At 60.3% G+C, this 84,108-nt stretch carries 79 protein-coding genes, 3 tRNA genes, 1 other RNA gene, 1 pseudogene and 1 riboswitch; of the genes and pseudogenes, 52 read left to right on the forward strand and 32 right to left on the reverse strand.

The window, feature by feature from the left end; genetic code table 11:
* Nucleotides 1-183: 183 nt before the first annotated feature.
* Together NW862_RS06235 and NW862_RS06240 are read right to left on the reverse strand one after the other, a co-directional pair.
* On the reverse strand, nucleotides 184-636 hold the full coding sequence (locus NW862_RS06235) for a cupin domain-containing protein (RefSeq protein WP_414333033.1): 453 nt from the start codon (nucleotides 634-636) through the stop codon (nucleotides 184-186).
* Nucleotides 637-680: 44 nt separating this feature from the next.
* Nucleotides 681-1,460 (reverse strand): cysteine hydrolase family protein, encoded by a 780-nt coding sequence (locus NW862_RS06240; protein WP_414427021.1) that lies wholly within the window; start codon nucleotides 1,458-1,460, stop codon nucleotides 681-683.
* A 217-nt stretch (nucleotides 1,461-1,677) separates the two neighbouring features.
* Between NW862_RS06240 and NW862_RS06245 the strand changes: the two genes are divergently transcribed.
* The 8 genes from NW862_RS06245 (at nucleotide 1,678) to NW862_RS06280 (ending at nucleotide 9,774) form a co-directional block, all read left to right on the forward strand.
* Nucleotides 1,678-1,848: a hypothetical protein gene (locus tag NW862_RS06245; RefSeq protein WP_414333030.1), complete on the forward strand. Its 171-nt coding sequence runs from the start codon at nucleotides 1,678-1,680 to the stop codon at nucleotides 1,846-1,848.
* Nucleotides 1,849-1,850: 2 nt separating this feature from the next.
* Entirely contained in the window at nucleotides 1,851-2,372 is a 522-nt protein-coding gene (locus NW862_RS06250) for a GNAT family N-acetyltransferase (RefSeq protein ID WP_414333028.1), read from the forward strand.
* A gap of 78 nt (nucleotides 2,373-2,450) precedes the next feature.
* On the forward strand, nucleotides 2,451-2,741 hold the full coding sequence (locus tag NW862_RS06255; RefSeq protein WP_414338497.1) for a 4a-hydroxytetrahydrobiopterin dehydratase: 291 nt from the start codon (nucleotides 2,451-2,453) through the stop codon (nucleotides 2,739-2,741).
* Nucleotides 2,742-3,025: 284 nt separating this feature from the next.
* The gene (locus tag NW862_RS06260) at nucleotides 3,026-3,982 is read left to right on the forward strand and encodes an NAD(P)H-binding protein (protein ID WP_414333025.1); all 957 of its coding nucleotides are present in this window, start codon (nucleotides 3,026-3,028) and stop codon (nucleotides 3,980-3,982) included.
* A 397-nt stretch (nucleotides 3,983-4,379) separates the two neighbouring features.
* A complete protein-coding gene (locus NW862_RS06265) occupies nucleotides 4,380-6,215 on the forward strand; it encodes an NAD(P)H-quinone oxidoreductase subunit F (protein WP_414333023.1) in 1,836 nt (611 codons plus the stop codon).
* A 47-nt stretch (nucleotides 6,216-6,262) separates the two neighbouring features.
* Entirely contained in the window at nucleotides 6,263-7,756 is a 1,494-nt protein-coding gene (locus NW862_RS06270; RefSeq protein WP_414333021.1) for an NADH-quinone oxidoreductase subunit M, read from the forward strand.
* A 123-nt stretch (nucleotides 7,757-7,879) separates the two neighbouring features.
* On the forward strand, nucleotides 7,880-9,190 hold the full coding sequence (locus tag NW862_RS06275; protein ID WP_414333019.1) for a CO2 hydration protein: 1,311 nt from the start codon (nucleotides 7,880-7,882) through the stop codon (nucleotides 9,188-9,190).
* 125 nt (nucleotides 9,191-9,315) lie between these two features.
* Nucleotides 9,316-9,774 (forward strand): fasciclin domain-containing protein, encoded by a 459-nt coding sequence (locus NW862_RS06280; RefSeq protein ID WP_414333017.1) that lies wholly within the window; start codon nucleotides 9,316-9,318, stop codon nucleotides 9,772-9,774.
* A gap of 217 nt (nucleotides 9,775-9,991) precedes the next feature.
* Here NW862_RS06280 and NW862_RS06285 read toward each other — a convergent pair.
* Nucleotides 9,992-10,064: transfer RNA gene (locus tag NW862_RS06285), tRNA-Ala, on the reverse strand.
* Between the two features lie 233 nt (nucleotides 10,065-10,297).
* Between NW862_RS06285 and sppA the strand changes: the two genes are divergently transcribed.
* From sppA to pheA, 4 genes are all read left to right on the forward strand, one after another.
* Nucleotides 10,298-11,332 (forward strand): signal peptide peptidase SppA, encoded by a 1,035-nt coding sequence (gene sppA / locus NW862_RS06290; RefSeq protein WP_414333015.1) that lies wholly within the window; start codon nucleotides 10,298-10,300, stop codon nucleotides 11,330-11,332.
* Between the two features lie 66 nt (nucleotides 11,333-11,398).
* On the forward strand, nucleotides 11,399-12,628 hold the full coding sequence (gene alr, locus NW862_RS06295) for an alanine racemase (RefSeq protein WP_414427022.1): 1,230 nt from the start codon (nucleotides 11,399-11,401) through the stop codon (nucleotides 12,626-12,628).
* Between the two features lie 103 nt (nucleotides 12,629-12,731).
* Nucleotides 12,732-13,100: a late competence development ComFB family protein gene (locus NW862_RS06300; protein ID WP_414333012.1), complete on the forward strand. Its 369-nt coding sequence runs from the start codon at nucleotides 12,732-12,734 to the stop codon at nucleotides 13,098-13,100.
* A 20-nt stretch (nucleotides 13,101-13,120) separates the two neighbouring features.
* Complete coding sequence (gene pheA / locus NW862_RS06305) at nucleotides 13,121-14,080, forward strand: prephenate dehydratase (RefSeq protein ID WP_414403083.1); 960 nt, start codon at nucleotides 13,121-13,123, stop codon at nucleotides 14,078-14,080.
* Here pheA and NW862_RS06310 read toward each other — a convergent pair.
* A pseudogene (locus tag NW862_RS06310) lies at nucleotides 14,017-14,292 on the reverse strand (thiamine pyrophosphate-dependent enzyme); the annotation flags it as partial. The gene pheA and the pseudogene NW862_RS06310 sit on opposite strands and share 64 nt — an antisense overlap.
* Nucleotides 14,293-14,408: 116 nt before the next feature.
* On the opposite strand from NW862_RS06310, the gene NW862_RS06315 reads away from it, so the two are divergent.
* Together NW862_RS06315 and NW862_RS06320 are read left to right on the forward strand one after the other, a co-directional pair.
* Nucleotides 14,409-15,461, forward strand: coding sequence for a dipeptide epimerase (locus tag NW862_RS06315; RefSeq protein WP_414348296.1), 1,053 nt, complete (start codon nucleotides 14,409-14,411; stop codon nucleotides 15,459-15,461).
* On the forward strand, nucleotides 15,461-16,522 hold the full coding sequence (locus tag NW862_RS06320; RefSeq protein ID WP_414338481.1) for a DUF1611 domain-containing protein: 1,062 nt from the start codon (nucleotides 15,461-15,463) through the stop codon (nucleotides 16,520-16,522). Before NW862_RS06315 ends, NW862_RS06320 begins: the two co-directional genes overlap by 1 nt.
* An 83-nt stretch (nucleotides 16,523-16,605) precedes the next feature.
* Here the strand turns inward: NW862_RS06320 and NW862_RS06325 are convergent, their stop codons facing one another.
* The 4 genes from NW862_RS06325 to NW862_RS06340 all read right to left on the reverse strand — a co-directional run bounded on the left by NW862_RS06325 (nucleotide 16,606) and on the right by NW862_RS06340 (nucleotide 19,253).
* Nucleotides 16,606-16,974, reverse strand: a complete 369-nt coding sequence (locus NW862_RS06325) for a YccF domain-containing protein (RefSeq protein WP_414333005.1) — start codon at nucleotides 16,972-16,974, stop codon at nucleotides 16,606-16,608.
* 150 nt (nucleotides 16,975-17,124) lie between these two features.
* On the reverse strand, nucleotides 17,125-18,384 hold the full coding sequence (locus NW862_RS06330) for an MDR family MFS transporter (protein ID WP_414333004.1): 1,260 nt from the start codon (nucleotides 18,382-18,384) through the stop codon (nucleotides 17,125-17,127).
* 81 nt (nucleotides 18,385-18,465) lie between these two features.
* The gene (locus tag NW862_RS06335) at nucleotides 18,466-18,603 is read right to left on the reverse strand and encodes a hypothetical protein (protein WP_414338475.1); all 138 of its coding nucleotides are present in this window, start codon (nucleotides 18,601-18,603) and stop codon (nucleotides 18,466-18,468) included.
* Between the two features lie 356 nt (nucleotides 18,604-18,959).
* A complete protein-coding gene (locus tag NW862_RS06340) occupies nucleotides 18,960-19,253 on the reverse strand; it encodes a hypothetical protein (protein WP_414333001.1) in 294 nt (97 codons plus the stop codon).
* 214 nt (nucleotides 19,254-19,467) lie between these two features.
* Here NW862_RS06340 and NW862_RS06345 point away from each other — a divergent pair, with 214 nt between their 5' ends.
* From NW862_RS06345 to NW862_RS06355, 3 genes are all read left to right on the forward strand, one after another.
* Nucleotides 19,468-19,710, forward strand: coding sequence for a Ycf34 family protein (locus NW862_RS06345; protein ID WP_011434378.1), 243 nt, complete (start codon nucleotides 19,468-19,470; stop codon nucleotides 19,708-19,710).
* 142 nt (nucleotides 19,711-19,852) lie between these two features.
* On the forward strand, nucleotides 19,853-20,866 hold the full coding sequence (gene hemF / locus NW862_RS06350) for an oxygen-dependent coproporphyrinogen oxidase (protein WP_414333037.1): 1,014 nt from the start codon (nucleotides 19,853-19,855) through the stop codon (nucleotides 20,864-20,866).
* Nucleotides 20,867-20,890: 24 nt separating this feature from the next.
* Nucleotides 20,891-21,595 carry an alpha/beta hydrolase gene (locus NW862_RS06355; RefSeq protein ID WP_414333000.1) on the forward strand — a complete coding sequence of 235 codons (705 nt, stop codon included), beginning with the start codon at nucleotides 20,891-20,893 and terminating at the stop codon, nucleotides 21,593-21,595.
* 1 nt (nucleotide 21,596) lies between these two features.
* Here NW862_RS06355 and NW862_RS06360 read toward each other — a convergent pair whose 3' ends face one another.
* From NW862_RS06360 to thrC, 4 genes are all read right to left on the reverse strand, one after another.
* Complete coding sequence (locus NW862_RS06360; RefSeq protein WP_414332999.1) at nucleotides 21,597-22,184, reverse strand: DNA-3-methyladenine glycosylase; 588 nt, start codon at nucleotides 22,182-22,184, stop codon at nucleotides 21,597-21,599.
* A 17-nt stretch (nucleotides 22,185-22,201) separates the two neighbouring features.
* Nucleotides 22,202-22,477 carry a ubiquitin-like small modifier protein 1 gene (locus NW862_RS06365; protein WP_414332997.1) on the reverse strand — a complete coding sequence of 92 codons (276 nt, stop codon included), beginning with the start codon at nucleotides 22,475-22,477 and terminating at the stop codon, nucleotides 22,202-22,204.
* A 36-nt stretch (nucleotides 22,478-22,513) separates the two neighbouring features.
* Nucleotides 22,514-23,038: a fasciclin domain-containing protein gene (locus NW862_RS06370; RefSeq protein ID WP_414332996.1), complete on the reverse strand. Its 525-nt coding sequence runs from the start codon at nucleotides 23,036-23,038 to the stop codon at nucleotides 22,514-22,516.
* 93 nt (nucleotides 23,039-23,131) lie between these two features.
* Complete coding sequence (thrC, locus tag NW862_RS06375; protein WP_414427023.1) at nucleotides 23,132-24,472, reverse strand: threonine synthase; 1,341 nt, start codon at nucleotides 24,470-24,472, stop codon at nucleotides 23,132-23,134.
* Between the two features lie 307 nt (nucleotides 24,473-24,779).
* Here thrC and mnmG point away from each other — a divergent pair, with 307 nt between their 5' ends.
* Nucleotides 24,780-26,714, forward strand: a complete 1,935-nt coding sequence (gene mnmG, locus NW862_RS06380) for a tRNA uridine-5-carboxymethylaminomethyl(34) synthesis enzyme MnmG (protein ID WP_414427024.1) — start codon at nucleotides 24,780-24,782, stop codon at nucleotides 26,712-26,714.
* Here the strand turns inward: mnmG and tsaD are convergent.
* Complete coding sequence (tsaD, locus tag NW862_RS06385; protein ID WP_414332990.1) at nucleotides 26,675-27,772, reverse strand: tRNA (adenosine(37)-N6)-threonylcarbamoyltransferase complex transferase subunit TsaD; 1,098 nt, start codon at nucleotides 27,770-27,772, stop codon at nucleotides 26,675-26,677. The genes mnmG and tsaD overlap by 40 nt on opposite strands.
* A gap of 191 nt (nucleotides 27,773-27,963) precedes the next feature.
* On the opposite strand from tsaD, the gene NW862_RS06390 reads away from it, so the two are divergent.
* From NW862_RS06390 to NW862_RS06400, 3 genes are all read left to right on the forward strand, one after another.
* On the forward strand, nucleotides 27,964-28,509 hold the full coding sequence (locus NW862_RS06390) for a Photosystem I reaction center subunit III (RefSeq protein WP_414332988.1): 546 nt from the start codon (nucleotides 27,964-27,966) through the stop codon (nucleotides 28,507-28,509).
* Nucleotides 28,510-28,578: 69 nt separating this feature from the next.
* Nucleotides 28,579-28,698, forward strand: a complete 120-nt coding sequence (locus NW862_RS06395; protein WP_011434365.1) for a photosystem I reaction center subunit IX — start codon at nucleotides 28,579-28,581, stop codon at nucleotides 28,696-28,698.
* 99 nt (nucleotides 28,699-28,797) lie between these two features.
* Nucleotides 28,798-29,268, forward strand: a complete 471-nt coding sequence (locus NW862_RS06400; RefSeq protein WP_414332986.1) for a photosystem I reaction center protein subunit XI — start codon at nucleotides 28,798-28,800, stop codon at nucleotides 29,266-29,268.
* A gap of 12 nt (nucleotides 29,269-29,280) precedes the next feature.
* On the opposite strand, the gene NW862_RS06405 is transcribed toward NW862_RS06400, so the two are convergent.
* Nucleotides 29,281-29,460, reverse strand: a complete 180-nt coding sequence (locus NW862_RS06405; protein ID WP_414332985.1) for a CsbD family protein — start codon at nucleotides 29,458-29,460, stop codon at nucleotides 29,281-29,283.
* A 376-nt stretch (nucleotides 29,461-29,836) separates the two neighbouring features.
* Between NW862_RS06405 and NW862_RS06410 the strand changes: the two genes are divergently transcribed.
* The 9 genes from NW862_RS06410 (at nucleotide 29,837) to NW862_RS06450 (ending at nucleotide 37,601) form a co-directional block, all read left to right on the forward strand.
* On the forward strand, nucleotides 29,837-30,226 hold the full coding sequence (locus NW862_RS06410) for a ribonuclease III domain-containing protein (RefSeq protein WP_414332983.1): 390 nt from the start codon (nucleotides 29,837-29,839) through the stop codon (nucleotides 30,224-30,226).
* Nucleotides 30,227-30,258: 32 nt separating this feature from the next.
* Nucleotides 30,259-31,344: a 23S rRNA (guanosine(2251)-2'-O)-methyltransferase RlmB gene (rlmB, locus tag NW862_RS06415; protein ID WP_414332981.1), complete on the forward strand. Its 1,086-nt coding sequence runs from the start codon at nucleotides 30,259-30,261 to the stop codon at nucleotides 31,342-31,344.
* A gap of 49 nt (nucleotides 31,345-31,393) precedes the next feature.
* Nucleotides 31,394-31,651, forward strand: coding sequence for a DUF1816 domain-containing protein (locus NW862_RS06420; RefSeq protein ID WP_414332979.1), 258 nt, complete (start codon nucleotides 31,394-31,396; stop codon nucleotides 31,649-31,651).
* Nucleotides 31,651-31,968, forward strand: a complete 318-nt coding sequence (locus tag NW862_RS06425; protein WP_414332977.1) for a 2Fe-2S iron-sulfur cluster-binding protein — start codon at nucleotides 31,651-31,653, stop codon at nucleotides 31,966-31,968. Before NW862_RS06420 ends, NW862_RS06425 begins: the two co-directional genes overlap by 1 nt.
* Nucleotides 31,969-32,029: 61 nt before the next feature.
* Complete coding sequence (locus NW862_RS06430; RefSeq protein WP_414332976.1) at nucleotides 32,030-32,236, forward strand: hypothetical protein; 207 nt, start codon at nucleotides 32,030-32,032, stop codon at nucleotides 32,234-32,236.
* Nucleotides 32,237-32,615: 379 nt separating this feature from the next.
* Nucleotides 32,616-33,446, forward strand: a complete 831-nt coding sequence (thiD, locus tag NW862_RS06435) for a bifunctional hydroxymethylpyrimidine kinase/phosphomethylpyrimidine kinase (RefSeq protein ID WP_414332974.1) — start codon at nucleotides 32,616-32,618, stop codon at nucleotides 33,444-33,446.
* A gap of 23 nt (nucleotides 33,447-33,469) precedes the next feature.
* Complete coding sequence (locus NW862_RS06440; RefSeq protein ID WP_414332972.1) at nucleotides 33,470-34,027, forward strand: GDYXXLXY domain-containing protein; 558 nt, start codon at nucleotides 33,470-33,472, stop codon at nucleotides 34,025-34,027.
* A gap of 52 nt (nucleotides 34,028-34,079) precedes the next feature.
* Complete coding sequence (locus tag NW862_RS06445) at nucleotides 34,080-35,351, forward strand: peptidase C39 family protein (RefSeq protein ID WP_414332971.1); 1,272 nt, start codon at nucleotides 34,080-34,082, stop codon at nucleotides 35,349-35,351.
* Between the two features lie 354 nt (nucleotides 35,352-35,705).
* Nucleotides 35,706-37,601, forward strand: a complete 1,896-nt coding sequence (locus tag NW862_RS06450; RefSeq protein ID WP_414338450.1) for a hypothetical protein — start codon at nucleotides 35,706-35,708, stop codon at nucleotides 37,599-37,601.
* A 27-nt stretch (nucleotides 37,602-37,628) separates the two neighbouring features.
* Here the strand turns inward: NW862_RS06450 and NW862_RS06455 are convergent, their stop codons facing one another.
* Nucleotides 37,629-38,066 (reverse strand): hypothetical protein, encoded by a 438-nt coding sequence (locus NW862_RS06455; RefSeq protein ID WP_414332969.1) that lies wholly within the window; start codon nucleotides 38,064-38,066, stop codon nucleotides 37,629-37,631.
* A gap of 186 nt (nucleotides 38,067-38,252) precedes the next feature.
* On the opposite strand from NW862_RS06455, the gene NW862_RS06460 reads away from it, so the two are divergent.
* Nucleotides 38,253-38,780 carry an adenine phosphoribosyltransferase gene (locus tag NW862_RS06460; protein ID WP_414427025.1) on the forward strand — a complete coding sequence of 176 codons (528 nt, stop codon included), beginning with the start codon at nucleotides 38,253-38,255 and terminating at the stop codon, nucleotides 38,778-38,780.
* 189 nt (nucleotides 38,781-38,969) lie between these two features.
* On the opposite strand, the gene NW862_RS06465 is transcribed toward NW862_RS06460, so the two are convergent.
* From NW862_RS06465 to glyA, 3 genes are read right to left on the reverse strand one after another with little or no spacing between them, the layout of a single operon-like run.
* Nucleotides 38,970-39,593, reverse strand: a complete 624-nt coding sequence (locus NW862_RS06465) for a hypothetical protein (RefSeq protein ID WP_414332965.1) — start codon at nucleotides 39,591-39,593, stop codon at nucleotides 38,970-38,972.
* Nucleotides 39,594-39,600: 7 nt separating this feature from the next.
* A complete protein-coding gene (locus tag NW862_RS06470) occupies nucleotides 39,601-40,698 on the reverse strand; it encodes a glycosyltransferase family 4 protein (protein WP_414332963.1) in 1,098 nt (365 codons plus the stop codon).
* A gap of 24 nt (nucleotides 40,699-40,722) precedes the next feature.
* Nucleotides 40,723-42,048, reverse strand: coding sequence for a serine hydroxymethyltransferase (gene glyA / locus NW862_RS06475; protein ID WP_414427026.1), 1,326 nt, complete (start codon nucleotides 42,046-42,048; stop codon nucleotides 40,723-40,725).
* A gap of 223 nt (nucleotides 42,049-42,271) precedes the next feature.
* On the opposite strand from glyA, the gene psaM reads away from it, so the two are divergent.
* The 3 genes from psaM to purL all read left to right on the forward strand — a co-directional run bounded on the left by psaM (nucleotide 42,272) and on the right by purL (nucleotide 47,247).
* On the forward strand, nucleotides 42,272-42,364 hold the full coding sequence (gene psaM / locus NW862_RS06480; RefSeq protein WP_414332959.1) for a photosystem I reaction center subunit XII: 93 nt from the start codon (nucleotides 42,272-42,274) through the stop codon (nucleotides 42,362-42,364).
* 162 nt (nucleotides 42,365-42,526) lie between these two features.
* A complete protein-coding gene (gene recG, locus NW862_RS06485) occupies nucleotides 42,527-44,950 on the forward strand; it encodes an ATP-dependent DNA helicase RecG (protein WP_414427036.1) in 2,424 nt (807 codons plus the stop codon).
* An 11-nt stretch (nucleotides 44,951-44,961) separates the two neighbouring features.
* Complete coding sequence (gene purL / locus NW862_RS06490) at nucleotides 44,962-47,247, forward strand: phosphoribosylformylglycinamidine synthase subunit PurL (protein ID WP_414332957.1); 2,286 nt, start codon at nucleotides 44,962-44,964, stop codon at nucleotides 47,245-47,247.
* A 112-nt stretch (nucleotides 47,248-47,359) separates the two neighbouring features.
* Here the strand turns inward: purL and trxB are convergent, their stop codons facing one another.
* On the reverse strand, nucleotides 47,360-48,793 hold the full coding sequence (gene trxB / locus NW862_RS06495; RefSeq protein ID WP_414332955.1) for a thioredoxin-disulfide reductase: 1,434 nt from the start codon (nucleotides 48,791-48,793) through the stop codon (nucleotides 47,360-47,362).
* 409 nt (nucleotides 48,794-49,202) lie between these two features.
* Here trxB and glnA point away from each other — a divergent pair, with 409 nt between their 5' ends.
* The 4 genes from glnA to NW862_RS06515 all read left to right on the forward strand — a co-directional run bounded on the left by glnA (nucleotide 49,203) and on the right by NW862_RS06515 (nucleotide 54,513).
* Nucleotides 49,203-50,627, forward strand: a complete 1,425-nt coding sequence (gene glnA, locus NW862_RS06500; protein ID WP_414348330.1) for a type I glutamate--ammonia ligase — start codon at nucleotides 49,203-49,205, stop codon at nucleotides 50,625-50,627.
* A gap of 275 nt (nucleotides 50,628-50,902) precedes the next feature.
* Nucleotides 50,903-51,490 carry a hypothetical protein gene (locus tag NW862_RS06505; protein WP_414427027.1) on the forward strand — a complete coding sequence of 196 codons (588 nt, stop codon included), beginning with the start codon at nucleotides 50,903-50,905 and terminating at the stop codon, nucleotides 51,488-51,490.
* A 66-nt stretch (nucleotides 51,491-51,556) separates the two neighbouring features.
* Nucleotides 51,557-52,285 carry an SDR family oxidoreductase gene (locus tag NW862_RS06510; RefSeq protein WP_414427028.1) on the forward strand — a complete coding sequence of 243 codons (729 nt, stop codon included), beginning with the start codon at nucleotides 51,557-51,559 and terminating at the stop codon, nucleotides 52,283-52,285.
* Nucleotides 52,286-52,476: 191 nt separating this feature from the next.
* On the forward strand, nucleotides 52,477-54,513 hold the full coding sequence (locus tag NW862_RS06515; RefSeq protein ID WP_414427029.1) for a cation:proton antiporter: 2,037 nt from the start codon (nucleotides 52,477-52,479) through the stop codon (nucleotides 54,511-54,513).
* A 219-nt stretch (nucleotides 54,514-54,732) separates the two neighbouring features.
* On the opposite strand, the gene NW862_RS06520 is transcribed toward NW862_RS06515, so the two are convergent.
* Nucleotides 54,733-55,176, reverse strand: a complete 444-nt coding sequence (locus NW862_RS06520; RefSeq protein ID WP_414334931.1) for a DUF4278 domain-containing protein — start codon at nucleotides 55,174-55,176, stop codon at nucleotides 54,733-54,735.
* A 93-nt stretch (nucleotides 55,177-55,269) separates the two neighbouring features.
* Nucleotides 55,270-55,361: riboswitch (Glutamine riboswitch) on the reverse strand.
* 247 nt (nucleotides 55,362-55,608) lie between these two features.
* Between NW862_RS06520 and NW862_RS06525 the strand changes: the two genes are divergently transcribed.
* Nucleotides 55,609-57,489 carry a cation:proton antiporter gene (locus NW862_RS06525; RefSeq protein ID WP_414334930.1) on the forward strand — a complete coding sequence of 627 codons (1,881 nt, stop codon included), beginning with the start codon at nucleotides 55,609-55,611 and terminating at the stop codon, nucleotides 57,487-57,489.
* A gap of 14 nt (nucleotides 57,490-57,503) precedes the next feature.
* On the opposite strand, the gene NW862_RS06530 is transcribed toward NW862_RS06525, so the two are convergent.
* Entirely contained in the window at nucleotides 57,504-58,868 is a 1,365-nt protein-coding gene (locus tag NW862_RS06530; RefSeq protein ID WP_414427030.1) for a CRTAC1 family protein, read from the reverse strand.
* A gap of 88 nt (nucleotides 58,869-58,956) precedes the next feature.
* Between NW862_RS06530 and rpsT the strand changes: the two genes are divergently transcribed.
* Entirely contained in the window at nucleotides 58,957-59,259 is a 303-nt protein-coding gene (gene rpsT, locus NW862_RS06535) for a 30S ribosomal protein S20 (protein WP_414334928.1), read from the forward strand.
* A gap of 204 nt (nucleotides 59,260-59,463) precedes the next feature.
* Here the strand turns inward: rpsT and NW862_RS06540 are convergent, their stop codons facing one another.
* Nucleotides 59,464-59,907, reverse strand: a complete 444-nt coding sequence (locus NW862_RS06540) for a hypothetical protein (protein ID WP_414427031.1) — start codon at nucleotides 59,905-59,907, stop codon at nucleotides 59,464-59,466.
* A gap of 136 nt (nucleotides 59,908-60,043) precedes the next feature.
* On the opposite strand from NW862_RS06540, the gene NW862_RS06545 reads away from it, so the two are divergent.
* Nucleotides 60,044-60,116 (forward strand) — tRNA-Arg (locus NW862_RS06545).
* On the opposite strand, the gene NW862_RS06550 is transcribed toward NW862_RS06545, so the two are convergent.
* Nucleotides 60,117-62,435 (reverse strand): GAF domain-containing protein, encoded by a 2,319-nt coding sequence (locus NW862_RS06550; RefSeq protein ID WP_414427032.1) that lies wholly within the window; start codon nucleotides 62,433-62,435, stop codon nucleotides 60,117-60,119.
* 589 nt (nucleotides 62,436-63,024) lie between these two features.
* Between NW862_RS06550 and NW862_RS06555 the strand changes: the two genes are divergently transcribed.
* Complete coding sequence (locus tag NW862_RS06555; RefSeq protein WP_414348346.1) at nucleotides 63,025-65,199, forward strand: primary-amine oxidase; 2,175 nt, start codon at nucleotides 63,025-63,027, stop codon at nucleotides 65,197-65,199.
* Nucleotides 65,200-65,303: 104 nt separating this feature from the next.
* Here the strand turns inward: NW862_RS06555 and ssrA are convergent.
* Nucleotides 65,304-65,705, reverse strand: a transfer-messenger RNA (tmRNA) gene (ssrA, locus tag NW862_RS06560).
* Between the two features lie 100 nt (nucleotides 65,706-65,805).
* Here ssrA and NW862_RS06565 point away from each other — a divergent pair.
* A tRNA-Lys gene (locus NW862_RS06565) sits at nucleotides 65,806-65,877 on the forward strand.
* Between the two features lie 107 nt (nucleotides 65,878-65,984).
* Here NW862_RS06565 and NW862_RS06570 read toward each other — a convergent pair.
* The gene (locus NW862_RS06570) at nucleotides 65,985-66,467 is read right to left on the reverse strand and encodes a pyridoxamine 5'-phosphate oxidase family protein (protein WP_414334924.1); all 483 of its coding nucleotides are present in this window, start codon (nucleotides 66,465-66,467) and stop codon (nucleotides 65,985-65,987) included.
* A 126-nt stretch (nucleotides 66,468-66,593) separates the two neighbouring features.
* Between NW862_RS06570 and ilvA the strand changes: the two genes are divergently transcribed.
* Both ilvA and NW862_RS06580 read left to right on the forward strand, forming a co-directional pair.
* Nucleotides 66,594-68,105, forward strand: coding sequence for a threonine ammonia-lyase, biosynthetic (ilvA, locus tag NW862_RS06575; protein WP_414334923.1), 1,512 nt, complete (start codon nucleotides 66,594-66,596; stop codon nucleotides 68,103-68,105).
* Between the two features lie 113 nt (nucleotides 68,106-68,218).
* Nucleotides 68,219-68,440 (forward strand): high light inducible protein, encoded by a 222-nt coding sequence (locus NW862_RS06580; protein WP_414334922.1) that lies wholly within the window; start codon nucleotides 68,219-68,221, stop codon nucleotides 68,438-68,440.
* A 313-nt stretch (nucleotides 68,441-68,753) separates the two neighbouring features.
* Here NW862_RS06580 and NW862_RS06585 read toward each other — a convergent pair whose 3' ends face one another.
* Both NW862_RS06585 and NW862_RS06590 read right to left on the reverse strand, forming a co-directional pair.
* The gene (locus tag NW862_RS06585) at nucleotides 68,754-70,772 is read right to left on the reverse strand and encodes a CHASE2 domain-containing protein (protein WP_414335143.1); all 2,019 of its coding nucleotides are present in this window, start codon (nucleotides 70,770-70,772) and stop codon (nucleotides 68,754-68,756) included.
* A gap of 171 nt (nucleotides 70,773-70,943) precedes the next feature.
* Complete coding sequence (locus NW862_RS06590; RefSeq protein WP_414335142.1) at nucleotides 70,944-73,082, reverse strand: polyribonucleotide nucleotidyltransferase; 2,139 nt, start codon at nucleotides 73,080-73,082, stop codon at nucleotides 70,944-70,946.
* 271 nt (nucleotides 73,083-73,353) lie between these two features.
* Here NW862_RS06590 and NW862_RS06595 point away from each other — a divergent pair, with 271 nt between their 5' ends.
* Together NW862_RS06595 and NW862_RS06600 are read left to right on the forward strand one after the other, a co-directional pair.
* Complete coding sequence (locus NW862_RS06595) at nucleotides 73,354-74,277, forward strand: arylamine N-acetyltransferase family protein (RefSeq protein WP_414349040.1); 924 nt, start codon at nucleotides 73,354-73,356, stop codon at nucleotides 74,275-74,277.
* Nucleotides 74,278-74,322: 45 nt separating this feature from the next.
* A complete protein-coding gene (locus tag NW862_RS06600) occupies nucleotides 74,323-75,963 on the forward strand; it encodes a 2-isopropylmalate synthase (RefSeq protein WP_414335140.1) in 1,641 nt (546 codons plus the stop codon).
* 85 nt (nucleotides 75,964-76,048) lie between these two features.
* Here NW862_RS06600 and NW862_RS06605 read toward each other — a convergent pair whose 3' ends face one another.
* The 4 genes from NW862_RS06605 to NW862_RS06620 all read right to left on the reverse strand — a co-directional run bounded on the left by NW862_RS06605 (nucleotide 76,049) and on the right by NW862_RS06620 (nucleotide 78,609).
* Nucleotides 76,049-77,077, reverse strand: a complete 1,029-nt coding sequence (locus NW862_RS06605; protein ID WP_414335139.1) for an ABC transporter ATP-binding protein — start codon at nucleotides 77,075-77,077, stop codon at nucleotides 76,049-76,051.
* 129 nt (nucleotides 77,078-77,206) lie between these two features.
* Nucleotides 77,207-77,410 carry a phycobilisome linker polypeptide gene (locus tag NW862_RS06610; protein WP_011433055.1) on the reverse strand — a complete coding sequence of 68 codons (204 nt, stop codon included), beginning with the start codon at nucleotides 77,408-77,410 and terminating at the stop codon, nucleotides 77,207-77,209.
* Nucleotides 77,411-77,577: 167 nt separating this feature from the next.
* Complete coding sequence (apcB, locus tag NW862_RS06615) at nucleotides 77,578-78,063, reverse strand: allophycocyanin subunit beta (RefSeq protein WP_414335138.1); 486 nt, start codon at nucleotides 78,061-78,063, stop codon at nucleotides 77,578-77,580.
* A gap of 60 nt (nucleotides 78,064-78,123) precedes the next feature.
* Complete coding sequence (locus tag NW862_RS06620; protein ID WP_414331342.1) at nucleotides 78,124-78,609, reverse strand: allophycocyanin; 486 nt, start codon at nucleotides 78,607-78,609, stop codon at nucleotides 78,124-78,126.
* A gap of 336 nt (nucleotides 78,610-78,945) precedes the next feature.
* Between NW862_RS06620 and hslO the strand changes: the two genes are divergently transcribed.
* Both hslO and NW862_RS06630 read left to right on the forward strand, forming a co-directional pair.
* Nucleotides 78,946-79,836 (forward strand): Hsp33 family molecular chaperone HslO, encoded by an 891-nt coding sequence (gene hslO / locus NW862_RS06625; protein ID WP_414335144.1) that lies wholly within the window; start codon nucleotides 78,946-78,948, stop codon nucleotides 79,834-79,836.
* Nucleotides 79,837-79,885: 49 nt separating this feature from the next.
* Nucleotides 79,886-80,884: a glycosyltransferase family 2 protein gene (locus tag NW862_RS06630; protein WP_414335137.1), complete on the forward strand. Its 999-nt coding sequence runs from the start codon at nucleotides 79,886-79,888 to the stop codon at nucleotides 80,882-80,884.
* On the opposite strand, the gene NW862_RS06635 is transcribed toward NW862_RS06630, so the two are convergent.
* Nucleotides 80,877-82,100 (reverse strand): YcjF family protein, encoded by a 1,224-nt coding sequence (locus NW862_RS06635; protein ID WP_414427033.1) that lies wholly within the window; start codon nucleotides 82,098-82,100, stop codon nucleotides 80,877-80,879. The genes NW862_RS06630 and NW862_RS06635 overlap by 8 nt on opposite strands.
* A 240-nt stretch (nucleotides 82,101-82,340) precedes the next feature.
* On the opposite strand from NW862_RS06635, the gene NW862_RS06640 reads away from it, so the two are divergent.
* The 3 genes from NW862_RS06640 to NW862_RS06650 all read left to right on the forward strand — a co-directional run bounded on the left by NW862_RS06640 (nucleotide 82,341) and on the right by NW862_RS06650 (nucleotide 83,893).
* Entirely contained in the window at nucleotides 82,341-82,892 is a 552-nt protein-coding gene (locus NW862_RS06640) for a Dps family protein (RefSeq protein ID WP_414427034.1), read from the forward strand.
* 139 nt (nucleotides 82,893-83,031) lie between these two features.
* Nucleotides 83,032-83,304: an Asr1405/Asl0597 family protein gene (locus tag NW862_RS06645; protein WP_414338703.1), complete on the forward strand. Its 273-nt coding sequence runs from the start codon at nucleotides 83,032-83,034 to the stop codon at nucleotides 83,302-83,304.
* On the forward strand, nucleotides 83,288-83,893 hold the full coding sequence (locus NW862_RS06650; RefSeq protein ID WP_414427035.1) for a (2Fe-2S) ferredoxin domain-containing protein: 606 nt from the start codon (nucleotides 83,288-83,290) through the stop codon (nucleotides 83,891-83,893). Before NW862_RS06645 ends, NW862_RS06650 begins: the two co-directional genes overlap by 17 nt.
* Nucleotides 83,894-84,108 lie beyond the last annotated feature (215 nt).

Here is an 84,108-nt window from a genome sequence, read left to right on the forward strand (position 1 = left end):
ATACATCCAGAATCAGTCAGAGGGTGCTATCCATCCCCACCGTATAGACGGTGGGGAATTCCGCACCTTACGTTAAAGCCCAAAATCCCTTGCCTTGGGAGGGAAGCTTGGCTCCAAGCGGATAGACAGAAGGGGTAAGAACCGCTGTTGGAATAGGCCCAAGTCTCCAGGAGTACTTGAGGCTCAAGCCCTTCTCCAGCCCCCAGATAAAACTGCCAGATCCTCTTCGTCCAAGTCAGCAGGGATCCCGGATCGGATCAGCTCGGCAAAATCTTCGTTGGGCACCATCATACAGAGGGCGTAGAGACGGCCAGGGCCGGTGTTGTGGATTTCGTGGACACCGGTCGGCGGCACCAGGATGCTGTCTCCGGTTTTGATGGGGGCCGCTTTCCCATCGCAAATAGCTAAACCTTCCCCCTTGAGCACGAAAAACATTTCCACAGCCATTTGATGGCGATTGGGGGGCGTTCTGCCTCCCTCATCGAAAATCTCGACACAGAACGTTAGCGAGACTTGAGCATGAGAAGGATCGAACACAATGGCCAGACGATTGGTGTCGTGGGGGCTGATGCGATAGGCCTGATAATCGGCAGGAGTTTTGACGATTGGGATCACACAGCGGGAGAGCGTTTGCATCGGGATCCTCCCCTCAAGAGAGGGTGGGTGGAAAGTGGCAAGCGCTAAGAGGGGAGAGCTGCCAGCAAATCAGCAGAGGAAGCAACAAAGCCAAAGCACTGCTTGACGTTGTAAAGGGTGGCCCGCAGACAGTACTCAGGAGAGGTGGTGGCGGCGCAGTCTTCTAGCAAAATGCAGTCGTAGCCGAGGAAATTGGCGTCTTGCAGCGTGGTCATAACACACTGATCGATGTTCACGCCGGCAAAAAAGAGGGTGGTACGTCCGAGATTTTTGAGAATGCTGTCGAGAGGGGTGTCCCAAAAGCCACTCATGCGGAACTTATCCACCCAAATATCCTCGGGTTTGACTTCCAATTCCTCCACCACAGCCGCGCCCCAACTGCCGCGGGTGAGAACCAAAGACCCCTTTTTGGGCAAGGGATCCCCCAGCCCTACCCCCTCTCCGGTGGGATTGTAGACGTGTCGCAGGCCGGCGCTGATGTTGAGCAGGTCGGGCCGATTGCCCCAGTTGACCCACACGATCGGCACCTGGGCCTGCCGCAGGCGGGGCAATAGAGTTTTCAGGGGGCCAATGGGAGCTCGCGCCGGTGTAACATCGACGCCAATGCTGGCCAGCCACCCGTCGGGGTGGCAAAAGTCGTTTTGCATGTCAATGACCAGCAGCGCCGCTTTGGCCAGATCCAGGCGCAGGGTTTTGCTGGAGGTAGGCAGCAGGATGGGCCGAGGCTCTAAAGGCGGGCGGGTGATGTCGGCCATTGCGGCGTTCACAGCCCAGGCATTGGGAGGGATCCCCAAAGTCTTTAAGGGGCGGCTTGGGGGGCTCATCGGCTCTCCGCTCACGGGTCAGGGCAAGTACCTACCTACCTGCGCTTAACCTTAATGCACGACGGAGCTTACTTTGGAATCATAGGCTACAGTCTCTCACCTTGTTGACGCGCGGGATCCCGCCCGGTTAGTCGATAGGGGCTGGGGAAGGTTGCCACAAGGCCGACCAGAGATCCTGCTCTGGACTATACTGTAAAGGCCAAGGTTATGTAGAAATATGAACATTCTACGGCAGTATATCTTTCCCGCTCTCATCCTGCTGGTGTTCCTATTTACTCTGGTGGTGGTGAGCATCCGCTCGTTTCTGCCGGAAGATATGGCCCAGCCGGCCCCGGTAGAGGAAGTAACATCGATGGGTCTTGCCGACCTTTCTTCCGCGAATGTTTGAGGATGGCTGAACTGGAGATCCCTCTGCCTGCTGGTTACCGTTGGCGCATTGGCTCTGCTTGGGATCGGCCCTGGGTGCGGCGGGGATTGCAGGCCACCTTGCAGGAGTCTTTCCCCGAGCAAAGCCAGTGGGATCACCTGGAAGCGACCCTGGATCGCCTCTTTGACCCCCCCCGTACTCCCTGCTGGTGGATCCTCAACGAAGCAACAGGGGAGCCGGTGGGCGGCGTGTGGGCCGGCATTTCTACCGACCAAGCCACTCATCGTCGGGTGGCCTACGTTTTTTTGCTCTGGGTGGATCCCGCCCATCGTCGGCGGGGGCTGGGCAGAGCTTTGCTGCAACAGGTAGAACGCTGGGGATCCCAGCAGCAGTTGTCGGCCATCACCTTGCAGGTTTACCGCCACAATCAAGCTGCCCTTAACTTCTATAGGCAGGCCCACTTTGCTGTGCAAGGCTACTGGCTATACAAACCCCTCGGCCCTGCTGCCGCCTCCCAGGAACTGGAAGACTACGAAGTTTTGTAAAGAAGCTGGGATCTGCCCGCAGCCGCTCTTTTGATGAAAACGTGATGGAAACGATGGCATCGACTGGAGGGAAGGCCCATGTCCAGACCTGTCAAACTCAGTGAAGCCGAGATCCAGGCCAAGCTAGAGGAGCTGCCTGGCTGGTCTTTGCAGGAGGGGAAGCTGCATCGCCAGTTTCAATTTCGCTCCTTTGTGGAAGCTTTCGGCTGGATGAGCAGTGTGGCTTTGGTGGCCGAGAGCATGGGGCATCACCCCGAGTGGACCAATGTCTACAACCGCGTGCGGGTGGATCTCACCACCCACGATGCCGGAGGCATTACGGAACTGGATTTCACCTTGGCACAACGCATGAACGAGCTGGCTGGGTGAACACTCTCTCGGCAGCAGACTGAGCCGGGGATCCCTGCAAAGCTCCTTGGGTCGGGGATCCCTGTTTTGTTCATGGCTTAGAGTTGGGCCGAGTTTTGACACTCCCACTGCCTAAAGGCGGGGGATTCTTACGCAGTTCAAAAACAAACTCGTAAAGGCGCTGTTATTGCCAATTACGGGCTTTTCCGCCCCGCACTCCAGTTCGGGGCTACCAAGCTATCCTTCTGTGTTGGAAGCTGCCTTTGTCTGATAGACTAAGCCTAAGGTTAAGAAATGATAATTTTATGAACGTGCTGGTTGTGGGGGCAACGGGAACGCTGGGCCGTCAGGTGGTGCGGCGGGCCATCGAAGAAGGGCATCAGGTGACTTGTCTGGTGCGAAACCCGGCCAAGGCTGCTTTCTTGAGTGAATGGGGCGCCCACCTCAAGGTGGGGAACCTACTGCAGCCCAGCACGCTCCGAGCGGCGATGGAAGGCGTCGAGGCGGTGATCGACTGTGCCACGGTGCGGGTAACCGACACCCTCAGCGCCCGCCAGGTGGATTGGGATGGCAAAGTTGCTCTGATCAATGCGGCACGGGCTGCCCAAGTGGGCCACTTCGTCTTTTTCTCCATCATGGGTGCTCAGCATGAGTACCCCAATGTGCCCCTGATGAATTTCAAGCACCACATCGAGAAGTACTTGATCGGATCCCAGATGCCCTACACCATCTTTCGTCCGGCGGGCTTCATGCAGGGATTGATCGGCCAGTATGCCATCCCCATTTTGGAAGAGCAAATTGTTTGGGTAGCCAGCGAGAGCATCCCCACAGCCTACGTCGACACCTTAGATGCAGCCCGGTTTGCTGTGCGATCCCTTAGTGTCGAAGGCGCCAAGCAGCAGATCTTCCCTTTGGTGGGGCCCAAGGCCTGGACATCCCAAGAAGTCATCGCCCTGTGCGAGCAGCTCTCCGGCAAAAAAGCCAAGGTCAGCACCATGCCCTTGGGACTGCTGCGAGGAGCGCGTAAGGTGGCCCAGTTCTTTCAGTGGAGCTGGAACATTGCCGACCGGCTGGCCTTTGTCGAGGTGATTGCTGCCAAAGAACCCATGCATGCCGATATGACAGCTGTGTGCGAAACCTTGGGGATTGAACTGACCTCTCTGACCTCGCTTGAAGATTACCTGGCCGAGTATTTCCAAAAAATGTTGAAACGGATTCGCGAACTCAAGGTCAAGCAACCCAAAGTCAAGACGCCTTTCTAGGGCATTGCTCTTGATCTTCATAGCAACTTCACAATAGCAATTCCATAGCGACTTGATTGAGTAGCGGACTGGGGAGAAGAGCTGAACTGGGGCGCGCCCGTCCTGCTGGATCGGAAACAGCACCGGAAACTGGATCCACCCAACCGCGGATCCTCAGGTTTCCAAGGAGCTTGTTCCCATCTACCCTATAGAAGTAGTGAGGATAAAAAGCAAGGTGGTCACAACAACAGAGACCACCTGGCTACCCGCTCTTAAAGCATAGACTCTTACCTAGAGATCTCATCGGAAAGTTCAATTTTTATCTATCTCGGTTCTCCGCTAGGATGCTTTTTAAGATTTCTTGCAGGATCTCAGCGAGTGTTCCAGTTTGGCCAAGATCCCTGGCCGAAGGAGGATTATGAGCTTGAACGGGCTGATCACAACTGCATGGCTCATTCCCCTCTATGCCTTGGTGGCGTGGACGGGAGCGCTAATCTGGTCCCCAGGAATTACCCGGCGCACAGGACCCCGTCCGGCGGGCTATCTGAATGCGCTGCTGACTTTGCTGGCGTTCTTGCACAGTGTAGGAGCGCTGGTGGCAATTTGGGATCAGCCGTCGCAGGTGATTCGGCTGCCCTGGCTGCAGGTGGGGGATCTGGTATTGGAGCTGCCGCTGCAGGTCTCATCGCTAACGCTGGGGGCCTGCGCCGTGGTGACGGGGCTGAACCTAGCGGCTCAGGTGTACGGGTTCGGCTACATGGAAATGGACTGGGGCTGGGCGCGGTTTTTCTCCTTGCTGGGCCTATTTGAGGGGGGGATGTGCGCTCTGGCCTTGTGCGACTCTTTGTTTTTTAGCTACGTCATCTTGGAAATTTTGACTCTGGGCACCTACCTGTTGGTGGGCCTTTGGTTTAACCAGTCGCTGGTGGTAACAGGGGCGCGGGATGCTTTTCTGACCAAGCGCATTGGCGACCTGTTGCTCTTGATGGGGGTCATCGCCATCTACCCCCTGACGGGATCCTGGGAGTTTGAGGACTTGACGGCTTGGGCAAAGTCGGTGCAGGCAGGAGCTATCTCTGTGGATCCGACCTTGATCACTTTGGCGGGGCTGGGGTTGTTGGCTGGCCCGGTGGGCAAGTGTGCCCAGTTCCCCCTGCACCTGTGGCTGGATGAGGCGATGGAGGGGCCGATCCCGGCCTCGATCTTGCGCAACTCGGTGGTGGTGGGCACGGGAGCTTGGGTGTTGATTCGCCTGCAACCGCTCTATGCTCTTTCCCCAACCGTGCTGGAAGTGATGCTGGTGATCGGGGCACTGACGGCAGTGGGAGGAGCCTTCGTGGCCCTGGCCCAAATCGATGCCAAGCGGGCCTTGTCCTATCTGGTGAGCGCCTACATGGGCTTGATCTTTGTAGCGGTGGGCACAGGACACACCCAACAAGCCTACCAACTGCTGCTCACCTATGCGCCGGCGATGGCCTTGCTGGTGATGGCGCTGGGTATGGTGATCTGGAACAGCATTACCCAGGATCTGCGCTACCTGGGGGGCTTGTGGTCGCGGCGGCCTATCTCCGGCCTGTGCTTTTTGACGGGGATGGCCGGGATCATCGCCTTGCCCCCCTTCGGCTCCTTCTGGGTGTTGACGGATCTGTGGCAGCAGTTGGCGCAATCGGGGCAGGGGCTGTGGGCGGCAGTGGTGCTGGTTACCAATGCGGTGACGGCGCTGGGGCTGACGCGGGTCTTCGGCCTGGTTTGGGGGGGTAAGCCGCAGCAGATGAGCGAGCGTTCCCCAGAGGTGCATTGGCCAATGATGTTGCCCAGCACAGTCACCATGGGAGTGGCGCTGCACATGCCCATGATCCTGGCGGCGCTGGATCTCATTCCCGTCCTAGAAGGGATCCCCGTTGGAGTGATGACGGGATCCAGCTTGGCGGGCATCGCCTTGGGAGCCTGGCTGTACCTACCGCGGGAGCGGCGGCCGGTGGACTGGGCTTTCTTGGCCGACTGGCAGGATCTGCTGGCCAACGACTTCTACACTTCCAAGCTCTACCGAGCCAGTGTGGTGTTTTTGGTGCGCATCATCTCTGATGTCACGGCTTTCTTTGATCGCTACGTGGTGGACGGCTTGGTGAATTTGACCAGCTTGGCGGTGCTGGCAGGCGGCCAAGTCCTGAAATACACCACCTCCGGCCAGTTGCAGGCCTATGTGCTGACCATTGTGGTGGGGGTGGCCCTGCTGGGCTGGCTCATTCTCTAGGCTTGGGTGGTGGCAGGACGGAGTCCTTAGAAAAGAGGAAAAAGACGATGCTGAGTGCCTTGATTGTGTTGCCGATTGTGGGATCCCTGCTCCTGTTCCTGGGCTTGGGAGGGCGAAAGCTGGCGGTGGTCTTGGCCGCGATCCCGCTGGCCATCTCCCTGCTCCTATTTACCCGCTTCGACTTGCAGGCGACCGGCTTGCAGTGGGAGCAGCGGTGGGATTGGATCCCGCCAATTGGGCTGAGCTACTCCCTGGGCTTGGATGGGCTGTCTTTGTTGATGGTGGCCCTGAACGGGCTGCTCACCCTCATCGCCATTCTGACGGCGGAGCCGGAAGTGAAGCGGCCCAATCTCTTTTACGGCTGCATTTTGCTCATGAGCGGGTCGGTCAACGGGGCTTTTGCCGCTCAGAACCTGCTCTTGTTTTTCCTCTTTTACGAGCTGGTGCTGATCCCGATCTACCTGCTTATTTCCATCTGGGGCAGCCCCAAGCGGGATTACGCCGCCATCAAGTTTTTGATTTACACCGCTGTCTCTGCCATCTTCCTGTTGGGGGCGTTTTTGGCCATCTACTGGCTAGGGGATCCCCATACCTTTGAGCTGGCCGAGGTTCGCATTAGCTCTCTGGGCCCTGCTGCCCAAACCCTGACACTCTTGGCGTTGATTGTGGCTTTTGGCATCAAGATGCCGCTGGTGCCTCTCCACACCTGGCTGCCCGACGCCTACGGCGAGTCTTCGCCGCCGGTGGCGATCCTGCTGGGTGGGGTGCTCTCCAAGTTGGGCACCTATGGTCTGTTTCGCTTTGGGCTGCAGTTGTTTCCCCAAGCTTGGGCCGATCTGGGCGGGATCCTGGCCTGGTGGGGGGCCATTGCTGTGCTGTCGGGGGCTTTGGCGGCCATCGCCCAAAAAGACATCAAGCGCATGGTGGCCTACAGCTCCATTGGCCATATGGGCTATATCCTGCTGGGCATGGCGGCGGCCACACCGATTAGCCTGACGGGGGCGATGGTGCAGATGATCTCCCACGGCCTGATTTTGGCGCTGCTGTTTGATCTGGTGGGCCTGGTGGAGCGCAAGGTGGGAACGCGGGATCTGGACGTGCTCAACGGCCTGCTCAATCCCCTGCGCGGCCTGCCCACCGTGAGTGCCCTGCTGATTTTGGGCGGCATGGCCAGCGCCGGGATCCCGGGCTTGGTGGGCTTTGTGGCGGAGTTTTTGATCTTCCAGGGCAGCTACCAAGATTTTCCCTTGCCCACCTTGATCAGCATCTGCGGCACCGGCTTGACGGCGGTGTATTTTGTAATCCTGCTCAACCGCACCTGCTTCGGCAAATTGGACAACCGCACCGCCTACTACCCACGGGTGCAAGGTTGGGAGCGGATCCCGGGCTTTATCTTAACTGCCTTGATCGTCTGGTTTGGGATCCAGCCTATGAACCTGGTGAAATGGCCGCAACCGTTGGCGTTTACTCTATCCACCCAGGTGGCTCAGGCCCAAACCCTCATCTTGGCCTCAGCCGGCGACTTTGCCCATTCTCCCTAGATCACCTTCTCGGGAGGCGACCAAAGCAATCGGAGAACTTCCAGGAAGCGTCCAAGACCGAATTGAGATCTCGACGCATAGCCGCAAGGATCCAGAGCTTTTGAAGAGTTGGAGACTTCTTCCATGACGACAACCCTCACAACCCGCAAGCTTCCCCCTTCTACCCACCCTTTTGCGGATGTAGTCCACCGCCTCGAAGCGGGGGGATCCATGCTGCCGGATACGCCGGAAAACCTGATGCAAATTATCGGCCTTTACAAAGCCTATGCGGTGCCGATGGACTTCTACTGGCGGGATCTGCTCTACATTGCCGAGCAGGTGTTTGTGGATCCCTTGCCCTTTTTTAAGTTCATCATTCCCGAAGAATACCTAAAGCTGGCCAACCACTACGCGGGAGATAATGCAGATTTGCGCATTTGGCGCGGCCCCGCCACGGCCCACCCGGAACTTCTGGAGTTCATGGAAAAAGGGGAGCTCAAGCGCAAGCTGCCGCGGATTTTGCATCACCTCTGGCATGACCGCATCAACATGGAATTTGCTGAAGAATGTATGCGGGCCATGCTCTGGCACCGGGATATGGGGGGCCTGTTGGATCCCTATATGGATTCCGAGGAATACAAACAAAATGCCGACCGCGCCATCCGCGCCTACTGTCAGGGTAATCCTCTCTTGACCGGCCTGTACAAGCTCTTTCCAGACATGTTTCTGGAACTTTGCCGCCAGGCCACCATGTATTCGGTGCTGGGCCTGTTTTGGGAGATTATGGCCCCCGTCTTTTTTGAGATGAGCGACCTCTACGACGAGGGCAAAATCACCAGCGTGCCGGAGGCAATGAACTTTTTGGTCAACGGGATCTTCGCCATTGCCGGGCGGCCCATCTACCACCGGGTGCGCATTCGCGGGGAATGGTACGATATTGTGCCCAAATCCAAGGGATTTACCTGGCTCTACGAGGCGGCTTTCCCCTACGTAGAGGCCGTGTTCTATCGCACCTCTCCCTTCCGCGGCACCAAGTCCTACAACGCCCAGGCCAACGAAGTTCCCACCAACCAGTTGGACTTCCACTATGGGATCCTCTACGCCGACAAGTTTCCGGTGGCCACTGCTGGGATCCCGCCGACGCTTTTGCACCAGGATATGTACCACTTTTTGCCCCAGTATTTGGTGGAGTATTACCGCAAGCATTGCCGCGGCGAAGATGACATGCTGATCCAGCTTGGGATCAGCTTCCAGCGCTCCATGTACAACGTTACCTCAGCCGTGATCCAGGCGGGGAGGGCAGCTTTTCTCTATCCTTTGGACGATCCCAATCCGCGGCATTTGATGATGAACCGCCGTTATTTTGAGGGACAACTCAATCGCTTCACCCGACCAGAATACGGGATCCGAGAAGCAGCCCGCCTGTCCTACATTCAGGATCAGAACTATCGCTAGCCGACTTCAAGTGCTAGGCATTGACCCTTCCCCTCCTCGATTGTGTCCAGGCTAGGTAGCTCTGCAACTGCCTGTTTCTTTGGCTTTCCTATCATCCCAACTTTCAGAAAATAAGGATCTCGGCCATGCCTGATATTGTCGATATTGCCGTTTCTGCTGAGGGTTTCTCCACCCTAGTTACAGCCGTGAAAGCGGCAAACTTGGTGGATACTCTGAAAAGCCCCGGCCCCTTTACGGTTTTCGCCCCCACGGATGCAGCTTTCGCCAAGTTGCCCCCCGGCACCATTACCACCCTGGTGCAAAACATCCCCCAACTGACCCGCATCTTGTGTTACCACGTGGTGCCCGGTCGCCTGAAAAAGGCAGATTTGGCCAAGTACCAGAGCGTGGGCTCAGTAGAGGGATCCCCCATCGATCTGTTTATCGAAGGGGATGTGTTTGAAGTGAACAATGCCACCGTTATCCAGGCGGATATCGAAGCCGACAACGGCATCATTCACGTTATCGACACGGTGATCCTAATGCGGCCCCACTGGTTCTGGCCGATTATGAACTCTGCCTTGACTGCCTCGGCCAGAGGATAAACGGATCCATACCAAATCCTGAGTGCGGGTTGGGGAAAGTGTCCTTGTGAACACTCTCCCCAGCTAGAGGTTCTTGCTCTGCGTATCTCCTCACCTTCATAGGGTGAGGGTTTCGCCGGCAGCAATGTCGCGCTCTTTACTCCACCCGCAGATGAATCCGAAGCTTGTACTCGTCTGGCCCAATTCTCTGACTGAGGAGCTTTTCTCTATTTGAGGATGGAGCTTAGCGGACTCGAACCGCTGACCCCTTCAATGCCATTGAAGTGCTCTACCAACTGAGCTAAAGCCCCAGGTTTTCAGTTGATAGAAAAGGGAGCCCTCTCCCTTCAACTATCAACCATTCTTAGATCACCAGTGTAGCCTAAAGAAGCCGCTTGCTGGTGAAAAGTGCCAGGCACTCATCGTAGACAGGCGGTGGATGCTTGTCAAGAGCTCGGTGGATGGGTTCTGCCAGGCTCTCGGCTTGTGGCCACCGGAGGAGCTTGCCGGGTGATAGAACAGAGTCAGTGACATTGAGGGGCTTGTGACAGAGGAATCCCTGCTTAACCGCATTTTGGCGGCTTCTTTGCTGGTGGTCTGCCTGATGGCGGCCATTGTTGGCGGCACACGACCTGCCTCAGAGTCGGCTCGGCTTGGCCTGGAGTCGGCGCGGGGGGCAGATCGCATCGAGGTGGTCACCCTGGAAGGAACGATAGGAGGTCCACGGGGCTCGACTTTGGTAGGCCTGCCCACCTCTCCTGTGGAACAGTTGCGGGAGGCAGTGCAAGACCGCGCCGTCAAGGCTGTATTGCTGCGCATCAACAGCCCGGGCGGGGCCGTGGGATCCAGCCAGGAACTTTACCGTGCCGTAACCGCTCTACACGAAGCCGGCAAGCCGGTGGTCGCCATCCTGGAAGACATCGCTGCCAGTGGGGGGTACTACGTGGCCAGTGCTGCCGACAAAATCTATGCCAACCCCGGCACCTTGACCGGCAGCATAGGGGTCATCATCAGCGGCCTCAGCTTTGGCAAGTTGCTGGAGAACTACGGCATCGAGCCGCAGACCTTCAAAACCGGCGAGTACAAAGACATCCTCTCTCCCTTCCGCAGCGCCACTCCTCAAGAGCAGCGCCTTCTGCAGGGCTTGGTGGAGAACACCCTTGACCAGTTCATTCGCGATGTGGCCCAAGGACGCCAGCACCTGCCAGCAAAAGGGGCAGAGCAGGTGTTGGACGCAGAGATGATCGCGCGGCGACAAAGCTTGGACGAAGAGCGAGTGCGACAGTTGGCCGATGGGCGCATCTTCACCGGGGCGCAAGCTGTGGAGGTGGGCTTGGTGGATGCTTTGGGGGGATACACCGAAGCGGTGGAGGATCTGCGGCGCATGACCGGGGATCCCTCTTTGTCGCCCGCAGGTGGGGGAGATGGCTTCCAACGGGCACTGCGACGACTGCTCAGCCAGGGATTGTCCCCGCAAAGGCAAGCTGCTTGGCTGAGCCGGCTGTTGGCCGGCGACGCGGTTGCTGGGATCCCAGACGTGCCGCTGCTGTGGATGGCGCCGGAGCGGACTTTGCGCTAAATCTAATCACGACCGGTTTGGGTGTGGGGGGGTGAAGTGGTGAATCGAGAAGCGGTTCCGCAGGCAGTGCGGAGCAATTGGGGGGATCAGGGGAGCGCCCTAAGGGAAGGATCCCAGGGGGCAGAGCAGGATGGCGCCATCGACCTGGAGCTGTCAACCAGTCGGGCTTGGGTGGAAATCGACGCGGCCCAGTTGCGGGAAAATCTGCGGCTGTTGCAGGCCCGCTTGTCGCCGGATACCGAGATCTGGGCAGTGGTCAAGGCCAACGCCTACGGGCATGGGGCCCACTTGGTGGCTCCTGTGGCCGTTGCTGCCGGCGTCAAAGGGCTGTGTGTGGCCACCCTAGCGGAAGGGATCGAGTTGCGGCAAATGGGGCTGCAGGCTCCGATTTTGGTCTTGGGAGCTTTGAACACCTGGGCGGAGCTGCAGCAGGCCATGGCAGCTCGGCTGGAGGTCAGCCTTACCCGCGCCGAGCAAATCCCCCTGATGCGCCAGGTGGCCCGCTGGGCCGGGCGACCCGTCCCGGTGCATGTCAATGTAGATACGGGCATGACCCGTTTGGGGATCCCCTGGAGCGAAGCCGCAGCCGTGTGGGGGCAGATTTGTCGGATCCCGGAGCTGGCGGGCTGTAGCCTGTTTTCCCATTTGGCGACGGCAGACGAGCCCCATTCTCCGGCCATGGAACAGCAGCACGCCCGCTTTGCCCAGGTGGTGGAACAGATTCGCCAAGCCGGGGATCCCTTGCCACCGTTGCATCTGGATAACTCCGCCGGCGCTCTGGCCCGTCTTCACTACTCCCGCGTGCGGTTGGGGTTGGTCCTCTATGGCTTGTCGCCTGCTCCCCACCTGCCGGTGCCGGGTTTACAGCCGATCTTGCGTCTCAAGGCGCGGCTGACCCACATTCAAACCGTGCCCGCCCAAACCGGCGTGAGCTACGGACATCGCTACATCACCTCTCGCCCCAGTCGCATTGCCACTCTGGCCATCGGCTATGCGGACGGGATCCCACGGCGGCTTTCCGGCTGGCTGCGAGGATGGGTGCGCGGCGGCCTGATCCAACAGGTGGGCACGATCACAATGGATCAATGTATGTGGGATGTCACCGAGAGGCCGGATATACAGGTGGGGGACGTGGTGGAGCTGCTGGGCCCCAAGCTGGCAAATATGGGTTTGTCTGTGCAGGATTGGGCTGACCAGGCGGGCACCATTGCCTACGAACTGCTGTGTGGGCTTTCTGCTCGTCTGCCGAGAGTGTTGGTCAATGGAGAGGCTGCCAGCACCAACATTGTTTACTGAGCTGGGTACTCTAGAGGATAGGAGGTCGCTAGAGACTCCGGCTGGCCAGATCCCGCTTAAAGGGGAATTCGCCATCGGTAAGGGAAGCTACAAGGAGGCAGCCATGGAGACACGCAAACCCCTGAGGAGGCTGGAAAATCAAATGGAGCGGGCCGTCCTCGAAGCCATAAACGAGATGCTCCTCCTGGAAAGCCAGCAGCGCTACTGCTTCTGCGAGAGATTCTGTCACGATGCTGCCGCCCTGGCCTTGAACAATCTCCAGCCTCGCTACGCCACCAGTTTTCATGGCTCTCTTCACACTTTGGAAGCCATTCAAGCGGATCAGGAGTTGCAGAGGCTGATCCGGTTGGAGGTGGTGAAGGCCATGGAAAAGGTGGCGGCCAATCCCCGTTGCCCAGAACCTGACTGTCCTCTGCTGCTCGTCCAGACCGCTGACGCGACCGAGTTAGAGCTGGCCCCCAGCGACAATTGATTGCAGGAATGCCCCCGACAGTGCTACCCACTGCTGACGTGACCGTTTCCGCTTCGCCGGTGGCCTTTCTCGGCCCTGCCGGAACCTACACGGAGCTGGCTGCTTTGCTGGCCTGCCCCGAGCAGCCTCACCTGCACAGCCAGGGATCCCATCCCTTGGTGCCCTATCCGACGATCAGCGCTTGTTTGGAGGCGGTAGCTGCCGGCCAGCAACCCTGGGCGGTGGTGCCGGTGGAAAACTCGGTAGAGGGCGGCGTTTCCATGACCTTGGACGCCCTCTGGCAACTGGAGGGGCTGAGCATCCGCCAGGCGCTGATCCTACCGATTCGCCATGCCCTCATCGGACGTGCCTCGCAGTTGCAGCACATTGAGCAGGTCTATTCCCACCCGCAGGCTTTGGCCCAATGTCAGGCGTGGCTGAGAGCCCATTTGCCTCAAGCCACGCTGATCCCAACCCGCTCCACCACCGAAGAATTGGATCGCCTGCAGCAGCCCGGCGCCGCCGTCATTGCCTCAGAACGAGCTGCCACCCTCTACCAATTGCCGGTCTTGGCCTGCCCAATCAACGATCACCCCGACAATTGCACCCGCTTTTGGGTGGTGGGCCGTGGGCCGCTTTCGCCTTCAGATCGACAGGATGGGGCGCCCGCTTCCCCTGGAGGATCCCACACTTCCTTGGCCTTCAGCCTGCCCCACAATGTGCCGGGGGCGCTGCTGAAGCCGCTGCAAGTCTTTGCGGAGCGGGGCTTGAACATGTCGCGTATTGAATCGCGCCCCACCAAAAAATCGGCGGGGACTTATGTCTTTTTTGTCGATCTGGAGAATCCGGTCGGCCAGCCCTATCTGGATGCAGAGGTGATTGCGGCGCTGGAAGCGATTGCGGAAACTTTGAAGCTCTTCGGCAGCTACCCCGTGCATGACCTCTGCAAACAGGGTGGTCTATCCCAAGCAGCAGGAGCCCTGCTCTCTGAGACAGGGTAGCCTTTGAGCCCCATGCTCTCCGCCAGCTTGACGCCATACTGCTGCCACCCGATCAACCCGTAGCCGCCATCTCCAGTCACGGCCACGATGTGGCGGTCAGGATGTACCAATTTGGCGGCCAAAGCCCCCGCAATGGCGATGCCCATGGCGGCAAAGCCATTGGAGATGAGACAGGTGTTGGGTTTGTCGCAGTAGTAAAGGCGGGCCCTCCACCATAGACAGCGGACAGGGCAGGGGATAACTTTTTTTCTGAGCTAGGGGGCGGTGGGAACCGAGCTAAGCTCGAATGGAATTGCCCCTCAAAGCTTTCTCTCCTCTGGAGATGCCCATGCGGTTTTATGTTGAAGCTTTCACCGTTCACAAGCGCTATGCCCTGACCATCAGCCGAGGTACCTACAGTGAGGCTGCGCTGGCGTGGGTGCGGATCGAGGAAGAGGGGATTGAAGGGTGGGGAGAGGCTTGTCCCTTCTCGCTAAGCGACGACTGCCACCAGTCCCTGGACGATATCCTCATGGGCCTAGATGTGGCCAAAGGGATCCTGAGGCGCCACTCCCCCTGGGAGCGCCAGCAAATCGAGGCTCAGTTGCTGCAGGCCGGGATCCCGTCGGCGGCGCGGGCGGCGGTGGATATGGCTCTGCACGATTGGATGGGCAAACGACTGGAGAAGCCCCTGTGGCAGTTGTGGGGGCTGGATCGCTCCCGCATTCCGTCCACCACGTTGACCATTGGCATTTCCACCCCTCAAGCGGCCCGCCAGCGGGCCTTGGCCTGGATGGAACAGACCCAAGCGCGGGCCTTTAAGATCAAGCTGGGTAGCGACTTGGGGCTGAGGGCGGATCAGAACATGCTGATTGCTGTGCAAGAGGTGATCCCGCTGGGATCCTTGATTACAGTGGATGCCAACGGGGCTTGGACGGTGGAGCAGAGCTTGAGCATGAGCAACTGGCTGGCGGGGCAAGGGGTGAGCTACCTAGAGCAGCCTTTGGAGAGGGGGCAGGAGGCGAAGCTGATCACCCTCTGGCACGAGTCGAAGCTGCCCATCTTTGTGGATGAGAGCTGCTGCGACAGCCGCGATATTCCTGCCCTGGCGGATCGCGTCCACGGCATCAACATCAAGCTGATGAAATGTGGGGGCCTCAGCGAAGCCTGGCGCATGATCCACACGGCCAAATCTTACGGGCTGCAGGTGATGCTGGGCTGCTACAGCAACACGGCTCTGGGGAATACGGCGGCGGCCCACTTGGCCCCACTGGTGGATTATCTGGATTTGGACAGCCACCTCAATCTTGTCGAGGATCCCTTCGTCGGGGCCGTCCTGCAGGAGGGCCGTCTCATCCCCACCGACCGACCGGGCTTGGGGGTAGAGCTGCGGGAGGAGTAATGGGAAAGCCGGGATCCCTATCCAGCCAAACTCGGGTGGCCATCCTGCTCCACGGTGGCCTGCTGGGGGAGCACGGCAAAACGGGCTTGGGGCTGCTGCGCTACGGGCCTTTCCCGGTGGTGGCGGTGATCGACCGGGAGCAGGCGGGGGGATCCCTGGTTCATCTGACCGGCATCGCCAAAGCCATTCCCATTGTGGCCTCGGTGGCGGAGGCGCTGGCCTACCGGCCTGAAGTGCTCGTGATCGGGATTGCCCCTTCGGGCGGCCAGTTGCCACAAGCCTGGCGGGAGGAGTTGCGCCAAGCCCTGCAAGCCGGCCTATCTCTGGTGAACGGTCTCCACACGCCTCTGGCCGAGGATCCCCAGTTGCGGCAGTGGCTGCAGCCGGGAGCCTGGATCTGGGACATTCGCCGCGAACCCCCCAACCTGTCGGTGGGAAAAGCTTTGGCCCGCACCTTGCCCTGCAAACGGGTGTTGACGGTGGGCACCGACATGAGCGTGGGCAAAATGTCCGCCAGCCTGGAGCTGCACCGGGCCAGCCTGAGACGGGGACTGCGCTCCCGCTTTTTGGCCACCGGACAAACCGGGATCCTCATCAGCGGCGAGGGGATCCCGTTGGATGCGGTGCGGGTGGACTATGCCAGCGGAGCGGTGGAGCAACTGGTGCTGCGCTCTGGCTTTGACCACGACATTTTGCACCTCGAAGGCCAGGGATCCCTGCTCAACCCCGCCTCTACAGCGACCTTGCCCCTGCTGCGGGGATCCCAGCCCACCCATTTGATCTTGGTTCACCGAGCCGGCCAGACCCATATCAAAGGGATGGACTACGTGCCCATCCCACCTTTGTCCAAGGTGATCGAGCTGTACGAACAGGTGGCCATGGCTGCTGGTGCCTTCGCCCCTGTGCCGGTGGTGGGGATTGCCCTCAATACCTTCGGCTGGGAGGAAGAAGCGGCGCTGCAGCAGATCCGCCAGGTGCAAGCCGAGACCGGACGGCCCTGTACCGATGTGGTGCGCTTTGGGGCGGATCCCTTGTTGGAGGCGATTTTGGCGGCAGGATGACCCATAGTCTGCATCCGCCCCTACCGTCAGCTTGGCGAAGTCTTCGGAAATCAAAAGGCGAGATCCCAAGTCCACCCACTTCCTCAGCGCAGATCTCGGCCAAAGGGCAACAAGGACAAAATAATTAACTTCATGTGTTGTTTTGCAAAAGGGATCCCGACAATGGTGATGGCCAGAATCAGAGCCCAGAAGAGATGGTTAAGCACCAGCGGCCAGCCGAACAGCAATAGCCAGATAACGTTAAAGATCAGCAGCAGCGGGCTGTTGGCATCGGGATACTCCACCACTTCTTTCCCAAAAGGGGCCAGCACTGCAAACCCCAGTTTGATGCTCTGCCAGCCAAAAGGAATGCCGATGATCGTCAGGCAGAGGCTCAGCCCTCCCAAGATATAGCCCAAACCTGTCAGCAAGCCCCCGAAGATGAGCCAAATGATGTTGCCAATCAAGCTCACGATTCAGATCCTCCACCGTTGAGACCAGAGCCCTCCTGTTCGGCATCCTCACCCAAAAAACTGGGTCTCAAGACCCATCTTTGAGGACGGATTGATCCTAACAAGCTACTGGCCAAGCCGGGATCCCCAGATCCGCTTCTTTTCTGCGCTTTAGGGCTCCACGATCAGAGGCGCTGTGGCTCTATTCACCTGGCAGGGCAGAATGCGATTAAGAAAGCCGAGGATCCCCAAAACCAGGCCGACGCTGATCACCCAAAAGACCCACAACCCGCTTGCCCACGGTTGCGGCAAGTCCAAGGCCATCCCCCCAATCATGGGGCCAACGGCAAATCCTGCCGCCCAACAGAGGGAGTTGACCGACAGATACACCCCCCGCAAGTGATCCGGCGCCAAATCCGCCACCAAAGCAGAGGCCGAGGGGTTATAGCTCACCAACGCCAACGAGAGCACCACCAGAGCCAAGGCCGCCACCCCCAAAGCCGGCCCGGTTCCCAGCCCTGCCGCCAGGCCGCTGAGCCAAACCAGGAGAAATCCCACCCCCCACATTAGGGCGGATCCCTGCAACCCTTGGACGCGCGTGCGGCGGTTTAGCCAACGGGCCACCGGCATCTGCAGCAGAGCAATCAGAGCCCCATGTAAGGCAAACAGAATGCCGATTTGCACCTCTGGGATCCCTACCCGATTGCGGAAGTAGAGGGGCATGCTGCTGCTGAGCTGAGCGATGTAAGTGGTGAACAGGATATTCGACAGGCCAAACACCAAGAGAGAGCGATCCCCAAGGGCGGTTTTCCAACCTGCTAACACAGGCTCTGTCGCCGAACAGGTGGCCCGGGTTTCCCGGATGAAAAACCAGAGCACCGCCAAAAAGATTAGAAAAGTAACACCATCGATTACAAACAAGAGCCGATAGGCCCCCGTCAGAGCCACCAGCGTGCTGGCCATAGCCACCCCAAGGCTGAGACCCAGGCTATCCCCCAGGCGGTTGAGAGCGTAGGCTTCGTTGCGCTGCTCGCGCGTGGTTAGATCCGCTACAATCGCTTCTGCAGGCGGCCAGTATAACCCTTGCCCCAAACCTGCCGCCACGTTGGCCAAGGCAAAACTCCAGAACTCGTAGGAGAGCGCAAACCCAAAGGATCCCACGGCAGAAATAGACAGCGAGAGGATCAACGTGGAGCGGCGCCCCCAAGAACCATCGGCCATCGAGCCGCCCAGGATGCGGCCAAACACCCCGGCAAAAGCCATAACGCCCAGCCCCAAGCCCACTTGGGTGGCGGTCAGCCCTACCCGATTGACAAAAAAGAGGGTGGCATAAAACAGGGTAAAGCCGGTTCCGGTTTGGGAAAGCAGCCGACCGATGAAGATCAGCCAGACCTGAAAACTGAGCTTCGGCCACCAGGAAGGGATCCGCATAGGGGCTGTAACGGAGGACAAATTACCTAGGCTACGGGATCCCGCTTGCCGACGCCAGCGCCCGGGTAGATCAGGCCCAGCCTAATCTCCATTGCGAGAACGCCCCTCCTGCAGAGAGCCAACAGACAGGGCAATCAATTCCCCCAAATTCAAATACTCGCTCAACAGCCGCGCCAACCTGTACACTCGGTAGTCGAGCTGCGCCAAGCTATTGTCCATCACCTTCGTCACTACAGCACACCCATCTTCCTGAACTGACTTGCAGCCCTCTCCTAAGCCATCCTCAGCCGGCTCGCCTCTGCAAGCAAGGCAGCAAGACCAGCCAAGAGGTCAAACGGTACAGCTTCTTACCACGTCATCTCCCTCAGCCAAGGTAGATCCATCCCTTGCATAGATTAGGATCCTGCTTGGCTGCAGAACTCTCCTGAAGGTGGAAAAAGCTGTCAGGCCTGCCGACTCAATTATAGACAAAATCTGACGGAGTTTAAACAAGTATTAAGCAGAAAGCCCCGCTGGCCACCGAAACGGCTGGCCAACCTGCGGCATCCTTAGCGCCGGAAGGGGCCCACTGGCTGCTAGCCGACGGCCATCCGCGACTTGGCTGCCACAGCTCGCTCTTCCTCTGCCTCAGGGGGAACGGCCACAAACTCGATGTGGTTGAGCAGGGTGGTCACAAAGGCGAAGAGCAAAAAAGGCAGGGAAATGACCAAAATCAGGGCGATGGTGAGAAAGGCATAGAGGGGGCTATTCATCAGGGAGAGGGCAGCGCCCAGGCTGGCAAAGATGACAATCAACCAAATGATGATCTGGCCGTAAATATCTCCAAAGGAGAGGGTGCAGGTGAAGCGGTAGCGGGTGTGGGTGTTCATGGCAATTCCTTGGGATAGCCTGGATAGTTCGATCCTAGAGGCAGATCCAGCCTCAGCCTGAGAAGTATGTCGAGATTCTAGATGAGAGACGAGGAGATGCCTCTGTTTGCTAAGAAATATCTCAAGAGCCGGCTGAGAAAGAGGGGATCCCCTGTCTAGAAAAGGGCCGGATGCTACTCTCGAGATCGGGAACCGTCTCTTGCAGGCAGCAACCATGTGTATTTGTATTCACTGCTACTACGTAGACCGCTGCACCACCTACCATGCCGTGGAAGCGCAGCATCAGCAGCCCCATCTCACTTTGACGCCGGATTTTGAGCCGCAAGGCCCCCAGATCAATGTCAATATCCGCAACGGCGGCACGGAGATGGAATGGGATGTGGTGGGCTGCCAGAGCTTTCGCGAGGAACGGAACAAATGGGCGCGGCTCCGTCCCTACGAGGCGGTTCCCACGTAAGATCCCAGAATGGCCTGGACCTAAGCTGCGCACTGTACCGTCCAGGGGCGGTCAGAGCTCTTGGGTTCGGCTGCCCCAGCTTGAGAGGGTTTGTTGGGACTGGGGATGTTTTTGGCAAGTTGCGAGAGATAGGAAGACGATGATGCTGGCCTCAAGCCCGACAGCGCTGCCGGTGGACGCCCGCCAACAGGTGAGCCGGTTCATGCAGCGCCTACAGGATGACATCTGTGCCCGTCTGGAAGCCCTGGATGGCAAAGCCAAGTTTCGCGAAGACCGTTGGGAACGCCCTGGCGGAGGGGGTGGGCGCTCGCGGGTCATCCAGCAGGGAGACGTATTTGAGCAGGGGGGAGTCAATTTTTCCGAGGTGTTCGGATCCCATCTGCCCCCCTCGATTCTGAAACAGCGCCCAGAAGCGGCAGGGCATTCTTTCTATGCCACCGGCACTTCCATGGTGCTGCACCCCCGTAACCCTTACGTGCCGACGGTTCACCTGAACTATCGCTATTTCGAGGCGGGGCCGGTTTGGTGGTTTGGGGGCGGCATGGATCTCACCCCCTATTACCTGTTTGAGGAGGATGCGGCCCATTTTCACCGCACCATCAAGGCGGCCTGTGACCGCTTGGATCCCGCCTACTACCCGGCTTTCAAGATCTGGTGCGACCGCTACTTTTTCCTGCCCCACCGGGGTGAGGCCCGCGGCGTTGGCGGCATTTTCTTCGACTATCAGGATGAGCGCCCCGGCCTCCTTTACCGTCCTGAGGGTCAGGCAGAAGGGGATCCCGACCAGCTTGCGACTGAACCGCCACCGCTGCAAGTGCGGGTGGGATGCCGCAGTTGGGAGCATCTTTTTGAGCTGGTGCAAGCCTGTGGTGAGGCCTTTTTGCCGGCCTATGTGCCCATTGTGGAGCGGCGCCAGGGAATGGAATGGGGGGAGCAGGAGCGACAATTCCAGCTCTATCGGCGCGGGCGCTATGTGGAGTTTAACCTGGTCTACGACCGGGGCACGATCTTCGGGCTCCAGACCCAAGGCCGCACCGAGTCGATCCTGATGTCGCTGCCGCCGTTGGTGCGCTGGGAATACGGCTACGAGCCGCAGCCGGGCACCTGGGAAGCCAAGCTCTACCAGGTTCTGCGGCACCCCCAGGATTGGGCATAGTTTCCCCGTCTGGAGGATGTCTGTGTGTCTCCCCCTTTGCCCCTCGCCTACCGCTTTCAGCCCCCCCGCCAAGCCGGCCTGGGATCCGCACCTGTGTTGGTGATGCTGCACGGGATCGGCAGCCACGAGGGGGACTTGTTCCAGTTGGCTCCCTATCTGGATCCCCGGTTTGCGGTGATCAGCTTGAGAGCCCCCATTGCTTGGGGTGTAGGCGGGTTTGCCTGGTTTGAAATGGCCTGGACGCCGGAAGGGCTGGTGGGGGATCCGCAGCAGGCACGCGATAGCCTCCAGCTCCTGAGCCGCTTTCTGGAGCAGGTGTTGCCGGATGGGCTCCCGGATCTTTCTAATCTTGCTTTGGATCCAGGCCAGGTGTATTTGCTGGGGTTTAGCCAGGGGGCGATCATGAGCCTGTATTTGGCTCTGACCCAGCCGGAGAAGCTGGCAGGGGTGGTGGCGATGAGTGGGCGCCTATCTCCAGAGATCCTGGCCGAGGCGGTGGAGCCGGAGCGGATGAAACACCTGGCCATCTTGGCGGTTCATGGCACTGCCGATGCCGTTTTGCCGATTGCTTTTGGCCGCCAGATCCGGGACTATTTCGCCCCGTTGCCGCTGAACTTCACCTATCGCGAGTACGAGATGGGCCATGAAGTTGCTCCGGAGAGCCTGCGGGATATTCAGACGTGGTTGCAAAACCGGTTGGATAGAAGAGATTCGCCAATGAAAGCGTGACCTAATAGCGCGACACCGTCGGATGATCCTTAATGTACCAGCGCCAGGGGAGCTCGGCCCCATGGGTAATGCCAATGCGGGTGGTCTGGACGATGGGCAACTGTGCTTCCCAAGCGGGGGATCCCTCTAGCCAAATGCCTTCCTGGCCGGCTTCCGCCCGCTCCAGCCGCCAGCCGTTGTGGGATCCGTCGATGCGCAACGCCTGACAGAGCAGGCCCGGCCCTGACGCCACCCGTGCAGGCTTCGAGCGCTTACTGGCCGGGATCCACTCCGGCAGGCAATCCAACTGGGCTGCCCGGATCAAAACTGCCGAGGGGATCCCTTCCGCGTCGGTGACGATGTTCAAGCAGTGGTAGAGGCCGTAGATGCGATAGACGTAGAGATGGCCCGGCGGCCCGAACATCACCTGATTGCGCCGGGTCTTGCGGCGATAGGCGTGGCAAGCCGGATCTCCGGCGGTGTAGGCTTCCGTTTCCACGATCTGGGCCCGCACCTGCAGCCCATCGGCAAATTGCCGCACCAGCACCATGCCCAGCAAAGCAGGCGCCACCAGCGGCGCCGGCTGGCTTAACCAATCCCTGGGATCCACGGCAGACTCGGCAGGCCTCAGCCCCCGGCAACAGCAGGGACGATGCTCACCTCATCCCCATCCTGAAGAGGGGTGTCGGAGCCGTTGAGGAAACGAATATCTTCGCTGTTGACATAAAAATTGACAAAGCGGCGCAATTCCCCCTTCTCGTCGCACAGCCGCGCCTTGATGCCCGGATAGCTCTGCTCCAAGGCCTCCAGCAACTCCCGAACTGTGGATCCCTCGCAATTCACCACCTCCTGATCCCGGGTGAGTGCCCGCAGCGTGGTGGGAATCAACACCTTGACCGCCATAAGCCAATGCTTCGTCCATCGACCAACATTAGAAGACTAGGGTAGCAGCACCCCGTCAATGCCGTGAATCACCCCGTTCGAGACCGGAATATCCGCCAGGTTCACGTTGGCCCCGTTGACCCGGATGCTGCCATCGGATCCCACCTGCACCCGCAGCGGCAGCCCTGCCAAGGTGGTCAGAGTAGTCGATTGGCCGGGCCGCAGGTCAAACGAGGTAATCCGCCCCGGCACCACATGATAGGTGAGGATGCGGGTGAGCTGATCCCGGTTGGCCGGCTGCAACAACGTCTCTACGGTGCCCGGCGGCAGTTGGCCAAAAGCTACATTGGAAGGGGCAAAGATCGTAAATGGCCCCGGCCCCGCCAACGCCGTGTTCAGCCCCGCCGCCCGCAAAGCCGCCGCCAACGTCGAGTAGCTGCTGGGCAAAGTTTCCAGCTCAACGGCAATGGTGTTCAGCCCCTGGGGCCGAGCCGTGGGAGCCAAAGCAAGAGGGGTCAACACAGCCACCGCCACCGGCAGGCAGCGACGCGCAAAGTGACGGACAGAACGAAAGATAGGCATGGTGCAAAGCTCCTGAGCAAGTGGGCCTGTACCAGGGATTGTAACAGTTCTTCATTAAGACTCCGTTAAGAGCCCAGGGGGATCCCCCTCGCTTCAAACCGAGGCCTCTTGCCAGTCCAGCCGCTCCAGGGTGCGGGCCCGCTCCAACGCCTGTTCAAAGCTCTCCAGCTTGGGCGAGATCAGCAGCGGATGGCCCACCTGCGCCTGTACTGCCTCCTGGGTCTTCAAGCCGTTGCCGGTAATATAGGCAACCGTAACCGCCTCAGGATCGAGCTGGCCGGCTTCGGCCAGGTGTTTGAGCACGGCGATGGTGGTGCCGCCGGCGGTCTCGGTGAAGATGCCCTCGGTCTCGGCCAGGAGCTTGATGCCAGCGATGATCTCGGGATCCGTGGCCGTCGCGATCTGGCCGCCGGTCTTGCGGGCGATCTCCAGGGCGTAGATGCCGTCGGCAGGGTTGCCGATGGCAATGGACTTGGCGATGGTATTGGGCTTAACAGGAGTAACAAAATCCCGTCCTTCGCGAAAGGCCTGGGCAATGGGTGAGCAGCCCTGGGCCTGGGCGCCGTGGAAGGTAACCGGCTTCTCCGCCACCAGCCCCACCTTCACAAACTCCTGGAAACCTTTGTAAATCTTGGTGTACAGGGATCCGGACGCCAGCGGGATCACCACCTGATCCGGCAGTTGCCACCCCAGTTGCTCCGCCACCTCGTAGGCCAGGGTTTTCGAGCCTTCTGCGTAGTAGGGGCGCAGGTTGATGTTGACAAAGCCCCAGCCGTAGCGATCGGCCACCTCGGCGCAGAGGCGATTGACCTGGTCGTAGTTGCCCTCCACCGCCATGACGATGGGGTTGTAGATGAGGGATCCCAGCACCTTACCCGCTTCTAAGTCCGCCGGGATGAAGATGACACAATCCAAGCCGGCGTGGGCGGCAATGGCGGCGGTGGAGTTGGCCAGATTGCCCGTGCTGGCGCAGGAAACGGTGGTAAAGCCCAGCTCCTTGGCGCGGGTTAGGGCCACCGACACCACCCGATCCTTAAAGCTGAGGGTGGGCATGTTGACGGCGTCATTTTTGATGTAGAGGTTTTTCAACCCCAACCGCCGGCCCAGCCGCTCCGCCTTCACCAGAGGCGTCATGCCGGTGCCCACATCGATGGGCCGCTCCGAAACCACCGGCAGAAAAGGCCGATAGCGCCAGATGGACAGCGGCCCGGCCTGGATGCTCTGCCGGCTGACGGTGCCCTTGAGCCAGTCGTAGTCGTAGACCACTTCCAGGGGGCCAAAACACAGGTCGCACACGTGCTTAGCCACCGGCTCGTACTCAGCCCCACATTCGCGGCAGCGCAAGCGGCTGAAGCCCACCTGGGGGTTGCGCAGGGCAGGAGCCGCCGGGGCAGCGGCAGGCACGAGCGGGCGTTGGGAAAGGGTTTGCGTCATAGGGAGCCTCAGGCAGGAGAAAGGGCTGGATCTTGTTTACCCATCGTCGGGGGCCATCTTATCACCCCCGATCTATCCCGTCAACCAAATCCGACTAAAATAGTCTGGATTAGATTCGACTGGGGAGAGCGGGATCCTGGCCGGTTTGGGCAACCTCGGGGCGGCAAACTGGTGGGGGTCTGGCCAAGGAGCCTTTTCCTCTTGCCGAGATTTGGGGATAGCCCTCTATCCATCGCTAGACTGGAGAAACAAGCTGTAACAACCCAATTGGGATAGGGGATCCCGGTAGCCAGCAAGGGGCAATCCGATGCTCAAAGTTGGACGAGACAACGTGGATTTTCTCGACCACTACGACGTGATTGTCGTGGGTGGGGGGCATTCCGGCTGTGAAGCGGCCTTGGCGGCAGCACGCTTGGGCTGCAATACCTTGATGCTGACGTTGAACCTGGACAAGATTGCCTGGCAGCCCTGTAACCCCGCCGTGGGCGGCCCGGCCAAGTCGCAACTGGTGCACGAAATCGACGCCCTTGGCGGCGAGATGGGCAAGGTTACCGACCGCACCTATTTGCAGAAGCGGATCCTCAACCGCTCGCGGGGGCCGGCGGTGTGGGCCTTGCGGGCGCAAACCGACAAACGCGAGTACGCGCGGGTGATGCGCTCGGTGGTGGAAAACCAACCCAACCTGACCCTTCGCGAGGGCACCGTCACCGACCTGGTGCTGGGGCGCAACGATGAGGTGGTGGGCGTGGTTACCCACTTTGGCAGTGTCCTCGGCTGTGGGGCGGTGATCTTGACCACGGGCACCTTTCTGGGGGGGCGCATCTGGATTGGCCGCCACTGGCAACCTGCCGGCAGGGCGGGGGAATTTGCCGTCGAAGGCCTGACCGACACCCTGCGCCAACTGGGCTTTGAGACGGGCCGGCTGAAAACCGGCACCCCTGCCCGTGTGGATCGCCGCAGCGTCGATTTTTCCGTGATGGAGCGGCAACCAGGGGATCCCGACGTGCGCTGGTTTAGCTTCGACCCGGAGGTGTGGGTGCCGCGGGAGCAGATGGACTGCTACCTCACCCGCACCACGCCGGAGACCCATCGCATCATCCGCGAAAATCTCCACGAGACCCCGGTCTACGGCGGTTGGGTGGAGGCTAAGGGGCCCCGCTACTGCCCCAGCATCGAAGACAAGATCGTCCGTTTCGCCGACAAGGAAAGCCATCAAATTTTCATCGAGCCGGAAGGGCGGGATCTGCCGGAGCTCTACATCCAGGGGTTCTCGACGGGGATGCCGGAGAAAATCCAGATCCAGATGTTGCGCTCCTTGCCTGGCCTGGAGCGGTGCGTGATGCTGCGGCCTGCCTACGCCGTGGAATACGACTATCTGCCGGCTACCCAGCTCTACCCCACCCTAATGACCAAAAAAGTGCAGGGGCTGTTCTGCGCCGGCCAAATTAACGGCACCACCGGCTACGAGGAGGCGGCAGCCCAGGGGCTCATAGCCGGGATCAATGCCGCCCGCCTGGTGCAGGGCAAACCCTTGGTCACTCTGCCGCGCGAGTCCAGCTACATCGGCACCCTCATCGACGACCTCTGCACCAAAGAGCTGCGGGAGCCCTACCGCATGCTCACCAGCCGCTCCGAATACCGTCTTATCCTGCGCGCCGACAATGCCGACCAACGCCTCACCCCCCTGGGGCGGGAATGGGGCCTCATCGACGACCGCCGCTGGTCTCTTTTCCAGGCCAAGCAAGCCCGCATTGCCGCCGAGATCGAGCGCCTGGAAACCCAGCGGGTTAAGGCCCACGACCCCGCCGGGATCCACCTCAGCCAACTGACCGGCCAGGGGATCAAAGGATCCGCCACGCTGGCCGAGATCCTGCGCCGCAACCCGATCCACTACGCCGACCTGCTGGAGCTGGGCTTGGGCAATGAGGAGCTGGATCCCTTTGAGCAGGAGGCAGCAGAAATTGCCGTCAAATACAGCGGCTACATCCAGCGGCAGCAGAACCAAATTGAGCAGGTGAGCAAGCAGTACCACCGCCCCCTGCCCCCCGATCTGGACTACCACTCCATCCCCACCCTCTCCAAAGAGTCGCGGGAGAAACTGGCGGCCGTCCGACCCCTGACGGTGGGCCAGGCCGCTCGCATTGGCGGCGTCAACCCCGCCGACATCAACGCCCTGCTCATCTACCTCGAGGTGCGGCAACGTCAGAGGGCAACGGCAGAACCCGTTAGCACCTCGCGGTAATCTCTGCCCCCCTTGCCGTAGAGGGCAGGGATCTCTTCCAGGGGCAGGCGCGAAGCTACGCCCAGATCCAGGGGTGAGATCTCTCCCCGCAGCCAGTGGCAGAGGCCGGCTGCCCCGATCATGGCGGCGTTGTCGGTACAGAGGGCAACAGGCGGGATGATCACCCGCAGGCCCTTGGGTCGGCCCGCTTCCAGCAGGCGAGCTCGCAGCTCCCGGTTGGCGGCCACCCCCCCTGTAACCAGCAGGGTTGAGAGGCCCAGCGCCTCGGCACAGGCCACCGCTTTTTCGGTCAGCACGCGGGTGAGGCAGGCCTGGAAGCTGGCAGCAATATCGGCCACGGGCAGTTCCCGGCCTTCCTGCTGCAACTGTTGCACCAGGCGCAGCACCGCCGTCTTAAGGCCGCTGAAGCTGGTGTCGTAGGGGTGATCCAGCTTGCCCGCGGGCAGGGGGAAGCGGTTGGGATCCCCTTGTTGCGCCCAGCGGTCGATCGGCGGCCCGCCCGGATAGCCCAGCCCCAACAGCCGCGCCACCTTGTCAAAGGCTTCGCCGGCAGCATCGTCACGGGTGCGGCCCATCGTCTGGTACTCCCCATAGTCCTTCATCCAGATCAAGCTGGTGTGGCCCCCTGAAACCAAAAGGCAGAGACAAGGGGGACGCAAGTCGGGCTCGGTCAAAAAGCCGCTGAACAGGTGGCCCTCCAGATGGTGCACCCCGATCAAAGGTTTGTTGTAGAGCAGGGCCAAGGTCTTGGCCCCCATCAGCCCCACCAGCAGGGATCCCACCAGGCCCGGCGCACAGGTGACGGCAACAGCATCCACCTCGGCCACGCCCAGCCCGGCCTGGTGCAGCGCGGACTCCAGCACAAAGGGCAGAGTTTCCACGTGGCGGCGGGAGGCCACCTCCGGCACCACGCCCCCATAGGCCGCATGAAGGTCAATCTGGCTGGCCACCACAGAGCTGAGCTGCCGCGGGGCAAACCCCGGCCAGGCCGCATCTGCCTCCACCACAGCCACAGCCGTTTCATCACAACTGGTTTCGATGGCGAGGACGCGGGCCATGGGAGAGCAAGTGGGGGAAAAGGGGTGGGAACGCTTCAGGATCCTTAAGAATTGTGTGAGCTAAAACTCGGGATCCGTCGAGGTGAGGCGCTCGGGAGTATGATACTAACCGTTTAGTGCCTGTTTCTGCACTTAGCATTCCTGCACATTTAGACAGATCCTAGACCCCTAGCTCAAGGACACATCCTGCTATGCGAACCCTTTTGAGTTTCCTTTTGGCCCTCTGCATCGCGCTTGGCCTTGCCCAATCTGTGCAGGCAGAACCCTTGATCGGTCTGAAGCCTTGCAGCGAAGTTCCCGCTTTTCAGGCCCTGATGAACGAACGCCTGAGCAGCCTCGAAGAGAAGATCCTCAACGCCAGCCCTGACCTGGCTCCTCTCTACCAGCAAAAGCTGGCCCAAACTGAGAAGCGCTTTGAACGCTACAGCAAGCTGCTCTGCGGCGAAGAGGGCCTGCCCCACTTGGTTACAGATGGTCGATTGAATCATGCGGGCGAGTTTCTCATCCCCGGCCTGCTTTTCCTCTACATTGCCGGTTGGTTGGGCTGGGCCGGACGCTCCTACCTGATTGCAGTTCGAGATGAGGAGAGCCCGGAGATGAAAGAAAGCCTAATCGATGTAGCGCTGGCGCTGCGCTGTTTCCTCACGGCTCTGGTTTGGCCCGCGGCTGCTTTGAAGGAAATTGCCAGCGGCGAAATTCAGGAGCCAGAAGCTGCTGTGCCCATCTCGCCCCGCTGAGGAACCTCAGCCCGGCCTTCCTTAACTCGATTATCGGTTCATTATCTGTTCAACTCTTGAGAGGCGTCTATGGCTGATTTCACCAAGTTTCTCACCACTGCTCCGGTGGCCTTTATCCTGTTTTCCAGCTTCGTTTTTGCCCTGTTTATCGAGATCAATCGCTTCTTCCCGGACATTTTGACGTTCTGAGTGGAAGCAGGGGATCCCCGCCACGACCCGTGCCCGGCGGGATCCCTGCTTTTTTGAGCTTTTTTCCATCTCTTTTGAACCGGACACAGAGTTGCTGAAATGGTCGAACCCAATGCCGATCCCGCTCCGTTGAATATGAATAGGGGATACGTCACCGTCCCCGAAGGAGATCCGCAGATTGGCGATCTCTGGACGCCGATCAACCACGCGTCTGTTGTCCGTCTGTTGATAGACTGGTTGCCCATCAACCGACCGGGATTGAGCTCCATTTGGCGGGGCTTGGAAATCGGCATGGCCCACGGCTATTGGCTGGTCGGCCCCTTTACCAAGCTGGGGCCGCTGCGCAACGAGTCCATCGGTCTGCTGAGCGGCTTTCTGGGAGCCTGTGGCCTGATCTTAATCCTGACGGCAGCCCTCTCTCTCTACGGCACTGTCTCCTCGCAGCGCAACGGGGGATCCCAGTCTTGGAGCGAATTGGCGGCCGGCTTTTTGATAGGGGGGATGGGCGGGGCGATTGTCGCCTATCTGCTTTTGCTCAACGGAGATCTGTTATTCCCCAATTTCGGCTAAGCGGTTTCCTCTCTAGTCCATCCCCTCATCTGCGACGTCTTTGAGGGACTCTTCAGCCGTCTGTTGAGCAGCAGCTTCGGCCAGTTCGGCTTTACTTTCCAGCTTTTCGCGTTGATCGCCGGCCAGCTCGCCCACTGCTTCCTGGATTTGGCTCTTCTTGAGGGGGGGAGTCACTTGCTTGTCAAGGCTCATAGCGTCAGACCCTTGCCGGTACCGCTTGGTTTGTCATGGTTGTTCTAAGCACGATTAAGACACTTTGCCTCTCTCACAAGGGGAGAGGGGAGCTGGAGATCAACGGACAGGCTGTTTCATACCCTTTGCAATGACCATAACCAGCGCTTTTTCTTCCCCAGCTTCGTGATCCAAATCACTTACAGAAGCGGGGGTTCAGGGCGACAGGGAGACTGGCAGCATGGCGGAAACTTGCCCTAGCATGGACTGGATCGGCCCGGATTGAGTCTTGAATTTGTCATGAGCCGACAGCAGCGGTTCTGGATATTTTTTCAACGAATAGTTGTTGTAAGCTGTTGTGAGCGATCTGCTGTCCGACCCCACTGCTGAAAGATCTTTGGCCGAAATCCGTCGCCTATCGCCCGCAGCCTTGGCCTACTTGGGAGATGCCATTTATGAACTGCATGTGCGGCGGCAACGGTTGTTTCCGCCGGATCGGCTGGAGCGCTATCACCAGCAGGTGGTGAGGCGGGTGCGCGGCTCGGCACAGGCCAAGTTGTTGTTGGCGCTGTTGCCCCATCTCAACCCCGAAGAGCAGGAGATCGTCCGCTGGGGTCGCAATGGCTGCGGTCGCCCACCCCGGCATCTGCCTCTGGCCGATTACCAAAACGCCAGCGGCCTGGAAACCGTTCTGGGCTATCTCTACCTGGTCAATCCCGAACGACTTCGCCATGTCCTCGCCCTCACCGATGTTTTGGCTGAGACCCTGGGCGAGGAGGAAGGCTAGGATAGTCTTTCGTCTTTACCTCTTCCACGCCCATGCCCAAGCCTTCTCAGCGCAAACCTGCTCTACGGCTGTCTCGCTCGGGCAAACTGCAACGGCGAGGAGCAGGGCAATCCGTCGGCAAGCGGGGACAGTGGCCCAAACGCCGAGATGGGGGGCCCAAGCTTGTCACTCAAGAGGCTCCCCGCCGCAACGCACAACGGCAGTCGCCTCAAGGCCAGGTGGATTCTCAATTGACAGGCAAACTGGATCCCGGCCTTCCCATTGACGGGACAGGGGTCTTGCCGGAAGAAGCCCAGCCTCAGGCCGAGTTGGAGCAAGAGATTATCTACGGCCGCCAGACGGTACTGGCTGCTCTGAGAAGTCAAGCTACCCTCAACCGAGTTTGGATCCTGCCAAAGTTGCGCTACAGCCCGCCCTTTTTCTCTCTGCTGGAAGCAGCCAAAGGGCGGGGCACCGTTATCGATGAGGTATCTCCACAACGGCTGAACGCCCTCACGGCTGGTGCCAATCACCAGGGTATCGCCGCCCAGGCCACGCCTTATCAGTACATGGATCTGGAGGATTTGGTGGAAAAAAGCCGTCAGGCCGGCCCCCATCCGGTGCTGGTGGTGCTAGACGGGATCCAAGATCCCCACAACCTGGGGGCTATCGCCCGCAGCGTGGAAGCGTTTGGTATGCAGGGGATGGTGATCCCCCAACGGCGGGCGGCAGGGGTAACCGCGACGGTGATGAAGGTGGCGGCAGGAGCCCTCTCCACCTTGCCGGTGGCGCGGGTGGTGAACTTGAATCGCGCTCTAGAATATCTTAAAGAGCAGGGGTTTTGGGTCTACGGCACCACCAGCCAAGGGGCTCCCCCCGTCTACGGCGCCGATTTTCGCCGTCCCATCGCCTTGGTGGTGGGATCGGAAGGGGAAGGGATCAGCCTGCTCACCCAGCGCCACTGCGATCAACTGCTGTCGATCCCCTTGGCGGGCCGCACGGAAAGTTTGAATGCTTCGGTGGCAGCGGGCATCGCCCTCTATGAGATTCACCGGCAGCGCTCCCCCCACCAGCTCAAACGCGCCGAGGTCGAAACATTTCTCAACAAATCGTCAACAAAAGCAGTAGAATCTAGTTGATGATTGCCAAAGATCCCGAACGATCTTTGGCACTTGTGAATAGGGGGGGATGGATCCCGTGAGCAACTCTTTAACCAGTCTGTTGGATAGGCTGCTTGGCTTATCGGTTTGGATCGAGATCACCACCGACGACTGCACCTACTACTACGGCCCCTTTGCCAGCGAGAGAGAGGCAGAGGCGCATAAGAGTCACTACATCGCCGACCTGGAGGCGGAGGGGGTCAAAAGGATCGAGGCTCAGGTGAAGAAAATGCGCCAGCCGCAGTCGCTGACGGTGGCCCGCACTCCTTCGCGGGTGGGTTCCTAATGGCGGCTATGGTTTATCAAGTAACTGTCCATCACCGGGGCCAGACCTACCGCTTCCCCGCCGCGGCGGATCAGACGGTTTTACAGGCGGCTCTGGAGCACGGCCTGGAGCTACCTTCCTCTTGTCAGGCGGGAGTTTGCACCACCTGTGCAGGGCGGCTGAAGTCGGGATCCGTGACCCAGGTGGATGCAATGGGGATCGGGCCGGAACTCAGGGCTCAGGGCTTTGTCCTGCTGTGCGTAGCTTACCCTACCTCTGATCTGGAGGTGGAGACCGATCAAGAGGAAGAGGTTTACCGTTTACAATTTGGCTCCTAGCCGTGCCGGATCCCACGCCTGCTTCTACGCCAGTTTATTGTGGGATGGTTTTCGACAGCCTGTGAAGCTGCATTTTCTCCGCCTGTCTTTGCCCCTGAGTTGGCCGGTTTCTGCTTCTCAACTGGAGGGATCCCTTCTCCAGCAAGTGGCCGAGGAGTTGGGGCGGCCAGCCTCCCTACTGCGCTGGAGCCTGACGGCGGTGGAGGGGGAGAGGGCTTGGGTGGAGGTGGTGGCTACCACCGCGGATGGCTCTCCAGATCTAGGCTAGAACAGCCCACTCCTATGGCTATTTCAAACCCGATTCAGACACTCCCTCACCCCCAACCCCTCTTCCAGAGGCCCTCACCCCCAGCCCCTCTCCCTCTGGGAGAGGGGAGTTAGAGCGGCGGGTTCGTGACAGCGTTGCGTAGCAATAACGACGTGACGAACCCATTTGATATTTGAAATGACTATGGTTGGCTTCTTGACGGGCGTCTGGAAGCGTTTTCCCAATACCTCAGCGGTCTCAGACTATCGGGAACCAACAGTTTCACTGCTACGTTGAAAAGATGATCGATATCGATTGATGGAAATGACTATCGGTACCCTCGGCAGTTTTTGTCGTTTGGCCAATGTCTGTCCCCACATCTGAACCAACTCCGGCTCCAATGTTGGCCGAGCAGCATCCCCCTGTCGCCCTCACCATCGCTGGATCCGACAGCGGTGGCGGAGCGGGCATTCAAGCAGATCTGCGTACCTTTGCCTTCCAGCGCGTACACGGCACTTCCGCTCTGACCTGCGTGACCGCCCAGAATACCCTGGGGGTTACCCGGGTGGATCCCCTGCCGCCGGAGGCAGTGGCTGCCCAGATTGAGGCGGTGGTGCAGGACATCGGGGTGCAAGGGATCAAAACCGGCATGTTGCTCAACGCCGAGATCGTGGGGGAGGTGGCCCGGCAGGTGGAGCGCTGGGCGTTGCGGCCGCTGGTGGTGGATCCGGTGATGGTGTCTCGCACGGGAGCTAAGTTATTGGCCGATGAGGCCATTCAGGCCATCTGCGAGCGGCTGATCCCCTTGGCTCAGGTGCTGACCCCCAACCGCTACGAGGCCCAGATTTTGGCAGGGCTGGAGCTGCAGTCGCTGGCAGATATGGAGGCGGCGGCCCGGCGGATCCGCAATTTGGGCTGTGGGGCGGTGCTGGTCAAAGGTGGGGGCATGCCGGGGGAGTTGCAGGGGGTGGATGTGTGGTTCGATGGCGAGCGGCTGGAAGTGCTGAAAACGGAGCGGATCCCCACCCGCCATACCCACGGCACCGGTTGTACCCTCTCGGCGGCCATTGCGGCGCAACTGGCCTGGGGCAAGGATCCCTTGGCGGCTACGCTGGCGGCCAAAGCCTATGTAACAGAAGCGCTGCGGCATCCCTTGGCCATTGGCGCGGGGCAGGGGCCGGTGGGACACTTCTACCCGCTTTTGTCCGAGGTCGACAAACCTGTGCCATAAGAGAGAAGTCGCTCCCTCTGGCTATGTCGAATCTTTTTAAGAAGGGATCCCTGCCCCAATGGCGGTTTTGGCTGGCCCTGCTGCTGCAACTGGGCATTGTTCTGCTGATACCGGCTCGGCAGGCGCTGACCCTCGCCACCGGAACTACGATCTACTTGCAAACGGCCCCTCTGGATCCCTATGACCTCTTGCGGGGCCGGTACGTGACCTTGGGTTACGTCGTCGATCGCCGCTCCACCCTGGAACAACTGCCGGGTTGGTCATCTGAATTGGACAGACCAGGGATCCTGTATCTGCGCTTAGCTCCCTCCGGCGGGGATCCAACTCAACCTTGGCAAGCCATCGGTGTCAGCCGGGACATGCCCAAAGACGTGAAGCCTGAAGAGAAAGTGCTGCGAGGCCGGTTTGACGGGTGGCGGCTCAAGTTTGGCATCGAAGAATTTTTTATTCCCGAAGCGGTGGGAGATGTCCTGGAAGAGGATATTCGGCGTTATCCCGAAGCCACGCGGGCAGAAGTGAAAGTGGATCCCTGGGGCAAGGCAGCGTTGATTGGCCTCTGGGTAAGAGAGCGCCGCTACTAAATGCCCTTTTGCAGAGTCATTGTGTCCGGCTTTTAATGGGGGCAAGCCGACCATGCGGGTTGCAGAAGGCCAGAGCGGTTGGCAAGGGCTGTTTGGGCTGGTCAGCGCGGCTGTACTGCTCCTGCCCGCGTTGGCCCAGCCGGCTCCAATTTCTCCAGGACTCTTGCTGATGCAAACCCAGACCCACTCCACCTATCGCACCGGATTGCAGCGCTGGCAGGCCCCCCAAGGTTTTCAGGACTGGTCAGCCCGCGGGATCCGGCTGAACCCCCAAGGGCAATTGTTCTTGGATCCAGAGGGCTGGCGGCAAGCAGTCAGCTCTGAAGCACCTGAGTCGGCGTTTCAGGGCCGGCCTTTTTATCCCCCCGGCAGCTATTGGGTGGGAGAAGCCGTCAGCCCGGAAGTTCCCGCCAGCTTTCCTCTGGTGGAGGCGATCGTCTCCTGGAATGCCACCACGCCCCCCGGCACCTGGTTGGAAGTGGGGATCCGCGCCAAGCTGCAGAGCCGCTGGAGCCGGTGGTATCACGCCGGGGTGTGGGCCGCCGATCCGGCCACCCTGGCCAGCCACTCCGTGCGCGGGCAGGCAGATGAGGACGGCAACCTAAACACGGATTTGTTGGTGCTCAAGGATACCCACAACGGGGCAGAGGCTTTTCAGGTCAGGGTGCGCCTATTCACACAAGAGGCGGGCCGCTCTCCCCTGGTGGATCAGGTGGCGGTTGCCTTTTCCAACCAGCCGGCCCAGCCCAGCCACCTCTCCCCTGGGGATCCCAGCCGCTGGGGCCAGGTCTTGGATCTGCCCTTGTGTTCCCAGATGGTGTACCCCGACGGGGGAGCAGCTTGGTGCAGCCCCACCGCTTTGGCCATGGTGATGGCCTACTGGCAGCGGGATCCCCGCCCCTGTGAGCCGTTGGTGCGCGCCGCGGTGGCTGGGGTATACGACCGGGTTTACCGAGGCCACGGCAACTGGGCCTTCAATGTGGCCCATGCCGCCGAGCGAGGTTTGGCCGGCCTGGTGGCACGGCTGCAGAGCCTGGCCCAGGCAGAAGCCTGGATCGCAGCAGGGGTGCCAGTAATCCTCAGCTATGCCTGGGGTGAGGGAGAGCTGGAGGGGGCGCCGCTCCCCCGCAGCAACGGCCATCTGGCAGTCCTGGTGGGGTTCGATAGCCAAGGGGATCCCATCCTCCACGATCCGGCGGCCAAGACCAACGAAGAAGTTCGCCGCACCTACCGCCGCGACCAGCTGGAGTCTTTGTGGTTGGCACACTCCGGGGGTACTGTCTATTTGATTTATCCGCGGGACTGGCCGATCCCAGAGCTATAAGTCTAACGACCGTCGCTCACCCTGCCAGACGCTTCTGCTCGAAGAGGCTGGGATCCCGATCTGGACACTTGAGCAGACAAACGCAGACACAACTTGGCAAGCACCCAACTGCCATCTGGCTTTTCGGCGGGGATTTGAGTAAGGATGTAAAGAGTGAGGAGTGTAACTCACCTGTGGGTGAGGGCAGTTGGTTATGAATAGAAATGCAGTTCAGGGCCTGAGGCATTGGCCGGGCTGGCTCCTGCAGCAGGGAAGGTGCTGGGCAGTTTTCGCCAGCTCGTACGCTGAGGAAGACAGATATGGAGGTTTGGGTTCCCGCCATTTCCCAGTTTGGGGGAGAGGATAAGCTGCATCATGCCACGACGGGTTTCCCCTGCACCGCTATCTCTGCCGGCGCTGAGTGCCCTGGTGCTGGCCCTCTCGGCCTGCGGCGAGCTTTCTTCCTCTAATTTGTCTCCCAGCGTCGTTCCCCCTTCTGCCCTGCAGCCGGTTTCCACTCCAACTCCCCTCACCCCCTCCGCCTTTGCCCTCACGCTCGAACAGGCCCGCCAAGCGGGTCTGGCGGTGCCCAACAATCGCATCGTTTTGCTGCTCCAGGAACAGGGATCCGATCTGGTGGCCCAGCTCCCGGCTTCAGAGGTGGATCGCTGGCTGGCCCGCACCCCCACCTGGCCAGGAGTGGAAGGGATCGACTTGAGCATTACCCTGGGCAGCTATCGCCAGACCGCCACCGCGCCCCTGCGCCCAGGGCAACCGGCCACCTTCACCTTTACCAACCCGCCCGCCGGCGAAGCGGAGCTCAGCGCCGTCGCCTACCGGGGATCCACCACCTTGGCGCAAGGAAAGGGATCCCTGACCCTTTCTGCCCGCTCTGGGGGCTCTGGCGGGGCCAATCGCCGCCTGGCCATGTTGGTGCTCTCCGAGGTGGGGGTGCCGCTGCTGCACACGGGCTCGGGGGTGCCGGCGCCTGGCCAGCCGCTGCTGTTGTCGGGAGAAAATCTGGAGCGGGCAGAAACGGTTTTGTTTGCTTCAGCCGCCAATCCCGAGCGCCTCCTGAGGGGGGAGATCCGCTCCCGCAGCGGTGACCGTCTGGCGGTGATGCCGCCTTCTTCTCTTTCCGGCTCCGTTTGGGTCGCTGTTGCCGATGCTGCAGGGCAGGGGCTGGGTACACTGGTCTATGATTGGCCTGTGGCGACTCCCGCCCCCACTCCCACTGCTCCGGCAGCGTCGGCTTGGGTGGTGGAAACCTTGTTGGATGGCCGCACGGCGCCTGCAGCAGATCCGTCAGGCAACACCGGCAGCGAGTCCAGAATCTACCTACAGCAGATCGGGGGCATTGCCGTGGATCCAGAGGGCTCCCTCTACTTAGCCGACCCAGCTCAGCACCGGATTTTCCGGCTTTCTCCAGAGGGGGAATTGGAAGTTTGGGCCGGCACAGGCCAAGCAGGCCGCCGCGACGGAGCAGCCGACCAAGCTGAGTTCGACTCCCCACAGGGGCTGCTCTGGGATCCCAAAGGGGGATTGTGGGTGGCCGACAGCGGCAACCACTGCCTACGCCACATCAGCCCTCAGCGGCAGGTAACCACCTTTGCCGGCACTTGTGTAGCCGGCTACCGCGATGGGGAGCGTGACCAGGCGCAGTTTCGCGAGCCCTTTGGCCTGGCCTTGGGTTCAGATGGTAGCGTTTACGTGGCCGACCGTGCCGACCGCCGCATCCGCCGCATCACCCCTGCAGGTGAGGTGGCCACGGTTGCCGGCACCGGCCAGCCGGGATCCGCCGATGGCCCGGCAGAGCGGGCCCAGCTCCTGCAGCCCACGGCCCTGGCGGTGGACAGGGAAGGGAATCTCTGGATTGCCGATCAGCATCGCCTGCGCCTGTTGTCTGTTGCCGGACAACTGACCACCCAATCGGATCCAGAGGCGGGCTACCGCGATGGCCCCCTGGCGGAATCCCGTTTTCGCTCTCTCGCCGGGCTGGCCTTCGATAGTTCAGGCGTCCTCTGGCTGGCCGACCGAGATAACCAGCGCATTCGGCGGCTTCAGCCTGGGGGACAAGTTTCCACCCTGGCCGGACAGAATGAGCCTGGTTGGCAGGACGGCCCCACCTCGGCGGCCCGCTTCCAGCAGCCTGCCGGCTTGGTGGTCTTACCGGATGGCAGTGTGGTGGTGGTGGACCCTGGCTTGCCGGGCTTGCGTCGCATAAGCCGTGTCGCCTCTGGGCGCGCTACCCCAACTCCTGTAGGCCCTTGACCCGTCGCCGTCTGGGGGATCCCTTACTCACTCAATCACCAGATTTTTCGGGCCGGCGTTCACCTCGGGGCGACCCTGATTGAAGTTGGCCAGGAACGTGTCTGGATCCTTGAGGCTGAAGACCAGCTTTTTGCAGGGTACTTGCAGACCCAGCGGCCCCAGCAGAGGGATGAAGAGGGTCTTTTCCTGCAGCAGCGGGATGGCAACCACCCCCTGGGTGCTGGTTACCGCGCCCACCAGCCCCTGGAAATCGGTACGCACGCCCAGGCCGTAGAACCAGGGCCAAGAGAAGCGCTCCCCTTGTCCCAACTCACTCAGGGAGAAGGTTTCGTTGAACAGGTTGCCCGCCCGGACAATTAACTTGTCCTGCAGCAGATCGACGTAAGCCGACTCACTGCCCACCCCAAACAGAGCCAGCGGCAAACTTGCCAGGGGATTGGAGTCGATGGCCATGTAATAGCGCATGAGAAGTCTCCGAGGTCAGGAACAGAAAGACCAGGTAAGCCGCGGCTCCCAGCCCTGCCAATTATAAAAAATCTTCCCCGCTGCCGAACGGACAAAAAGGGATCCCATCTGCCCTTAAGCTAAGCAGGTATGATGGGTTGCTTGGAGCGCCCTTTCGGCAAGCCACTGGCCAACGAGGAAAACAGGATGGATTTGCGCGCCTTCATCCGCTTGGTGCCCGATTTTCCCAAACCCGGGATCCTCTTTCGGGATATGACACCCCTGCTGCAGGATCCAGCAGGCTTCCGGGCTGCTATTGAACAATTGGCCGCCGGCACCGCTGCCATGGGATCCCTGGACTATGTGGTGGGCATCGAGTCGCGCGGCTTTATTTTAGGAGCTGCCTTGGCTCAGCATCTGGGTTTGGGATTTGTCCCGGTTCGCAAGCCGGGCAAGTTGCCGCCGCCGGTGCTCAGCCAAATCTACAGCCTGGAATACGGCCAAGACCAGCTGCAACTTCATGCCCACGCCCTGCGCCCCGGCAACCGAGTGGTGATCGTAGATGATGTCATCGCCACCGGGGGCACCGCCGCCGCCACCGCCCAATTGGTGGCCCAGAGCGGGGCTGAGGTGGGGGGGTTTGCCTTCTTGATCGAGCTGGCTTTCTTGTCGGGCCGCAAGCTCCTGCCCCCTGAGATCCCCACCCATGTGGTGATGGTGGACGAATCCAACTGAACTCCCAAACAGAACGAGGAAATTCTTCTGGATCCCTGTGGGCAGGAAGTTGGGCCTGGATGCGCGGTTCTACACCCCTCATCTTGGGCTGCAGATAGCAGGGCGACGGCCTTGCTATGCTTCCCATCTCCCCTCTCCCTTTGGGAGAGGGGCTGGGGGTGAGGGCACCAGAGCGCTTTGTAGGCAACCTCACCGCAGGTGTAGCGGCTGGCGGACGCCCACCTCTGGTGCTTTGGCTTTGGGCAGAGGTTGGGTCAGGTGGCTGAGCTGAGCTTGCGCCTGCAGTTGTTCCTCAATCCAGTCGGCCAGCTCCCGCATGTAGAGGGCCACATGAATTGCCTGGTCGCGCCGCAGCGGCTCCACCCCTTTTGCAGCCAGGCGGGCCAGGATAACCGGATCGCTCAGCTCTTCCAGGGCGGCAAAGTCTTCCGGCCGGTCAAACCCCAGCTCTGCCATCTTCTCAAACACATATCCCAGCCGCAGGCCCGTGGTCTCACACTGGGCTTCCCAGGGATCCCTCAGGACAAGGGCAGCAGTGCGGTAGGCCGTTTGGGCAATGGAGCGCCAGGTGCCGCGGTGGATGCGCAGGCTAAGCTGCTGCTGATTCCAGCCCAGGGCTTCCCGCACCAGCAGGCCGCAATTGCAGCGAGTACTATCCCGCCAGCAGTACTCGCGATCCCAAAAGCCCCAGTGCTGGGCCTGTAGGCGATCAGCAGTGCGGCGCAAAAGGGCCGCCAGCTCCGGTGTAGGACGCATCATCAAGGCGGCAGAGGAGATCTCTTCCAGTCTAGGCAGGCGGGCGGCTGGGAACAAGCTGGGCTTAATCCTTTTTTGAGTTAATTGGATCTGCTGCTTGAACCTCTGCATCCTCAGAAGACCGTTGCCGCCGACGCTGGCGTTGCCAGGCCCCCCAGCTTACTCCCGCCAACAGCAGCGAGGCGCCGCCCAGGTAGGTGCCCCCTGCCGGCAGGCCGGCCAAGGCCAAGGCCAGGGATCCCCCCCAAAGGGTCATGGCGTAGATCAAGAGCACTGAATGCCGCTGCGACAGGCCGGCTTTGAGCAGGCGATGGTGCAAGTGGCCCTTGTCGGGATGAAAGGGGGACTTGCCCCTGGCCAGCCGCTTGAGGATGACGGCAGACATATCCAGGATTGGCACGGCGAGGATAAAAAACGGCAGGGCCACCGCCAGCGTGGTCACCCCCTTGGCCACCCCAATGACCCCGATCCCGGCCAGGGTAAAGCCCAAAAAGTAGGCTCCCCCATCTCCCATGAAGATCTGAGCCGGGTTGAAGTTGTAGCGCAAAAAGCCCAGGCAGGCCCCTGCCAAGGCTGCCGCCAGCATGGCCGCCGCCGGCCGATCCAGCAGCAGCGTTACCATCAGCATCACGACTGCCGCGATCCCCGACACGCCTGCCGCCAAGCCATCCAGGCCGTCCATGAAGTTGATGGCGTTGGCCATCCCCACCAGCCACAGCAGGGTAATCAGCAGGCTCAGCCACACCGGGAAGGGCCAGATGCCGATCCCCGGTAGATTAATGAACTCGATGCGCACCCCCACTCCCCAGGCGGCGGCAGCCACCCCAAACTGCATCGCCAGGCGGGAAAAGGGCGACAACTGAAACAGATCGTCGGCCAGGCCAATCAAAAAAAACAAAACGCCGCCGATCGTCACCCCCCAGATCTCGTACTCTTGCTCGGTGCGCAGCCCCGCGAACGCCCCTGCTCCCCAGAGCAAGAGCAGCGCCACCAGGTTGCCGAAAAAGATGGAAACTCCCCCCAGGCGCACCATCGGCTGCCGGTGGATCTTACGCTCATCGGGAAAATCCAACTGGCCGCTGCGGATCCCGACCGCCTTCACCATTGGGGTTGCCCACAGAACCACACAGGCAGCAGCGAGAAAGGCAACCAAGTAGGGCATGGCAAGCCGCGGAGAGGACTGCGGTTATCCCAACTGGGGGTAGAGCGGAAAACGGCGGCAGAGCTGGGCCACTCGCCGGCGACAGTCTTCGAGCACAGCCAGATCCCCCGGTTGAAACAGGCAATCGGCAATAATTTCCCCAATTTCCTCAAATTCTGCTGCGCCCAGGCCGCGGGTGGTCAAGGCCGGGGATCCCAGGCGCAGGCCGCTGGCCACAAAGGGCGGCTGCGGGTCAAAGGGGATGGTGTTTTTGTTGGCAGTAATGTGGATCTCTTCCATCAGGCGATCCGCCCGCTTGCCCGTCATCACCGGATCCGCCGCTCCGTTTTTCTCCAGCACTGCCGAGACCGAGCGCAGATCCAGCAACATCAGGTGGTTGTCGGTGCCCCCCGAAACCAGCCGGATGCCCCGTCGTTGCAGCGTTGCTGCCAGTGCCTGAGCATTGGCAATGACCTGGGCGGAGTACTGGGCAAAGCTGGGCTGCAGGGCTTCTCCAAAGGCCACTGCCTTGCCGGCAATGACATGCTCCAAAGGCCCCCCTTGGCTGCCGGGGAACACCGCCTTGTCCAGCTTTTTGCCCAATTCCGGGTCGCGGGTGAGAATCAGCCCCCCGCGCGGCCCCCGCAGCGTCTTGTGGGTGGTGGTGGTTACCACATCGCAGAGGGGCACGGGGTTGGGGTGGTGCCCAGTGGCCACCAGGCCAGCAATGTGGGCAATGTCTGCCATCAGATAGGCCCCCACCTCATCGGCAATGGCGCGGAAGGCAGCAAAATCAATTGTCCGCGGGTAGGCGGAGTAGCCGCAGATAATCAGCTTAGGCCGGTGCTGCAGGGCCAGATCCCGCACCTGGTCAAAATCAATCCGCTCCGTCTGCGGATCCACGCCATAGTGCACCACGCGGAACCACTTGCCGGAGACATTAACTGGCGAGCCGTGGGTGAGGTGGCCGCCGTGGGCCAGATCCATGCCCATGATCGTGTCTCCTGGCTGCAGCAGAGCCAAGAAAACCGCGAAATTGGCCTGGGCACCGGAGTGGGGCTGGACATTGGCGTGGGCCGCCCCAAACAGTTGCTTGGCGCGGTCGATGGCCAGTTGTTCGATCTCGTCGATAAATTCGCAGCCGCCGTAGTAGCGCTTGCCGGGCAGCCCCTCTGCATACTTGTTGGTAAGCACCGAGCCCTGCGCCGCCAGGACGGCCGGCGAGGTGAAGTTCTCGCTGGCAATCATCTCCAGGTGATCCCGCTGGCGGTTGAGTTCTTGCTGGATGAGGCGGTAGACGATGGGATCCGTTTCGGCCAAAATGGCCAGGTTGTCCCGGGGAGTGGTTAGGCTGTGGGGGGCGGCTACCATGGTGACGCCAAGAGCAAACGTTGCAAAGAAAAAAAGGCCAGAATTACCCTGCGGTCGCAACAGCGTTGCGAAGCAACATCGTAACACAGGCCAGGGGATCCCGCAGCGGCTAAGCGCAGAACCAAAGGCCGCTTTGTAAAGAATGTTTTTGGGCCCCAGGTCTGGTCACCAGCCGGGGTAAAGTGAGGGGCAGGTTTACAGCACTGGGTTTTAGGAGTTGGCTATGACCGACGCGCAAGTTTTCACCATCCTGGCCATTGCCCTGGTGCCGGCAGTGATGGCCGTGCTGCTGGGATCCGCCCTGGCCCGCAGCTAGTTTCCATCTGGAAGAATAAGGTTGCTCTGGATCCGGGGGCCTGTCCTATAGAGCAGGCCCTTTTGAGTTGAGGCCCAGGGGCTGCGCCTGGGACGCTTTGCCATTGGCTAAAGTTGGATAAAGGATACTACCGGCAGCCAACCCAGAAGCAACTTGAGCCAGGTGGATCTACAGCGGGTTCAGCGCGCCCTTTCTCTGGAAGCGGAGGTGGGGTTTACCGACCTGCGGGGGCGAGAGCAGACCTTCTCCCAATTTTTGCAGAGCGTGTTTGGCCAGGATCCCCCCGCTGGCTGGATCCTGGATGGGGAAGAGCGACGGCGGTGGAAAGAACTGGGATCCCGCTATCGCCTCTACCCCCAGCTAGAGCTGCCGGAGCGGCAGCACCTGGTGGCGGAAACCCGCCGCTGGCTGGAGCGGCTGCGTCGCCAGCAAGAACAAGCCCACTCTGCTCCACCCAGCCCTGCTTTGCCCCTGCCCAAGGGCCTTAGTTTGGAGCAGCCGCTGCAATTTCTCAAGGGCATTGGCCCCAAGTCGGCGGAGAAACTGGCGCAACTGGGCCTGCACACTGTGCGCGATGCCCTCTACTACTTCCCACGGGATCACCTGGACTATTCCCGCCGCGTGCTCATCCGCCAGGCCAAGGTGGGGGAGACGGTTACCCTGGTGGGGACGGTGAAAAGCTGCAGTTGCTTTACCAGCCCCAAAAACCCCTTGCTGACCATCTTCAACCTCAAGCTTGCCGACAAAAGCGGCGTAGTCACCCTCAGCCGCTTCTACAGCGGGCGGCAATTTGCCCAGCGCAGTTGGCAGGCGGCCCTGGAGCGGCAATACCCCAAGGGGGCAGTGGTGGCGGCCAGCGGTCTGGTGAAAAAGGGCCGCTTGGGCTTGACACTGGAGAACCCGCAACTGGAGGTGCTGGGGGGAGAGGGCGAGGATCTGGAGAGGTTGGGCAAGATCCTACCCGTTTACCCCCTCTCAGAAGGGATCCCCGCCGATCTGGTGCGCAAAGCCGTCCAGCTCGCCCTGCCGGCAGCCGCCTTGGTGGAGGATCCCTTGCCGGAGCCCCTGAAGCGGCAGTTGCAGCTGTTGGACTTGCCCCTTGCCCTGCAGCAGATCCACTTTCCCAAGACGCAAGAGCTGCTGGCCCAGGCCCGGCGGCGGCTGGTGTTCGACGAGTTTTTCTACCTGCAACTTAGCCTCTTGCAGCGGCGGCAGCGCTACCGCGCCCAGGCCCAGGCTGTCCCCCGCTACCAGCCAGCTAGAGGAGAGCTCTTGGACCGCTTCTACCAAATCCTGCCCTTCCAGCTGACCGCTGCCCAGCAGCGGGCCATCGACGAGATCCTGGCGGATCTGCGGGATCCCTTGCCCATGAACCGCCTGCTGCAGGGGGATGTGGGATCCGGCAAAACTGTGGTGGCGGTGGCGGCTTTGCTGGCGGCCATCCAGTCGGGCTGGCAGACGGCCCTCATGGCTCCCACGGAGGTCTTGGCCGAGCAGCACTACCGCAAGCTGGTGGAGTGGCTCAGCCAACTGCAAGTGCCTGTGGAACTCTTGACCGGCTCCACACCCCCCGCCAAGCGGCGCGAGATCCTACGGCAGTTGCAGACCGGGGAGCTGCCCCTAGTGGTTGGCACCCATGCCCTCATCCAGCCGGCGGTGCAGTTTCGCAACCTGGGCTTGGTGGTTATCGACGAGCAGCACCGCTTTGGCGTCGAACAGCGGGCTGCCCTGCAACAGAAAGGGGATCACCCCGATGTCCTGACCATGACGGCCACCCCCATCCCCCGCACCCTTACCCTGGCCCTGCACGGGGATCTGGATGTTACCCAAATTGACGAGTTGCCCCCGGGGCGCAAGCCGGTGCACACGGTGGTGGCTCGACCGGGGGATCGCCTGCAGGTGGTGCGGCTGATGGAGCGGGAGATTGCCCAGGGGCGGCAGGCCTACGTGGTGCTGCCTTTGATTGAAGAGTCTGAGAAGCTGGATCTCAAGTCCGCCATTGAAGAGCACCAGCGCCTGCAGGAGAAGGTCTTCCCCCAGTTCCGGGTGGGCCTGCTGCACGGGCGTCTGACCAGCAGCGAGAAGGACGCCGTCATAGAAGCTTTCCGCCGGCGGGAGCTGGATATCTTGGTTTCCACCACGGTGGTCGAGGTGGGGGTGGATGTGCCCAACGCCTCGGTGATGCTGGTGGAGCATGCTGAGCGCTTTGGCCTCTCCCAGCTCCACCAACTGCGGGGGCGGGTGGGGCGGGGATCCGACCAGGCCTACTGCATTTTAATGACGGGATCCCAAAGCGAAGAGGCCCTGCGCCGGCTAAAAGTCCTGGAGCAGTCCCACGATGGCTTTTTCATTGCCGAGATGGATCTGCGCTTCCGCGGCCCTGGGGAGGTGATGGGCACCCGCCAGTCGGGGCTGCCCGATTTTGCTCTGGCCAGCCTCATGGATGACCAAGAGGTGCTGCAGTTGGCCCGCCAGGCAGCAGAGCAGCTCATTGCCCAAGACCCACAGCTGCAGCAGTGGCCCCGCCTGCGTCGCATACTGGAAGAACGCCAGGCCCGCCTTTTGGGGCCGGCTTTGTTGACTTAACCTTGGTGCCTATGCCCCCTACTCCTGAAGAGCTGACGCTCCACGGCCTCTCCCCCCAGGAATATCACCAGATCCAGCAGCAACTGGGCCGGGATCCCAACCCCACCGAGCTGGGCATGTTTGGGGTGATGTGGTCGGAGCACTGCTGCTACAAGAACTCTCGCCCTCTGCTGAAAAACTTTCCCACTACGGGCGAGCGGGTGGTGGTGGGGCCGGGGGAAAATGCCGGCGTCATAGATTTGGGGGATGGGGACTGGCTGGCCTTTAAGATTGAATCCCACAACCATCCTTCAGCGGTTGAGCCCTTCCAGGGAGCGGCCACCGGCGTGGGAGGCATCCTGCGCGATATCTTTACCCTGGGCGCCCGCCCCATTGCCCTGCTCAACTCCCTGCGCTTTGGGCCGCTGACGGATCCCCGCAACCGCCGCCTCATGGCCAGGGTGGTGGAGGGGATCGCCCACTACGGCAACTGCGTGGGGGTGCCCACGGTGGGGGGGGAAGTGGCCGTGGATCCCTGCTACAGTGGCAACCCCCTGGTCAACGTCATGGCTCTGGGGCTGCTGGAGACGCCGGCGGTGGTGAAATCGGCAGCTCGGGGGGTGGGGAATCCGGTCTTGTACGTGGGCGCCCCCACGGGGCGGGACGGGATCCGCGGGGCCAGCTTTGCCAGCGCCGAGCTCAAGGAGGACTCCCAGCAGGATCGGCCGGCGGTGCAGGTGGGGGATCCCTTTCTGGGCAAATGTCTCATCGAGGCTTGCCTGGAGGCCTTTGCCACGGGAGCCGTGGTGGCCGCCCAGGACATGGGAGCGGCCGGGATCACCTGCTCCACGGCGGAGATGGCCGCCAAAGGCGGCGTAGGGATCCGCTTTGATCTCGACCGGGTGCCGGCGCGGGAAAGCGGCATGGCCGCCTGGGAGTACCTGCTTTCGGAGTCCCAGGAGCGGATGCTGCTGGTGGTGCAAAAAGGTCGCGAAGCGGAGGTGATGGAGATCTTCCACCGCTGGGGCCTGCAGGCCAGCGTGGCCGGAGAAGTCATTGCCGAGCCGCTGGTGGAGATCTGGCACCGCGGATCCTGCGTGGTGCAAGTGCCGGCGCGGGCCTTGGCCGAAGAGACCCCCGTCTACGTCCGCCCGCTGTTGCCAGAGCCACCGGAGTACGTCCAGGCAGCGTGGCAGTGGGATCCCGCCACCCTACCCCCCTGCACTCGCGAAGGGATCCACCTCGATCAGGCAACCCTGACGTGGCAAGAGGTGCTGCTGCGGCTTTTGGCCCGCCCCACCCTGGCCAGCAAAGCCTGGATCTATCGCCAATATGACCACCAGGTGCAAAACAACACTGTCCTTTGGCCGGGGCAGGGAGATGCAGCGGTTATCCGCATCCGCTCGCAAAAGTTTGGCGTCGGCGAGGTGCCACCCCTGCAGGCTGCCCGCAAGGCCATTGCTGCCACCCTAGATGGCAATGGCCGCTGGGTGTATTTGGATCCCTACGAGGGGGCCAAAGCCGCGGTGGCCGAAGCCGCCCGCAACCTTTCCTGCGTGGGGGCGGAGCCCTTGGCTGTAACCGACAACCTCAACTTCGGCAACCCGGAAAACCCGGTGGTGTACTGGCAGTTGGCCCTGGCCTGTCGGGGGATTGGGGAGGCCTGCCGTGCCCTAGGGACACCGGTAACAGGGGGGAACGTTTCCCTCTACAACGAGAAGGGATCCCAGGCCATCTACCCGACCCCCGTTATCGGCATGGTCGGTCTCATTCCGGACTTGAAGTTGGTCTGTGGCCAGGGGTGGCAGCAAGAAAGCGATCTCATCTACCTCTTGGGATCCCAGGCTGTTACCAGTCTGGGCGGCAGCGAGTATTTGGCGGCAATCTACCACAAGGTCACGGGTCGGCCTGCCCCCGTGGATCTGGAGCTGGAAAAGCGCGTGCAAGCCGCCTGCCGCCACGGCATCCGGCAGGGGTGGGTGCGCTCCGCCCACGACTGTAGCGAGGGAGGACTGGCCGTGGCTCTGGCGGAAGCCTGCCTCAGCGGGGGCCGCGGCGCCAGTGTCTCTCTGGCTCCCGGATCCCTGCGCTGGGATCAGGCCCTGTTTGGCGAGGGATCCAGCCGCATCCTCGTTTCTGTCAATCCAGCCCAGCGCTCTCCTTGGGAAGCCTACTTAGAGTCACAGCTCCCCGGCCAGTGGCAACTGCTGGGACAAGTGGGATCCCCTGCCGATCCCTTGGCCTTGACGACGGCAGAAGGGGATCCCCTGTTGTCGGTCTCTTTGGCCGCCCTGCAGGCCGCCTACCACAACACCTAGCTCCCCTCTCCCTTGGGGAGAGGGGCTGGGGGTGAGGGCGTCCCCAAGGGAGAGGGGCCGGGGGTGAGGGCAGCTCCCTCGGGGAGAGGGGCTGGGGGTGAGGGGGACTACCTCAAGCTGATCTTGCTTCAGACAAATTGGCCTGGATCACCTCTCGGTAGTGGGACTTGGGCTTAACGCCCACCACCTGCGCCACCAGCTCCTTGTTTTTGAAAAACTGCACCGTCGGCGTGCAAGCTACCCCGCCTGCCTCGGCAATCTCCGGATCCTTCTCGATGTCGATCTCCACCACGTGCAGCTTGTCGGCAAACTCTTCGATGACCTTGTTCAAGATTGGCCTGAGGGCATGACAAGGGGCACAGGTGGGAGCGGTGTACTTGACCATCAGCAGGCGATTGCTTTCGTGGTAGAGCCGCCGCAGGGCATAGCTCCCTTCATGGCAGGTCTTGCTGAAATCCAGATCCTCGTGGCCGTTCTCCGCAAAGCTGGCTTCCTCAACCGCAGATTCCTCCGCCAACTCTGCCTCAGGCGGGGCGGCAGCAGAGCTGGGTTTAGGATGGCTCTGGGGCAAGACGTGATACTCCTGAGCCAGGCCGTGTTCCGAGAGCCAGCGCTCCGCTAACATGGCCGCCATACAGCCGGTGCCGGCAGCGGTGATGGCCTGGCGAAACTCGTGATCCTGCACATCCCCGGCGGCAAACACGCCCTCTACACTGGTGGCTACCGATCCTGGGCGGGTGACAATGTAGCCCACTTCATCCAGCTCCAGTTGCCCCGTGAACAAGTCAGTGTTGGGCTTGTGGCCGATGGCGTAGAACAGGCCGCCCACCGCCATCTCCCGGATCTCGCCCGTCTGGTTGTTGCGCACCTTCACCCCGGTCAGGCGCTGGCCGTCGCCCAGGACTTCCACCGCCTCGGTGTGCCAGTGCACCGTAATCTTGGGGTGGTTGAGCACCCGGTCTTGCATGGCCTTGCTGGCCCGCATCTTGCCACTGCGCACCAGCATGTGGATATGGGATCCAAACTTGGTCAGGTAGGTGGCCTCCTCACAGGCGGTATCGCCACCGCCGATCACCACCAACTCCACCCCCTTGAACATGGGCATGGCCCCATCGCAGACGGCGCAGGCGGACATGCCGCGGTTCCAGTAGGTCTCCTCCCCGGGCAGGTGCAGGCGCTTGGCCGTGGCCCCGGTGGCGATGATCAAGCTGTGGGTGCGCACTTCCCGCTCGTCAGAACGGACGACAAAAGGCCGCTGGCTCAGATCCACAAAGGTGACATCCTCGGGGTAGAGCTCCGCCCCCCACCGCTGTGCCTGGGCCCGCATGTTTTTCATCAGTTGGGGGCCGCTGATGCCCTCGGGAAAGCCCGGAAAGTTCTCCACCTCGGTGGTGGTCATCAGTTGCCCACCCGGGATCCCGCCCGCCTGGAAGCCCTCAAACACAACTGGCTTCAGGTTGGCGCGCCCGGCGTAAATGGCCGCCGTAAACCCAGCAGGGCCAGAACCGATAATCACCACATTCTCAATCCGACTTTGCTCTGTCATCCGCTCTCTCTCCTTCTGCAACAGGGATATTACATCAAACTCATAATGACTACGCTTTAGCCTAACACGATTCGGCGAACTGGGCGAGGCTGGGGCTCGTCAGTCCTATTTTCGCTCCCTTGGGGCAGCCGAGGCATTGGCCTATCTAGAACGCAGGTGTGGACTGCTGGCGGGCCTAATCCTGAGCTGGCGGCAAGAGGTCTTGCCCAGGTTGTCTCATCAGTTGGGCAGAAGGCCAGAGCCGGGCCAGTTTTGTATCAGAAGCTACAAAATGCCGGTGTTGGCCTTTCTAGGATGGGTGAGCGCTTTTGGCCCATCCAAGTCGAGGCGCGGGGATCATCCGCTGGGATCCCATTTGTTTCAGCCACAATTTCCCCAGTCTTAACTGCAACCCAATCAGGAGAGAGCGATGGCATCCACGCCCCAAGAAGTGCTTCAGATGATCCAGGACAACAATGTCCAGATGGTGGATCTCAAGTTTGTCGATATCTTCGGCACCTGGCAGCATGTCTCCTTCCACACCTCGATGATTAAGGAAGAAACCTTCACCGAGGGGCTCCCCTTCGATGGATCCAGCATCCGGGGCTGGAAAGCAATCAACGAGTCGGACATGTACATGGTGCCGGATCCCAAGACGGCCTGGATCGATCCCTTTCTCGAGGTGCCCACCCTCAGCATGACTTGCAGCATCGTTGAGCCGCGCACTGGCCAGCCTTACAGCCGCTGTCCCCGCAGCCTTGCTGCCCGTGCCGTCGCCTATCTGCGATCGACAGGCATTGCCGATACCGCCTACTTCGGGCCGGAGGCGGAATTTTTCATTTTTGAGGATATTCGTTTCGACCAAACTCAAAACTCGGCCTACTACTTTGTGGATTCCATTGAAGGTCGCTGGAACTCAGGCCGTGAGGAGAAAGGTGGCAACCTCGGCTACAAGCCTCGCTACAAGGAGGGCTATTTCCCCGTTCCGCCCACCGATGCGCACCAAAATATCCGCACAGAGATGCTGCTGACCATGGGCAAATTGGGGGTGCCCATCGAGAAGCATCACCACGAGGTGGCGACCGGCGGGCAAGGGGAGTTGGGCTATCGCTTCGCCGATCTGGTCACCGCTGCCGACTACATGATGGTCTACAAATATGTGATCCGGAACGTGGCCCGCAAGCACGGCAAGACGGTGACGTTTATGCCCAAGCCCCTGTTTAACGACAACGGCACCGGCATGCACACCCACCAGTCCCTCTGGAAGGATGGTCAGCCCTTGTTCTACAGCGAAGGCACCTACGCCAACCTGAGCGAGACAGCTCTCTACTACATCGGCGGCCTGCTCAAGCATGCTCCGGCGATCTTGGCTTTCACCAACCCCACCACCAACTCCTACAAACGCTTGGTGCCCGGGTTTGAGGCGCCAGTCAACTTGGCCTACTCGCAGGGCAACCGCTCGGCTTCCATTCGCATTCCGGTGACCGGCAACAATCCCAAAGCCAAGCGTCTGGAGTTCCGCTGCCCAGATGCCACCTGCAACCCCTACATCGCCTTCTCGGCCATGTTGATGGCCGGCCTAGACGGGATCAAAAACAAGATCCACCCCGGCGAGCCCCTCGACAAGGATATCTACGATCTGGAGCCGGACGAGCTGGCCAAGATCCCCTCCACACCTGGATCCCTGTTGGACGCTTTGGAGAACCTGCAGAAGGATCATGACTTCCTGCTGGAGGGAGGTGTCTTTAGCGAAGATCTCATCCAGACCTATATCGAGTACAAGATCGACAACGAGATCAACCCCATCAACCTGCGGCCTCACCCCTACGAGTTCGCACTCTATTTTGACGCCTGATCGAGGTTTTCATCCAAAACATTCGTTCTCGAATGAGGTTTTGGAACGGGATCCCTTCTTTTGCCGTGGGGATCCCCTTTTTTTGCGCCTGCCCAGGTATTCTGGGTGTGAGCGCCGAAGTCTAGAGGTTGGAGGGAGGGTTTACAATGGAATGGCTTATTTTTGTTCTGTTCTCGTTTTTTCTTATCGGCCTTCTGGCGCTTGTTGTCTATCTAGCTGACTATCTAGAGAAGAAGCGTCGGGAAGCTTTGGATCAGGTAGCCAGGAGCCTGGGCATGTCGTTTTCAGCGGAGCTACCCGAAGGGATCCGCTCCCGCTTGCTTCAGGCAGGCTTTGAACTATTTGAACGAGGCTACGATCGACGTTTCTACAACTCAATGTCCAAGCGGCTAATCGATGGAACTGAGATCGGTGCCTTTGACTATCAGTACACCTATAAGTACCCCAGCGGCAGGGGCAAGAGTCGCAGGATTGTCTGGGGCAAGAGTCGCGGCACTCATCCCCAGTCTGTTTTCTGGGCCTATTGCGAAGATCTGCGGCTACCTCACTTTCGGCTACATCCGAATATTCCCCTGTTTCACGACATCGCCAAAGCCTTTGGCATGCAAGATATCAACTTCGAGAGCCACCCTCGGTTTTCCCGCAAATACCTCTTGCGCGGAGAAGATGAGGCCAAGGTTCGCCTGCGCTTCGATCCTAGTTTTCTTAGCTTTTTGGAGCAACATGCTCCTTGTTGTGCCGAGGGATCCGGGCCGCAGCTTATCGTTTGGCGGGATGACCAACAGGTGAGTCCAGAAAAAATGGCAGACCGGCTGCGCTTCGGGGAAGAATGGGTGCAAAGACTGCGGCTGCGTCGCGTTTAGCTCTCTGGATCGCCCCTCAAGGCCACTCCCTGGGTATGATGAGAGGAAGAGTTTAAAAAACGTAACGTGTCTTCCTCATTGTCCCAGGCGGTTGTTCTGATTACAGGGGCCACAGGGGGTATTGGCAGCGCCCTTGTGCCTCTGTTGGCCCAGGCCGGAGCCCATCTGGTGCTGGCGGCGCGGCGAGAGGATCCCCTTTCCACCTTGGCGGAGAAAGCGGTGTCCCTGGGGGCTGCCTCCGGGCTGGGGATCCCTGCCGATGTGACGGACTACAGCCAGGTCGAGGCCCTTGTCAACCAAACCCTACAAAGGCACGGGCGGATCGACGTGTTGATCAACCTGGCGGGGGCTGGGATCCTCAAGCCTGCCCCGCAAATTACCCCTGCCGACCTGGAGCAGATGCTGGCGGTCAACCTCAAGGGCAGCTTCTACACCAGCCAACTGGCGGCCAACGCCATGCGGGAGCAAAAATCCGGCCACATCCTCAACTTCCCCGGCATTCTTGGGCGTCACCCTATGGCTATGGCTGCAGCTTACTGTGCCGCCAAATTTGGCGTGGTCGGCTTTAGCAAGTGCATGGCCGATGAGCTGAAGCGCTTTGGGGTGCGCTTTACCCTGTTTTACTTTGGCGGCATTGACTCGCCCTTCTGGGATCCCATCAGCCTCAAGGTGCAGCGGGACAAAATGCTCAGCCCTGCCACGGCTGCCGAGGCCATTCGCTTTATCCTCACGCTGCCCGCCAATGCCGTGCCCAACGAGGTGGTGTTGCAGCCGGAAAGCCACCAGTTTCTCTAAGGCTCGCCCAGTTCTGGGAATGGGGGGGATCCCAAGCTGCTGAAGTCGGGATCGCCAGCAGGGACTTTCCCAGCCTGGAAAGGGAGGGTTGAGGCGGGCGAGGTCTCCCCGTGGCTAGTTGGGAGGATTGCTTCCATAATTAGGGAGACGTCCAGCCAGGGGCCTGGCCGATGGAGGCCATACGCTCACTTTTGCAAGAGGAGCCTATCCTCTCGTTTGCTCTACTGCTGGGGGTGATCCTGGTGGTGCCGCTGCTCTTTGAGCGGCTGCGCCTGCCGGGGCTGGTGGGCCTTTTGGCGGCGGGGATCGCCCTGGGGCCGCAGGGGCTGAACCTGCTGAGCTCAAAGCTGCCGACGGTGCAGTTGCTCTCGGATATCGGCGTGGTCTACCTGCTGTTTGTGGCCGGGCTGGAGATCGACCTGGAGCAATTTCGGCAGACCCGCAACCGCTCCGCCACCTTTGGCTTGTTGACCTTTGCCATCCCTCTAACCGTGGGCACTGCCATTGGGCGGCTATTTGGCTTCGGCTGGAACGCCGCCATCCTGCTGGGATCCCTGTTTGCCTCCCACACTCCCCTGGGCTACCCCATTGTCAGCCGCTATGGCCTGGTGAAAAACGAGGTGGTGCTGGTCACCATCGGCGGCACCATCTTCACCGACATTGCCGCGCTGCTGGTCTTGGCGGTCTGCGTCGGCATCCACGGCGGCGAGTTTTCCCTCTGGAGCTTGGTGCGGCTGCTGGGATCCCTGCTGCTCTATGCGGCTGCGGTGCTGTTTGGGGTGGACTGGCTGGGGCAGCGGTTTTTTCGTGTAACCGGCAGCGAAGAGGGCAACCAATTTTTGTTTGTGCTGCTGGCTCTGTTTGTGGCAGCTCTGGGGGCGCAATGGATTGGGGTAGAGAAGATCATCGGCGCCTTTCTGGCGGGGCTAGCCGTGAACGATGTGCTGCGGGAGGGCTCTGTCAAAGAAAAGATCGTCTTTGTCGGCAGCATCTTGTTCATCCCCGTCTTCTTTGTGGATATAGGGCTGTTGCTCGACCTGCGCGCCTTTCTACAAACCCTCAGCTCCCTTTGGCTGATGTTGAGTATCCTGCTGGGGTTGACCCTGAGCAAATACGCTGCCGCCCAACTCTGTCAGTGGCTCTACCACTACACCCCGGCGCAAAAGCTGATGATGTGGTCGCTTTCCTTACCCCAGGTGGCGGCCACCTTGGCGGCAACCCTGGTGGGGTACCGCGTGGGGTTGCTCAATGCAGAGGTGCTCAACAGCGTGGTGGTGTTGATGTTGGTTACGGCCACCCTGGGCCCAATTTTGACCAGTCGGGCGGCCACGCAAATGGCTATGGAGGAGGAACAGGGTCGGCTTCCATCTGCCGCAGGGGTCGCTCCCGCCTCTGCAGCGCCGCCTTCCCCGCCCTACGTGGTCGTGGTGCCGCTGGCCAATCCCGAAACCGAGGAAAACCTGCTGGAGATGGCCTGCCTCCTGGCCAAGCACGAGGGCGGGCGGGTGGTTCCCCTCGCGGTGGCGACCGGCCACCTGCACATGGACTCTCCCTTGCTGCAGGACTCTCTAGAACACGGCGAGGATCTGCTGCGGCGGGCAGTGGAGTTTTGTCAGGCCTCGGGAGTAGAAGTTACCCCCCTCAGCCGCATCGACAGTCACGTTGCCCAAGGGATCAACCACGCCAGCCGTGAGCAGAACGCCAGCCTCATCGTCATGGGCTGGAGCGATCCCACCCGCTTGCGGGCCCGCCTCTTCGGCAGTGTCATCAATAGCGTCCTCTGGGCCGCCCATTGCCCGGTTGCCGTGGCGCGCCTGCTCCAGCCCTCTCACAAGCTGCGGCGGATCCTGGTGGCGCTGGAAAACTTTCGCTCGCAGGCGGCTCGGGCAGTGCGCTTAGCCGAGATCTTGGCTGCCGCCAACCAGGGAGAGGTTACCTTGCTCCACATCTGCCTCGCCAGCACCCCCGAAAGCGATCGCCAGTGGCTGGAGGCGCAGCTTTTGTCCCTGGCCCAACAGCCGGACTTGAGCTGCCCTGTCCAGGTAAAGGTCTTGGCCAGCGACGATGTCGTCGAAGCCCTCTTGCAGGAGGCCCAAGGGTTTGACCTGGTGGTGTTGCCCTCTTTTCGGCGGCGCAACCCCAGCGGGAGCCTATCCTTCAGCGACACGACCACCCGCATCCTGGAACGCCTCACCAGCTCTTTGATCATGGTCGGGGAGCCCCTCTAAACGACAGCGGGGGTCGGATCCCCCCACCCCCTCCGGCGGGCCTAGCAGCCATCCCACCCACCACGAGCCGCTCGACCCAAGGGTGGCTGCCCCCTGCAGCCTACTGGGATCCCTGTTTCCACACTCCCCTGGGCTACCCCATCGTCAACAGCACCCAAAAAAAAGGATCCCGGCCGGGATCCTTAGGCTTGTGCCAGAGCATCAACAGCTACAAGTGAGTCAGCTCATGCTGACTCGGCTGCGGTCATAGGTGAGACGGAAGGTGGGATGCACCTTTCCTTGGATGCGGTTCCAGAAGTTGCGCACATTGACGTGCAGCCCAACCTGCTCCGTGCCGCGCACCAACATGGCTTGCTGCCGAATCCGAATCGCGCGTTGATGACCCATCATCAGGCGGCGAGCCAACTCGTCCAGAATATGGGAACGGCCCGCCTCCGGAGCAGCTGCCATCACCGGAGCGGCTGGAGCCGGCGCTGCCGCAGCCTCGGTACGATAGGCCACGCCTCGATAGAGCAGGTTCAGGTTAGTGGGCAAAACCACCGGCTTGCTCAGGTGGCGGAACCGCCAGTCCAGCCCCCGATAGCGACCCCCCACTTTGCCCGGAGAAACAGTCACCGTCGCCGGTGAGTGGGTGTAACCAACGCCACGGTAAGAGAGTTCCATGATTTTCGCCTCCAAATGTAATGGTCTGTATCCACTTCACTTCCTGAGTTGAGAAGTGACCTGGGATGTCCCCTGGACAGTCACAAGGTTTGAGGCGCGTTCCTTCGGGATAATTCCCTACTTCCGTCCTCTGGCCGCCATCTCGCCCCACGATGAGCCAAACGGCAGGCGAAAGGATGAACGATTTCTGTCTACATTCTGTATTATAAGCTACGGTTTTGGGGTGTTGTCAGCAACTTTTAACAAAAATTTCTCCTGATTCCCCCTCTAGCTATCCAACAACCCAGGCTGAATGACGCGGCATCCTCTTTGGGAGCCGGTTTGCAGCGCTTTGGGTTGGGCCCAGTCTGTCCGCAAGGCCGAAGAAAGCAGTATCGTGGAAGAATCCTCAGGATCGGCTACAAAAGTTCATACTCCTGGTGGGGTGTCTCGGTGCAGGAAGACTTTCGCCTGATTTTGGACATTGTGACGGTGTTGGCGGCAGCGGCGGCGGGCGGATTTTTGGCCTCCCTGTTGAGGCAGCCGGTGTTACTGGGGTATTTGCTGGCCGGGATCCTGGTGGGGCCGGCGGGGCTGGGGTGGATCAAGGAGTTGGTGCAGGTGGAAACCCTGGCCCAGTTTGGGGTGACCTTTTTGCTATTTACTTTGGGGGTGGAGTTTTCCCTCAAAGAATTGCGCCAGGTGCGGGGGATCGCCATTGGCGGCGGTGCCTTGCAGATCGGCCTGACCATCGCGATCACAGCGGTGCTGGCGGTGGCCAGCGGCTGGCTGACGCCGGTGCAGGGGATCTTCCTGGGGGCGGTGCTCTCTCTGTCTTCCACGGCGGTGGTGCTCAAAAGCCTCATCGAGACCAACCAGATGGGCACGCCCCAAGCTCAGGCCATGCTGGGGATCTTGATTGTGCAGGATCTGGCGGTAGGGCTGATGCTGGCGGTGTTGCCGGCTTTGGATTGTCCTTTGCCGGAGCTGGCGGGATCCCTGGCCAAGGCGCTGGCAGAAATCGGCCTGGTGGGGCTGGGGGCGGTGGTGGGCGGGATGTGGCTGGTGCCCGCTTTCCTGCGGCTTTTGGCGCAGCAGGAGAGCAAAGAAGTGTTTTTGCTGGGGGTGATCAGCCTCTGTGTGGGGATTGCCCTGTTGACGGAGCGGCTGGGCATTTCCAGTGAGATCGGGGCTTTTATCGCCGGGCTGATGATCTCAGAAGTGGAATACGCCGACCAGACCCTGGCTTACGTAGAGCCCTTGCGGGATGTGTTTGCCGCCCTCTTTTTTGCTGCCATTGGCATGCTCATCGATCCCAGCTTTATCGCCGCCCACCTGCCCTTGATCCTAGGGTTAGTGGGGCTGGTGATGGTGGGCAAGTTTTGCCTGGTGGCCCCTTTGGCCGGTCTGTTCGGCTACCCGCTCCCCTCAGCGGTGTTGGTGGGGCTGGGCCTCTCGCAGATCGGCGAGTTCTCCTTTGTCTTGGCCAGTGAAGGGCAGGCGCTGGGGCTGGTGTCGCGGCAACTCTATTTGCTCATCGTCAGCACCACCGCTGTTACCCTGCTCGTCACTCCCTTTCTGCTCAGGGGCGCGCCGCGACTGCTGGCAAACTTACAAGGGATCCCCTTCTGGGCCCGTTGGCTGGAAGGGAGCGAGCAGCCCCGCGCTCTGGCTCCCGACGCTCCCCAAGAGGGGCACGTGGTGGTGTGCGGCTATGGACAGGTGGGGCAAGACATCGTGCGCATCCTGGAAGCCCGTCGCCATCCCCTTTTGGTGATTGACCAGTCGGAACGGGTGATCCAACAGTTGCGCTCGCGCGGGATCCCCTATCTCTACGGCAATGCCGCCAGCGCCCCGGTGCTGGAGAAAGCTTGTCTGTCCCAAGCTCGCGCCCTGGTGATCGCCCTGCCGGATCGCCTGAGCATGCGCCTTTGCCTGAAACGGGCGCTGGAACTGGCGCCCCACCTGGATGTGGTGGTGCGGGCCACCCATGAAGAGGACATTGAGCAGCTCTATCAGTTGGGAGCCCGAGAAGTCGTCCACCCGGAATTTGAGGCCAGCCTGGGCTTGTGCAGCCATGTGCTGCTGAAGCTGGGCGAGCCCCTGGAGGTCATCCAGCAGGAGATCCTAGCCATCCGCAGCAGCCACTACCGCGATTTGCGCCCTCTCCACCCCAGTTGCCTGATCCCCACGCCTGTCAGTTGGCTGACACCCCCTTCTCCCCCCCTCTCCGCTCCTGCCAACGGCAGCTCACCTGAGGTGCTGGCCTGGTGGGAACACTGGCAGCGCCCCGTGCAGCCGGAATGGGCAGGGATCTCAGGCTCCGCTGAGTAGATCTCTCAGGGGAGCTAGCCAGGATAGGGGATCCGCAGGAGCTGGTTGACCGGCGGGCGAGCCACCTGCAACTGTTTTCCGTCCGGCCACTGGATCTGGATTTCCTTGACCAGCGTTTCGGATCCCAGGCCAAAGTGGGCCACCGGCTCCATCTGACAGAGGTAGCCGCTGCCGGCATCGATGGGATAGATCTGGGTGCGGGTAGAGGTGATCAGCCGCACCAGGGCGCCGCGGGCCGGGGATCCTTGGCGGGTGAGGGGCAAGACCCTTAGCCAGTTGTTGCCATTAGCCAGGGGGCGGTAGAAGCTCAGGGGCTGGGCGCCCGACTCGCCGTGGGCAATGAGCAGCTCCAGGCGACCGTCCCCATCCACATCGGCGACTGCCGCTCCCGTCCCCAATCCCTGCGGCTCGGCAGCCTCTCCAATGTCAATGACCTGCCAGCAGCCAGAGCGCCAGCCAAACAGGCGGTTGGGCTCGCCGATGTTGTTAAAAAACAGCTCCGGGTAGCCGTCGTTGTCGAAGTCGGCAGCAATGACTGTGCGAATGCGGGAGGGTCTGGCCAGATCTGGGGGGGCCACGTTCTTGAAGATGCCGCCGGGGGTTTGGATCCAGAGGCGATGCGGCCCTTCCCAGTTGCCGTAGACCAAGTCCAGCCGCCCGTCCCCATCCAGATCCACCGCTGCCACCCCCCGCCCATGCTCGCCGGGATCCGCCAGCCCCACCTCGGCGGCAATCTCCTCGAAGGTGCCATCCCCGCGGTTGCGAAACAAAAAGTTGGGCCCCTGCTCGTTGACGGCAAACATGTCCATCCGCTGCGAGACCAAGGGCAGGGCCACCAGCCCCCGCCCGCCCGTTACCCGGTTCACCCCCGCCTCCGGTGCCACATCGGCAATCATCTGGTTGGAGCCCAGCTCGTAAAGGCGCATGGGGCCGCCGTAGTTGGCCACGAAAAACCCGTACCGCCCCTGGCCAAAGCGATCCACGCAGGCCACCGAGCGACCGGCCGTCAAGTTGAGGGCATCTTGGTTGTGGGGTAGAGAGAACAGATCCACCCAACGGGATCCCTGCCAGTCGAAGAGGCGATCCCCAAAGCGCTTGCGCCCGCCGAAGGTATCGGTATTCAAAACATAGAGTTCTTCTTGCCCGTCGCCGTCGAAGTCGCCGGCAGCCACCCCAATGGCCATGCGCCCTGCATCGGCCAGAGTATCGTCCACCAGATCCACCAGCGCCTGGCCGTTCCACTTCAAAACCCGATTCGGGCCGCGGAAGCCGCACACAAACAGCTCAAAAGCCCCGTCCCGATCCACATCGCAAACGGCAACCCCATAGAAAAGGGCAGGCGGGTTGAACAAGAGGAGGGAGCTGCAATCTCGAAACATGGGGATCCCGTCGTAGGAGAGGCAGGAACTGGTGGAGCTCCAAACTCTAATGGTATGCTAGATCTCCGCCGTAGCTTCCCTCTCGACCATGCCACGCATTAAATCTGCCATCAAGCGCGTCAAGATTGCCGAGCGAAATCGGCTACGCAACAAAGCTACCAAAGCCATGGTGCGCGCGCTGATGAAAAAAGTGATCTCTCTCTCCTCTACTTACGCCGCCAACCCCCAACCGGAAACCCTGCAGGAGATTCAAGCGGCGATGAGCGCTGCCTTTAGCCGCATCGACAAAGCGGCCAAAACAGGGGTTCTCCACAAAAACACAGCCGCCCGTCGGAAGGCTCGTCTATCTCGGATTGTGCAACGATCCCTAGCCGCCACAAGTGCCTCCTAAGACAGGGTCTTGGACAGGCGGAGCCCAAAGGGCTCTACTGCTGCCCCGGAAGCAAGCTTAAGCATTTGCCTACCAGGCTACTCTGCTGTGTGTTGCAACCTTCTCCAAACCGGCGCTGACAGCCGTTGACCTCAGCCAAGGAGCAACAGCAGCCATGGCAAGACGGGACATCTGGTCAGGGATCCCAGTTCTCGGCCAGGCCAACTAGCGGGAATCCAAGGTGCGCACCAGCCAGCGCCGCAGCGGATGCCAGGCGGGCAAAGACAAAATCCAGCGGGACTGGCGCTCCAACATCAGGCGCTCCATGGGATAGAGGCCAAACAGCTCGTAGCGGCTTTGGGCGATCAAGATCCCCAGCGTGAAGCTGACGCACAGCAAAAGGCCGAAGGTAGGCCAGCCGGGCCGGTAAAACAAGGCATAGCGCAGGCCTGTCCAGGTGAAATGGTTCCACAGGCGGATGAGATCTGCCCGCAAAGCCCAGAGGCTGGGGATCCCGACCAGCAGCCACAGCAGGCCCAGAAAGATAAAGCTGCCGCCATGGTAGAGGCGCAGCAGACGCCTGGCCGCCGGAGAGAGGGATCCCAGGCCAGGAGGGACGGAAATAGTGTTCCTCTCCTCTGCTGAGTCAGGCTCAGGGGGCAAGGGCATAGGGATCCCGGTTCTCCAAACCAAGACTTTCGTTATAACTTTAGCGACTGGGATCCCTGAACGCAGCTCCTGGGGGTTTTGGGGAGTAGGTTACAGAGAGCGGAACTTGCCCAAGGATATAATGGCTCTGCAGCTTGCCTTGCTAGCTCAATGGATAGAGCACCGACCTTCTAAGTCGATGGTTGCAGGTTCGAGTCCTGCGCAAGGCGCTAGGCTCTGTTTTGAGTTGCCGACAAGCTGCCCTGATGGGGGCACCACACCTGGAAAATCACCTGCCGGGAACGGCTTTCCACCGTCAGGGATCCCTTTAACATCTCCATAGCCTTTTTGGCTAGCGGCAGGCCTAGGCCTGTCCCTCCGGCCTTGCGGCGATCCAACTGTGGGATGCGGTAGAACTTTTCAAACACATGGGGCAGCGCCTCTGGAGGAATTTCCACTCCCGTATTGCGCACCTCGATCAGCCAGCCGGGACGGTTCTGTTGATGGGTCTGGCTAAAGCGCAAACAGATGCTTTCCCCAGCCGGCGTGTACTTGCAGGCGTTGTTCAAAAGTTCGCCCACCACCCGCGACAGCAGGCTCTCATCCGTGCAGAGGGGCAAAAGGTCGGGATCCCATTCCAACTGAAACTGTTGGTTCTGCTGGGCAGCTCGCAGCCGGAAGGGCTCGGAAAGATTGGGGATCCACTCCTGAGGAGATAACCAGGTTAGATTGAGATCCCTATTTCCGGCTTCAATAGCTTGCAATTCCAACAGCTCGTTGATCAAGTCCAGCTCGCGGTTGGTCTCCATCTCCAAAATCTGCAAGTAGCGCTGCTCCCGCTCCGTCAGGTTGGCCTTGGAGAGAAAAGCAATTGCCAGCTTCATGTTGGTTAGAGGCGTGCGCATCTCGTGGGAGACCATGTGCAGAAACTCATCCTTGAGGTGGTTGAGCTCCTGCAACTGCTGCACCTGCTGCTGCACGGTTTGGAAAAGCCGGGCCTGGCGAATGGCAATCGCACACTGGCTGGCCACCCGCCGCATCAAGCGCTGTTCCCGCTCGCCAAACACCTGCCCCGGCGGACGCGAGCCGCAAATATTTCCCAGCAGGAGAGATTCGCCTTCCTGAGCATCGCAAATGGGAAGTACCAGCAGCGTGTGGCGGTCGTAGCTGGGCCAGCAGGGGTGGCCAAGGTTGCTGAAATAGCAGAACTGCCCACCCTGAAGCTGCTGGAGCACCTCGGCAAAATCGGCAAAGGGGATCTCCAGGGGAAAACGGCGGATCCCTTCTCCAGGTCGATAATCCAAGGCCAAAACGCTAACCTGTCGTTCTGGGTCATGGAGGGCAATCATGCAGCCGGAAAGACCCAGTCTGAGGGCCAGTTCTTGCGCCACGGTTTCCAAAATCTTGTGCTCGTCTAGGCTGGAGCGAATTTCTTCCGTGATCAGTTGCAGCAGGGCCTCGTCTTCGTAGGCTTGCTGCAGTTGGCCGTTGCGCACCCGCACTTGGTAATCCAGTTCGGCGTTGGCTTGCTGCAGCTTTTGGTAAAGTTCCGCCTGTCGAATGGCGACTGCCAGGTGATTGCCAATTGCCCTGGCCAACTCGATCTCTTCCTCTTGCCAATCGGGTTCAGAGATCAGGCGTCTCAGGGCTAGAGCGCCCCAAAGTTTCCCTTGACAGGCCACCGGGATGGTAAGCCAGGGGCCAAGCTGGTGGTCTTGCCTTTCCTGCAATGCAAAGGGATCGGAAACTTGCTGGGGATCCGCCACGTGAAAAACTTGCAGCTGCTGCAACTGCTGAATGGTTGGGATCTGCGGATCATCCGGTATGCGCATTTGGAGAGTACTGGGCACATCGGGGGAGCGAACATAGCCGGCAATGCCCACCCACACCTTCTCGGTAGGCAGATATTGGTAAAGGGTAACCCGCGCTGCCTGCAAAACCTGGCCTACTTCCTGCACCGCTACCTCAAAGAGGGCGGGTAGATCCAAAGAGGTGCTGATGGCTTGAATGAGCCGGTTAAACAGTTTTTCCCGCTGCACCTGTTGCTGCAGCTTTAGCTCGGCCTGCTTGCGCTTGGTGATGTCCAGGGTTACCCCGACAACATGGCTGGGATCCCCTTCCGGCCCCAGGAGCACAATCCCCTGAGAGAGGTGCCAGCGCACCTGCCCGTCTGCGAGATGGGCACGGTACTCGACTGCCAAGTTGGGATCCCCCTCCAATGCTCTAGGCCCCGCCAACTGGAAAGCTTCCTTCACCCTTTGGCGATCTTCGGGGTGAACGCTCTCGAAAAACATCTCCAGAGTGAACTCCTCGCCGGGATCCCGTCCGTACTTGGCCTTGCACTGAGGGGAACTGCTCAGCTCCCCGCTGCGCAGATCCAGTTGCCAGTAGCCCAGTTGGGTGGCCTCCAGAGCCAAGGAGAGATGCTCTGGATAAAAGCCGCCGTCTTCTGGCCGCACCGGCACCAGGCGGTGTTGAGCTGAAGCCATCTCCCCCACCAAAACGGTTGGTTGTTCCACCAGCGCTACCTCATTGTGGACGATCCTCATACAGATCTGAGAGATCCCCTTGCCAGAAATCCTTAGCTTTAAGCATGATTTTAGTACTCTGCTCAAAGATGTGTTAGCCAATACAAGATCTTTACTTCACGCTAAACTTCAGATCCGGAGAGCCGACTCTTGCCCGCAGCTTGTGGCCGAGGGGGGAGCCTCTGCTATAGTAATGGGCAGTTGCGCCTTGGATCCCAACACTGGGGATCCCCCTAGCAGGTGGGGTTAGGGCAAGCCGAAATGAGTTCGCGTTGAGAAGAGAGCAGTGCTGCATCAAGCTCCTTCCTTGCGGCTGCGCCCTCAGCCTGCGTGAAGCGTTGATTCTTTTTTATGCTGCCCTATGCCACGTTTGGCCTAAAAAAATTGCTGCTGATTTTGAGCGGGGATCTTTTCCCTCGGAAGCCTATAGTTAGTTTCTGGCGATTGTTCGATATTTTTCGGTTTGCGGTAACGCGGCTGCTCAAGGTGCCGCTGCCCTCTTCCTTTGGTTAGCGGGCAGAGACAACCCAACGGATGGGGATAACCTCAGGTTGGGCTAGCTGGCGAAGGTGAGGTTGTCCCCAAGAACGGATTCTTTGAGCCTATCCTCTTGCCGGCCAAGGTCGCCAAAGTTGCTTGTGGCAACGGCCAGGTTGTCCTGTACGGGCTGATGGCTAGCTTAGAGCGCCTGGGGTGGCAGGCAAGGGGATCCCTGCGGCATTTTTCAACGGATCGTCACCCAGCCAATTCATTTTCTGTAGAATTCAAGGTTATTTCTGTGATTTGTGAACTTCCTCGCAGTCCTCAGCCTGCTCTGCAGGAGCAGGAGCGATCGCTTTCTGCCACAACCGCGGCTGTCCGGCCCGAATGGCCAAGCCACCCCCTGGATCCCCTAAATGGCGAAGAAATCCGGCAAGTGGTCAAAATCCTGCGTCAGGAGCGCCCTCTTGCTTCCCGCTGCCGCTTTGTCACCATCCAACTGCAGGAGCCGGAGCGGCCCTGGATGGAAGCTTGGCAACCGGGCCAACCCTGGGATCGGCAGGCGTTTGTGGTGCTGTTGGATCCCACCGAGGGCAGCACCTACGAGGCGGTGGTCTCCCTCTCTCGGCAGCAGGTGTGCTCTTGGCAGCTCGTCCCCGGCGTGCAGCCGCCCCTTTTGGACGATGAGGTCTACGCCTGTGACCGCTTGCTCAAGGAGGATCCCCAATTTCTGGCCGCCCTGCAGCGGCGGGGCATTGCCGATGTGGAGCGGGTGATGGTGGACTACTGGACGGTGGGCTACTTTGGGATCCCGGAAGAAAAGGGGCGGCGGCTGGTGCGGGGTCTGTGTTTCCTGCGCACTTCCCCTTACGACAATGGCTATGCCCGTCCCCTCGAAGGCCTCTACCCCTGGATTGACCTCAACCAAATGCAGGTGATCAAGGTGGAGGATCGCGGCCCCTGGCCTCTGCCCCCGGAAGATGGCAATTTTGACGAGATCTTCTTCAAAGAGTTTCGCCGAGATTTGAAGCCTTTGGAAATTACTCAGCCCCAAGGGGTGAGCTTCCAAGTAGAAGGCCACCACATCCGCTGGCAGAAGTGGGATCTGCGCATCAGCTTTAACCCCCGCGAGGGGCTGGTGCTGCATCAGGTGAGCTATGAGGATCAGGGCCGCCTTCGCCCCATCCTCTATCGGGCTTCGGTAGCCGAGATGGTGGTGCCCTACGGGGATCCACGGGATCCCCACTGTCGCAAGAACGCCTTTGACGTGGGGGAATACGGCATCGGCATGCAGGCCAATTCCCTGCGCCTGGGCTGCGACTGCCTGGGGGAGATCTACTACTTCGATGCCTGGCTGCCCAGCAACAGCGGTGAGCCCATGCTCCTCAAAAACGCCATCTGCATGCACGAGGAGGACTTTGGCGTGCTCTGGAAGCACACCGACTGGCGCACGGAGCGAGCTCAGGTGCGGCGCTCGCGGCGGCTGGTGCTCTCTTTCTTTACCACCATCGGCAACTACGACTACGGCTTTTTCTGGTACTTCTACCAGGACGGCACGCTGGAGTTCGAGGCCAAGCTCACCGGCATCATCAACACCTGCGCCACCCTGCCGGGGGAGGAACCGGAGTTTGGCGTCTTGGTAGCGCCCCAATTGTCTGGCCTCAACCACCAGCACTTTTTTACCGTGCGCCTGGACATGGCGGTGGATGGGCCGGGCAACTCCCTCTACGAAGTCCATGCCGAGCCGCTGCCCTTGGGGCCGGATAACCCCTACGGCAACGCCTTCCGCGCCCGCTCCACCTTGTTGAGCACTGAGCAGGAAGCCAAGCAAACGGTGGATCCCTTGCGGGGGCGCTACTGGAAGATTGTCAACCCCAACCGCCACAACCGCCTGGGGCAGCCGGTGGCCTACAAGTTGCTCCCAGGAGAGAATGTCCGGTTCCTGGCCCACCCCGACTCCTGGCTGTATCGACGGGCAGGGTATTTGGCCCACCACCTCTGGGCCACGCCCTATCATCCTGGCGAAAAGTTCCCGGCGGGGGACTACCCCAACCAACACCCCGGTGGGGAAGGGCTGGTGAAATGGACACAAGCCAACCGATCCCTAGAAAATACCCGCCTGGTGCTCTGGTACAGCTTTGGCTGTAACCACTTCCCCCGCACCGAAGACTGGCCGGTGATGCCGGTTAGCTACATTGGCTTTCTGCTCAAGCCGCTGGGCTTCTTTGAGTGCAACCCGGCTTTGGATGTGCCCCCTCCGCCGCCGAAAACCAAAAGCTGCTGCAGCACCAGCCATTCCCATTAGCTGCGGTGAGCGCCAGGCCCCACCTTGGCATGGCATTGGATCTTGCCGGACTTTCATGGACGCCCAAAAGCCCTCCAGCAACCTTCTGGGCCTAGGGCACCTGAGGATGGAGCTGACGGGAGTCGAACCCGTGTCCGAGATGGGTACTAAGGGATCACTCATTCACAGGCTTAGCCTCTTTGACCCTCGAGGCGGGGATCGCCGTTTGGATCCCGGCGATGGGATTTCTCCGCCTAATCTTGGTCTCTCCCTCGACGGAGCCAGAGCAGAGAGCTGCACCCGTTGGGGTTGTGATCCGCCCACTTAACGGGGTCGTGAGCAGATCCTCGAGCTCAGAGTCAGTTTTCGGTTACTGAGCCTTAGGCAGCCAGAGCAGCTGCTTTACGAGCAAAGGGTACGACGTTGTTCGCACGTACTGGTTTGAGCCTGGTGATAACGGGATAAGCTCAATCCCGACCTGTATCATGAACCCATGTTCGCCACCCCGTCGAAACCGTTACAGCCCCAGGGTTGGTCTAAGTTCAGCATAGCAAGATTTTTAGGGATACGGCCAGAACCTTTGCTAGTGTGACAGAAGTTTTGCTAGTATGACAAAGCTGCAAACTTGGGTCGGTAGCTCAGCGGTAGAGCACTCGGCTTTTAACCGATTGGCCCAGGGTTCGAATCCCTGCCGACCCATGTCTTCGGTCACTTGCAAGTAGCAGCGCGACCTGGAAACTGGCGCGGCAACGGTTTATCCGCCCTCCCTGTCGTCGGTTGCCGGTCGGAAGGCCATGTTCTTGCGCCTAGGTGCGGCCGAGATGCTCCAGTTGATCCAGGTTGGGGCCGCTCAGCCGGAAGGCTTGGCCAAACCCCTGAATGAAGCTGCCGCCGGTGGGGGTGATCTGGCAGAAGTGAAAATCCGCCAGGCCCAGGATCATCTCGGCAATCTCGTACTTGGCACGATAAAGGGCCTCAAACCCCCAGGCTTGGGCCTCCGCGCGGCTGAGGAACCGGGCTTCTCCGCTCACCATCACCCGCGGCAAAGCGTGGTTGCTGCGGGGATCCACCGGCGTGGGCGGCTCGTGGATGAGCAAGCTGGCGCGGGGATCCGCCCGCAAAGCCTGGGTGTGGGAAGAAAGATCGCTAATGACAATGGCAAAACGCAAGGGATCCCGTTGCACCACAAAGGGCACCAGCGACACTGCCGGGGATCCCTGCTCCAGCACCCCCAAGCAGGCCACCGGCTGGCTCTCCAACAGCGCCTTCAACTTTTCCTGCGCCGACATCGCTTCTTCTCCCATGGCCTTTGTTATTATGCCCAAGCCCCCCTTGCTGGAGAAGGGATAGATCCCTGGGATAATAGCTCTTAGCCCGCCGGGAGCGACCGTTTTCGACCCTATCGATACATCCCGATGGATTGTGATTATCTCGTTCAGATCCTTACAGCTCGCGTTTACGACGTGGCCCAAGAAACCCCCCTGGAGCCGGCTTTTAACCTCTCCCGCCGCCTGAACAACCCGGTCTGGCTGAAACGGGAAGACATGCAGCCGGTTTTCTCCTTCAAGCTGCGCGGGGCTTACAACAAGATGGCCCACTTGCCCCCGGAGCAACTGGCGCAAGGGGTGATCGCGGCCTCCGCAGGCAACCACGCCCAAGGAGTGGCCCTGGCAGCACAGCGGCTGGGCACTCGGGCCATCATCGTCATGCCCGTCACCACCCCTCAAGTGAAGGTGGATGCCGTGCGGGCGCGGGGCGCAGAAGTGGTCTTGTACGGAGATACCTTTGACGATGCCTACGCTCACGCGCGGCAACTGGAAGCCGAGAAAGGTTTGACCTTCATCCATCCATTCGACGATCCCCTGGTGATCGCCGGCCAGGGTACCATCGGCATGGAAATCCTGCGCCAGTACCAACAGCCCATCCACGCCATCTTCGTCGCTGTTGGCGGGGGCGGCCTGATCGCGGGCATTGCCGCCTACGTTAAGCGCTTGCGCCCCGAAATCAAGATCATCGGTGTAGAACCGGTGGACTCCGATGCCATGTACCGGTCTCTCCAGGCAGGCCGGCGGGTGCGCCTATCCCAAGTAGGTCTGTTTGCCGATGGAGTGGCAGTGCGGGAAGTGGGGGAAGAGACCTTCCGCCTCTGTCAGCAGTACGTGGACGAGATCCTCCTGGTGACTACCGACGACACCTGTGCCGCCATCAAGGATGTCTTTGAAGATACCCGCTCCATTTTGGAGCCTGCCGGAGCTCTGGCCATTGCCGGCCTCAAAGCCTATGTGAGCCGCACCGGCATCCAAGGACAGACTTTGCTGGCGGTCGCTTGTGGGGCGAACATGAACTTCGACCGCCTGCGCTTTGTGGCCGAACGGGCCGAAATCGGCGAACAGCGGGAAGCCATTTTTGCCGTCACCATTCCGGAACGACGCGGCAGCCTGCGCCGGTTCTGTGCCCACATTGGCCAGCGCAACCTCACCGAGTTTAACTACCGCATCGCCGACGAGCAAGAAGCCCATATCTTTGTCGGGCTGCAGGTGCGGGATCGGGCCGATGCCCAAGCGGTGGCTCTGGATCTGGAGCGGGCCGGCTTCAAGACCTTGGATCTCACCGACGATGAGCTGGCCAAGTTGCACCTGCGCCACATGGTGGGCGGGCGCTCTCTGCTGGCGGAAAATGAGCTGCTCTACCGCTTCGAGTTCCCCGAACGGCCCGGAGCTTTGCTGAAGTTCTTGTCTTGCATGAGCCCCAATTGGAACATCAGCCTGTTTCACTACCGCAACAACGGCGCCGACTACGGTCGCGTTCTCATCGGCATGCAGGTGCCCACCTGCGAAATGCCCGAGTGGCAGCGTTTTCTGGATACGTTGAGCTATCGCTACTGGGACGAGAGCCACAACCCCGCCTACAAGTTGTTCCTCGCCTAGTCGGCCTTTGTCGGGAAGCTCAGGGTGCCGGGCATCCACAAAGTCGTAAACAAAACTTTACAATCCTATGCAAAACGAGCTAAACTAGGTAAGGAAGAAACAAGGAGAACCCTATGAGCCGATATCGCTCCGTCGTTGTTGAAGAAGGCGGCCGCCTAAACAATTATGCTATCGAGCCGGAAATGTATGTGGACACCACTCCGCGGGTGGGCTTTACCGAGTATGCAGAGCGACTGAACGGGCGTTTGGCGATGATCGGCTTTGTTGCCCTGATCCTGTTTGAATCTCTGTCCGGCTCTACCCTGATCGGCTGGTTACAATCCCTAGGGCAGTAGGGCAGGAGAGCTATTCTTTGCCTGAACAAGCCCCTTGCTAGTTGAGTCTAGCGCTGAGCTGGCCTAGCAACCCTGGCCCCTGGCCAGGGTCTTTTTTTCTACTTGCAGGCGAGATCTCTGAGGTTGCAGTCATTGTCAAATAGCAATGAAACGTTTCTCTACGTCGTTATTGTTCCGCAACGCTGTCGCGCAGGTACCGCTCTAACTCCCCTCTCCCTCTGGGAGAGGGGCTGGGGGTGAGGGTGCCTCTGGGAGAGGGGCTGGGGGTGGTCGCGTGAGCGGCGCGGAGCGCTTGGGCTGGCGGCAAAGTGTCTTAATCTTGTTTAAAACGACTATAAAGGCTGGGCATTTCCCAGTGCAGCTCGACGTGGGTATGGCCTTCTGGGGTCTGGGTGCGGTGCCAGGATCCCTTGGGTAGATAGCGGGCGATGGTATTCATGGCCTTGCTGCCGTAGCCGCCACCAGGGCTGGGAGCGTATTCAACGCCGTCATTGACTACCGATAGGCAACAATGTCGCTCCGTTTGTGCCAGCGACACCCTGACGAAAGAAGCACTGCCTTTGGGGGGCTGTACGTGGGCGATGACATTGCCGATGGCCTCGCGCAAAAAACGCAAGATGTCCTCCCGTTGGTCGAACCACTCGCTGGTGTTGGGCTCCTGCAGAGGTTGCAGGTGGCGCTCTACGGACAAGGTCAGGCTGCCCGTCTGAATCAGCTCGTCCAGATAGGTGTCGATGCCCCGGTGCAAGCCTTCCCGCAAGCTGGGGGAGATATGCAGCTTGGTGGCCAGGGTGCGCACGTCGTTGAGCTGCTCGCGAATGCCCCGCCCGATCCTCTCCAGTTGTTCCAGCAGGCGATCGTAGATGGCGGGGTCAGAGTCTTTCCCCTGCTGCTGTTGCCATTGCAGGCTCTCCAGGTCGTCCATCACCACCTTCAGCTCCTGCAGCTCGCGATCGTGAATGTCGGTGGCTACTCGGTAGAGCAGCTTGCGGGCCTGGTCGACGGCGGCCTCCTGTTCGGCTCGGCGCAAGCGCTCCAATTCTTGTTGTTGAGCCAAAAGCCGCTCCTGGTTCTCCACAATGACCAGAGTGAGCAGCAGGCTCACCCCTGTTAACCCACTGGCCAAGGCCGGCAAAACGAAAGGCCAAACCCAACGCCACAGCAGAAACTGGGCCACAGCCCACCCTTCGTAAACGGCCAGCCCCACCAGGGGCCGCAGGAGAAACCCCTGTTGTTGCCAGTCCCAATGGTTCAGTCGCAGGGAGGGGCGATAAAGTACCAAGAGCAGTCCCGTCCCTGCTCCCAGCAGCAAGACCACCCCGCCTGCCAGCCCTGACGGCAGGGAGTGGTACACGTCTCCGGTGAGCAGGCTGGACAAGATTTGCGCCTGCAGCTCCACTGCCGCAATCTGGGATCCATCCGCCGTTCGCACCGGGAAGGTCTCTGGGTAGCCGCCCACAAAGCCCACCAGGACAATTTTGTCCCGCAATTGGTCGGCAACTTTGGGGTTGAGGGGAGGGATCCCTTCCTGGCCGCGGCAGGCTTGGCCGGGGCTGAGCGTCGGGGAGCCGGATCCCGTCTGGGGGATCACCGGCGGACAGATCTGCTCGATGGGAATGATGGGGATGCTGTGCTGGGATCCGAGGGGGTTGAATTGAACTGGCTGCAAACCCCGCTGGCGAAACCAGCGGCTGGCCCGCTCCGGGTCGTACTTGGCAAAAGCCAGCGCTTCCACAGAGGCAAACATCTGCTCCTCTTGGCTGTCGCGGCGCAGGTAGAGCCCTCGCAACTGGGCCTGGCGCAGGATCCCGGCCCCATCGACTTGGTATTGCACCACCCCTTGCACGTGCTCTGGCGGCACCAAATACTCCAGTCGCAAGGACGAAAAGGGCAAGAAGTGGTTGTAGATGTTGATCTCGGCCCGGCCAAAGCTCTCGCTGCTGCGGGTGGCCAAAACCAAGCGATCCGGGTAGCGCTGCACCACCTGCCGCAAGGGGGCATCCAGGTTTTCGTTGCCCAGGTTTTGGGGCACCACAAAGCTGCTGGGCAGGTTCAGCACCACCACCCTGGCCTCGGCCTCTTCCAGCAGGCGCAAGGTCAGGCCGGCGTAGTTCGCCCGTTCCAGGAGAAAGTCAACATTGTGCTGGCCATCACCATTTTCTCCCTGCCCATCGATGCGGCCATCGATGCCGACGATCACCACTTTTGGAGAAGGTTGCTGAGGGCCGCGGTGGGCGTAGAGCCATTCCTGGGAGTCGCTCTCCAGCCGCAGCAACAACGGATGCTGGGCAGAAAGGTTGAGCAGGGTGGCCCACCCCAAGCCCCAAGCCAAGGCCCAACCCAGCCTCCGCCGCGAGGGCGACGGCCGAGCTTGAGAAACAGGATCTTGAGCCGTGAGAAAGTCAGGAGCGAACGGCACTGCAGACGCGAGCAAGCAAGAGGGAGCTTTCTCTGCCATTCTGGCTGTCGAGGGGATCCCAGTTGCTGGGGGGAAACCGCAGCTTCAGGGGTGATGGTTGCGCACCCGCGCGGCTTCCTCAGGGCTGATGCCAAGACGGGTGAGGTTGATGCGGCCTTTGTGATCGATGCTGCGCACCTTGACCACCACCTCATCCTCCACAGCAACCTCATCTTCTACCCGGGTGACGCGGTACTCCGCCAGTTGCGAAATGTGGATCATGCCTTCTTTGCCCGGCAAGAACTCCACAAAGGCGCCGATGGGGATGATGCGGGTCACCTTGCCCAGGTACACCTGCCCCTCTTCCACCCGCCGCACCAGGTTTTCGATCATCGCCCGCGCCGCTTCCGCCTGGCTGCCCACCGAGGAGGACACGGTGATCGTGCCATCGTCGCTGATGTCCACCTTGGCACCTGTCGCTTCCGTGATGCCGCGCACCGTCTTGCCACCAGGGCCGATGATCTTGCCGATATCCTCGGGATCCACCTTGAACGTGAGCAGACGGGGGGCTGTTTTGGCCAACTGGGGTCGAGGGGCAGGGATGACCTCCAGCATCTTGTCGAGGATAAACTCCCGCCCGGCCTTGGCCTGCTGGATGGCTTTCTCCACCACATCCACGGTGATGCCGGTGATTTTCATGTCCATCTGCAAAGCGGTGATCCCGGCCCGTGTGCCGGCCACCTTGAAGTCCATGTCGCCCAGAAAGTCCTCGATGCCCTGGATGTCGGTGAGGATGCGCACCTCATCCCCCTCCTTGATCAGGCCCATGGCTACCCCGCTGACTGGCGCTTTGATCGGCACCCCCGCGTCCATCAGGGACAGAGTAGAGCCGCAGACGGATCCCATTGAGGTAGAGCCGTTGGAAGAAAGCACCTCCGACACCACCCGCACCACATAGGGAAACTCCTCTTCCCTGGGCAGCACCGGCACCAAGGCCCGCTCGGCCAGCGCCCCATGGCCGATCTCCCGTCGTCCCGGCGAGCGCGAGGGCCGCGTTTCCCCCACCGAAAAGCCCGGAAAATTGTAGTGGTGCATATAGCGCTTTTCATCCACCGGGTGCAAGTCGTCCAGCTCCTGGGCATCGCCGGGAGTGCCGAGGGTGGTGATGGAAAGGACTTGGGTGAGGCCGCGGTTGAACAGAGCGCTGCCGTGCACCCGCGGGATCAAACCCACCCGGCAAGAGACCGGTCGCACCTCGTCCAGCTTGCGCCCATCCACCCGCACCCCCTCCCGCAGGATCTGCTGGCGCATCAGCTTCTTGGTGAGGGCCTTAAACTGATTGTCCAATTCTTTGGGGTTTTCCAGCAGATAAAGCCGCAAGGGATCCCCCTCTGGCCGCGCTTGGATTTGGGCCTCTAGCTTAGCCTTGATCGCCTCCAGTTGCTGCTCGCGGCTGGTCTTGTCCAGGAACTGCCTGAGGATAGAGCGAATGCCCTCCTGAGCCTGCTCTGCCACAAAGGCAACCAGCTCCTCATTGACAGGGGGAGGGGGCAGCTCTACAGGAGTGATGTTGAGATCTGCGAAGACTTGCTGTTGGGCCTTGAGCAGCTCTTGAATGGCCTCAAAACCAAACTCGATGGCCTCCACTATGTCCTTCTCCGGCAGTTGGTTGGCCCCCGCTTCCACCATGATCACGCCATCGGCACAGCCGGCCACCACCAGATCCAGGTCGCCGGCCTCAATTTCGGCATAGGTGGGGTTAAGGATAAATTCATCCTTGACCAAGCCCACCCGCACTGCCGCCACCGGTCCGTTGAAGGGGATGCGAGCGCCGTGAATCGCCAACGAGGCTCCCAAAATGCAGAGCACATCGGGCGGCACTGCATCGTCCACCGAGAGGGTGGTGGCCACCACCTGCACGTCGTCCCGCAGCCATTCCGGGAACAACGGACGAATGGGTCGGTCTATGAGACGAGAGATCAGAGTGGCCCGTTCCGGTGGCCGACCTTCCCGCCGCAAGTATCCCCCCGGGATCCGTCCGGCGGCGTAGAGGCGCTCTTCATAATCGACCAACAGGGGCATGAAATCGACACCAGGCCGCCCCGCCTGCCGGGTGGCTGTGACCAGAATCGAAGTTTCGCCCGAAGTCAGCCAGACCCCACACCCTGCCTGGGGAGCCATCAGCCCGATATTGATGTCAATTTCCCGCCCGTAAAAGGAAATCGACCGAGTGTATTCTGCCATGTAACGCTTCGCCTTCTTTTTTTCTTGACGTTATCGTAGCATTCTCCCTTTATTCTTCCTGTTCAGCCCCTGCTGACCGGCGGTATCAATACGACTTCATCTTCTGCCGATAGGGGGGTGTCGGCGGCTACAAAATCGAGGCTGAGAGCGAAAAAATTGCCCGTCTTGCAGCAGGGGTAAAACTGTTCTTCTGGCTCTGGTCGGGGAGCTGCGGTAAGGCTAGGGTAGGCCAGATGCTCGCTTGCCGCCAACCCAACGGGTTCCCGTGCTGATGCTAGAGCCGCTGACGCCTGCCCAAATCAGGGCCTACCTGGAGCGCATTGGCTACGTCGGCCCCACCCAGCCCACCCCGCAAACCCTACGCCAAATCCACCTGGCCCACCTGCTGCGGGTGCCGTTTGAAAATCTGGATATTCACTGGGGTCGCCCCATTCGCCTGGAGCGGGATTTCTTGTTCCAAAAAATCGTCCGCGAGCGGCGGGGCGGCTTTTGCTTTGAACTGAACAGCCTGCTGGCCGCTGCTCTGCAGGGGATGGGGTTTTCGGTCCATCTGCTCTCGGGACAGGTGAGCCGGGCCGTTCACGCTACTCGGACTGATGGCTGCTTTGGCCCCGAATGCGACCATCTGGCCCTGCAGGTGAGCTGCGGCGATGAAACATGGCTGGCAGATGTGGGCTATGGAGATGCCTTTCGGGAGCCGTTGCGGTTGGGGGATCCCAGCATCCAAGCCCAGGCGGAAGGGCGCTACCGCCTCACCCCCTGGCCCGCAGCTCCCGCACGCTACTGGCTGGTTCAACAGGAACGACCGGATCGCACCTGGAAAACCCTCTTCCTGCTGGATCGGATCCCGCGCCAACTGCAGGAGTTCGAGCCCATGTGCCGCTTCCACCAAACGTCGCCGGCATCCAGGTTTACCCGCCTGCGCCTGTGCAGCCTGGCCACCCCCAGCGGACGGATCACCCTCACCGCCCGCGCCGATGGCTCCCTCTTTAAATGGATCGAGACCACCCCAGAAGGCCGCCGGGAACGCCCCCTCAAGGACGAGAAAGAATACGAACACCTGCTGGCTTGCGCCTTCGGGATCCGCCTGCCGCCGGGGATCCCAGGAGAAAAATTGCAAGACCCAAGCCAACCGGCATTCCAACAGAGACCACCCCAATCTCCCCCCAGCAGGGTCAGAACCCCTGCCAACTAATGTCAGAATAAAGGTTGGCAATGTTTCGTTATCCCAGTAACCGTTATGGATGCTGCCGCGGTCGCTGCATTTGATGGCCAAGCCCTCGATCACGTGCTCATTTTCGACACCACCCTGCGCGACGGGGAGCAGTGCCCCGGCGCCACCCTCAACACCGAAGAAAAGCTGGCCATTGCCCGGCAACTGGCCCGGCTGGGAGTGGACATCATCGAAGCGGGGTTTGCCTATGCCAGCCCTGGCGATTTCGAGGCGGTGCAGAAGGTGGCCGAACAGGTGGGCACCCCCGATGGCCCTGTGATTTGCAGCCTGGCCCGCGCCCTCAAGCCGGATATTGAGGCAGCCGCCGAAGCCCTCAAGCCTGCCGCCAAGCCGCGCATTCACACCTTCATCTCCACCTCCGACATTCACCTCAAGTACCAGTTGCGCAAGACCCGCGCCGAAGTGCTGCAAATTGCCGAAGAGATGGTGGCTTATGCCAAGTCCTTCGTGGAGGATGTGGAGTTTTCCATGATGGACGCCACCCGCTCCGATCCGGAGTTTCTGTACCAGGTGATCGAGGCAGCCATTCGGGCGGGAGCCAAAACCATCAACATCCCCGACACCGTCGGCTACGTCATGCCGGAGGAGTTCGGCCAACTGATCAAGGGCATCCGCGAGAACGTGCCCAACATCAAGCAAGCGATCCTTTCTGTGCACGGGCACGACGACTTGGGCGTCTCGGTGGCCAACTTCCTGGAAGCGATTAAGCAAGGCGCACGTCAGGTGGAAGTGACGGTCAACGGCATTGGCGAGCGGGCCGGCAACACGGCGCTGGAAGAATTGGTGATGGCCCTGCACGTGCGGCGCAGCTACTTCAACCCCTACTTCGGCCTGCCCGTAGACTCCGAGAAGCCCCTCACCCACATCAAAACGCAGGAGATCTACCGCACCTCCCGTCTGGTCTCCAACCTCACCGGCCTGCTGGTGCAGCCCAACAAGGCCATCGTCGGCTCCAACGCCTTTGCCCACGAATCGGGCATCCACCAGGACGGCATGCTCAAAAACCGCCAGACCTACGAGATCATGGACGCCCAGACCATCGGCCTGCAATCGAGCACCTTGGTGTTGGGCAAGCACTCGGGCCGTAATGCCTTCCGCACTCGCTTGAAAGAACTGGGGTTCGAGCTGTCGGAGCAGGATTTGAACAAAGCCTTCTTGCGCTTCAAAGAGCTGGCCGACAAGAAAAAAGAAATCTCCGATCTGGATCTGGAAGCAATTGTTAACGACGAAACTCGCTCGGTGCCCGAACTCTACCGTCTAGAGCATGTGCAAGTGGTGTGCGGCAACCGCGAGGCTCCCACCGCCACGGTGCGCCTGATCACTCCTGAGGGGGAAGAGCGGGTAGATGCGGCCGTAGGCACAGGCCCGGTGGATGCGGTGTACAAGGCCATCAACCGCATTGTCAACATCCCCAACAGGCTGATCGAGTTTTCCGTCCAATCGGTTACCGCCGGCATCGACGCCATCGGGGAAGTGACCATCCGCCTGCGCCACGAAGACCGCATCTTCTCCGGCCATGCCGCCAACACCGACATCATTGTCGCTTCGGCCCAAGCCTACATGAATGCCCTCAATAAGCTCTACTTTGCCCTGCACGCGGCGCGCTCTACCCCTGAACAGCGGGAGGCCGCTACTCAAAAAATCTGATGGGAGGGTGGCAATCCCGTATCCAGCCAAGCGGTTTGCGCGGCGAGACGGGATCCTTTATAGCCATCCAAGCAACTCAACACTGTTATGGGCTGGCCAAAGGGATCCCATCCGCAAACACCCGCCCGATCACTTCCTCGATGGGCGGATCTGTTATTGTTAGATCCAACACCTCCAGCTCCGCCAACAACTGGGCCACCGTCTGGGTAAGCTGCTCCCGCTGCACCCACAGCCGCGCCTCGCAGCCGTCGGGATCCCCCTCGCTGCGCACCTCCCCATAACGCTGCAGTTGGGCAACAGAGCAAGGACGGGCCAATTCCAACTTGACTTCTCGGTAGGGGGCAAAGCGCTCCAGCAGCGCCTCCAGGTCACCATCGTAGATGAGCCGCCCCGCGTTGATGACCAACACCCGTTGGCACAGCGCGGTGATATCGGCCATATAATGGCTGGTCAACAATACCGTCGCCCCGTAGCGGCGGTTGTAATCCCGCAAAAATTGCCGCACACTGACCTGGGCGTTGACATCCAACCCCAAGGTGGGCTCATCCAAAAACAAGATCTGCGGGCGGTGCACCAGGGCCGCCAACAGCTCCGCCTTCATCCGCTCCCCTAGGGAAAGCTTGCGCACCGGCTGCTTCAGCTTGCCTGCCAAGTTGAGCAGCTCCGCCAGCTCCCCCACCCGTTCGCGAAACTCCTTCTCCGGGATCTCGTAAACGGCGGCGTTAATCCGCAGAGAGTCTATCGCCGGCAGATCCCAGATGAGCTGCTGCTTCTGCCCCATCACCAGGGTGATCTGCCGCAAAAAAGATGGCTCGCGCCGGTAGGGCACGTGGCCGACCACCTGCAGCGTGCCCCCAGAAGGATAGATCAAGCCGGTCAACATCTTGAGGGTGGTGGTCTTGCCTGCTCCGTTCGGCCCCAAGAACCCCACCACCTCCCCCGGCTGAACCTGAAAGCTGATGGACTGCACTGCCGGGATGTAGCGGTAGGTGCGGCGAAAGAAGTGGCGCAGGGTGCCCACCACTCCCGGCTCCTTGATGGCCACCGGGTAAACCTTGCTCAGGTTGTAAGCAGCGATGATCGGTTCCAGCCGGGCCGGCACATGAGGCAACATCTATCCCTCCCATGAAACAACCAGATCCGCCACCCCAGCCCCAAGGGCACATCTTTTGGAGCTGGGCATACCGGATCTGGAGAGGGCTATTCTCAGTATCTGAGGGAAAGAAACAAAGGGATAGGGAAACTACAGCAGTCCTACGTCCATCCCAGGCTTGCCCGTGGCCAGCTCTACCTTCAGGATACGGCCACCCGATTTCTGGATGCGCTGCTGCTCCCGAAACCAGTTTTCGTAGGGCACCAGCTTTGTGAAGTAGGTGTTTTGCAGCTCCCGCTGGGTGCGAATCCGGGTTTGGCTGGGCACACAGGCCGTGATCTTAAACATGCGCATGATATGGGATCCCCGCTCAACAACGAAATGGGCCGTCTTGACCAGCAAAACAGGCGACCTACCTCAGAAAGCTCGCGTACCCCCATCAGCACACCAGATCCCTGCGGCAAGTCGCCCGTCGTGCTCGTTGGACAATGAACCTTACGCCGAAGCAATGGCGCTGGTAGCTAGCTCAGACCAGAGCAGATGTAATCGAAATACACACCCATTTCCTTGCCGGCATCAGCACCCACCAGAGCGGCTGTTACCTCTTTCATGGCTTGGATGGCCTGGATGGTGGCCCCAATGGGCACTCCCAGCGAATTGTAGGTCTCCTTGAGCCCGTTCAGCACCCGCTCATCGAGAATGGAGGGATCCCCGGCCAGCATGGCGTAGGTGGCGTAGCGCAGGTAGTAGTCCATGTCGCGAATGCAAGCGGCATAGCGACGGGTGGTGTACATGTTGCCACCGGGACGGGTGAGATCAGAGTACAGCAAGGCCTTGGCAGCCGCATCCTTGACGATGGTGGAGGCATTGGCCGCGATGGTGGCAGCCGCCCGCACCCGCAACTCGCCCGTGGCGAAGAAAGCTTTCAGCTTCTCCATGGCCGAGTTGTCCAGATACTTGCCTTGGACATCGTAGCTGTTGATCACAGCGGTAATCGCGTCTTGCATGATGAGCTTCCTATCAAGTCGGTGAACAGCAAACGGTTGTGCAGCAAAAACAATGAGGGACTAGCTCATTGCCCCCACCACAAAGTCGAAGTAGTAGCCGGCTTCAGCCGCATCGTCGGGAGAGAGCAGACCCATGGCCACCTGCTTCATTTGACGAATGCTCTCGGCCACCGCCGGAATGGGTGTGCCCAAAGAGTTGTACATCTCGCGGACACCCACCAGACCGATCTCTTCGATGGGGGTGACGTCGCCGGCAATGACACCGTAGGTGATCAGGCGCAGGTAGTAGTCCATATCCCGCAGGCAAGTCGCCGTCATCTCCTCTCCGTAAGCATTGCCACCTGGGGAGACGATGTCAGGGCGCTTCTGGAAGAGTTGGTCGGCAGCTTGTTTGACGATGCGCTCACGAGACTCGGTTAAGACTTGAGCAATGCGCAACCGCTTCTCACCCGAGGCAACAAAGGACTTGATTCGATCCAGTTCCCCCGGGCTGAGGTAGCGGGCCTCCGCGTCCGCGTTCACAATCGATTTCGTAACAACACTCATGGATATCCATCCTCAAGTCGATTTTTTAAAGAGTATGACGAGCATACCCGCAAGCTATTTTCCGATATGCTTGCCGTCTACCATCTCAGATCTTCACACTTCTTAAAGTCTCTCCCAGAAAAGGGACGGTCTCATGCCCACCCCAACAGGAGAGTGCTCTCCCCCAAGTCCGGCAAGAGAGGGGTTACAATCGAGGGTGAAAGTTAAGTCGCCAGGGGATCCCTGCAGGCTTGCTTTAGGACATGCGTTGAGGTTGCGATGACGGATGCCTCTGGGTCAGAACGATTGAAGCGAGCGAAAGGTTCTCAGGATCCTTCTGAGGCTGCTCCCTCATCTCTGCCGGATCACCTGATCCGGGCCACGGCGGCGGAGGGCAAGATTCGGGTGGTGGGCTTGGTGTCTACCCAGGCGGTGCAAGAGGCCCGGGAGCGGCACAAGCTTTCCTATGTGGCGACGGTGGCCCTGGGGCGGGCCATGAACGCAGCCCTGTTGCTGGCGGCCAACCTAAAGCGACGCCAGGCGCGGATTAACCTGCAACTGAAAGGGAATGGCCCCTTGGGCAACATCTGGGTGGATGCCGGCTTGGACGGCACGGTACGCGGCTATGTGAGCAACCCGGCCATCGAGCTTCCCCTCACCCCTGAGAGCAAGTTGGATGTGGGCCAAGCTGTTGGGCGCTATGGCTACCTCCATGTGCTGCGGGACTTGGGGTACGGCCAGCCTTACACCAGCGCGGTGGAGCTGGTTTCGGGAGAGGTGGGAGACGATATCAGCTACTACCTCTCCTCCTCAGAGCAGATCCCTTCGGCAGTCCTTTTGGGGGTCAACCTCGATTCGCAGCGGGTGCGGGCTGCCGGTGGAGTGTTGTTGCAACTGATGCCAGGGGCGCCGGCCAGCCTGATCCCGGAAATGGAGGCCCGTTTGGCCAAGGTGGAGGAATTTAGCCCGATGCTGGCTTGTGGTGGCGGTTTGCGGGAGCTGTTGCAAATTTGCTTGGGCGACTTGGATCTCAAGATCGCGCCGGAAATGCGCGCCATCCGCTTCTATTGCAAGTGCAATTCCGACCGGGTGAAGGGGGCGCTGCGCATGTTGGGGCGGGACGAGCTCATCGACATGATCCGTACCGACAAGGGAGCAGAGGCGGTTTGCCAGTTCTGCAACGAGGTCTACCGCATCTCGGAGGATGAGCTGCGCTCAATTGTGGCGGAGATGTCGGCAAACCCATAGCACCCCGTGATGGCAGAATAATCGCCAGGTACGGGATCCCTGCTCTTCTATGTCCTCTGAGACTGCTGCCCCTGAGCTCTCGGTTGTCATCCCCTGCAAAAATGAGGCGGAGAACCTGGATCACCTGTTCGAGCGCCTGCGCCTAACCTTGGATCCATTGGGGATCCCCTACGAGATCATCTGTGTCAACGACGGCAGCCAGGACGACACGCTGGAAAAGCTTATTGCCTTCCATCGCCAGGATCCCCGCATCAAGGTGGTGAACCTCTCCCGCTGTTTTGGCAAGGAAATTGCCCTTACCGCCGGCTTGGACTACGCTGCGGGCAGAGCCGTTGTCCCCATCGACGCCGACCTGCAGGATCCCCCAGAGCTGATCCCGGAAATGCTGCAGCAGTGGCGGCAGGGCTACCAGGTGGTGTGTGCCGTGCGCCGCAGCCGCCAAGGGGAAAGCTGGCTAAAACGCTTCACCGCCAACGGGTTTTATTGGGTCATTGACCAGCTCAGCCAGGTGCGGATCCCGCGCAATACAGGAGATTTTCGGCTGTTGGATCGGCAGGTGGTAGACGCCATCAAGCAACTGCGGGAGCGCACTCGCTTTATGAAAGGGATCTTTGCCTGGGTAGGCTACCGGCAGGTGGCCATTTTTTACGACCGTGCCCCCCGTTTTCGCGGCAAAACCCAGTGGAACTACTGGCGGCTGTGGAACCTAGCCATAGAAGGCATCACCTCTTTTAGCTCTTGGCCCTTGCGGGTGTGGAGCTATCTGGGCTTGGCGATCTCGCTGGCGGCTCTGCTGTATGGCCTTTTCCTCGTCATTCGTACTTTGCTGTTTGGCTCCGACGTGCCCGGCTACGCCTCTTTGGCGGTGATGACCTTGTTTTTGGGCGGGATCCAGTTGATTAGCCTGGGCGTGATTGGAGAGTATCTGGGCCGCATTTTTGAAGAAGTGAAAGGCCGGCCACTCTACCTAGTCCAAGGCACCTTTGGGTTCGAGACCCTGCAGCCTTCCCCTGCTCCAGAATCAGATCCAATGTCCACTCCTATTTGAGGGTTTTGCGTCCCGAAGCGGCATATTCTCGGTACTCGCGCACAAAGATCTCCTGCATCTGGGCCTGGGAAAGCTGGATCCCTTGGATTTCGGCGCGGGCGATGGCCTTCATCAGCTCGATATAGGCCAGGCCAAGGGAAAGGGTCAGGGTAGCCGCTGTGGTGGACTGGATGATGCCGCCTGCCAGGGATCCCACGCCGGGGATCAACTTCAGCAGGTTTGAGACAATGGCCCGCCCAGTGACTACTGCGCCCCCAATTCCCGCCAAAGCCGCCATCAAAGAGTAGTAAAAAGAAGGGGAGGCTTTATAGCCAAAGATAAAGCTGATATTGGCAATCATGCCCACTTGTGCTGCTGCCAGTAGAGGGGCATCGGCAAAAGGAAGAGGTGCGGCGCCGATGAACGCTGCGCTGGCCACATAGCCCGATACATACTTAAAAGCAGCATCGGCCTTGAGATCCACCCGCAGCAATTGCTGGCGGATAAAGGCAAGGCGGGCTACCTCTGGCAGCAGCTCCGAGGTGCAGCCGATTAGGTGCTCTAGCCCGTGGGCGGGGATGGTGAGGTGTCGGTTAATAGCCTTGTCCTTAGCCAAAAGAGGAACAATGTAGCGAACAGGGAGATTTTGGCGCTGCAAGTACTGAAAAAACTCGCTCTCTTCGGGATTGGGATATTCCAGGCATTGGGTCAAGACTAAGATGACCGGCACATCTTTGAGTTCCAAATCCTTTAGCCACTTGCGCTCGGTTTCCTCCAGCCGCTTCAGCTCGTGGTGGATGCAATACCAAACAATGTGAATGTGATGTTCGGGATCCTTGAGGCGCAGCTCGTCGATCAGTTGGGACACCTCGAGGCGGATCTGGATATTCTGGTCTCCCGCCAATTCCATGCCAGGTGTATCGTAGATGGTGATTGGGCAGCCTTGCTTGGAATATTGGCGAATGTGGCGGGTAACAGGGCTGCCAACACCAGTGCGGGCCAGCTCATCTTTAAACACCGCGTTGACCAAGGTGCTTTTGCCCACCCCACTTTTGCCAATCACCAGGACATTACAGTGGCCCATTTCTGCCTCTGCTTCCAGCAGGCTCTCTTTGAACAGGTGGCTGGCCCAATCCCAAGGTTCCTGCGGTTTCCCCCCAGCCCGCGCAACTGTTTGATGGGTTAGGCGAATCAGTTTTTCTATCCAGGAGTGGCTTTCTGGCTCCGTTTGCGACATGCTCCATCTCCAGGTACGGGATCAACTGGGCTAACGCTCCCAGTCCAGTGTAAATCGGGAAGATGCGGCTACTCTCTGACCAGCCCACCGGTTCTGCTGCAACAAGCACTTTGTTGAGAGCTATTCACAAGAACTGTTGAGTTAGACTATGCTGGGGTGAGGATAGCCCCAAGAAACCCTGGATCTGTCCACTCGAGTAGGCTGGACAATTAGCTCTCTTACTTCGGAGAACCTTGCCCTATGTCTGAAACCTCAACCTTGCGCCAGTCCTTCAACAGCGTGCGCAACAACCCTGTCTCCCTCGGCCTGGAGGTGACCCAGCCGATCTGCGAGGGGATGAACGCCCTTCTGGCCAGCTTCCAAGGGCTGTACTTGCAGTACCAGAAGCATCACTTCGTAGTAGAGGGCACCGAGTTCTACCCGCTACACCAATTGTTCAAGGATCACTACGAGCAGGTGAGGGAACATGTCCACGACCTGGGAGAACGCCTCGAAGGTCTGGGGGGTGTGCCGGTAGCCACCTTCAGCACCTTGGCCCGCCTCTGCTGCTTTACCCCTGAGCCGGATGGCGCTTTTGAGGCGCGGCAAATGTTGCAAAATGACCTGGCGGCAGAGCAGGCCATCATCGATTTGCTGCGGCGCCAAGCCGCCCAAGCGGAAAGCCTAGGGGATCGCGCCACCCGCTACCTCTACGAGCAGATTCTGCTCAAGACGGAAGACCGGGCCTTCCACCTCAACCACTTCCTGGCCAACGACAGCCTAGTGTTTGGCTTGATGGACGGCAGAGCCTAGTCAGGATCTGGGGCAGGTTCGCCGGCCAGGTGGCCTGTCCTTAAACCTGAGGGCTTATTTTTGTAAGCATTTGTTGAAAATTCATATCATTACTGCCCGATTGGGTTTAGATTTATTTGCCGAGGTTTTGCTCCTAGCCATGAACCCTGTATCTTTTGAGGGCAGCTATTGTTTGCAGATCCCCTTAGGGGAACGCTGGCGCATTGGGCGGCGGCTGCTGGAGTTGGGGATCCCGGCAGTTTGTACGGGAGATGGCCATTTGCAGGTGCAGGTGGACACGCCTCTGGCCCTGTTGCAGGTGCGCAGCGTGATCCGCCAATACACAGCGCGGCGGCAGGAGTTATTGGACAGCCTAGAGACGTGTTGGCAGCTCAACACCGAGCCTGGGGGACAAGATGAGCAAGTTGGCTAAGCAAAGGATCCCGTTCGAGTCAGAAGGTCAGTTCCTGGGATTTCTTCCCGATAAGGATGGCAAGCTCAAGTACTTGCGCTGGCAGGCCGGAGCGGAAGTGTTTGCCGGCAAGATCCCCAAGCCGCTGCGCTCTGAGCTCTACCGCAGCCTCAAACCTGGAGATAGGGTGCAGATTGCGGGGGAGCGGGAAGTGGATCTGCTCAAGGGGCGGGAGAAATGGGTGCTCTGCCACGTGGTTCCTGTCCAGGCTTCCCCGGTAGCAGCCATGTCTTCCCCGAAGGCCGCTCCCGGATCGGAGGAAGCGAGGAAAGGGGTCGTCTTGGTCTGTCAGAAGTCTGATTGCTGTCGGCGGGGGGCGATGGCGGTGATACAGGCTCTGCAGGCACACTTGGCAGCCTACCCGGAGACCATTCGGGTGCAGGGAGTGGGCTGCATGAAGGACTGCAAACGGGGGCCGAACGTGGTGTTCCTGCCCGACAAGGCTCGCTACAGCGGCGTTTCTCCGCAAGGGATCCCGGCTTTGTTGGAGCGGCATTTTCCGATTGCTTCGTTGCAGGTACAGCAGGTTGAGACGGCGGCTTCCTCCTGACGCTCATGCTGATCCCCCCACGGGCGAGCGGATTTCCCTTGACTTTTCGCATGAACTACCCCACCGCGCAGGCGGGTGGGGTTTCCCCATCCGCTTTACGGTGAGATTTTTGTCTCTTCCTCTGCCCCAGTTGCTCCGTGGATCCCGTGTACCGGGTCTCTGAAGTAGAGCTGAAGCATCCAAGACTCACGAGGCTGGTTCCCAGCCCCGGTTGC

This window comes from Synechococcus sp. H55.8, assembly GCF_047462375.1.
Taxonomy (GTDB): Bacteria; Cyanobacteriota; Cyanobacteriia; order Thermostichales; family Thermostichaceae; genus Thermostichus.

Coding starts and splice junctions, on each gene's coding strand:
- NW862_RS06235 (WP_414333033.1), bottom strand. CDS start 636: ATGCAAACGCTCTCCCGCTGTGTGATCCCAATCGTCAAAACTCCTGCC.
- NW862_RS06240 (WP_414427021.1), bottom strand. CDS start 1,460: ATGAGCCCCCCAAGCCGCCCCTTAAAGACTTTGGGGATCCCTCCCAAT.
- NW862_RS06245 (WP_414333030.1), top strand. CDS start 1,678: ATGAACATTCTACGGCAGTATATCTTTCCCGCTCTCATCCTGCTGGTG.
- NW862_RS06250 (WP_414333028.1), top strand. CDS start 1,851: ATGGCTGAACTGGAGATCCCTCTGCCTGCTGGTTACCGTTGGCGCATT.
- NW862_RS06255 (WP_414338497.1), top strand. CDS start 2,451: ATGTCCAGACCTGTCAAACTCAGTGAAGCCGAGATCCAGGCCAAGCTA.
- NW862_RS06260 (WP_414333025.1), top strand. CDS start 3,026: ATGAACGTGCTGGTTGTGGGGGCAACGGGAACGCTGGGCCGTCAGGTG.
- NW862_RS06265 (WP_414333023.1), top strand. CDS start 4,380: ATGAGCTTGAACGGGCTGATCACAACTGCATGGCTCATTCCCCTCTAT.
- NW862_RS06270 (WP_414333021.1), top strand. CDS start 6,263: ATGCTGAGTGCCTTGATTGTGTTGCCGATTGTGGGATCCCTGCTCCTG.
- NW862_RS06275 (WP_414333019.1), top strand. CDS start 7,880: ATGACGACAACCCTCACAACCCGCAAGCTTCCCCCTTCTACCCACCCT.
- NW862_RS06280 (WP_414333017.1), top strand. CDS start 9,316: ATGCCTGATATTGTCGATATTGCCGTTTCTGCTGAGGGTTTCTCCACC.
- NW862_RS06300 (WP_414333012.1), top strand. CDS start 12,732: ATGGAGACACGCAAACCCCTGAGGAGGCTGGAAAATCAAATGGAGCGG.
- NW862_RS06315 (WP_414348296.1), top strand. CDS start 14,409: ATGCGGTTTTATGTTGAAGCTTTCACCGTTCACAAGCGCTATGCCCTG.
- NW862_RS06320 (WP_414338481.1), top strand. CDS start 15,461: ATGGGAAAGCCGGGATCCCTATCCAGCCAAACTCGGGTGGCCATCCTG.
- NW862_RS06330 (WP_414333004.1), bottom strand. CDS start 18,384: ATGCGGATCCCTTCCTGGTGGCCGAAGCTCAGTTTTCAGGTCTGGCTG.
- NW862_RS06335 (WP_414338475.1), bottom strand. CDS start 18,603: ATGGACAATAGCTTGGCGCAGCTCGACTACCGAGTGTACAGGTTGGCG.
- NW862_RS06340 (WP_414333001.1), bottom strand. CDS start 19,253: ATGAACACCCACACCCGCTACCGCTTCACCTGCACCCTCTCCTTTGGA.
- NW862_RS06345 (WP_011434378.1), top strand. CDS start 19,468: ATGTGTATTTGTATTCACTGCTACTACGTAGACCGCTGCACCACCTAC.
- hemF (WP_414333037.1), top strand. CDS start 19,853: ATGCTGGCCTCAAGCCCGACAGCGCTGCCGGTGGACGCCCGCCAACAG.
- NW862_RS06365 (WP_414332997.1), bottom strand. CDS start 22,477: ATGGCGGTCAAGGTGTTGATTCCCACCACGCTGCGGGCACTCACCCGG.
- NW862_RS06370 (WP_414332996.1), bottom strand. CDS start 23,038: ATGCCTATCTTTCGTTCTGTCCGTCACTTTGCGCGTCGCTGCCTGCCG.
- thrC (WP_414427023.1), bottom strand. CDS start 24,472: ATGACGCAAACCCTTTCCCAACGCCCGCTCGTGCCTGCCGCTGCCCCG.
- mnmG (WP_414427024.1), top strand. CDS start 24,780: ATGCTCAAAGTTGGACGAGACAACGTGGATTTTCTCGACCACTACGAC.
- tsaD (WP_414332990.1), bottom strand. CDS start 27,772: ATGGCCCGCGTCCTCGCCATCGAAACCAGTTGTGATGAAACGGCTGTG.
- NW862_RS06390 (WP_414332988.1), top strand. CDS start 27,964: ATGCGAACCCTTTTGAGTTTCCTTTTGGCCCTCTGCATCGCGCTTGGC.
- NW862_RS06395 (WP_011434365.1), top strand. CDS start 28,579: ATGGCTGATTTCACCAAGTTTCTCACCACTGCTCCGGTGGCCTTTATC.
- NW862_RS06400 (WP_414332986.1), top strand. CDS start 28,798: ATGGTCGAACCCAATGCCGATCCCGCTCCGTTGAATATGAATAGGGGA.
- NW862_RS06405 (WP_414332985.1), bottom strand. CDS start 29,460: ATGAGCCTTGACAAGCAAGTGACTCCCCCCCTCAAGAAGAGCCAAATC.
- rlmB (WP_414332981.1), top strand. CDS start 30,259: ATGCCCAAGCCTTCTCAGCGCAAACCTGCTCTACGGCTGTCTCGCTCG.
- NW862_RS06420 (WP_414332979.1), top strand. CDS start 31,394: ATGGATCCCGTGAGCAACTCTTTAACCAGTCTGTTGGATAGGCTGCTT.
- NW862_RS06425 (WP_414332977.1), top strand. CDS start 31,651: ATGGCGGCTATGGTTTATCAAGTAACTGTCCATCACCGGGGCCAGACC.
- thiD (WP_414332974.1), top strand. CDS start 32,616: ATGTTGGCCGAGCAGCATCCCCCTGTCGCCCTCACCATCGCTGGATCC.
- NW862_RS06440 (WP_414332972.1), top strand. CDS start 33,470: ATGTCGAATCTTTTTAAGAAGGGATCCCTGCCCCAATGGCGGTTTTGG.
- NW862_RS06445 (WP_414332971.1), top strand. CDS start 34,080: ATGCGGGTTGCAGAAGGCCAGAGCGGTTGGCAAGGGCTGTTTGGGCTG.
- NW862_RS06450 (WP_414338450.1), top strand. CDS start 35,706: ATGCCACGACGGGTTTCCCCTGCACCGCTATCTCTGCCGGCGCTGAGT.
- NW862_RS06455 (WP_414332969.1), bottom strand. CDS start 38,066: ATGCGCTATTACATGGCCATCGACTCCAATCCCCTGGCAAGTTTGCCG.
- NW862_RS06460 (WP_414427025.1), top strand. CDS start 38,253: ATGGATTTGCGCGCCTTCATCCGCTTGGTGCCCGATTTTCCCAAACCC.
- NW862_RS06470 (WP_414332963.1), bottom strand. CDS start 40,698: ATGCCCTACTTGGTTGCCTTTCTCGCTGCTGCCTGTGTGGTTCTGTGG.
- glyA (WP_414427026.1), bottom strand. CDS start 42,048: ATGGTAGCCGCCCCCCACAGCCTAACCACTCCCCGGGACAACCTGGCC.
- psaM (WP_414332959.1), top strand. CDS start 42,272: ATGACCGACGCGCAAGTTTTCACCATCCTGGCCATTGCCCTGGTGCCG.
- purL (WP_414332957.1), top strand. CDS start 44,962: ATGCCCCCTACTCCTGAAGAGCTGACGCTCCACGGCCTCTCCCCCCAG.
- trxB (WP_414332955.1), bottom strand. CDS start 48,793: ATGACAGAGCAAAGTCGGATTGAGAATGTGGTGATTATCGGTTCTGGC.
- glnA (WP_414348330.1), top strand. CDS start 49,203: ATGGCATCCACGCCCCAAGAAGTGCTTCAGATGATCCAGGACAACAAT.
- NW862_RS06505 (WP_414427027.1), top strand. CDS start 50,903: ATGTCGTTTTCAGCGGAGCTACCCGAAGGGATCCGCTCCCGCTTGCTT.
- NW862_RS06520 (WP_414334931.1), bottom strand. CDS start 55,176: ATGGAACTCTCTTACCGTGGCGTTGGTTACACCCACTCACCGGCGACG.
- NW862_RS06530 (WP_414427030.1), bottom strand. CDS start 58,868: ATGTTTCGAGATTGCAGCTCCCTCCTCTTGTTCAACCCGCCTGCCCTT.
- rpsT (WP_414334928.1), top strand. CDS start 58,957: ATGCCACGCATTAAATCTGCCATCAAGCGCGTCAAGATTGCCGAGCGA.
- NW862_RS06540 (WP_414427031.1), bottom strand. CDS start 59,907: ATGCCCTTGCCCCCTGAGCCTGACTCAGCAGAGGAGAGGAACACTATT.
- NW862_RS06550 (WP_414427032.1), bottom strand. CDS start 62,435: ATGAGGATCGTCCACAATGAGGTAGCGCTGGTGGAACAACCAACCGTT.
- NW862_RS06570 (WP_414334924.1), bottom strand. CDS start 66,467: ATGTCGGCGCAGGAAAAGTTGAAGGCGCTGTTGGAGAGCCAGCCGGTG.
- ilvA (WP_414334923.1), top strand. CDS start 66,594: ATGGATTGTGATTATCTCGTTCAGATCCTTACAGCTCGCGTTTACGAC.
- NW862_RS06580 (WP_414334922.1), top strand. CDS start 68,219: ATGAGCCGATATCGCTCCGTCGTTGTTGAAGAAGGCGGCCGCCTAAAC.
- NW862_RS06590 (WP_414335142.1), bottom strand. CDS start 73,082: ATGGCAGAATACACTCGGTCGATTTCCTTTTACGGGCGGGAAATTGAC.
- NW862_RS06595 (WP_414349040.1), top strand. CDS start 73,354: ATGCTAGAGCCGCTGACGCCTGCCCAAATCAGGGCCTACCTGGAGCGC.
- NW862_RS06600 (WP_414335140.1), top strand. CDS start 74,323: ATGGATGCTGCCGCGGTCGCTGCATTTGATGGCCAAGCCCTCGATCAC.
- NW862_RS06605 (WP_414335139.1), bottom strand. CDS start 77,077: ATGTTGCCTCATGTGCCGGCCCGGCTGGAACCGATCATCGCTGCTTAC.
- NW862_RS06610 (WP_011433055.1), bottom strand. CDS start 77,410: ATGCGCATGTTTAAGATCACGGCCTGTGTGCCCAGCCAAACCCGGATT.
- apcB (WP_414335138.1), bottom strand. CDS start 78,063: ATGCAAGACGCGATTACCGCTGTGATCAACAGCTACGATGTCCAAGGC.
- NW862_RS06620 (WP_414331342.1), bottom strand. CDS start 78,609: ATGAGTGTTGTTACGAAATCGATTGTGAACGCGGACGCGGAGGCCCGC.
- NW862_RS06630 (WP_414335137.1), top strand. CDS start 79,886: ATGTCCTCTGAGACTGCTGCCCCTGAGCTCTCGGTTGTCATCCCCTGC.
- NW862_RS06635 (WP_414427033.1), bottom strand. CDS start 82,100: ATGTCGCAAACGGAGCCAGAAAGCCACTCCTGGATAGAAAAACTGATT.
- NW862_RS06640 (WP_414427034.1), top strand. CDS start 82,341: ATGTCTGAAACCTCAACCTTGCGCCAGTCCTTCAACAGCGTGCGCAAC.
- NW862_RS06645 (WP_414338703.1), top strand. CDS start 83,032: ATGAACCCTGTATCTTTTGAGGGCAGCTATTGTTTGCAGATCCCCTTA.
- NW862_RS06650 (WP_414427035.1), top strand. CDS start 83,288: ATGAGCAAGTTGGCTAAGCAAAGGATCCCGTTCGAGTCAGAAGGTCAG.